Annotated in this window: 100 protein-coding genes, 1 tRNA gene and 2 pseudogenes; 49 read left to right on the top strand and 54 right to left on the bottom strand. The window is 71.9% G+C overall.

What is annotated here, in order from left to right:
- Positions 1–461 precede the first annotated feature (461 nt).
- Positions 462–1517: a LacI family DNA-binding transcriptional regulator gene (locus ACLIN4_RS02130; protein WP_411575440.1), complete on the bottom strand. Its 1056-nt coding sequence runs from the start codon at positions 1515–1517 to the stop codon at positions 462–464.
- Positions 1518–1662: 145 nt separating this feature from the next.
- Here ACLIN4_RS02130 and ACLIN4_RS02125 point away from each other — a divergent pair, with 145 nt between their 5' ends.
- From ACLIN4_RS02125 to ACLIN4_RS02110, 4 genes are all read left to right on the top strand, one after another.
- Complete coding sequence (locus ACLIN4_RS02125) at positions 1663–3033, top strand: extracellular solute-binding protein (RefSeq protein ID WP_381914720.1); 1371 nt, start codon at positions 1663–1665, stop codon at positions 3031–3033.
- A gap of 21 nt (positions 3034–3054) precedes the next feature.
- Complete coding sequence (locus ACLIN4_RS02120; protein WP_411575439.1) at positions 3055–3996, top strand: carbohydrate ABC transporter permease; 942 nt, start codon at positions 3055–3057, stop codon at positions 3994–3996.
- A gap of 2 nt (positions 3997–3998) precedes the next feature.
- Positions 3999–4898, top strand: coding sequence for a carbohydrate ABC transporter permease (locus tag ACLIN4_RS02115; protein WP_411575438.1), 900 nt, complete (start codon positions 3999–4001; stop codon positions 4896–4898).
- 66 nt (positions 4899–4964) lie between these two features.
- On the top strand, positions 4965–6788 hold the full coding sequence (locus ACLIN4_RS02110) for a glycoside hydrolase family 2 protein (protein ID WP_381914718.1): 1824 nt from the start codon (positions 4965–4967) through the stop codon (positions 6786–6788).
- 61 nt (positions 6789–6849) lie between these two features.
- On the opposite strand, the gene ACLIN4_RS02105 is transcribed toward ACLIN4_RS02110, so the two are convergent.
- From ACLIN4_RS02105 to ACLIN4_RS02090, 4 genes are all read right to left on the bottom strand, one after another.
- Positions 6850–7788 carry a TauD/TfdA dioxygenase family protein gene (locus ACLIN4_RS02105; protein ID WP_107476704.1) on the bottom strand — a complete coding sequence of 313 codons (939 nt, stop codon included), beginning with the start codon at positions 7786–7788 and terminating at the stop codon, positions 6850–6852.
- Positions 7789–8156: 368 nt separating this feature from the next.
- Positions 8157–8597, bottom strand: a complete 441-nt coding sequence (locus ACLIN4_RS02100; protein ID WP_269959387.1) for a DUF2267 domain-containing protein — start codon at positions 8595–8597, stop codon at positions 8157–8159.
- Between the two features lie 82 nt (positions 8598–8679).
- A complete protein-coding gene (locus ACLIN4_RS02095; protein WP_100043988.1) occupies positions 8680–9093 on the bottom strand; it encodes a DUF2267 domain-containing protein in 414 nt (137 codons plus the stop codon).
- Between the two features lie 93 nt (positions 9094–9186).
- The gene (locus tag ACLIN4_RS02090; RefSeq protein ID WP_043376487.1) at positions 9187–9624 is read right to left on the bottom strand and encodes an Hsp20/alpha crystallin family protein; all 438 of its coding nucleotides are present in this window, start codon (positions 9622–9624) and stop codon (positions 9187–9189) included.
- Positions 9625–9752: 128 nt separating this feature from the next.
- On the opposite strand from ACLIN4_RS02090, the gene ACLIN4_RS02085 reads away from it, so the two are divergent.
- A complete protein-coding gene (locus ACLIN4_RS02085; protein WP_100043987.1) occupies positions 9753–10397 on the top strand; it encodes a type III effector protein in 645 nt (214 codons plus the stop codon).
- Here ACLIN4_RS02085 and ACLIN4_RS02080 read toward each other — a convergent pair.
- From ACLIN4_RS02080 to ACLIN4_RS02055, 6 genes are all read right to left on the bottom strand, one after another.
- On the bottom strand, positions 10378–11211 hold the full coding sequence (locus ACLIN4_RS02080; RefSeq protein ID WP_107476702.1) for a class II glutamine amidotransferase: 834 nt from the start codon (positions 11209–11211) through the stop codon (positions 10378–10380). The genes ACLIN4_RS02085 and ACLIN4_RS02080 overlap by 20 nt on opposite strands.
- A gap of 52 nt (positions 11212–11263) precedes the next feature.
- Positions 11264–12742 (bottom strand): glutamate-cysteine ligase family protein, encoded by a 1479-nt coding sequence (locus ACLIN4_RS02075; protein ID WP_100043985.1) that lies wholly within the window; start codon positions 12740–12742, stop codon positions 11264–11266.
- A 151-nt stretch (positions 12743–12893) separates the two neighbouring features.
- Positions 12894–13391: a peptidylprolyl isomerase gene (locus ACLIN4_RS02070; RefSeq protein ID WP_100043984.1), complete on the bottom strand. Its 498-nt coding sequence runs from the start codon at positions 13389–13391 to the stop codon at positions 12894–12896.
- Between the two features lie 49 nt (positions 13392–13440).
- Positions 13441–14439, bottom strand: coding sequence for a type I glyceraldehyde-3-phosphate dehydrogenase (gene gap / locus ACLIN4_RS02065; protein ID WP_100043983.1), 999 nt, complete (start codon positions 14437–14439; stop codon positions 13441–13443).
- 116 nt (positions 14440–14555) lie between these two features.
- Positions 14556–15512 (bottom strand): GlxA family transcriptional regulator, encoded by a 957-nt coding sequence (locus ACLIN4_RS02060; RefSeq protein WP_269959393.1) that lies wholly within the window; start codon positions 15510–15512, stop codon positions 14556–14558.
- Between the two features lie 27 nt (positions 15513–15539).
- Positions 15540–16412, bottom strand: coding sequence for an SGNH/GDSL hydrolase family protein (locus tag ACLIN4_RS02055; protein WP_411575437.1), 873 nt, complete (start codon positions 16410–16412; stop codon positions 15540–15542).
- A gap of 167 nt (positions 16413–16579) precedes the next feature.
- Here ACLIN4_RS02055 and ACLIN4_RS02050 point away from each other — a divergent pair, with 167 nt between their 5' ends.
- From ACLIN4_RS02050 to ACLIN4_RS02030, 5 genes are all read left to right on the top strand, one after another.
- Complete coding sequence (locus tag ACLIN4_RS02050) at positions 16580–17077, top strand: DUF2975 domain-containing protein (protein WP_411575436.1); 498 nt, start codon at positions 16580–16582, stop codon at positions 17075–17077.
- Between the two features lie 169 nt (positions 17078–17246).
- Positions 17247–17846: a GNAT family N-acetyltransferase gene (locus ACLIN4_RS02045; protein ID WP_289907937.1), complete on the top strand. Its 600-nt coding sequence runs from the start codon at positions 17247–17249 to the stop codon at positions 17844–17846.
- Positions 17847–17952: 106 nt separating this feature from the next.
- Complete coding sequence (locus tag ACLIN4_RS02040) at positions 17953–18492, top strand: DUF4303 domain-containing protein (protein WP_381943833.1); 540 nt, start codon at positions 17953–17955, stop codon at positions 18490–18492.
- A gap of 83 nt (positions 18493–18575) precedes the next feature.
- Positions 18576–20480 carry a molecular chaperone HtpG gene (gene htpG, locus ACLIN4_RS02035; RefSeq protein ID WP_289907939.1) on the top strand — a complete coding sequence of 635 codons (1905 nt, stop codon included), beginning with the start codon at positions 18576–18578 and terminating at the stop codon, positions 20478–20480.
- A gap of 510 nt (positions 20481–20990) precedes the next feature.
- A complete protein-coding gene (locus ACLIN4_RS02030) occupies positions 20991–22289 on the top strand; it encodes a YeeE/YedE family protein (RefSeq protein ID WP_307653335.1) in 1299 nt (432 codons plus the stop codon).
- 48 nt (positions 22290–22337) lie between these two features.
- On the opposite strand, the gene ACLIN4_RS02025 is transcribed toward ACLIN4_RS02030, so the two are convergent.
- The 3 genes from ACLIN4_RS02025 to ACLIN4_RS02015 form a co-directional block, all read right to left on the bottom strand.
- Positions 22338–22904: a TetR/AcrR family transcriptional regulator gene (locus ACLIN4_RS02025; protein WP_269959400.1), complete on the bottom strand. Its 567-nt coding sequence runs from the start codon at positions 22902–22904 to the stop codon at positions 22338–22340.
- Positions 22905–22914: 10 nt separating this feature from the next.
- Positions 22915–23496: a sugar O-acetyltransferase gene (locus tag ACLIN4_RS02020; protein ID WP_100044105.1), complete on the bottom strand. Its 582-nt coding sequence runs from the start codon at positions 23494–23496 to the stop codon at positions 22915–22917.
- Positions 23497–23571: 75 nt separating this feature from the next.
- The gene (locus tag ACLIN4_RS02015) at positions 23572–24786 is read right to left on the bottom strand and encodes an MFS transporter (RefSeq protein WP_381943836.1); all 1215 of its coding nucleotides are present in this window, start codon (positions 24784–24786) and stop codon (positions 23572–23574) included.
- Positions 24787–24992: 206 nt separating this feature from the next.
- Between ACLIN4_RS02015 and ACLIN4_RS02010 the strand changes: the two genes are divergently transcribed.
- Positions 24993–26201: a Cmx/CmrA family chloramphenicol efflux MFS transporter gene (locus ACLIN4_RS02010; RefSeq protein WP_100043975.1), complete on the top strand. Its 1209-nt coding sequence runs from the start codon at positions 24993–24995 to the stop codon at positions 26199–26201.
- A 43-nt stretch (positions 26202–26244) separates the two neighbouring features.
- Positions 26245–26319: transfer RNA gene (locus ACLIN4_RS02005), tRNA-Leu, on the top strand.
- Positions 26320–26393: 74 nt separating this feature from the next.
- Here ACLIN4_RS02005 and ACLIN4_RS02000 read toward each other — a convergent pair.
- Positions 26394–27260 (bottom strand): SCO6745 family protein, encoded by an 867-nt coding sequence (locus ACLIN4_RS02000; protein ID WP_289907942.1) that lies wholly within the window; start codon positions 27258–27260, stop codon positions 26394–26396.
- A 96-nt stretch (positions 27261–27356) separates the two neighbouring features.
- Between ACLIN4_RS02000 and ACLIN4_RS01995 the strand changes: the two genes are divergently transcribed.
- Positions 27357–27914 carry a TetR/AcrR family transcriptional regulator gene (locus ACLIN4_RS01995; RefSeq protein ID WP_289907943.1) on the top strand — a complete coding sequence of 186 codons (558 nt, stop codon included), beginning with the start codon at positions 27357–27359 and terminating at the stop codon, positions 27912–27914.
- A 59-nt stretch (positions 27915–27973) separates the two neighbouring features.
- On the opposite strand, the gene ACLIN4_RS01990 is transcribed toward ACLIN4_RS01995, so the two are convergent.
- A complete protein-coding gene (locus ACLIN4_RS01990; protein ID WP_411575435.1) occupies positions 27974–28996 on the bottom strand; it encodes a helix-turn-helix transcriptional regulator in 1023 nt (340 codons plus the stop codon).
- Positions 28997–29133: 137 nt separating this feature from the next.
- On the opposite strand from ACLIN4_RS01990, the gene ACLIN4_RS01985 reads away from it, so the two are divergent.
- The 3 genes from ACLIN4_RS01985 (at position 29134) to ACLIN4_RS01975 (ending at position 33244) form a co-directional block, all read left to right on the top strand.
- Positions 29134–29556 carry a VOC family protein gene (locus ACLIN4_RS01985; protein WP_107477998.1) on the top strand — a complete coding sequence of 141 codons (423 nt, stop codon included), beginning with the start codon at positions 29134–29136 and terminating at the stop codon, positions 29554–29556.
- Positions 29557–29652: 96 nt separating this feature from the next.
- Positions 29653–30768 (top strand): winged helix DNA-binding domain-containing protein, encoded by a 1116-nt coding sequence (locus ACLIN4_RS01980; protein ID WP_107477999.1) that lies wholly within the window; start codon positions 29653–29655, stop codon positions 30766–30768.
- 253 nt (positions 30769–31021) lie between these two features.
- Positions 31022–33244, top strand: coding sequence for an MMPL family transporter (locus ACLIN4_RS01975; RefSeq protein WP_411575434.1), 2223 nt, complete (start codon positions 31022–31024; stop codon positions 33242–33244).
- Positions 33245–33438: 194 nt separating this feature from the next.
- Here ACLIN4_RS01975 and ACLIN4_RS01970 read toward each other — a convergent pair whose 3' ends face one another.
- A complete protein-coding gene (locus ACLIN4_RS01970) occupies positions 33439–34752 on the bottom strand; it encodes an aspartate aminotransferase family protein (RefSeq protein ID WP_289907946.1) in 1314 nt (437 codons plus the stop codon).
- An 84-nt stretch (positions 34753–34836) separates the two neighbouring features.
- Between ACLIN4_RS01970 and ACLIN4_RS01965 the strand changes: the two genes are divergently transcribed.
- Positions 34837–35781, top strand: coding sequence for a LysR substrate-binding domain-containing protein (locus tag ACLIN4_RS01965; protein WP_107478001.1), 945 nt, complete (start codon positions 34837–34839; stop codon positions 35779–35781).
- A 137-nt stretch (positions 35782–35918) separates the two neighbouring features.
- On the opposite strand, the gene ACLIN4_RS01960 is transcribed toward ACLIN4_RS01965, so the two are convergent.
- From ACLIN4_RS01960 to ACLIN4_RS01950, 3 genes are all read right to left on the bottom strand, one after another.
- Positions 35919–36590, bottom strand: coding sequence for a CBS domain-containing protein (locus ACLIN4_RS01960; protein ID WP_269959411.1), 672 nt, complete (start codon positions 36588–36590; stop codon positions 35919–35921).
- A 94-nt stretch (positions 36591–36684) separates the two neighbouring features.
- Positions 36685–38760 (bottom strand): SpoIIE family protein phosphatase, encoded by a 2076-nt coding sequence (locus tag ACLIN4_RS01955; protein WP_257101628.1) that lies wholly within the window; start codon positions 38758–38760, stop codon positions 36685–36687.
- A 141-nt stretch (positions 38761–38901) separates the two neighbouring features.
- Positions 38902–39117, bottom strand: a complete 216-nt coding sequence (locus tag ACLIN4_RS01950) for a hypothetical protein (RefSeq protein ID WP_100043966.1) — start codon at positions 39115–39117, stop codon at positions 38902–38904.
- A gap of 155 nt (positions 39118–39272) precedes the next feature.
- On the opposite strand from ACLIN4_RS01950, the gene ACLIN4_RS01945 reads away from it, so the two are divergent.
- The 6 genes from ACLIN4_RS01945 to ACLIN4_RS01920 all read left to right on the top strand — a co-directional run bounded on the left by ACLIN4_RS01945 (position 39273) and on the right by ACLIN4_RS01920 (position 46049).
- Complete coding sequence (locus tag ACLIN4_RS01945; protein ID WP_107478003.1) at positions 39273–40211, top strand: Ku protein; 939 nt, start codon at positions 39273–39275, stop codon at positions 40209–40211.
- 355 nt (positions 40212–40566) lie between these two features.
- Positions 40567–41022, top strand: coding sequence for a nuclear transport factor 2 family protein (locus tag ACLIN4_RS01940; RefSeq protein ID WP_289908024.1), 456 nt, complete (start codon positions 40567–40569; stop codon positions 41020–41022).
- Between the two features lie 76 nt (positions 41023–41098).
- The gene (locus ACLIN4_RS01935; RefSeq protein ID WP_107478005.1) at positions 41099–42619 is read left to right on the top strand and encodes a Y4yA family PLP-dependent enzyme; all 1521 of its coding nucleotides are present in this window, start codon (positions 41099–41101) and stop codon (positions 42617–42619) included.
- Complete coding sequence (locus tag ACLIN4_RS01930) at positions 42616–43953, top strand: pyridoxal-phosphate dependent enzyme (RefSeq protein ID WP_289907951.1); 1338 nt, start codon at positions 42616–42618, stop codon at positions 43951–43953. Before ACLIN4_RS01935 ends, ACLIN4_RS01930 begins: the two co-directional genes overlap by 4 nt.
- Complete coding sequence (locus ACLIN4_RS01925) at positions 43950–45185, top strand: aminotransferase class V-fold PLP-dependent enzyme (protein WP_411575433.1); 1236 nt, start codon at positions 43950–43952, stop codon at positions 45183–45185. Before ACLIN4_RS01930 ends, ACLIN4_RS01925 begins: the two co-directional genes overlap by 4 nt.
- Positions 45186–45278: 93 nt before the next feature.
- Positions 45279–46049 carry a class I SAM-dependent methyltransferase gene (locus ACLIN4_RS01920; RefSeq protein ID WP_107478008.1) on the top strand — a complete coding sequence of 257 codons (771 nt, stop codon included), beginning with the start codon at positions 45279–45281 and terminating at the stop codon, positions 46047–46049.
- 19 nt (positions 46050–46068) lie between these two features.
- Here the strand turns inward: ACLIN4_RS01920 and ACLIN4_RS01915 are convergent, their stop codons facing one another.
- Entirely contained in the window at positions 46069–46629 is a 561-nt protein-coding gene (locus ACLIN4_RS01915) for a GNAT family N-acetyltransferase (protein ID WP_257101629.1), read from the bottom strand.
- 285 nt (positions 46630–46914) lie between these two features.
- Between ACLIN4_RS01915 and ACLIN4_RS01910 the strand changes: the two genes are divergently transcribed.
- Complete coding sequence (locus tag ACLIN4_RS01910) at positions 46915–47403, top strand: DUF6083 domain-containing protein (RefSeq protein ID WP_107478010.1); 489 nt, start codon at positions 46915–46917, stop codon at positions 47401–47403.
- A 57-nt stretch (positions 47404–47460) separates the two neighbouring features.
- Positions 47461–47697, top strand: a pseudogene (locus ACLIN4_RS01905) (haloacid dehalogenase type II); the annotation flags it as partial.
- Positions 47698–47842: 145 nt separating this feature from the next.
- Here the strand turns inward: ACLIN4_RS01905 and ACLIN4_RS01900 are convergent.
- On the bottom strand, positions 47843–48856 hold the full coding sequence (locus ACLIN4_RS01900; RefSeq protein ID WP_107478011.1) for a LacI family DNA-binding transcriptional regulator: 1014 nt from the start codon (positions 48854–48856) through the stop codon (positions 47843–47845).
- A gap of 304 nt (positions 48857–49160) precedes the next feature.
- On the opposite strand from ACLIN4_RS01900, the gene ACLIN4_RS01895 reads away from it, so the two are divergent.
- From ACLIN4_RS01895 to ACLIN4_RS01880, 4 genes are all read left to right on the top strand, one after another.
- The gene (locus ACLIN4_RS01895) at positions 49161–50471 is read left to right on the top strand and encodes an ABC transporter substrate-binding protein (RefSeq protein WP_107478012.1); all 1311 of its coding nucleotides are present in this window, start codon (positions 49161–49163) and stop codon (positions 50469–50471) included.
- Between the two features lie 104 nt (positions 50472–50575).
- The gene (locus tag ACLIN4_RS01890) at positions 50576–51571 is read left to right on the top strand and encodes a carbohydrate ABC transporter permease (RefSeq protein WP_100043957.1); all 996 of its coding nucleotides are present in this window, start codon (positions 50576–50578) and stop codon (positions 51569–51571) included.
- A gap of 12 nt (positions 51572–51583) precedes the next feature.
- Positions 51584–52507 carry a carbohydrate ABC transporter permease gene (locus ACLIN4_RS01885; RefSeq protein WP_100043956.1) on the top strand — a complete coding sequence of 308 codons (924 nt, stop codon included), beginning with the start codon at positions 51584–51586 and terminating at the stop codon, positions 52505–52507.
- A 75-nt stretch (positions 52508–52582) separates the two neighbouring features.
- The gene (locus ACLIN4_RS01880; RefSeq protein ID WP_411575432.1) at positions 52583–54022 is read left to right on the top strand and encodes a GH1 family beta-glucosidase; all 1440 of its coding nucleotides are present in this window, start codon (positions 52583–52585) and stop codon (positions 54020–54022) included.
- Positions 54023–54131: 109 nt separating this feature from the next.
- Here ACLIN4_RS01880 and ACLIN4_RS01875 read toward each other — a convergent pair whose 3' ends face one another.
- The 8 genes from ACLIN4_RS01875 to ACLIN4_RS01840 form a co-directional block, all read right to left on the bottom strand.
- Positions 54132–55328 (bottom strand): glycoside hydrolase family 64 protein, encoded by a 1197-nt coding sequence (locus ACLIN4_RS01875; RefSeq protein ID WP_107480282.1) that lies wholly within the window; start codon positions 55326–55328, stop codon positions 54132–54134.
- Positions 55329–55665: 337 nt separating this feature from the next.
- Positions 55666–56172, bottom strand: coding sequence for a nucleotide triphosphate diphosphatase NUDT15 (locus tag ACLIN4_RS01870; protein ID WP_411575431.1), 507 nt, complete (start codon positions 56170–56172; stop codon positions 55666–55668).
- Positions 56173–56411: 239 nt separating this feature from the next.
- Positions 56412–57572, bottom strand: coding sequence for an IS701 family transposase (locus ACLIN4_RS01865; protein WP_411575430.1), 1161 nt, complete (start codon positions 57570–57572; stop codon positions 56412–56414).
- 53 nt (positions 57573–57625) lie between these two features.
- Positions 57626–59695 (bottom strand): CocE/NonD family hydrolase, encoded by a 2070-nt coding sequence (locus ACLIN4_RS01860; protein ID WP_411575429.1) that lies wholly within the window; start codon positions 59693–59695, stop codon positions 57626–57628.
- Positions 59696–59707: 12 nt separating this feature from the next.
- Positions 59708–61012 (bottom strand): ATP-grasp domain-containing protein, encoded by a 1305-nt coding sequence (locus tag ACLIN4_RS01855; protein WP_307653341.1) that lies wholly within the window; start codon positions 61010–61012, stop codon positions 59708–59710.
- 133 nt (positions 61013–61145) lie between these two features.
- Positions 61146–62645, bottom strand: coding sequence for a VWA domain-containing protein (locus tag ACLIN4_RS01850; RefSeq protein WP_411576724.1), 1500 nt, complete (start codon positions 62643–62645; stop codon positions 61146–61148).
- 138 nt (positions 62646–62783) lie between these two features.
- Positions 62784–63983, bottom strand: coding sequence for an AAA family ATPase (locus ACLIN4_RS01845; protein ID WP_107480295.1), 1200 nt, complete (start codon positions 63981–63983; stop codon positions 62784–62786).
- A 234-nt stretch (positions 63984–64217) separates the two neighbouring features.
- Entirely contained in the window at positions 64218–64736 is a 519-nt protein-coding gene (locus ACLIN4_RS01840; protein WP_381942828.1) for a lytic polysaccharide monooxygenase auxiliary activity family 9 protein, read from the bottom strand.
- Positions 64737–65095: 359 nt separating this feature from the next.
- Between ACLIN4_RS01840 and ACLIN4_RS01835 the strand changes: the two genes are divergently transcribed.
- The 6 genes from ACLIN4_RS01835 (at position 65096) to ACLIN4_RS01810 (ending at position 68614) form a co-directional block, all read left to right on the top strand.
- Positions 65096–65398, top strand: a complete 303-nt coding sequence (locus ACLIN4_RS01835) for an ArsR/SmtB family transcription factor (RefSeq protein WP_100043947.1) — start codon at positions 65096–65098, stop codon at positions 65396–65398.
- Positions 65395–65784: a VOC family protein gene (locus ACLIN4_RS01830; protein ID WP_107480297.1), complete on the top strand. Its 390-nt coding sequence runs from the start codon at positions 65395–65397 to the stop codon at positions 65782–65784. Before ACLIN4_RS01835 ends, ACLIN4_RS01830 begins: the two co-directional genes overlap by 4 nt.
- Positions 65785–65888: 104 nt before the next feature.
- Complete coding sequence (locus ACLIN4_RS01825) at positions 65889–66725, top strand: alpha/beta fold hydrolase (RefSeq protein WP_411575428.1); 837 nt, start codon at positions 65889–65891, stop codon at positions 66723–66725.
- Positions 66726–66747: 22 nt separating this feature from the next.
- On the top strand, positions 66748–67281 hold the full coding sequence (locus ACLIN4_RS01820) for a TetR/AcrR family transcriptional regulator (protein WP_269959464.1): 534 nt from the start codon (positions 66748–66750) through the stop codon (positions 67279–67281).
- A gap of 184 nt (positions 67282–67465) precedes the next feature.
- Positions 67466–67984 carry a hypothetical protein gene (locus ACLIN4_RS01815; RefSeq protein ID WP_411575427.1) on the top strand — a complete coding sequence of 173 codons (519 nt, stop codon included), beginning with the start codon at positions 67466–67468 and terminating at the stop codon, positions 67982–67984.
- Positions 67985–68005: 21 nt separating this feature from the next.
- Positions 68006–68614 (top strand): DUF998 domain-containing protein, encoded by a 609-nt coding sequence (locus tag ACLIN4_RS01810; protein WP_411575426.1) that lies wholly within the window; start codon positions 68006–68008, stop codon positions 68612–68614.
- 57 nt (positions 68615–68671) lie between these two features.
- Here the strand turns inward: ACLIN4_RS01810 and ACLIN4_RS01805 are convergent, their stop codons facing one another.
- Together ACLIN4_RS01805 and ACLIN4_RS01800 are read right to left on the bottom strand one after the other, a co-directional pair.
- Positions 68672–69433 (bottom strand): metallophosphoesterase family protein, encoded by a 762-nt coding sequence (locus ACLIN4_RS01805; RefSeq protein WP_411575425.1) that lies wholly within the window; start codon positions 69431–69433, stop codon positions 68672–68674.
- 62 nt (positions 69434–69495) lie between these two features.
- A complete protein-coding gene (locus tag ACLIN4_RS01800; protein WP_307653346.1) occupies positions 69496–70101 on the bottom strand; it encodes a TetR/AcrR family transcriptional regulator in 606 nt (201 codons plus the stop codon).
- 138 nt (positions 70102–70239) lie between these two features.
- On the opposite strand from ACLIN4_RS01800, the gene ACLIN4_RS01795 reads away from it, so the two are divergent.
- Together ACLIN4_RS01795 and ACLIN4_RS01790 are read left to right on the top strand one after the other, a co-directional pair.
- Entirely contained in the window at positions 70240–71691 is a 1452-nt protein-coding gene (locus ACLIN4_RS01795) for an amidase (protein WP_289907962.1), read from the top strand.
- A 188-nt stretch (positions 71692–71879) separates the two neighbouring features.
- The gene (locus ACLIN4_RS01790; protein WP_107480224.1) at positions 71880–72551 is read left to right on the top strand and encodes a DUF4232 domain-containing protein; all 672 of its coding nucleotides are present in this window, start codon (positions 71880–71882) and stop codon (positions 72549–72551) included.
- Positions 72552–72631: 80 nt separating this feature from the next.
- On the opposite strand, the gene ACLIN4_RS01785 is transcribed toward ACLIN4_RS01790, so the two are convergent.
- From ACLIN4_RS01785 to ACLIN4_RS01775, 3 genes are all read right to left on the bottom strand, one after another.
- Complete coding sequence (locus ACLIN4_RS01785; protein WP_289907963.1) at positions 72632–74191, bottom strand: mucoidy inhibitor MuiA family protein; 1560 nt, start codon at positions 74189–74191, stop codon at positions 72632–72634.
- 7 nt (positions 74192–74198) lie between these two features.
- The gene (locus ACLIN4_RS01780; protein ID WP_307653348.1) at positions 74199–76352 is read right to left on the bottom strand and encodes a DUF4139 domain-containing protein; all 2154 of its coding nucleotides are present in this window, start codon (positions 76350–76352) and stop codon (positions 74199–74201) included.
- Between the two features lie 167 nt (positions 76353–76519).
- Positions 76520–77182, bottom strand: a complete 663-nt coding sequence (locus ACLIN4_RS01775) for a YceI family protein (RefSeq protein WP_289907965.1) — start codon at positions 77180–77182, stop codon at positions 76520–76522.
- A 200-nt stretch (positions 77183–77382) separates the two neighbouring features.
- Between ACLIN4_RS01775 and ACLIN4_RS01770 the strand changes: the two genes are divergently transcribed.
- Positions 77383–78054 (top strand): hypothetical protein, encoded by a 672-nt coding sequence (locus ACLIN4_RS01770; protein ID WP_289907966.1) that lies wholly within the window; start codon positions 77383–77385, stop codon positions 78052–78054.
- Between the two features lie 88 nt (positions 78055–78142).
- On the opposite strand, the gene ACLIN4_RS01765 is transcribed toward ACLIN4_RS01770, so the two are convergent.
- From ACLIN4_RS01765 to ACLIN4_RS01755, 3 genes are all read right to left on the bottom strand, one after another.
- Complete coding sequence (locus ACLIN4_RS01765) at positions 78143–78379, bottom strand: hypothetical protein (protein ID WP_411575424.1); 237 nt, start codon at positions 78377–78379, stop codon at positions 78143–78145.
- 276 nt (positions 78380–78655) lie between these two features.
- A complete protein-coding gene (locus ACLIN4_RS01760; protein WP_107479351.1) occupies positions 78656–79225 on the bottom strand; it encodes a snapalysin family zinc-dependent metalloprotease in 570 nt (189 codons plus the stop codon).
- Positions 79226–79541: 316 nt separating this feature from the next.
- Complete coding sequence (locus tag ACLIN4_RS01755; protein ID WP_100044983.1) at positions 79542–79925, bottom strand: winged helix-turn-helix transcriptional regulator; 384 nt, start codon at positions 79923–79925, stop codon at positions 79542–79544.
- Between the two features lie 357 nt (positions 79926–80282).
- On the opposite strand from ACLIN4_RS01755, the gene ACLIN4_RS01750 reads away from it, so the two are divergent.
- From ACLIN4_RS01750 to ACLIN4_RS01740, 3 genes are all read left to right on the top strand, one after another.
- On the top strand, positions 80283–81029 hold the full coding sequence (locus ACLIN4_RS01750) for a dienelactone hydrolase family protein (protein ID WP_289907967.1): 747 nt from the start codon (positions 80283–80285) through the stop codon (positions 81027–81029).
- Between the two features lie 136 nt (positions 81030–81165).
- Complete coding sequence (locus tag ACLIN4_RS01745) at positions 81166–81573, top strand: YciI family protein (RefSeq protein WP_100044985.1); 408 nt, start codon at positions 81166–81168, stop codon at positions 81571–81573.
- Positions 81574–81581: 8 nt separating this feature from the next.
- Positions 81582–82727 carry an RNA polymerase sigma factor gene (locus ACLIN4_RS01740; RefSeq protein ID WP_411576723.1) on the top strand — a complete coding sequence of 382 codons (1146 nt, stop codon included), beginning with the start codon at positions 81582–81584 and terminating at the stop codon, positions 82725–82727.
- A gap of 75 nt (positions 82728–82802) precedes the next feature.
- Here the strand turns inward: ACLIN4_RS01740 and ACLIN4_RS01735 are convergent, their stop codons facing one another.
- The gene (locus ACLIN4_RS01735) at positions 82803–83504 is read right to left on the bottom strand and encodes a 2-phosphosulfolactate phosphatase (RefSeq protein WP_306416676.1); all 702 of its coding nucleotides are present in this window, start codon (positions 83502–83504) and stop codon (positions 82803–82805) included.
- A 175-nt stretch (positions 83505–83679) separates the two neighbouring features.
- Between ACLIN4_RS01735 and ACLIN4_RS01730 the strand changes: the two genes are divergently transcribed.
- On the top strand, positions 83680–84696 hold the full coding sequence (locus ACLIN4_RS01730; protein WP_107479356.1) for a phosphotransferase family protein: 1017 nt from the start codon (positions 83680–83682) through the stop codon (positions 84694–84696).
- A gap of 108 nt (positions 84697–84804) precedes the next feature.
- Here the strand turns inward: ACLIN4_RS01730 and ACLIN4_RS01725 are convergent, their stop codons facing one another.
- Together ACLIN4_RS01725 and ACLIN4_RS01720 are read right to left on the bottom strand one after the other, a co-directional pair.
- Positions 84805–85980 (bottom strand): NAD(P)/FAD-dependent oxidoreductase, encoded by a 1176-nt coding sequence (locus ACLIN4_RS01725; RefSeq protein WP_107479357.1) that lies wholly within the window; start codon positions 85978–85980, stop codon positions 84805–84807.
- Positions 85981–86230: 250 nt separating this feature from the next.
- Complete coding sequence (locus tag ACLIN4_RS01720) at positions 86231–87931, bottom strand: RICIN domain-containing protein (RefSeq protein WP_381913750.1); 1701 nt, start codon at positions 87929–87931, stop codon at positions 86231–86233.
- A 248-nt stretch (positions 87932–88179) separates the two neighbouring features.
- On the opposite strand from ACLIN4_RS01720, the gene ACLIN4_RS01715 reads away from it, so the two are divergent.
- Positions 88180–88725: a pyridoxamine 5'-phosphate oxidase family protein gene (locus tag ACLIN4_RS01715; protein WP_100044991.1), complete on the top strand. Its 546-nt coding sequence runs from the start codon at positions 88180–88182 to the stop codon at positions 88723–88725.
- A 301-nt stretch (positions 88726–89026) separates the two neighbouring features.
- Here ACLIN4_RS01715 and ACLIN4_RS01710 read toward each other — a convergent pair whose 3' ends face one another.
- Entirely contained in the window at positions 89027–91033 is a 2007-nt protein-coding gene (locus ACLIN4_RS01710) for a CocE/NonD family hydrolase (protein WP_411575423.1), read from the bottom strand.
- A 96-nt stretch (positions 91034–91129) separates the two neighbouring features.
- The gene (locus ACLIN4_RS01705) at positions 91130–92635 is read right to left on the bottom strand and encodes a peptide MFS transporter (protein ID WP_307653355.1); all 1506 of its coding nucleotides are present in this window, start codon (positions 92633–92635) and stop codon (positions 91130–91132) included.
- Positions 92636–93003: 368 nt separating this feature from the next.
- Here ACLIN4_RS01705 and ACLIN4_RS01700 point away from each other — a divergent pair, with 368 nt between their 5' ends.
- On the top strand, positions 93004–93801 hold the full coding sequence (locus ACLIN4_RS01700; RefSeq protein WP_381913755.1) for a VOC family protein: 798 nt from the start codon (positions 93004–93006) through the stop codon (positions 93799–93801).
- Between the two features lie 63 nt (positions 93802–93864).
- Here the strand turns inward: ACLIN4_RS01700 and ACLIN4_RS01695 are convergent, their stop codons facing one another.
- The 4 genes from ACLIN4_RS01695 to ACLIN4_RS01680 all read right to left on the bottom strand — a co-directional run bounded on the left by ACLIN4_RS01695 (position 93865) and on the right by ACLIN4_RS01680 (position 100391).
- Positions 93865–95046 (bottom strand): serine hydrolase, encoded by a 1182-nt coding sequence (locus tag ACLIN4_RS01695; RefSeq protein ID WP_381913756.1) that lies wholly within the window; start codon positions 95044–95046, stop codon positions 93865–93867.
- 118 nt (positions 95047–95164) lie between these two features.
- Positions 95165–97282, bottom strand: a complete 2118-nt coding sequence (betT, locus tag ACLIN4_RS01690) for a choline BCCT transporter BetT (protein ID WP_107479314.1) — start codon at positions 97280–97282, stop codon at positions 95165–95167.
- Positions 97279–98844, bottom strand: a complete 1566-nt coding sequence (locus tag ACLIN4_RS01685; RefSeq protein WP_411575422.1) for a GMC family oxidoreductase — start codon at positions 98842–98844, stop codon at positions 97279–97281. The genes betT and ACLIN4_RS01685 overlap by 4 nt, the downstream gene beginning before the upstream one ends.
- Positions 98845–98924: 80 nt before the next feature.
- Positions 98925–100391 (bottom strand): aldehyde dehydrogenase family protein, encoded by a 1467-nt coding sequence (locus ACLIN4_RS01680; protein WP_289907976.1) that lies wholly within the window; start codon positions 100389–100391, stop codon positions 98925–98927.
- A 158-nt stretch (positions 100392–100549) separates the two neighbouring features.
- Here ACLIN4_RS01680 and ACLIN4_RS01675 point away from each other — a divergent pair.
- Positions 100550–100765 (top strand): annotated as a pseudogene (locus ACLIN4_RS01675) (TetR family transcriptional regulator); the annotation flags it as partial.
- 173 nt (positions 100766–100938) lie between these two features.
- Here ACLIN4_RS01675 and ACLIN4_RS01670 read toward each other — a convergent pair.
- Positions 100939–101685 (bottom strand): SAM-dependent methyltransferase, encoded by a 747-nt coding sequence (locus ACLIN4_RS01670; protein ID WP_107479313.1) that lies wholly within the window; start codon positions 101683–101685, stop codon positions 100939–100941.
- A gap of 254 nt (positions 101686–101939) precedes the next feature.
- A complete protein-coding gene (locus ACLIN4_RS01665; RefSeq protein ID WP_107479312.1) occupies positions 101940–102803 on the bottom strand; it encodes an alpha/beta fold hydrolase in 864 nt (287 codons plus the stop codon).
- A gap of 101 nt (positions 102804–102904) precedes the next feature.
- Between ACLIN4_RS01665 and ACLIN4_RS01660 the strand changes: the two genes are divergently transcribed.
- On the top strand, positions 102905–103840 hold the full coding sequence (locus tag ACLIN4_RS01660) for an AraC family transcriptional regulator (RefSeq protein WP_107479311.1): 936 nt from the start codon (positions 102905–102907) through the stop codon (positions 103838–103840).
- 35 nt (positions 103841–103875) lie between these two features.
- Here the strand turns inward: ACLIN4_RS01660 and ACLIN4_RS01655 are convergent, their stop codons facing one another.
- The 3 genes from ACLIN4_RS01655 to ACLIN4_RS01645 all read right to left on the bottom strand — a co-directional run bounded on the left by ACLIN4_RS01655 (position 103876) and on the right by ACLIN4_RS01645 (position 108098).
- Positions 103876–105174, bottom strand: coding sequence for a DUF2201 family putative metallopeptidase (locus tag ACLIN4_RS01655; RefSeq protein ID WP_369179546.1), 1299 nt, complete (start codon positions 105172–105174; stop codon positions 103876–103878).
- Positions 105175–105251: 77 nt separating this feature from the next.
- Positions 105252–106520 (bottom strand): AAA family ATPase, encoded by a 1269-nt coding sequence (locus ACLIN4_RS01650; protein ID WP_107479317.1) that lies wholly within the window; start codon positions 106518–106520, stop codon positions 105252–105254.
- Positions 106521–106643: 123 nt separating this feature from the next.
- Positions 106644–108098: a hypothetical protein gene (locus ACLIN4_RS01645; protein ID WP_411575421.1), complete on the bottom strand. Its 1455-nt coding sequence runs from the start codon at positions 108096–108098 to the stop codon at positions 106644–106646.
- A gap of 432 nt (positions 108099–108530) precedes the next feature.
- Here ACLIN4_RS01645 and ACLIN4_RS01640 point away from each other — a divergent pair, with 432 nt between their 5' ends.
- From ACLIN4_RS01640 to ACLIN4_RS01630, 3 genes are read left to right on the top strand one after another with little or no spacing between them, the layout of a single operon-like run.
- Positions 108531–109550, top strand: a complete 1020-nt coding sequence (locus tag ACLIN4_RS01640; protein ID WP_107479316.1) for a FecCD family ABC transporter permease — start codon at positions 108531–108533, stop codon at positions 109548–109550.
- Position 109551: 1 nt separating this feature from the next.
- Entirely contained in the window at positions 109552–110325 is a 774-nt protein-coding gene (locus tag ACLIN4_RS01635; protein WP_411575420.1) for an ABC transporter ATP-binding protein, read from the top strand.
- 15 nt (positions 110326–110340) lie between these two features.
- Positions 110341–111351, top strand: a complete 1011-nt coding sequence (locus ACLIN4_RS01630; protein WP_100045000.1) for an ABC transporter substrate-binding protein — start codon at positions 110341–110343, stop codon at positions 111349–111351.
- A gap of 217 nt (positions 111352–111568) precedes the next feature.
- Here the strand turns inward: ACLIN4_RS01630 and ACLIN4_RS01625 are convergent, their stop codons facing one another.
- A complete protein-coding gene (locus ACLIN4_RS01625; protein WP_289907983.1) occupies positions 111569–112360 on the bottom strand; it encodes a TauD/TfdA family dioxygenase in 792 nt (263 codons plus the stop codon).
- Between the two features lie 20 nt (positions 112361–112380).
- A complete protein-coding gene (locus ACLIN4_RS01620) occupies positions 112381–113658 on the bottom strand; it encodes an MFS transporter (protein WP_411576722.1) in 1278 nt (425 codons plus the stop codon).
- Positions 113659–113981: the final 323 nt, after the last annotated feature.

Genomic DNA, 113981 nt, shown 5'->3' with positions numbered 1-113981 from the left:
TCTACGGCAAATGGAATACCATTTCGCGTCCTGTTGGCAGGGGGAGGAGCCGTCCCCAGCGTGATGCCCCGTCGTTACATGGATGTAAAGCTGCGGAAAGGACCTCACGTGCTCCCCAGCCCCTCCCGCCGGCCCCGCGCGCGCATCGGCCTGCTGCTCGCCTGTCGCCCTGAGTGGTGGTGGGGTGGTAGTTCCCCTTCCGGTACGTCAGGAACGGGTCGGGGCCGGTGTTGAGCGGGATGCGGAACGCGTCGGCCCGGCGCCACCCAGGGCCTGACTTCCACGGCCCGATCCGGGTCGGCGGGGCGGTGCGGTGCGTACGTCAGCCCGCGGCTCCCTCGCGGCGAACACACCCTGCGCGTCCGGGTGCCCGGTGAGCACAGCTCCCGGTCCGGGGCGTCCTTCGTGAGCGATCGACCGCGCCGAGGTCTACGTGAACTGACGCGTCCGGCGTAGGGCCGTCAGCGCCGTTCGCGGCCCTCCGTGCTCTCCCGCAGGACGAGCCGGTGGGCCACGATGCGGTCCTGCGGCGACAGCACGCCGGATTCCGTGCCGTCGCTCGCGCCGTCCGGTCCGGTGGCCTCCTCGATGCGGCGCCGGAGCAGCTGCACGGCGACCCTGGCCACCGCCGCCTTGTCGGGGGCCACCGTGCTCAGCGTCGGTACGGAGAACCGACCGCCCTCCACGTCGTCGAAGCCGATGACCGCGACGTCCTCGGGCACCCTGATCCGGTGCTCGTGCAGGGCGCGCAACGCACCGAGCGCCAACTGGTCGTTGAGGCAGAGCAGCGCGTCCGGCCGCAGCCCTTCCCTGAGCGCCCGCGCCACCGCCTCGGCGCCGTCGGGCATCCTGAACGAGTCGACCGGAAGCAGGGCGGCCGGATCGTAGGGGATGCCGGCGTCCGCCAGTGCGGCGCGGTAGCCGCGGGTGCGGGCCTCCGCCGTCCCGAGGCCCGCGTCGTCCCGACCGCCCACCGCGAGGACGGTGCGGCGGCCCAGTCCGATCAGGTGGTCGGTGGCCTCGCGCGCGGCCCGCTCGTTGTCGATCGCCACGTGGTCGGCGCCCTCCTCCAGCAGCTCCCCGAGCAGCACGGTGGGCGGGGCGCCCGCGCGGTCCCGCAGGTCGTCGGCGGTCAGCGCGAGCGGGCTCAGGATGATCCCGTCCACGAACGTGGACCCGAAACCGGCCAGCGCCGCCAGCTCATGGGAGCGGTCCGCGCCGGACTGGTGGATCAGCACGGTCAGGGAGCACTGCTCGGCCTCGCGGATGACATGCCGGGCCAGCTCCGCGAAGTACGGGATGTCCAGTTCGGGCACGACCAGGGCGATGATGCCGGTGCGGCCCTTGCGCAGGTGACGGCCAGCCAGGTTCACCCGGTAGCCGAGCTGTTCTATGGCCTCCCGCACCACGCGCCGGGTCCGGTCGGAGACATGGGCGTAGTCGTTGATGACATTGGACACCGTCTTCTCCGACACGCCCGCGTGACGTGCGACGTCCTTGATCCTGGGCCGTGCCACCGAGACCTCCCTGCCTCTACGCGCTGCCCGAGTCTATGTCCCGGCAGTCGATCACCCCCAACCCGGGCGCAGGCTCTTTACAGCCAATGTACATCGATGTAAAAACTAGCCACCGCATGAGCGTCCGGCCGTCGAAAGGTCCGTGATGAGTTCCCGTTTGCCTGCCCAGGGGCCGGCCGCGTCCGATCCTGTACGCCGCCTCAGCCGCCGTCGGCTTCTGCGTCACACCATGGCCACGGCGGGAGCGCTGCTCGCCGCCGGCCCGCTGTCCGGCTGCGCCTCACCGGCCTCCGCCTCCGGCGCCTCCTCCCTGAGCGTCTGGGACCTGTTCCAGGGCGGCGACGGCATGCTCATGGACGAGATGATCGAGGCCGTGTCCAAGGGCGCCCGGGGCGCCGAGGGCTTCGAGGTGGACCGCACGATCCTCGACTGGGGACCGTCGTACTACACCAAGCTCGCCATGTCCGCGGCCGGCGGCCGGGCCTCCGACGTGGCCGCCATGCACCTGTCCCGGCTGGCGGGCTACGCGCCCGGCGGCCTGGTCGACCCCTTCGACCTGGAGCTGCTCGCCGAGTTCGGCGTCTCGGCCGAGGACTTCACGCCGGCCGTGTGGTCGCGCACCCAGCACGAGGGGACCGTCTACGCGATCCCGCTGGACGTCCACCCGTTCATCGTGTTCTACGACAGGAAGGCCGCGGAGAAGGCCGGGCTCCTGACCCCCTCGGGTGAGCTGGCACCCATGGGCTCTCCCGAGGCCCTGCTGGAGGCGGGCAAGGCCCTCGCCGAGGCGACCGGGGAGGCGGGCATCCTGTTCGGCCACGTCACCGACACGGCACAGAACTGGCGCCTGTTCGCGGGGCTCTACGCGCAGACCGGCGCCGAGTTCGGCCTGCCGGACGGCGGTCCGCCGAAGATCGACGTCGACGCCGCCGTACGCGTCGTGACCCTCATGACACAGCTCTTCGACGGGAAGACCAATCCCAACAACCTGGACTACAACGGCGCACTGGCCGCCTTCACCAACGGCCGCGGCGGCATGGCGATGCTCGGCGAGTGGGAGCTGCCGACGCTGCGGAAGTCCGGCCTCGACCTGGGCGCCGCCCCCTTCCCGCAGGTCTTCGACCGGCCGGCCGTCTACACCGACAGTCACAGCTTCGTCCTCCCGCACCAGGACGACCCCGACCCGGCCCGGCGCCGCGAGGCCCACCGGTACGTCGCGCAGATCCTCAAGCAGAGCCTCACCTGGGCCGCCGCCGGACACATCCCCGCGTACCAGCCCGTCCTCGCGGAGCCGGAGTACGCCGGCCTCCGGCCGCAGTCCTCGTACGCCGAGGCGGCCGAGGTGGCCGTGCTCGATCCGCCCAACTGGTTCGCCGGCGCCGGTTCGAACTTCCAGAACCGCATGTGCCAGCCGCTCCAGTCGGCGCTGCTGGGCGACACGACCGCCGAGAAGGCGGTGCGGCAGATGATCCGCGAGGCGGACACGCTGCTGCGGCAGCCCAACCCGGTGGCCTGACCAGCAGAAGGAGTGACCGACGTGACCACCACCACACCCCTCGGCGCGGAGGAGCAGACCGCCTCGCCCGCTGTTCCCGCGGGCGGACGCCGACCCGCCCCGCGTCGCATACGCACCGGCAACGGGCTCGTGTTCGTCCTGCCGTTCCTGCTGGTCTTCGGCCTCTTCATGGTCTGGCCGATCGTCCAGGGGCTCTGGATGAGCTTCACCGACAGCTCGCTGGCCCTGCGCGACACGAGCTTCGTCGGCTTCGACAACTACACCGAGGCGTTCGGTGACCCGGACGTCTGGAGCAGCCTCGGCAACACCGTCTTCTTCACCGTCGTCTCCAGCGTCCCGCTGGTGCTGGTCGCGCTCGCGATGGCCCTGCTGGTGCACAGCGGGCTCGCCGGGCAGTGGGCGTGGCGCCTGTCGTTCTTCGCCCCCTACCTGCTGCCCGTGACCGTCGTGACCATGATCTGGACCTGGCTCTACCAGCCCGAACTGGGCATGGCCAACCAGCTCCTGACCACCCTCGGCATGGAACCGGTCGGCTGGCTGTCCGACGAGTCCGTCGCCATGTGGTCCGTCGCCGCCCTCACCGTCTGGTGGACGGTCGGCTTCAACTTCCTCCTCTACCTCGCGGCGCTCCAGTCCCTGCCAGCGACCTTCGACGAGGCGGCGGCGCTCGACGGGGCCGGCGCCTGGCGCCGCCTGTGGTCCATCACCCTGCCGCAACTGCGCAGGACAACCGGACTGGTGGCCATGCTCCAGATCCTGGCCTCCCTCAAGGTGTTCGACCAGATCTACATCCTCACCAAGGGCGGTCCCAACGGCTCCACCCGCCCCGTCCTCGAGTACGTCTACGACGTCGGCTTCACCGGCTACCGCCTCGGTTACGCCTCCGCCATCTCGTACCTGTTCTTCGCCCTGATCGTCGTCGTCTCGCTCGTGCAGCTCCGCCTCTTCCGCCGGGAGGACTGACCGTGTCCGCAACCGCCACCACCCTCCGCACCCGGCGCCGTCCACCCAGCGAAGCGACCGGCTCCCCGCTGCTCCTCGGCCACGGCCGACTGCCCCGCGTCCTGGCCGGGACCGCGCTCGTCGTCCTCGCCGTCGTCTGGTTGCTGCCGTTCGCGTGGGCGGTCATCACCTCGGTGCAGAGCGAGGAGGACATCAACACCACCGGGCTGTCCCCGTTCAAGGGCGCCTTCACCCTGGACGCCTACCAGCAGATACTGGAACGCGGGAACGTCACCGTCTGGGCCCTCAACAGCTTCCTGATCGCCGGCCTGGTCACCGTGATCACCGTCGCGGTCTCCACCCTCGCCGCGTACGGCTTCTCCCGCGGCACCTTCCGCGGCCGCCGGGCGCTGCTCGGCGTCACCGTCGCCGCGATCATGGTCCCGCCGCAACTGCTCGTCGTGCCGCTGTTCGACCAGATGACCCTGTTCAACATGGTCGACACCTACGCGGCGGTCATCCTCCCCCAGGTCGTCGCGCCGATGATGGTGTTCATCCTCAAGCGGTTCTTCGACGCCGTCCCCAAGGAGCTGGAGGAGGCGGCCCGGATCGACGGGGCCTCGGAGTTCCGGGTCTTCCGGTCGATCGTGCTGCCGCTGTCGCGGCCGATCGTGGCGGCCGTGGCGATCTTCGTCTTCATCGGGGCGTGGAACAACTTCATGTGGCCCTTCATCGTCACCAACGACCCCGACCTGATGACCCTCCCGGTGGGCCTGGCCACCGTCAAGGACGCCTACGGCATCCAGTACGCGCAGTCCATGGCCTCCGCCCTGCTCGCGGCGCTGCCGCTGATCGTGGTCTTCCTCCTCTTCCAGCGCCGCATCGTCAACTCCGTGGCCACCACCGGCCTCGGCGGCTCCTGACCCCCACCCGGCTGTACCCACGGGCCCGGCGTCACCGCGCCGGCCCACCGATCGACTGGAGCATGTGTGCCCACTCACTCCGCCCCGCGCCCGGAGTACCCGCGACCGCAGTTCGTGCGCCGCGACTGGCTCAACCTGAACGGCGCCTGGCAGTTCGAGACCGACCGAGGCGACAGCGGGCTCGAACGCGGCTTGCTGGAGCGTGAACTGACCGGTGAGATCCTCGTGCCCTTCCCGCCCGAGTCCGAGCTGTCCGGCGTCGGGGACACCGACTTCCTGGAAGCCGTCTGGTACCGGCGCGCCCTCTCCCTGCCGGCCGCGTGGGCCGGGCGCCGGGTGCTGCTGCACTTCGGCGCCGTAGACCACGACACCACCGTGTGGGCCGACGGCAAGGAGGTCGCCCGGCACCGCGGCGGCTTCACCCCCTTCACCGCCGACCTCGGCGACATCGCCGGGGCGGGGGAGGAGGTCGTCATCACCGTCCGCGCCCGCGACCCCAAGTCCGGCCCGCAGGCCCGCGGCAAGCAGGCCGTCCAGTACGCCAACCACGACTGCAACTACACCCGGGTCACCGGCATCTGGCAGACCGTCTGGCTGGAGCCCGTCCCCGACCTGCACCTGCGCCGCCCCCGCATCACCCCCGACCTGGCCGGCTCCGCCTTCCACCTGGAGCTGCCCCTGTCCGGCAACCGCCCCGGGCACCGGGTACGCGCCGTCCTGAGCGACGCCGACGGCGAGGTGAGCAGCGCCGAGGCGCGCGCCGACCTGGACCTCGCCCCGCGCCTGCACCTGCCGGTGCCGGACGACCGGCGCCGCGAGTGGAGCCCCGAGGACCCGCACCTGTACGACCTGCGCCTCGAACTGGTCGACGCCGCCGGGCAGGTGGTGGACAGCGCCGAGAGCTACGCCGGTCTGCGCGCCGTCGGCCTGCGCGGCAAGGCCGTCCTCCTCAACGGGCGCCCGGTCTTCCAGCGCCTCGTCCTCGACCAGGGCTGGTACCCCGACGGGCTGATGACCGCCCCGACCGACGAGGCGCTGGTGCGGGACATCGAGCTGGCCATGGCGGCCGGCTTCAACGGGGCCCGGCTGCACCAGAAGGTCTTCGAGGAGCGCTTCCTCTACCACGCCGACCGCCTCGGCTACCTGGTCTGGGGCGAGTTCGGCGACTGGGGCTGCGAGACGGGCGGCTCCTCGGGCGACAACCAGCGGCCCGACGCCTCCTACGTCGCCCAGTGGCTGGAGGCCCTGGAACGCGACTACTCGCACCCCTCGATCATCGGCTGGTGCCCGCTCAACGAGACCTACCAGAAGCTCCACGACCGCATCACCACGCTCGACGACGTCACCCGCGCGATGTTCCTCGCCACCAAGGCCATGGACACCACCCGGCCGGTCATCGACGCCTCCGGCTACGCCCACCGGGTCCCCGAGACCGACATCTACGACGCCCACAACTACGAGCAGGACCCGGCCGCCTTCCGGCAGCTGATGTCCGGCCTCGCCAAGGACGCCCCCTTCGTCAACGCCTACGAGAACGGCGCCCCCTACTCCCAGCCCTACCGCGGCCAGCCCTACTTCGTCAGCGAGTTCGGCGGCATCTGGTGGGACCCCGAGGCGGCCGCCGACCGCTCCGGCGAGGACCGCACCGTCTCCTGGGGCTACGGCGAACGCGTCCGCAACGAGGAGGAGTTCCACGAGCGGTTCGCCGGCCTCACCGAAGTGCTCCTGTCCGACCGCGACATGTTCGGTTACTGCTACACGCAGCTGACCGACGTCTTCCAGGAACAGAACGGCATCTACCGCTTCGACCGCGGCGTCAAGCTCGACGTCGAGCGCATCCGGGCCGCACAACTGCGCCCGGCGGCGATCGAGGAGCAGGACCCGGCCTAGCGCGCAGCCCGGTCCGGAGGCGGACGGCCGCCTCCGGACCGCGTGTGTGAGGGGGCCGGGGTCAGAAGGGGCGGTCGCCCTCGATGGCGACCCGCTCGGCGACCCGGCGCTCGGTGCCGTAGTCGCCCACCGCGTAGTGCTGCGTGGCCCGGTTGTCCCAGAAGGCGACGTCGCCGGGCTGCCAGCGGAAACGCACCTGGTACTCGGGCACGTGCGCCTGCTGGAACAGGAAGCGCAGCAGCCGGTCGCTCTCGTCCCGGTCCATGCCGGTGATGTGCGTGGTGAAGGACGTGTTGACGAACAGCATGCGCCGCCCGGTCTCCGGGTGGGTGCGCACGACCGGGTGCTCCACGGGCGGGAAGAGCTCCTGGTGCGGGATCAGCCGCTCGGGCTCGTAGAACCTGGCGAAGCCGGGGATGAAGTCGTGCACGGCACGCGCCCCGTCGATCCGGTCCTTCACCTCCTGGGGGAGGTTGTCGTAGGCCGCCGCCATGTCCGCCCACATCGTGTCGCCGCCGAACGGCGGTACCTCGCGCAGCTGGAGGACCGCGCCGAGCGCCGGCCGTTCGCGGAAGGTGACGTCGGTGTGCCAGACGTTCTCGTACGTCGGAACGGTCCCCGCCCCCTTGTCGAACCGCACGACGTCGTCGCTGGAACCCGCCGCGAGCAGGGGATTGGTCTCCAACTCGCCCCAGTTGCCGGCGAAGGCGCGCTGCTGCTCGGAGGTGAGGTGCTGGGACCGGAAGAACAGCACCTTCCACTCCAGCAGGGCGCGGTTCAGTTCCTCGCGCAGCTCGGGTCCGAGGGGAAGCGACAGGTCGACGCCCCTGATCTCGGCACCGATCGTGCGGGCCTGCGGAACGACCTCGAAGAGTTCGTAGGGCCGTTCCTCCCACCCCTCGGGCAGCCGGCGCAGGACGCGCCGCCCCTCGTACAGGCCGTCGCCCGGGATACGCGCTTCGCGCAACTCGACGGCAGGTCCGGCGGACATGACGGTCATGGGAGTTCTCCCCTTGTTTGGCGGTACGGGTGTCAGGCCACGGCGGCACCACGATGCGACGCGGTGGCCAGGAAAAGTGAAGGCGCTCCGGCTCGTTCGCCGGAGAATGGGAACCGATGCGCTCTACGCGCTGCGCATGGTGCGCGCCGAGCCATCGGCCCGGAGACGGCCGTTATCGGCCGGAGCGCTCACATCCGGTCCGCTCGGGCACGCGAAGACACTCCGCCGTGGTGCCGAACCGGTATGTGGTCATGGCACCGATTGTGTGATCTTCATGGGTTCCTGTCAATGGGCGCGTGCGCCCGCGGCCTGCTGCTTGTGCGCACCCGGCCGGTGGGGGAGGGGCACCATGGGCCGGGTGCGCGAGGTCAGGCCGCCTGGGTCAGCTCCGCCCGGCCGAAGAGGATGGCGTAACCGGAGGGGAGCTGTGCGAGCACGCGGTCCAGCAGGGCGGGGCCGGCGATGCGGGCGACGACGCCGAGGACGGAGCCGACGTCCCAGCGGGTGGTGGCCAGGGTGCCGCCGGTACGGGACGCGAGGTCCCTGACGAAGGCCCATCCGGTCAGTTCCTCCGTCCCCGGGATCTCGGCGGCGAAGATCCGGGCCGCTTCGCGGGGGAGGCGGGCGGCGAGTTCGACACGCTCCTCGCCGGTGATGCGGCGGCCGAGGGCCGCCAGGACGGCGGAGACGACCTGTTCGGCCCGCTCACGTGTGGGGTAGGCGCCGTTGTAGCGGACCTGCTCCAGCATCTGGCCGTACGACATGGCCGGAAGGGTGGTGATCGTCGCCGGGGCCGTCTTGGACTGCATCGGTGAATGAGGCCTTTCTCGCTGGTGAGTTGGTCTGACAGTCGGTCGGTGACTGTTCCGGGCACGGTGTCGGTCACCGGGATCAGGGGCTGTGTCCGGGGCCGGTGTCCTGGGGCCGGCCGAAGAGCAGGTCGTATCCGGGCGGGAGCTGGAGCAGGACCTGACGGGTCAGTTCCTCGCCCGCGGCGTCGGCGGCCACGCTGAGCACGGCACCGACGTCCCAGGCCGCGGTCCGCTCGGTGGCCCCCTCGATCCACGCCGCGGTGGCCCGCACGAACCTCTCCGCGGAGAGGGGCTCGGCGGCCTGGAGCGGATTGAGGAGGATCAGGGCGAAGGTCTCCGGAAGCCGGGCGGCGAGCTCGGCACGCACCTCGCCGACCAGGTGGGCGCCCAGGAGGGCGAGGACGGTACGCGCGGCTCGGTCCGCTTCCGCGCGGCTCGGGTACTCGCCGCGTTCCTGCACCCGGTCGAGGAACACGTCCCAGTGCATGGCCATCGGGGTCCTCCTTTCGCCGGCGGTGCGTGGCGACGGAGGGCGGAGCCGCGGGGGAGGCCGTCCGCCCTCCGCCGCCGGGTGCACGGCCGCGGGTCAGCCGGAGATCTCCTTGCGGTCCGCGCCGCCCGAGACGGTGATCTTGCGCGGCTTGGCCCGCTCGGCGATCGGGATGCGCAGCGTGAGCACCCCCGCCTCGTAGTCGGCACTGATGTGCTCGGTGTCGAGGGTGTCCGCCAGCATCACCTGGCGGGAGAAGACGCCCAGCGGGCGCTCCGACAGCTCCATCTGCACGTCTTCGCCCTTGCTGACGGGGCGGCGTTCGGCCCGGACCGTCAGCATGTTCCGCTCGACGTCGATGTCGATCGCGTCCGGATCGACTCCGGGAAGGTCGAGTGCGATGACATACGCGTCACCCTCGCGGTAGGCGTCCATGGGCATCGCCGTGGGACGCGACCAGGTGCCGGACGCGTTGCCGAACAGCTGCTGGGTGAGCCGGTCGAACTCACGGAAAGGATCGGTGCGCATCAGCATCGGGAAACACCTCCACTTCGAGCAGAACCGCTCATGCGCTGCTTCCTGTATTTCTTGTAGCATGTCATCGAAACGATGACAAGTGACGGTGTCGCCCTCCGGGTGACGTAACCGAGTGGAGGTGACTCATGACCGCAGACCAGCGGGAGCCCGCTTCCCGGCCCGCGTCCTTCCTCGCCGCCGAGGCGGCGCTGGCGGCGATCGAGCAGGCCGTGCGGGACGCCCAGGCTCCGCAGTCCGCACCGCGGACCGGCTCCGACGTCAGCCCCGACCAGGCACTCGCCGCGCTGCTGGTGCTGCGCGAGGTGCGCGACCAGCTCGCCGGCTGGGAGACGGACCTGATCGAGACCGCCCGTGCGGCGGGCGCCAGCTGGGCCGACCTGGCCCACCCCCTCGGCGTCGCCAGCAGGCAGGCCGCCGAGCGCCGCTATCTGCGCCTGCGCCCCGGAGCGCCCGGCACCACCGGCGAACAGCGCGTCCAGGCCACCCGTGACCGGCGGGCCGGCGACCGTGCCGTCACCACCTGGGCCCGCGGCAACGCCGCCGACCTCCGCCAGCTCGCCGGCCAGATCACCGCGGTCGACGGTCTCCCGGCCGAAGCCCGCGCGCCCCTCGTGCAGGCGCTCGGCCAGGACGACGCGGCCGGTCTCATCGGCCCGCTCACCGGTGCCCGCGACCACCTCGCGGACGATCAGTCGGAGCTGGCCGCCCGCATTGACGACCTCACCCACCACACGGACCGGCTCCGCCGGGTCAGACCGCCAGCGGAGTGAAGGGCCGCATGACGTCCCCCTCGGGCTGGACGACGCCGTAGCTGCCCTCGGGCACCTTGTTCCAGACGCCGGGCAGGTCACCCAGGGGCTCGGAGACGATCAGCCGGGCGTGGTCCGACGCCTCCTTCAGGAACGGCATCCCGGGGTGCAGTGCGCGCAGGCTCTCCACTCGGCTGCTGTAGTACAGCGACCGCGTCTCGGCCTGGCTGGAGTAGCGGAAGGCCCACAAGCGCAGCCCGTCGGTCACGGCCACGGTCATCTGCAGCGGGAACTCCACCCCGTGCTCGTGGCCGATCTCCTCCACCAGCCCCGCCATCCGGGCCACGGCCGTCGGAGGATCGTCCTCCAGGCCCAGCGTGAGCGCCAGGTAGAACATCATCTCCGAGTCCGTGGAGCCCTCGATGTCCAGGAAGAGCTGCGGATCGACGGCCAGGGCGAGGTCCCGGCGCAGCCGGTGGAACTCGGCGATCGCGCCGTTGTGCATCCACATCCACCGGCCGTGGCGGAACGGATGGCAGTTGGTCTGCTGCACGGCGCTGCCCGTCGAGGCCCGGATGTGCGCGAAGAACAGGGGCGAGCGGACATGGCTCGCGATCTCCCGCAGATTGCGGTTGCTCCATGCCGGCCCGACCTCCCGCACGATCGCGGGCGTGGTCATCTCCGGCCCGAACCAGCCGACGCCGAACCCGTCCCCGTTCGTCGTCTCGACGCCCATGCGGGCGTGCAGACTCTGGTCGATCAGCGAGTGCTCGGGCTGGTAGAGGAGGGTCTCGAGCAGCACGGGCGTACCCGAGTAGGCGAGCCATCGGCACATCGTCTGCCGCCTCCCTGGTCCCCGGCGCGGGCGCGCGCGGGGCGCCGCACGTTCAGTCGACCGGCCAGGTGTGGACCGGGGCGTTGAGATGCATGTAGTCCATGTACTGCTGGGTCATCCGGCGCAGCGCCTCGTGGCGGCCGGGACGGGCGGTCGCGTCGATGTGGTGGAACATCTCCTTCTGCCAGACCGCGCCGTTGCGGCCGGTGACGCACCGCTGCTCGATGATGCCGAGCAGCGGCTCCCGCCAGGCCGAGTCCATGCCGGAGAGTTCCAGACCCCGGTGCGCCAGCGGCAGCAGCCGCCGCAGCACCAGTTCGGGCACCGTCACCTCGCCCACGCCCGGCCAGTACAGCCGGGCCTCGATGCCGTGCCGGGCCGCGGTGTGCAGGTTGTCCTCGGCGACCGAGAAGGACATCCGCGACCAGACCGGCCGCTCCTCCTCCACCAGGGCGCGGGTGAGGCCGTAGTAGAAGGCGCCGTTGGCGAGGGTGTCGGCGACGGTCGGGCCGGCGGGCAGCACGCGGTTCTCCACCCGGACGTGCGGTTTGTCGCGGGCGACGGCGTAGACGGGCCGGTTCCAGCGGTAGATGGTGCCGTTGTGGAGGGTGAGTTCGCCCAGTTCCGGGATGTCCCCCCGGTCCAGGGTCTCCACGGGGTCCTGCTCGTCGCACAGGGGCAGCAGGGCCGGGAAGTACCGCAGGTTCTCCTCGAAGAGGTCGAAGACGCTGTTGATCCACCGCTCCCCGAACCAGACCCGGGGCCGCACCCCCTGCGCCTTGATCTCCTGCGGGCGGGTGTCGGTGGCTTGCTCGAACAGCGGGATGCGGCTCTCGTGCCACAGTTCCTTGCCGAGCAGGAAGGGCGAGTTGGCCGCGAGGGCGACCTGCACTCCGGCGATGGCCTGGGCAGCGTTCCAGTAGTCGGCGAACTCCTCGGGGGCCACCTGGAGGTGGAACTGCGTGCTGGTGCAGGCGGCCTCCGGCGTGATGGTGTCCGCGTAGGTCCGCAGCCGGTCGACGCCGTCCACCTCGATGTGCAGGTCCTCGCCCCGGGCGGCGAACACCTGGTCGTTGAGCAGGCGGTAGCGCGGGTTCTCCGACAGGGCCGCCTCGCCGACGTCGGACTGGCGCAGGGTGGGCAGGATGCCCACCATGATCAGGTGGGCGCCGACCGACTCGGCGCGGTCCTCCGCGTGGTTCAGGGCCGCGCGGATCTCGGTCTCCCAGGCGTCGGGGCCACCCGCTGTCAGCGCGCGGGGCGGAATGTTGATCTCCAGGTTGAACCGGCCCAGCTCGGTGGACCAGGCGGGGTCCGCGATCGCCTCGAGCGCGTCGCTGTTGCGCATCGCCGGCTCGGCCTCGTCGTCGACCAGGTTCAGCTCGATCTCCAGCCCCACCTGGGGCCGCTCGGTCTCGAACCGGGACTCGCGCAGCATCTGCGCGAAGGCGTCGAGGCACTCCTGCATCTTGATCCGGTACCGGCGGCGGTCCTCGCGGGTGAAGACCAGCGCCGGGACGTCCCGTCCCATCGGCCCTCCCGGTTCGCCTCGCTCGGACACGTCTCCACCCCAGCGTCGCACCACCCGGCGCACCCCACCAGACGGGACGCGAACGGGGCCCACCGCGGCGTGTGCGGTGGGCCCCGTCCGGAGATCAGGTTCCGTTACGGCCGGTCGGCGCTCAGAGCTTGCCGGACTCCCGGACCGTGATCTTCGCCGAGGTGCGGCCCGACGGCGAGGAGCCGTAGCCCTCGATCTTGTCGACCACGTCCGTGCCCTCGACGACCTTGCCGAAGACGACGTGCTTGCCGTCCAGCCACGGGGTGGGGACCGTGGTGATGAAGAACTGCGAGCCGTTGGTGTTCGGCCCGGCGTTCGCCATCGAGAGCAGGTACGGGCCGGTGTGCTTCAGCTGGAAGTTCTCGTCCGCGAACTTCTCGCCGTAGATGCTCTTGCCGCCGGTGCCGTTGCCGTTGGTGAAGTCACCGCCCTGGAGCATGAACTGCGGGATCACGCGGTGGAACGGGGAACCCGCGTAGCCGAAGCCGTGCTCGCCGGTGGCCAGCTCGATGAAGTTCTTGGCGGTCTTGGGGGTGACGTCCTCGAAGAGCTCGAAGACGATGCGGCCCGCATCCTGGCCGTCGATGTCGATGTCGAAGTAAACCTTGGAATTGCTCATCGCACCATTGTGACCTGCGGACCCCGGCGATGCCGAACCGGCTGCCCGTTCAGCGTGTGGCGAGCAGTTCCAGGGTGTCGATCACGCGGTTCGAGAAGCCCCACTCGTTGTCGTACCAGGCGACCACCTTGACGTGCCGGCCGTCGACGCGGGTCAGGGCCGAGTCGAAGATCGACGAGGCCGGGTTGCCGGTGATGTCCGAGGAGACCAGCGGGTCCTCCGAGTACTCCAGCACGCCGGCGAGCGGCCCCTCGGCGGCGGCCCGGTAGGCGGCCAGCACGTCCTCGCGGGTCACGTCGCGGGCGACGGTCGTGTTGAGCTCGACGATGGAGCCCACCGGCACCGGCACCCGGATCGAGTCGCCCGACAGCTTGCCGTCGAGGTTCGGCAGCACCAGGCCGATCGCCTTGGCGGCGCCCGTCGTGGTCGGCACGATGTTGACCCCGGCGGCACGGGCGCGGCGCGGGTCGCGGTGCGGGCCGTCCTGGAGGTTCTGCTCCTGGGTGTAGGCGTGCACCGTCGTCATGAAGCCGTGCTCGATGCCGGCGAGTTCGTCGAGCACCGAGGCCAGCGGCGCGAGCGCGTTGGTGGTGCACGAGGCGTTCGAGACGATCGTGTGCGCGGCCGGGTCGTAGGCGTCGGTGTTCACGCCGTAGGCGAGGGTCACGTCGGCACCCGCCGACGGGGCGCTGACCAGGACCTTCCTGGCGCCGGCGGTGAGGTGGGCGCGGGCGGCCTCGGCCGAGGTGAAGCGGCCGGTCGCCTCCAGCACCAGGTCCACGCCGAGCTCGGCCCACGGCAGCCGGGCCGGCTCGCGCTCGGCGAGCACCCGGATGCGGCGTCCGTCGACGACGAGGGTGTCCCCGTCGACGGTCACCGGGCGGCCCAGCCGGCCGGCGGTGGTGTCGAAGGCCAGCAGACGGGCGAGGGTGGCGGGTTCGGTGAGGTCGTTGACGGCGACGACCTCGAGCTTGGTGTCGCGCTCGAGCAGCGCGCGGAGCACGTTGCGCCCGATGCGTCCGAAGCCGTTGATGCCGATGCGAGTCATGAGGAATGCCTTCCGGTTCGCCGTGCGGTGCGACTCCAGGTTCGCGCGCGGCGTCCGCCGGGGGCAGAGGCGTGATAGCCACTGTTCGCAAGGATCGCGCCAAGTGGGGAGGGCGGTTACTCCCCCTGGGTGAAGGTGCGCCGGTACTCGCTCGGGGTGGTGCCCAGGATGCGCTGGAAGTGCAGCCGCAGATTCGCGCCGGTGCCCAGGCCGACGTCGGCGGCGATCTGCTCGACGCCGCGCTCCGAGCGTTCGAGCAGTTCGCGTGCCATGTCGATGCGGGCGCGCATGACCCACTGCATCGGGGTGTAGCCGGTGTCCTCGACGAAGCGCCGGGAGAAGGTCCGCGCCGACACCGCCGCGTGCCGGGCCAGCGCCTCCAGGGTGAGCGGTTCGCCGAGCCGGCGCAGGGCCCATTCCCGGGTGGCGGCGAACCGCTCACCCAGGGGCTCCGGCACGCTGCGCGGCACGTACTGCGCCTGACCGCCGCTGCGGTAGGGCGCGGCGACCAGACGCCGGGCGGCGTGGTTGGAGGCGGCCACGCCGAGGTCGCCGCGCAGGATGTGCAGGCACAGGTCGATGCCGGAGGCGGCGCCGGCGGAGGTCAGCACGCTGCCCTCGTCCACGAACAGCACGTTCTCGTCGACCCGGACGCGGGGGTGCTTGCGCGCGAGCGCCCGCGTGTAGTGCCAGTGCGTGGTGGCCCGCCTGCCGTCGAGCAGCCCGGTGGCGGCGAGCGCGAAGGCACCCGTGGAGATCGCGGCGAGCCGCGCCCCCCGGTCGTGGGCGGAGGTCAGCGCGTCGACGACGGCCCGCGGCGGGTCCTCGACGTCCGGCGACCGGTAACCGGGGAGGAAGACCATGTCGGCCCACGCCAGCGCGTCGAGGCCGTGGGCGACGTGGTAGGAGAGCCCGTCGCCGCCGGTCACCAGGCCGGTCGCCGCCCCGCACACCCGCACCTCGTACGGCATGCTCGCGCGCGTCGTGAACACCTGCGCCGGGATACCGACGTCGAGGGGCTTGGCTCCCTCGAGCACGAGGACGGCGACACGGCGCAGGCGTGAGGACGGCACGGGAGGAGCGTACGCGGAGACGGGGCGTCAGTTCAGTCCGAGGACCTTCATGGTGTGCTCGGCCATGCGCCGCTCGCCGAGGGCGTTGGGGTGGACGGGGACGAGGCTGTGACCGAACAGGAGCGGTTCGATCCACCGGGTGCCGACGGCCTTGCAGGCGTCGTGGCCCTCGGAGACTTCGGAGAGGTCCACGAAGGTCACGCCGGTCTCCTCGGCGGCGCGTTCGACGACCTCGTTGAGATGCGCCTGGATGCCCCGCAGGTAGGGCACGTCGCCGGCGGCGATCGGCAGTTTCAGGAAGCAGGACGGGTCGGCGGCGGCCGGCATGATCCAGGGGTAACCCAGAGCCGCCACCCGGGCGTTCGGCGCCTCCGCTCGGACACTGCGCAGCGCGGCCTTGAGCGCGGGGTAGGTGTTGGCCTCGATCTCGTCGTCGAAGGACGTGCCGTGCCGGTCCTTGCAGGGGCTGCCCTTGCCGCCGCTGAGGACGCCGGCGGTGCCGCAGGCCGTGATGGCGTTGATGAACGTGCCGTTGTCGTTGCCGCCGATGGTCAGGGTGACCAGGTCCGTCCCGGTGCTCAGCGCGTCCACCTGAGGGGCGACGCCCGGGTACTGGGACCGCGTGAAGTGGCCGGTCTGGGCGGTGCCGCAGGTGACGTCCCGGAGCTGGGCGCCCGTCGTGGCGGCGATGACGTGGGGGTAGTTCGCCGTGGAGCGCAGACAGAGGAGGTTGGTGGGGTCGACGGGCAGGACACCGGAGCCGGCGCTGTAGCTGTCGCCGAGGGCCACGTAGTCCAAGGAGGGGGTGGCGTGGGCGGTGGCGTCGGTGAGACCGAGGGCCAGCGTGCCGACCGCGGCAATTGTCGCGGTCATGACACGACGGAGGGCATGCTTGGGCATGGGCTCTCGCTTCCCGTGGGGAGTGGTGCCGTGGGGTTACCGGGCGGTTCTACTTTTAAGTAATGTGCGGGCGCCCTGACTTGTAGTCAACGTTGCTGACAGGACTTCTTACGGGGATTCTTTCGGAGTCGATTGATTTTCGATCGATTCCGATTGAAGATCGATACATGCACCGTGTCTTCATCCTCCTGCTCCGGGCCGGCACAGTCGCGGCGATCGTGGGCGGTCTCTTCGGACAGGTCGTGGTCATCCCCACGACGGCGTCCGACGAGGTCGACCGCTTCCCTCCCTACGAGCCCTTCGCCGCGCCCTACGTGACGGTGGCGATCCTCGGCGTCGCCTGCGTCCAGGTCGCGCTCGTCGCCGTGTGGATGCTGCTCGGCATGGTCGAGCGCGACGTCGTCTTCACTGCCCGGGCCTTCCGCTGGGTCGACGTCGTCATCGGGGCGTCGACCGCGGCGACACTGCTGGCGGTCGGCGTCACCGCCCATCTCGCCGTGGCCGAGATCCCTTCCCCGGACGACGGCATGGACGTCGAGGCCGCGCTGGGCGCCGCGGCCGCGAGCGCCGCCGTCGGAGCCGCGTTCGCCATGCTCGTCGTCATCATGCGCGGTCTGCTCCGCAAGGCGACACGGCTGCAGACGGAGATGGCCCAGGTCGTCTGAGCCCGGCTCAGCCGGGCACCGCGTCCCGCTCCCTCTCCGGCGCGGCGGGACGCTTCGGCCGGGTACGCGGACCGAAGGCGCTCGGCGCCACCGCTCCTACCGGCCGGGCACCGGCGGAGAACCGGGAAAACACATTGCTCGCCGCCGGAACGTGTGATGAGGATTGATCATGCTCGATCCCCTTCCTCACGTGCGCCCCGCGACGCACGACGACGTACCGGCCGCGGTGCGGACCCTGGCCCGCGCCTTCGCGAACTACCCCTTCACCCGCCACGTGGTGGCGGCCGACGACCACCAGGAGCGGGTGCGCCGCTTCCAGGAACTGTTCCTGACCCGGGTCGCGATGGAGTACGGCCGCGCCTGGGTCACCGACGACTGCCGGGCCGTCGCCGCCTGGACGACCCCGGAGCGCGACCCGGGGCCCGCCTTCGCCGAGGTGGGACCGCTGGTCGGCGACCTCGCGGGCGACCGCGCGGCGGCGCTCGGATCCGCGGAGCAGGCGATGGAGCCGCACCGTCCCGCCGACCCGGTGTGGTTCCTCGCCACGGTGGGGGTGGACCCGGACGCCCAGGGTGCGGGCCTCGGCACCGCGGTGCTCCGTCCCGGACTGGAGGCGGCCGAGCGCGCGGGGTTCCCCGTCTTCCTGGAGACGTCGGACGAGGGCAACGTGCGGTTCTACACCCGCCTCGGCTTCGAGGTGACCGCGGAAGTGAAGCTTCCCGACGACGGCCCGCTGACCTGGTGCATGCGCCGGGAGCCGGGTCGCTGAGTGAGCGGGGACGGCGGTGCCGTGCGGCACTCCCAGGCCCGCCGTCAGTGCCCGTCGACAGCCTCGCCGAGCCCTTCACTCCCGCCCGAAGCCCGGAGCCGCCGCCGTGATCCCCACCGAGACCGACCTGGCCGACGCCGTCCACCGCGCGGCCCGCGCCGCCTTCCTGGACCTGTTCCGGGAGCACCCCGGCCACCGCTTCTACTACTGCGTGCTGGTCACCCCCGGTGAGGCCTACGGGCCCGCCCTTTCCGCGTGGTCCGAACAGGCCCTCGCCGAGGAGGCGGCCCGGCAGGGCTGCGCTGCGTCGGACCTCAAGTGGTCCTACGCCGACTCCCCGTTCTGCTGCTACGGCGAACGGCACCTGGAGCCGGTGCGTCCGCTCTTCGAGGCCCGCGGCGAACTCTTCGACCTGCCCGACGACGAGGCGGACGCGGAGTTCGACCTGAGACTGCGGGCGATGGAGACGGCCATGGCCCGCCTCGACGCGGAGGGAGTCTTCGGCACGGATGCCGACCGCCACCGCGTCGTCGTCAACGTCGAGGTGCCCTCCGAGGCGGGGAACGACGAACGCGCGCTGCGGCTGAACCCGCCCGAGGCCCTGACGGACTGGCTCGCGGAGGCCGTCGCACCGGACGCCGCCTGACCGGTACCTGCGGTGGACCGCGCTGTTCTAAAGTTGCTCCCGCCAGTGCAGACGACTGTGGACCTGTGAGGTAGTCACCAGCCATGTCGACCGAAACGTTTGAGTTCCAGGTAGAGGCGCGTCAGCTGCTGCAGCTGATGATTCACTCCGTCTACTCGAACAAGGACGTATTCCTGCGCGAGCTCGTCTCCAACGCCTCCGACGCGCTGGACAAGCTGCGCCTCGCCGCCCTGCGGGACGACCTCTCCGACGTCGACGTGTCCGACCTGCACATCGAGCTGGAGGTCGACAAGGAGGCCCGTACGCTCACCGTGCGGGACAACGGCATCGGGATGTCCTACGACGAGGTCACCCGGCTCATCGGCACCATCGCCAACTCCGGCACGGCCAAGTTCCTGCAGGAGCTGCGGGAGGCCGAGGACGCGGCCGGGGCCGACGGGCTCATCGGCCAGTTCGGCGTCGGCTTCTACTCCGGCTTCATGGTGGCGGACGAGGTGACCCTGGTGACCCGGCGCGCCGGCGAGACCCAGGGCACCCGCTGGACGTCCCGGGGCGAGGGCACGTACACCCTGGAGACGGTCGAGGAGGCACCGCAGGGCACCTCCGTCACCCTCCACCTCAAGCCGGCGGACTCCGAGAACCAGCTCCACGACTACACCTCCACCTGGAAGATCAGGGAGATCGTCAAGCGGTACTCGGACTTCATCACCTGGCCGGTCCGGCTGCTGCCCGAACGGGGCGAGGACGGAGCCGAGGCGGGCGAGCCCGAGACGCTCAACTCGATGAAGGCGCTGTGGGCGCGTCCGCGCGACGAGGTGTCCGACGACGAGTACCACGAGCTGTACAAGCACATCGCCCACGACTGGCGCGAACCGCTGGAGACGATCCGGCTCCAGGCGGAGGGCACCTTCGAGTACCAGGCCCTCCTCTTCGTGCCCTCGCACGCACCGCACGACCTGTTCACCCAGGGCTACCAGCGCGGCGTCCAGCTCTACGTGAAGCGCGTCTTCATCATGGACGACTGCGAGGAACTGCTCCCGCCGTACCTGCGCTTCGTCAAGGGCGTCGTCGACGCCCAGGACCTCTCGCTCAACGTCTCCCGCGAGATCCTCCAGCAGGACCGCCACATCCGCATGATCCAGCGCCGCCTGACCAAGAAGGTCCTGGCCACGGTCAAGGACCTGCGGACCTCCGCGCCGGAGCGCTACGCCACGTTCTGGCGGGAGTTCGGCCCGGTGCTCAAGGAAGGCCTGGTCACCGACTCCGAGAACCGTGACGCGATCCTCGCCGCCTCCTCCTTCGCGACCACGCACGACGCGGACGAGCCGACCACGCTCCAGGCCTACGTGGAGCGGATGAAGGACGGCCAGAAGGACATCTACTACATGACGGGCGAGTCCCGTCGGGCCATCGAGGACTCCCCGCACATGGAGGCCTTCCGGGCCAAGGGCGTCGAGGTCCTGCTGCTCACCGACGCCGTCGACGAGGTCTGGGTCGACGCGGTGGGGGAGTACGACGGCAAGCCGCTGCGCTCGGTGGCCAAGGGCGAGATCGACCTCGACGGCGACCGGGAGGAGAAGACCGACGCCGAGAAGGAGCAGCAGGACGAGGAGTACGCGGGGCTGCTCGGCTGGATGACGGAGCACCTGTCCGAGGACGTCAAGGAGGTCCGGCTCTCCTCCCGCCTCACGGTCTCGCCGGCCTGCGTCGTCTCCGACGCGAACGAGCTGACGCCCGCCCTGGAGAACATGTACCGGGCGATGGGCCAGGAAGTCCCGCACGCCAAGCGCATCCTCGAACTCAACCCCGAGCACCAGCTGGTCAAGTCGCTGAACCGGGCCTACGCCGAGCAGCAGCAGGACCGGTCGGAGCTCACCGAGACCGCCGACCTGCTCCACGCCCTGGCGGTACTCGCCGAGGGCGGCCGGCCCAAGGAGCCGGCCCGGTTCGTGAAGCTGGTGGCGGACCGCCTGGAGCGCACGCTCTAGCCGACCGGTCGACGTCCCGTACGTCCCGAACCCACGGAACAGTCGGGTCCGGGCCTTGCAGTCGGCCCGTGCACCGGGGGTGCCGCGGCCGAGCCCCCGGTCCGGGCTCACGAACAGGCGCGCGCCGCTGCGGAAACGCACGGCGCGCGCCGTCGTCCGTGGCACCGGCGGCGCCGGCCGGACGGTGCACGACGTCGGCGGCGACGCGCGGGCGGCCGCCGTCGATCGCTGCGTCGTGCCAGTGCGCCGCGCCGCGCGCTGCGGCACGCCTCCGTCCACCTCACCATCCGCATGGCGAGACGGCCTGGCATACGGAGCTACCCACTCCGTATATTCGCACGCATGTATGCATCGGCTCCGCTGCTGTGCCTCGCGCTCTTCGCGAACTCGGCGTGGTGCGTCGACGACGGCCTCTGTCGCCGCTGAGTCCCGCACCGGCCGCGCGTCCCCGTGCCGCCGGTCCGCCCAGCCCACCGCAGCCGTCCCCGTGCACCACACCGGAGATCTTCCGTGACCACCGCACCCCCGGCCGGGTCGACCCCGGCCGCGCCGCCGCGCGCGTCCACGCACCTGTTCGCTCCCTCTCCCACCTCCTCGGCACGGCCCGAGGCCCCGCCCCTGCCCCCGGTGCGGCGGACACCCCTCGTGGTGTCCGGACTGCTCGCCGCCGCGCTGACCGCCTACGTGTGGTCCGCACACGGCGCGAAACCGGGCGTACTCCTTCTGCTCGGCCTCGGCCTGGGCGTCGCCCTCTTCCACTCCCGGTTCGGCTTCACCTCCGCGTGGCGGCAACTGGTCGCCGTCGGCAACGGCACCGGGCTGCGGGCCCACGCGCTGCTGCTCGGCACCACGGCCACCTTGTTCGCGCTGCTCATCGGCACGGAGACCGGATTGTTCGGCGCCGAGCCGGCGCCGTCCGCCGGGCCGATCGGCGTCGGCCTGTTCGCCGGTTCGGCGCTCTTCGCGATCGGCATGCAGCTCGGTGGCGCCTGCGCCTCGGGCACGCTCTTCGCCGTCGGTTCGGGGCAGACCTCGATCGTGCTGACCCTCGGCGGATTCATCGCCGGCGCCACCCTCGCGGCCTGGCAGTTCGACCTGTGGAAGGACCTCCCGGCCTGGGAGCCGGTCGTCCTGTCCGACCACATCGGCTGGTTCGGCTCGTGGGCCGTGACCATCGCCGCGCTGGTGCTGGTGGTCCTCGTCACGCGGCGCGTCCAGGCCCGCCGCAACCCGCCGCCCCTGGGCGCGGTGCCCTCGGCCCGCGGTGCGGCCGTCCGCGCCCTGCGCGGGTCCTGGCCGCTGGCCGCCGGCGCCCTGGCGCTGGCCCTGCTCGGCGCGGGTGTCCTGCTGGTGTCCGGCGGCGCTTGGGGCGTCACCAGCGCCTTCAGCCTGTGGGGCTCGGAGCTGGTGGGCGCGCTCGGCGGTCACCCGGAGAACTGGACGTGGTGGCAGCGGCCCGGCAACGCCGAGATGCTGGCGGGCCCGGTCCTCGCCGACAAGACCAGCCTCACCGACATCGGCATCATGATCGGCGCGGCTGTCGCCGCCGCGCTCGGCGGTACCTGGGCGCTGCACCGGGGCATCGCCTGGCGCACGGCGGTCGCGGCGGTGCTCGGCGGTGTCCTGATGGGCATCGGTGCCCGGCTGGCGGGCGGCTGCAACATCGGCGCCTACCTGGCGGGCATCGCCTCGGGCAGCCTCAGCGGCTGGCTGTGGGGAGCCTTCGCGCTGGCCGGCACCTGGGTGGGCCTCAAGCTGCGCCCGCTGTTCGGCCTGGGCAACCCGAAGCCGGGCGACGGCGTCTGCTGAGTGGGATGCCCGTGCGGCACAGGGGTCAGGCCTGTGCCGCACGGGCGGCTAGGGGGTGCCCGGGGTGCCCCGGTCCGTGGTGGTGATCCGGGCGATGGCCTCCACGGTGAGAGCCCGCCCGTGGGGTTCCCGGGCCAGCGCGCGGTGCAGCGTCAGGCCCTCGATGAGGGCGTCCAGCTGGCGGGCCGTCTCCGGGTCGAAGTGCTTCTCCAGGTGGACGCGGCTGCGGCGCATCCACTCGTGGGTGAGCTCCCGGTAGGCCGGCTGCCGCGCGGCCAGGGTGTACAGCTCCTGGGTGAGCACCAGGTCCCGCTGGCTCTCCTCGGACAGGGAGTGCACGAGGTCGGCCACCGCCGCCCGGGCCTGGTCGCCGTCGGCGGCGGCGCCCAGGCGGGCGTCGAACACGGCGACGATGTGGTCGGTGAATCGGCCGAACGCCTCCCGCAGCAGCTGGTCCATGCCGCTGAAGTGGTAGGTCATCGAGCCCAGGGGGACGCCGGCGCGCGTGGCGATCCTCCGGTGGGAGACGCGCGCGATGCCCTCCTCCGCGATCAGGTCGAGCGTGGCGTCGAGGATGCGTTCACGCCGCTGCGGGTCAGTGTGTCCGGTTGCCATGGGAGCAGACTTACACCTTGCGCACGGGCCGGGCGGGGTTGCCGACGGCGACGACGTTCGCGGGGACGTCCTTCGTGACGACGGCACCGGCGCCGATGACGGAGTTGTCGCCGATGGTCACTCCGGGCAGGACGATGGCGCCGCCGCCGAGCCAGACGTTGTCGCCGATGGTGATGGGCAGGGCCGCCTCCAGCTTGTCGCGCCGGGGTCCGGGCTCCAGGGGGTGCGTGGGGGTGAGGAGCTGGACGTTCGGTCCGATCTGGCAGTCCTCGCCGATCGTGACGGCGGCGACGTCCAGCGCCGTCAGGTTGTAGTTGACGAAGGTGCGCGCACCGATCGTGATGTTGCTGCCGTAGTCGACGTACAGCGGCGGCCGCACATGGGCCTCGGCGCCCAGGGAGCCGAGCAGTTCCGCCAGGATCGGCCGTGCGGCCTCGGCGTCCTCGGTGTACGCGGCCTGGTAGCGGGCGGCCAGCCGCACGGCCTGTTGCTGCCTGTGGGCGATCTCGGGGTCGTCGGCGATGTAGAGGTCGCCCGCCTGCATGCGTTCGAGGTTCGAGCGGGGGTCGTCCGCGAAGTGGTCCGTCGGCATGCGCACGATCGTACCCCTCGGAGCGTACGAACGTACACTCCTTGCGCTGTGTCGCTGTGTCGCTGTGTCGGGCGCTCAGTCCCGGCGGGGGCGCAGCACACCGGCGAGCAGCAGCACGATCGCCCCGGCGAGCGGCACCACCAGCAGCCCCGCCCGAAGGCTCGTCGCGTCGGCGACCAGGCCCACGACCGGCGGGGAGAGCAGGAAGCCCAGCCGCATGAGCCACGAGACGATGGTCAGCCCCGACCCGGGCTTCAGGCCGGGCAGCTCGTCCGCCTCGTGCATCGCCGCCGGGACCAGGGTCGCCACGCCGAACCCGGCGGCGGCGAAACCGAGAATCGTCCCGGGGACCGTGGGTGCCGCCAGGGCCAGGCCCATGCCCACGGCGGCGATCAGGGCGCCGGAGCGGGCCACCGCACGCTGGCCGAACCGGTCCACGAGGCGGTCACCCAGGAGCCGGCCCACGAACTGGGCCCCGACCAGGGCGACGTAGCCGGAAGCGGCCAGTGCCACCGACGCGTGCAGCGAATCGGAGAGGTAGAGCGTCGCCCACGAGCTGCCCGCGTCCTCGACGAGCGTGCCTGCCGTGGCGATCAGCACGAGCGCGGCGAGTACGTAACTCGTACGCGCGCCCGGTACCGGCGCCGTGTGCCGCGCCGGCCGCCCGGCGTGGTCCTCGGCCGCGTTCTCCTCGGCCGGTTCGTTGTCGCCGCCGGGCAGGCAGAAGCGCAGGGCGGCACAGGCCGCGACCGCGAACAGCACGGCCGAGAACAGCAGGTGTGGGCCCCGGGAGACGCCGAGCGCGATCGCACCCGCGGCCATGGAGCCGCCCGTGACGGCGCCGATGGACCAGATGGCGTGGAAGGAGTTGATGATGGAGCGTCCGTAACGGCGCTGCACCCGCAGACCGTGGGCGTTCTGCCCCACGTCGGTGACCGCGTCCGCCGCTCCGGCCAGGAACAGCGCACCCGCGAACAGCGCCACCGAACCGCCCAGGCCTGCCGCGAGGATCCCCGCGCCGGTCACCAGCGTGCCGCCGACCGCCACCCGCGCCGAGCCGAACCGGCGGACGAGGGCCCCGGCCGCGAGCCCCGCAGCGATGGCACCCGCCGGGAACGCCGCCACGGCCAGTCCGTAGGCCGCGTTGCCGATCCCGAGGTCCGCCTTGATCTGCGGGTACCTCGGCAGGAGGTTGGCGAACAGGGCCCCGTTGGTGAAGAACAGCACGGCGACGGCCACGCGGGCCCGCCGCTCGGCCAGGGCCGGCCGGCGCAGGACGTCAACAGTCATGAGCCGGAGCCTACACACGAAAGCGTACGAACGTACACTCCTGCCCACGACGCTGCCCGGCGCCCGTCAGCGTCCCTCCGGCGCACAGACCCGGGCACCGCACCCGGCCGCATTCTGAGACGGGCCCCGGGCCGGGAATGGCGGGAAGCGGAGCCTCGTTGACAGCTGTCATGCCCGCTTCTTCCGCACGGCCCGCGGCTTCCCGTATGCCGCTCGCCGTCTACATCCTCGGCCTCTCCGTATTCGCGCTCGGCACCAGCGAGTTCATGCTCTCCGGTCTGCTGCCGCCCATCGCCGACGACATGGACGTGTCCATCCCCCAGGCCGGGTTGCTGATATCCGCGTTCGCCATCGGCATGGTGGTCGGCGCGCCGCTGCTCGCGGTCGCGACGCTGCGGCTGCCGCGCAAGACCACGCTGGTCGCGCTGATCTCGGTGTTCGGTCTTGGTCAGGTGGCGGGTGCGCTGGCGACGTCGTACGAGGTCCTGTTCGTCTCGCGGGTCGTGAGCGCCCTGGCGTGTGCCGGCTTCTGGGCGGTGGGGGCCGCCGTCGCCATCGCGATGGTGCCGAAGACCGCGCGGGCCCGCGCGATGGCCGTGATGATCGGCGGCCTGTCGATCGCCAACGTCCTCGGTGTCCCGGCGGGCGCGTTCCTCGGCGAGCACCTCGGCTGGCGGTCCGCGTTCTGGGCGGTGGGCGCGGCCTCCGCCGTCGCGCTCGTCGGTGTGGTGACCCTGATCCCGCGGATACCGCTGCCCGAGCAGCGGGCGCGCCTGAAGGGCGAGTTGGCGATCTACCGCGACCGTCAGGTGTGGCTGTCCGTCGCCTTGACCGCGCTGGCGGCCGGCGGCGTGTTCTGCGCCTTCTCCTACCTCGCGCCGCTGCTCACCGACGTGGCCGGCCTGGCCGACGGTTGGGTGCCGACCGTGCTGGCGCTGTTCGGCCTCGGCGCGCTGATCGGTACGACGATCGGCGGCCGGGTCGCCGACGCCCACCTGTTCGGCGTGCTGCTCTCGGGCATCGCCGCGTCCACCGTGTTCCTGGCCGCGCTGGCGCTGTTCGCGTCGAGCCCCGTCGTCGTGATCGCCCTGTCGCTGCTGCTCGGGGTCTCCGCCTTCTACACGGCGCCGGCGCTCAACGCCCGGATGTTCAATGTCGCGGGCGCCGCGCCCACCCTGGCGGGCGCGACGACCACCGCGGCGTTCAACCTGGGCAACACCGGCGGTCCCTGGCTCGGCGGAACGGTGATCGACGCGGGCCTCGGCTACGCCGCCACCGCCTGGGCGGGAGCCGCGATGACCCTGGCCGCGATCGTCTTCGTCGCCGTCTCGCTGCGCCTGCACAGCCGCTCGCGCATCGTGATGGGCGCCATGGCAGCCGAGCCCGCGGCGGTGGAGTCGAGCCAACGGGTCTGAGGGCTACCCGAGCGCGGAAGCGCCACATATGATCATCCGCAAGGCGGGGTCGTAGCACAGAGGTAGTGCGCCGCGACAGCATCTCGGAGGACGCCGGTTCGAATCCGGCCGCCCCGCCCCTTCTCCGGCTCGGCACCCGTCGGCCCAGCCCGATTCAGTGCCTGCCGGCCACGCGACTCACCTGACGTGGTGTCAGGCCTTGCCGATACCCAGCGTGTTCACGGCGGGCAGCAGGCCCGTGCCCAGAACCTCCACCCAGAGCGGCCCGAGCAGGTCGGCGAGGCGTGCGGTGTCGTCGGCGCCGAGCGACTCCCAGGGGGCGGCGGCCAGTTCGTCGGTACGGTGCTCGACCTCGGCCCGCAGGGCGCGGCCCGCCTCGGTCGCGGTGCCGTCCGCCTCCAGCAGGCCCCGCGCGACGAGTCGTTCGCGGGCGGCCGCCCACTCGTCCTCGCTCCAGCCGCGGCTCGCGAACAGTTCGACCGGCGCCGCGCCGATCGCGGCGAAGGACACCAGCGCCTCCACGGGATCGAGACCCGCGGTCAGCAGAGCGGCCAGGTGGCCGTCGCCGCGGTGCTCGCGCAGGACCGTGGCGGCCTGCCACAGCACGAGGTGCGGCTCCTCGGGCCAGGGCAGCTCGGCGTTGGCGGCGGCGAGCGGGCGGGCCCCGGTGGGCGCCGACTCCGCCGCCCGACGGGCGAGTGCCGCCGCCTCGGCGAGACCGGGATCGTCCGTCAGGGCTCCGGCGAACGCGCGGTACGCCCGGTCCACGCCCCGCGTCCGGGCCGCGACCACCGTGTCGGACGCGGCGACGTCCCAGGCGACGGGGATGTGCTCGGCGACCATGCGCGGGCTGAAGCTGTAGAACGCGGAGGTCACCCGGTGGCATCCGGGCGCCCCGAGCGGCGCGGCGCGCAGGGCGAAGTAGCTCGGCCAGCGCTCCTCGGTCCCGTAGCCGAGTGATCCCAGCTCCTCGAAGACCTGCGGCGCGTAGTAGACGACGGCGTGCAGGGGCTCCAGCAGGTGCCACATCTGCCGCACGCGTCCGTTGTCGATACCCATGGCGTCCCTCTCCCCGTGACGACACATCTTGACACTGACTAGATTGCGTGCGGCGGCAGTATCTTGTCAATGCCTAGATTGCGCTAGCCTGCTCTCATGACCGCCGAACGCGCCTACCACCACGGGGACCTGCGGCGGGCCGTGCTCACCGCGGCCCTCGACGTGATCGCCGCCGATGGGCCGGCCGCGCTGTCCCTGCGTGACCTCGCCCGCCGCGCGGGCGTCTCCCACGCCGCGCCCGCACACCACTTCGGGGACCGCGCGGGCCTGCTCACCGCCGTCGCCGCCGAGGGCCACGCCCTCCTGTCCGACGCGCTCGGCGAGACGGAGGACCTGCGTGACCTCGGCGTCCGGTACGTGCGCTTCGCGAGGGAGCACCCGGCGCACTTCCAGGTCATGTTCCGGCCCGAACTGCTGCGCATGGACGACCCCGGACTCCTCGCGGCGCGCGAGCGCACCGGGGACCGGCTGCGCAGGGTCGTGGCGGGCAATGGCGACGATCCGGCTCTCGGCTTCATGGCGGCCTGGTCGATGGCCCACGGCTTCGCGACGCTCCTGCTCTCCCGCAACCTGGACGGCCTCCTGGACGGACGGGAGCCCGAAGCGGTCTTCCGGGCGCTGGCGCAGGAGATGCCCCGGCTTGCCGGCGACTGAGCCGAAGGCTGACCCGGCGTACGCGGAACCGGCACCGACGGCCGCCCGCCGGCCGGCGCTCAGCCGTCGGACGGCTGCCCCGCCGTTGAGGCGGGAGCACTCCTCGCGGCGTCGGCGAAACGGCGGGCGAGGCGGGCGAACGCCTCCCTGAGCGCGGGCGGACCGACGACCTCGATGTCGGCGTCGAAAGCGCCGAAGGCCGCGGCGAGGGCGGGCCAGGACCAGGAGCCGAGGGTGAGCCGGCAGCGGTCCGGTCCGAGTTCCTCGACGGTCCCCGCGGGGACGTGGGCCGCCACGGCGGCGGCGGGCCGGTGGAGCACGACCTCACCGCGGCAGGGCCACTCGGCGGAGTGGGCGGAGCCGCGGAACCTGCCGGTCACGAAGGCGGCGACGTCCTTGCCGGGCAGGTCCCGGGGAGTGAACCGGGGTCCGGTGGGGGCGCGCGGGGTGATGCGGTCGGCGCGGAAGACCCGCCAGTCGTCGCGGTCGAGGTCCCAGGCGACGAGGTACCAGCGCCCGCCGTGGGTGACGAGATGGTGGGGCTGCACCCGGCGCGGTGGCCGCACGCGGTCGTCGCCGGTGCCGGCCGGATACGCCGGGGCGTAGTCGAAACGCAGTTCCTCGTGAGCCCGGACGGCGGCGCCGAGCGCCATGAGGACGCCACCGTCCGCCCGGTCCCGCGGCGGCGACGAGGACCGCCCGACCTCGGTGACGTCGAGGGCGTCGATACGGTGGCGCAGCCGGGCGGGCATCACCTGCCGGAGGGTGGCCAGCGCTCGCGCCGCGCCGTCCTCGACACCGGCGCCCGAGGTGCCGGCGATGCGGAGCGCGACGGTCAGCGCGACCGCCTGTTCGTCGTCGAACAGCAGCGGCGGCAGCCTGGTGCCGGCGTCGAGCCGGTAACCACCGTCGGGGCCCTTGACGGCCACGACCGGGTAGCCGAGTTCGCGGAGCCGGTCGACGTCCCGGCGCAGGGTGCGCGGGCTGATGCCCAGCCGCTCGGCCAGCAGCGCTCCCGGCCAGTCCCGGCGCGCCTGGAGCAGCGAGAGCAGGGACAGCAGTCGTGCTGAGGTCTTCTGCATGGCTTCCATGCTGCCGCGAGTAGAGGTCACGATCTGACCGCTACCCCTGCCAACGTGGGGAACCGCGGAGCCGAGCAGGCCCCGCGACGGACCCGCCCGTGGGCGGTCCGGTCATGTCCCGAGGCGAGGAGCCCTTTGTGTCCGTCAATGCTGTGACCCACCTGAACTTCCGCGGCGAAGCCCGCGCGGCGCTCACCTTCTACCGTTCCGTCTTCGGCGGGGAGATGAACGTGGTGACGTACAAGGACGCCGGCAACGTCCAGGACCCGTCCGAGGCCGATCAGGTGATGTGGGGGCAGGTGTCCGCCGACAGCGGTCTGCGCCTCATGGCCTACGACGTGCCCTCGAACCTCCCGTGGGACCGGGGCGAGAACGCCTTCTTCGTCTCCGTCCGCGGAGACAGCGCCGCGGAGATCACCGAGTACTGGGAGAAGCTGGCCGAGGGGGCGACCGTCCGTCAGCCTCTCGGCCCCGCCCAGTGGGCGCCGCTGTACGGCATGCTGCGTGATCGGTACGGCGTCACCTGGGTCCTGGACGTCGTGAGCGACTACAACGGCTGACCCGCCGAAGCCCGGGTGGCGGGCCACCCGCCACCCGGGCCACAACCCCTCGGACGGCCCCAGGCCCCCCGACGCGAAGGAAGACAGGACTCACCAGTGAGCGGCCACACCCCCGTTCTCGACACCCGGGCGCTCAACCGCGCCACGCTGGCCCGGCAACTGCTGCTCGACCGGGCCGACCTCCCGGTCCCGGACGCCGTCGCGCACCTCGGCGGCATGCAGGCACAGGAGCCGCAGGAACCGTTCGTCGGGCTCTGGTCGCGGCTGCGCGCCTTCGAACCGACGGCACTCTCCGACCAGCTGACGGGCCGGCACCTGGTGCGGACCCACCTCATGCGCCGGACCGTCCACCTCGTCACCGCCGCCGACGTCCTCGCCTGGCGGGCCCGGCACGACACCATGCTGCGCCAGAAGGTCCTCGGCACCTACCGCGGCGAGCTGCGAGACGTGGACCTCGGCCGCCTCGCCGCGGCCGGGCGGGAGGTCATGGCCGACGGCGAGCCCCGCTCGATGGGCGAGCTGGCCCGAGCGGTCGCCGGACGGTGGCCGGGCCCGGGACCGCGCCCACTGGGGGAGATGCTGGTCGCCGCCCTGATCCCGATGGCGCAACTGCCGCCGCGCGGCCTGTGGCGCACCAAGGCGGGCGCCCGCTACCTTCCGCTCTCCCGCTGGCTGGGCCGGGAGATCGATCCGCCGTCGCCGCACGCCTCCGATCCGGTCGGCCAAGCGCTGGTACGGCGCTACCTCGCGGCGTTCGGCCCCGCCGCCTCGGCGGACCTGCGCGCCTGGTGCGGTCTCGCCGGACTGCCCGCCGCGGTCGCCGCGGTCCGCGAGGAACTGGTCGCCTTCCGCGACGAGCGGGGCCGGGAACTGCTGGATCTGCCCGACGCGCCGCGGCCCGATCCCGGCACGCCCGCACCCGTACGGTTCCTGCCCGCGTTCGACAACGCGGTCCTCGGCTACCACGACCGCGGCCGGATCATCGACGACGCCCACCGCGGTCTGTCGGTCGCCGGTGCCCGTGTGGTCCTCGTCGACGGACGGGTCGCCGCCACCTGGAGCGTCGAGGCGGACACGGTGACCGTCACCCCGCTGCGCCGCCTCTCCCGGGCCGACCGCACGGCCGTGGCCGAGGAGGGCCGGGCACTGGCGTCCTTCCTCTCGGACCAGGACAGCGACCGGGTACGGGTCGCCGCGTCCCCCGAAGGCTGACGAGCCACCATGACCGGCTGACACACACTGGTTCCGCGATGGAACAAATGCGGCGTACACCCATCCTCGGGATCTACACCCCGGGGAGAGGGGCGCGGGTACGCACTACACCCGATGCAGTACGCCGGTCCAGCCCCAGGGGCGGATCAAATGAAGCAGGAGCCGGGCGAGCATGGGTGGGTATCCCGGAGAGAACGCCTGCGTTCCCATCTGCCGGGTCTCGTCCTGCCCGTATCCGACGGATTGGTCCCAGGTGGCTACGTTCCTTTATCGACTCGGTCGACGCGCGTTCCGGCGCCGCGGCCTCGTCGCCCTGCTCTGGGTGGCCATACTCGTGGGCGCCGGCGTCGCCGCGTCCACCGCGCCCGCCCCGCCCGAAGACTCCTTCTCCATGCCCGGCACCGAGTCCCAGAAGGCGTTCGACCTGCTCGACGAGCGCTTCCCGGCGGCCAGTGCCGAAGGCGCCACGGCCCGGGTCGTGATCCGCGCCCCCGAGGGCGACAAGATCTCCGACCCGGCCGGCAAGGCCAAGGTCGAGGAACTGGTCACCGCCCTCGGGAACGGCCCGCAGGTCGCCTCGGTGGACGACCCGTTCAAGGCGAACGCCGTGAGTCAGGACGGCACGACCGCGTACGCATCGGTCACCTACAAGGTCAACTCCATGGAGCTGACCGACCAGGCCCGCGAGTCGCTCAGCGCGGCCACCGACGACGCGCGCAGCGACGGCTTCACCGTCGAGACCGGCGGCGACGCGGTCATGGCCGAGCAGGAGATGGGCGGCACCGCCGAGCTGATCGGTATCGGCGTCGCGGCCGTCGTGCTCCTGCTGACCTTCGGCTCGCTGGTCGCGGCCGGCATGCCGCTGCTCTCGGCGATCATCGGGGTCGGCATCGGCATCTCCGCCATCGGAGCGCTCGGCAGCACCCTCGAACTCTCCGCCACCACCTCCACGCTCGCCATGATGATCGGCCTCGCGGTCGCCATCGACTACGCCCTGTTCATCGTCTCGCGCTACCGCGCCGAGATCGCCGAGGGCCGCACCCCCGAGGAAGCCGCGGGACGCGCCGTCGGCACCGCCGGCTCCGCCGTGGTCTTCGCCGGACTCACCGTCATCGTGGCCCTGGCCGGCCTCGCGGTGGTCAACATCCCGATCCTGACCAAGATGGGCCTGGCCGCCGCCGCCACGGTCGCCATCGCCGTGCTGATCGCGCTCACCATGACCCCGGCCCTGCTCGGCTTCGCCGGCAAGAAGGCGCTCAGCCGCAAGGACCGCAAGGCGGCCGCCGCCGGGCAGCGCGCGGTCTCCGGCAAGCCGAAGCTCGGCACCCGCTGGGCCCGCTTCGTCCTGCGCCGTCCGGTGACCGTGCTGCTCACCGCGGTGATCGGCCTCGGCGCCGTCGCCGTACCGGCCGCGAGCATGGAACTCGGCCTGCCCGACGAGGGCAGCTCCGCACCCGACACCACGCAGCGCAAGGCCTACGACATGCTGTCCGAGTCCTTCGGCGCCGGGTTCAACGGCCCCCTGATGGTCACCGTCGACACGCGGGGCGCGGACGACGCGAAGGCCGCCGCCGAGACCGTCGGCAAGGAGATCACCGGCCTGGGCGAGGCCGCGGCCGTGACCCCGGCCAACTTCAACGAGCAGGGCGACACGGCCCTCCTCACGGTGGTGCCCAAGACCGGTCCCAGCGACGCGGCCACCGAGGAACTGGTCAAGGACATCCGATCGCTGTCCGGCGACATCGAGTCCGAGACCGGCGCGACCATGCTGGTCACGGGCATGACCGCGATGACGATCGACTTCTCGCAGACGCTGGACGACGCGCTCGTCCCGTACCTGGCCCTGGTCGTCGGTCTCGCCTTCCTGCTCCTGATGCTGGTGTTCCGCTCGGTCCTCGTCCCGCTGAAGGCGGCCCTGGGCTTCCTGCTCTCGGTGGCGGCGGCGCTCGGCGCGGTGGTCGCGGTCTTCCAGTGGGGCTGGCTCGCGGACGTGTTCGGCGTGGACCAGCCGGGTCCGATCATGTCGATGATGCCCATCTTCATGATCGGCGTGGTCTTCGGTCTGGCGATGGACTACGAGGTCTTCCTCGTGACCCGCATGCGCGAGGCCTACGTCCACGGATCGTCCGCCGCCGAGTCCGTCGTCACCGGATTCACCCACGGCGGCCGGGTCGTCGCGGCCGCCGCGATCATCATGATCAGTGTCTTCTCCGGCTTCATCATGGAGAACGACGACATGATCAAGATGATGGGCTTCGGCCTCGCCATCGCGGTCCTCTTCGACGCCTTCGTCGTCCGCATGGCCATCGTGCCCGCCGTGCTCGCCCTGCTCGGCACCAAGGCGTGGTGGCTGCCCAAGTGGCTGGACCGCGTCCTGCCGAACGTCGACGTCGAGGGCGAGAAGCTCCACAAGGAACTCGGCGACACGTCGGGGCCCGCCCAGCCCACCCGCGAGCCCGAGACGGCCGGAGTCTGACACCCGCACCCACGGCCCCGCCCTGCCTGGACCACCAGGCCGGGCGGGGCCTTCCCGCGCCTCGCCGGGCGTGCGTCGGCCGGTCCGCCGAACCCCACCTCCGTCGCGAAGGCCACGGGCCACCCTCCGTGCACCGTCGCCCAGCGGCCGCGGACCACGCGGGCGCCTCGGCGACGGCACCGAGACAGTGCTCCTCAAAGGCCCCTGACGGCGTCGGTCAGCGCCTCGTCGAGGATGGAGACACCCCGGGCGATCTCGTCGTCGCCCGCCGTCAGCGGGGGTGCGATGCGGAAGGTGCCCCCCATCCCCGGCAGCTGGACGATGTTCATGTGCAGTCCGAGGTCGTGGCAGCGCGCGGTGACCGCCGCGCCCAGCCGGTCCGCGCCGCCCGTACCCAGCACGTCGTCGCCGGCCAGCTCCATGCCCAGCAGCAGGCCGCGCCCGCGGACGTCACCGACCACCTCGTGGCGTGCGGCGAGCTTGTCGAGCCGGTCGCGCAGGTCCGTGCCGAGCACCCGCGCGCGTTCGTCGAGACGGTCGCGGACCAGGACGTCCAGCACGGTGTTGCCCACGGCGGCCGGCAGCGGGTCGCTGACGTGGGTGGTGAAGAACAGGAACCCCCGGTCGTGGGCCCGCTGTTCGATCTCCGAGGTGGTCAGTACGGCGGCCAGCGGAAGCCCCGCGCCGAGCGTCTTGGAGACCGTGAGGATGTCCGGTACGACCCCCTCGTGCTGGAAGGCGTACCAGTCACCGGTGCGGCAGAGCCCGGTCTGGGCCTCGTCGAGGATCAGCAGCATGCCGCGCTCCCGGCACTTCTCGGCCAGCGCGGCGAGATAACCCGGCGGCAGCTCGATCACGCCGCCCGAACTGAGGATCGGCTCGACCAGGCAGGCGGCCAGAGAACCGACCGACTGCGCGTCGATCATCTCGAAGCCCAGGTCGAGCTGGCGGCGCCAGTCGAGGTTGCCCTCGGTGTCGACCACGGCGGGCCGGTACCGGTCGGGCACCGGCAGCGCGAAGTTGCCCGGGGCGGCGGGCCCGTAGCCCTTGCGGCCCGCGCTGTACGTGGCGTTCGCGGCGGCCTGGGTCATGCCGTGCCAGGAACGGGCGAAGGAGACGATCTCGTGGCGGCCGGTGACGAGCTTCGCCATCCGCACCGCGGCCTCGTTCGCCTCCGCCCCGGTGGTCAGCAGCAGCGCCTTGTCCAACGGGTCGGGCAGGGTGCCGGCGAGCCGGCGTGCCAGCTCGACCACCGGCGGGCTCAGCATGCCGCTGTGGAGGTGGTCGAGACGCGCGACCTGCTCGCGCACCGTCGAGACGATCGCCGGGTGGGAGTGACCGAGGATCGCGCTCATCTGACCGGAGGTGAAGTCGAGCAGCTCCCGACCGCTCTCGGTGAACACCGACGTGCCCGCGGCGCGCACGATCAGCTCCGGTGAGAAGGCGCCGTGCCCGGAGTAGCGGACGAGGTGGCGCTGTGGATCGTCGAATGCGGTCTCGGAAGGCATGCGACCGACGTTAGGTACGCGGCGCTGCGCGTGTCCATCGCACAGTATCGACCGTGCTGTTCGGGATCACCGTACAATCGCCCGGTGCTCAACTCGGGACGGCTGCACCTGCTCAGCCTGCTGGACACCCTCGGTACCGTCCGCGCGGTCGCCGAGACGCTGCACCTGAGCGCGTCGACCGTCTCCCAGCAACTGGCGGTGCTCGAGACCGAGACCCGGTGCCGGCTGCTGGAGCGGACGGGCCGACGCGTCAGGCTCACCCCGGCCGGACTGCTGCTGGCGCGGCGGGGGCGGGAGATCCTGGACCGGATGGCCGAGACCGAGGCCGAACTGCGGGCCCTGAACGACGAGCCCATCGGCACCGTCCGCCTCGGCGTCTTCCAGAGCGCGATCTACACCCTGGCGGTACCGGCGGCCACCCGCCTGGCGACCACGCACCCGCACCTGCACGTGGAACTGATCGAGATGGAGCCCCACGAGAGCGGCCCCGCCCTGCGCTCGGGGGAGGCGGACGTCATCGTGACCACCACCGACTACGCCGGTCTGTCCTGGGGAGCGGACATCGAGGTCACGTCCCTGGGCACCGACTCGGTCGTGCTGGTGCTGCCGCCCGCGCACCCGCTCGCCGCCCGTACCGCGGTGAACCTCGCGGCGTGCAAGGAGGAGACCTGGGCGTGCGACCGTCCGCAGTCGTACATGGCGGACCTGACCCTGCGGCTGTGCCGCGAGTCGGGTTACGAACCCCGCGTGGCCTGCCGGTTCAGCAACTACCTGATGCTGCTCAGGCACGTCGAGACGGCCGGGACGATCGCCTTGCTGCCGGCCCTGGCCGTCACCCCGGACCATGCTGTGGTCACTCGCGAGCTCAGTCCGCCGGTGCGCCGCAACGTCGCCGCCGTGGTACGGCGCGGCACCACGCGGCGCGCCGCGGTGAGCGTGGTCGTGGCGGCGCTGCGCGACCACCCGGAGCTCCCGGCCCTGGCCGCCCCCGACCGGCACGCGGAACGGGAGGAGCCGCCGGTGCCGTGATCCAGGCGGGAATCCGGTGGTGGACGTCCCGCGCACGATTCGGGTCGCAGGCGCACCACCGGGTGGTCGACGGGTGCCGGGCCGGGCGGTACCCGACCCGCGCGCTCCGCCGGGTGCGGGTACAGGAAGCCGCCCGGTCAGCGGCCGACGGACGCCGGGTCCTCGGCGTCGACCTCCCCCGCGGCTCTGAACTCCACGGCGACCACGCCGTCGACCCGTCGGCAGAGCTCCTCCAGCACGGATACGGACACGTCGCCGGGCAGCCGGCCGCTGAGGACGACGTGACCGTGGGCCACGTCCACCTGCATCGACGACGGAGCCAGACCGAGCGACTTGACCATCGCCTCCTCGATGATCTCGGTCCGGATCGCCCGGTCCGTGCGAAGGAAGACCCGCAGCAGATCGCTCCTGCTGACGACCCCGATCAACCGCCCCGCCTCGTCGACGACGAGGAGCCGCTTGATGCCGTGCCGTGCCATCACGCGGGCGGCGTCGACGACGCTCCAGTCCTCGCGCGCGCAGACGGCGGGCGAGGTCATCAGCCCCGCCGCGTCCGTGGCGGACGCCTTGGCGTCGGCCGGCCGGGGCCGTTCCCCGTCACCGGAAGGGCCGTCCGGCTCTCCGCCCCACATCTTCTGCAGGAGGTCCGCCTCCGACACGACTCCCACCGGCCGGTCCTCCCCGTCGACCACGGGCACCGCGGTGATGTCGTACTCCTGCAACAGGTGGGCGATCTCCTTGAACGGTGTTCCGGGCTGCGCCCGGACCACGGCGTCGCTCATCAGATCGCTCACCTTCAGGTGCTTCATCGAGGGTCTCTCCTCCGCTGCCGGCCGCGGTGGGCCGGCGTTCGTCCTTCTTGTCATGTGAAACGGTCCATCGGCCCGGTGAGTGCCCCGCGCCTCACGCACTCGGGCTGATGAGGAGCAGGGCGATGTCGTCCCCGGGGGTGGGCGCGTGCCGGATCAGCGCGTCGGCCATGGCGTCGAGGTCGCCGGGGTCCGCGTGTTCCAGAAGGCCGGCGAGGGCCGCGGTGGCGTCGTCGAGGTCGACGCCGGGCGCTTCGACGAGCCCGTCGGTGTAGAGGGCGAGGACACTGCCGGGCGGCAGGGCGAACTCTCGCGCCGGGTAACGGACGTCCGGCTCGATGCCGAGCAGGAGACCCGGCGGCACGCGGACGAGTTCGGTGTGGCCGTCGGCACGGCGCAGCAGGGGCGGCGGGTGTCCGGCGCTGGCCAGGCAGGCGCGGCGCGTCGCGAGGTCGAGGTGCACGTAGACACAGCTCGTGAAGAGGCCGGGGTCCAGATCCGTGAGCAAGCGGTTGGTGCGGGCCAGGACGTCGCCGGGGGAGGCGCCCACGGTGGCGTGGGCGTGGACGGCGGTGCGGACCTGGCCCATGAGCGCGGCCGCGTCCACGTTGTGGCCCTGGACGTCCCCGATGGTGGCACCGAGGGTGTGCTCGTCGAGGTGGATGAGGTCGTAGAAGTCGCCGCCGACGCCCAGGCCATGGGCCGCCGGCAGGTATCGGGCGGCGACCCGCAGACCGGGCACGCGGGGAAGGGTGTGCGGCAGCAGGGCGGACTGCAGTCGGTGGGCGAGGTGGTGCTTGGCGTCGTAGAGACGGGCCCGGTCCAGGGCCTGGCCGACCAGACCGGCCAGAGAGGTCAGCGCGGCGCGCTCGCCCGGCGGGAAGGCGTGGGGCCGCTCGTAGGAGAGGAGGAGGGAGCCGATGGGGCGGCCGGAGGCAATCAGCGGCAGCACCGCCCACGCGGCCATCCCGTCCTCGTGCACGGTGGCCGGATAGGCCTCCGCCATCTCGGCGAAGGTCGCGAAGAACCCGGGGACACCCGTGGCCATGACATCGGCACCGGGCACCTCGGAGCTGAGCGGAATGCCGTCGAAACGGTTCATCAGCTCGGTGCGGTAGCCGCGGTGGCCCACGATCCGCAGGCGGCCGTCCTCGGCGGTCATCAGCACCATGGCCTGCGCGCCCAGCGCTGGCAGCAGCTGGTCGGCGGTCTGCTCGACCACCTCCTGCACACCGATGGCCTCGGTCAGGGTCGAGGCCAGGTGCATCAGGTGGTACAGCACGGTGGCGCGGCTGGGCCCGGCGGTCGGCATCGCCCGCGCCGCGGGAGTGCTGTCGGCGGGGTCGCCGCGAGTGATGCGAACGCTCATGCCGGTGGCGTCCGGATACAGCTCGAAGGCCAGCCAGGTCCGCGGCGGGCGCAGCACGGTGAAGGCCTGCGGCAGGCGGCTGACCAGCGCGGCCCGGTAGCGGTCCTCGACCTGCGGGACGTCCATCCAGGGCAGCGCCTCCCACGGCAGCGCACCAACCAGGGCGGCCTGGTCGGCCCCCAACAGGTCGGCGGCGGCCGGAGTGATGAAGGTGATGCGGCCGTTCATGTCCAGACCGCACGATCCGCCGGGCAGGCGGTCGACGAACGCCGAGAGCGCGGTCGCCTCGGCAGGTGAGGGAGCGCGCCCGGCCGGGGCCCGCAGGGAGCGGGGCCGATCCCCGGGCATCAACGGGGCGCCGCCGTCCGCCGCCTGCCGCAACACCTCGCCCAGGCGGCGGCAACCCGTCTCGACGACCTCCCGTTCCTCGCGGCTGAGCCGCGGCGAATGGGTGCCGGACCACAGCAGGACCAGCCCGCCCCGTACGGTGCCGTCCGAGACGACCGGCGCCGCTCCCAGCGCGAAGTCGTACGGCAGCACGAGTGCCGGCCGGGGGTACTGGCGCGCCATCTCCTCCCGGCCGCCCACCCAGACCAGGCGCCCCTCGCGCACGGCGTCCGCCACCGGCATCGGATCCGTCGGCGCGACACGCCGCCACGGAAGGGCGATGTCCTGGGGCACCCCCGCCGTCATGACCAGCCACAAGGCGTCGTCGCGCGGCGGCAGTACGTACAACAGCCCTCCGTACGCACCGCTGTCCCGCACCACGGCGGTCATCGCGGTGTCCATCGTGGTGTGCATCAGATGCCCGCTCGCCGACGGCCGAGTCCCACAGGATCCGGCAGGACCGCCCGACGCCGGCCACACCGAACATCACCCATATGAGGACACTACGCCCGCTTCCCCGCGACGGCATGCGAGGGCGTGACCGTCAGTACTCCGTCAGTGGTCCCACACGTCCGGGCCGCCTCCGCGCCACTCGACGAGCGCCGACCGGACCACGTCCATCTCGTCCCAGTCCTGCAGGCCGGCCTCCTGCAGGAAGCGGGCGACGTCCTGCACGCCGTAGGCCCGGCCCAGGACCTCTCCGTCCACGCGTACCCGGCGTCCGCCCTCCTCGTCGGGCGGGTACACGATCACTGGAGGCGCGCTCGTCATGGCACCAGCGTGGGGCAGGCACCGGTGGCGCGCATGCCGGGGCGGCGCGGAGCGTGTGACGGGGCGGTGGGCGTGCGGGGTGGGTGCGCGTGCGGGGGTGGCGCGCCGCTCATAGGCTGGTGCCGCTCGGGGACCGCACGTGGAGAGGCCTGTCCATGCCCCGGTCGATCTGGAGCGGCGCCATCTCGTTCGGCCTGGTGACCGTGCCGATCCACGTGGTCGGCGCGACCGAGGACCACAGCATCCGGTTCCACCGCTACCACCTGGCGGATCAGGGCAGGATCCGGACCCGGAAGGTCTGCGAGCTCGAGGACCGGGAGGTCCGTTCCGACGAGATCGGCAAGGGGTACGAGCTCACCAGCACCCAGATCGTGCCCATCACCGACGAGGACCTGCGGGAGCTGCCGCTGCCGACGGCCAAGGCCATCGAGATCGTGGCGTTCGTGCCGCTCGCGTCCGTGGACCCCATCAGGATCGGCGACGGCTACTACCTGCAGCCGGACGGGCAGGTGGCGGCGAAGCCGTACAAGCTGCTGCGGCAGGCGCTCGCCCGCTCGTCGAAGGTGGCCGTGGCGAGGTACGCCTGGTCAGGCCGGGAACGCCTCGGACTGCTGCGGGTGCGCGGGGAGGCGATCGTGCTGCACGCCATGCGCTGGCCCGACGAGATCCGCGACCCGTCCTCCCTCACACCGCCCCCGGTCGAGGTCTCCGAGGAGGAGATCGACGGAGCGCTCGCGCTGATGGACACGATGTCCCGCGAGGACCTCGAGGGCGACGAGTTCCGCGACACCTACACGGAGGCCGTCGCGGAACTCATCGAGGCGAAGCGCGAGCACAGGGAGCCCGAGGTGGTGCCGGAGCGGGAGGAACGGCCGGGGCAGGTGCTGGACCTGATGGCCGCGTTGCAGGAGTCCGTGTCCAAGGCGAAGGAGTCCCGGGGCGAGGACGACCACGCGGAGGTGCGGGAGCTGCCCGGCCGGAAGAAGAAGGCCGCCGCGAAGAAGACACCCGCCGCCGGGACCGCGGCGAAGAAGCCGGCCGGGAAGAAGCCGGCGGCGAAGAAGACGACGGCCCGCGGACCCAGGAGCGCCTAGTCGTATCGAGTGAGTGGATGCGCTGTTCCCGCGGCTGATCGGTGGGTGACTGCCGAGGCGGTGTGGTCAGCTCGGGGGCAGACCGATCGGGACGACGAGGGGACCGCCCGCGCGGTCCGGGCTCCCGGACGACGAGGGGACCGACCCGCGCAGGTCCGGGCTCCGGACAACGACGGAACCGCCCGCTCAGGAGGGGGCTCGGGCTCCCACGGCCCGCCACCGTACGGTCCGCGCCCTTACCCCGGGGGTAATCGACCCTCCGCCCGACCACGGGCAGGATCAGGGCATCGGCACGACCCCGGCGGCAGAGCCCGCAGGGGGGAGCCGTCGCAACCTGGAGGAGAGGAAGATGCCGATGTCCACCGAGTCCACCGGAACCCTGGCGAATTCGACCGCCGAGGCGACCCGCGCCGTCGTGAACGCCTTCCTCGCCGCCCGCGTCGCCGGCGACACCGAGCGGCTCGTCGGCATCTTCGCCGACGAGGTCGACTGGCTGCTGGCCGACAACCCGACCGTCCCCTGGATCCGTCCACGGTCCACAGCCGCCGAATGCGCCGCCCAGTTCACGGAGTTGATGGAACACACCGTGCCCGAGGAGGCGCGCGTCAGTGTCGACGCCTTCCTCGTCGACGGCGCTGACGCCGTCCTCACGGGACACGTCCGCGGAACGGTACGTGCCACGGGAAAGACCTTCGAGGGCCCGTTCGCGCTGCGCCTCACCGTCGAGGACGGCAGGATCACCCGGCACCACCTCTACGAGAACAGCCTTTCGATCGCCGAGGCCTGCTCACCGACGCACCCCGAGGCTTAGCGGAGCGTGTACCTGGAAACGACTACTCCCGAACGGTCGTCGCAACGACGGTCGGCCGACTGGGGAGGGGTCTTACGTGGACGTGCCCTTATATCTGAGGCCGCGGATCGAACCGCCGCTCGCCTCACTGCTGGGCGCCGCGCCGTTCCTGCACTCACTCGTCGACGCCCTCGGATCTCCGCTCAACGTACTGGTGCCCGAGACCATCGCCGAGAACGCGGCGCGCTTCCGGGCCGTCTACCGCCGCCACCGTCTCACCGGCCGCCTCTACTTCGCGCACAAGGCGAACCGCTCCAGCGCCCTGGTGCGCAGGCTGGCGGCCGAGGACCCGGCGGCCGTGGGGATCGATGTCGCGTCGCTCGAAGAGCTGCGGCATGCCTTGAGCTGCGGATTCACCGGGGACCGCGTCATGGCCACCGGTCCCAAGGACCCGGAGTTCCTGTGGCTGGCGGCCCGGGTCGGCGCCGCGGTGAACCTGGACTCGCCGCGTGAGCTGGAGCAACTGGCCTCTCTCGTACGTGGCCACGGCCTCGGCCGGGTCCGTGTGCTGGCGCGCCTGTCCGGCTTCGAGTCGACCGCCGGTCAGAACGGAGCGGGCACCCGCGTGCTGTCCCGGCGCAGCCGCTTCGGCACGCCCGTGCGGGACGCGGAGGCGCTCTGGTCGGCCCTGGAACGGCATTCGGACGCCGTCGAACTCATCGGGCTCGCCTACCACCTGGACACCACCGGCCTGGAGGAGAAGGCCCGTGCCCTGGAACAGTGCGTGCTGCTCATGGACGCCTGCCGCGAGCGGGGCCTCGCCCCGCGTGCCGTCGACATCGGCGGCGGCTTCGGCGTCGGCTACGTCGCCGACGCGGGGGAGTGGCAGCGCTGGACGACCGCGCTCAGCGAGGCGGTACTCGGCGGCCGCCCGCCCCTGACCTGGCGCGGCCACGGCTACGGGCTGCGCAACGAGGGCGGCACGGTGCGCGGGTCCGTCGCCCTGTACCCCGGCCACCGCCCCGACGCCGGCCCCGCCTACCTCGACGAACTCCTCTCTCTCCCGGCCCCGGTCCTGGGCCGGGAACCGGGCACGCTCCTGCTGGAGCACCTGCACGACCTCCACATCGAACCCGGCCGTTCCCTGGTCGACCAGTGCGGACTGTCGCTGGCACGGGTGCTGGACGTCCGGGGGACCGGCGCGGACCCGGACCCGTACCTGGTGCGTCTCGGCATGAACGCGGGAGACGTGAGCCTGGAGGAGCACGGAGTCCTGATGGACCCCGTGCTGCTGTCCCGCGGCGACCCGTCAGGTAACGGCCGGGACGACGGCGAACCGGAGACGGAGCGCCCGGTCGGCGTGCACCTCGTCGGCAACCTGTGCCTGGAGGCCGACCTGATCACCCGTCGGCTCGTGTTCCTCCCGAGACTGCCGCGCCCCGGTGACGTGCTGGCCTTCGTCAACACCGCGGGCTACGCGATGGACTTCCACGCCCACCACGCCCAGCGGCAGCCGTCGGCGCGGACGGTGGCCGTGGAGCGGGAGGGCGACTCCTGGCGCTGGTGCCCGGACGAGGACTACTGGCCGATCACACACCCGGGGGGAACGCCCGCATGAGGTACGACAGCATCACGGACGCCATCGGCAACACACCGCTGGTCCGCATCGACCCCGCCGTGCACGGGCTGCGCAACATCGACCTGTACGCGAAGCTGGAGATGCTCAACCCGTTCGGTTCCGTCAAGGACCGTCCCGCCTGGCACATGGCCCGCCCCCATCTGGAGAGCGCGGCGGAGGGCGAGGGGACGGTCGTCGAGCTCTCCAGCGGCAACACCGCCAAGGCGCTGGCCCTGCTGGCCGGCATGCACGGCCTGAAGTTCAAGAGCGTCACCAACCGCATGCGCGTACCGGAGATCAAGGAGCTGCTCCTGCTCCTCGGCGCCGAGATCGAGGAGCTGCCCGGGCGCAGCGAATGCCTGGACCCGACCGACACGGACGATCCGCTGACCCACTTCCACCAGGCCCTCACCGAGCCGGGCAGCACGTACCTGCACACCGACCAGTACTTCAACCCGCGCAACGTCGAGGCGCACGCCGCCGGCACCGGACCGGAGATCGTCAAGGACCTGGACGGGCGGGCTCCGGACTGGTTCGTCGCCTGTGTCGGCACGGCCGGTTCCTCGACCGGCGTCGCCAGGGTGCTGCGCGAGCACGACCCGGACGTGCGGGTCCTCGGCCTGGTCTCCCACAAGTCCGACTTCATACCCGGCATCCGCACCATCGACGAGGTCCACCAGGTCGGCCTGTTCGACCCCGCGACGTACGACACCATCGAGTCCGTCACCTCCGTGGAGGCCATCGACGGGATGCTCACCCTGATCCGCCGCTGCGGACTGCTGTCGGGGCCGACCGGGGGCGCCGCCTACCAGGGCGCCGTGCGGCACCTGCGCGACGCCGACGAGGCACTGGAGGGGACGGGACGCCGGGAGACCGCGGTGTTCATCGTGTGCGACCGGGCCGAGAGCTACCTCAGCTACGTGCGCGCACGACGACCCGAACTGCTGGGCAGGACGAGCAGGGTGCCCACCCTCGCCACGCTCACCGAGGACGACGTGAGGGCGGACGCCCGGTCCGTGGGCGTGGACGACGCCCGCCGCTGGATCGCGGAAGGCGATCCCCGGCCGCTCGTCGTCGACATGCGCAGTCCGCACGCCTACGCGGCCCTGCACATCGAGGGCTCGGTCAACATCGTCGACGAACTGTTCGAGGAACTCGTCCGCGGCGGGCTTCCCTTCAGCAAACGAACGCCGGTGCTGTTGGCCTGCCCGGTCGGCGAGAAGTCGCTGCGCCACGCGGCGCTGCTGACCCGTATGGGCCACCCCGACGTGCGGAGCCTGGCCGGCGGGATCGTCGCCTGGCGGGACGCGGGCGCGCCGCTGGTGCGCGAGTGAGCGCCGGCGGACCGCTCCCGGCCGGCGGGTACGCCGAGGAGGCACAGGACGAGCTGTGGCAGCGGGAGCTGAGGGAACAGTTCCCCATCGTCACCGCCCACCCGGAGTCGGCCTACTTGGACAGCGCGGCGACCTCCCAGAAGCCGAGGGCCGTACTGGAGGCCGTCCAGACCTATCTCACGACATCGAACGCGAACGCCGGGCGGGGCACCTACCCCTGGGCCAACAGGACCACCCGGCTCGTGGAGGACGCCAGGGAGCGGGTGAAGGCATTCCTTCACGATCCGGAACCGGACCGTTCCACCGTCCACTTCACCAGCGGCACCACCGAGGGACTGCGCACCGTCGCCCGCGACTGGCTCGTGCCCCACCTCTCCGACGGCGACGAGATCCTCGTACCGTTCGCCGACCACCGCGCCAACCTGGACCCGTGGCTCGAAGCCCGGCAGTTGCTGGCCGAACGCGGCGTGGAGGTGCACGTTCGCGCCCTGCCGTACCAGGCGGTGTCGGGCGACTACGACCACCGTGCCCTCGGTGACCTCGTCGGTCCCCGGACCCGCTTCGTGGCCGCGACCCACGTCCATCACGTCTACGGCGGTGACATGAACGTGCACCGCATCCGCGCGGCGGTCGGCCCGGACGTGCCGATCTGCCTGGACGCGGCCCAGAGCGTCGGCCATCTGCCCGTCGACCTGGCTGACCCCTCGCTGGACGTCGATTTCATGGTCTTCTCGGGGCACAAGGCGATGGCCCTGCCCGGTACGGGGGCGGTGTGGGCGCGCAACACGCGGGGGCCCGCGTTCCGGCCGGGCGGCTGGCAGGGTACGCCCAACACGGTGGGCATCGTGTCGCTGGGGGCCGCGCTCGACTGGCTCGACCGGGCCGGAGTGGACCGGATCGCCCGCTGGACGGCAGGCCTCACGACCCGGCTCACCGACCGGCTGCGGCACCTCGACGCGTACGAGATCCTCGGCTGCCCCACGAGCCTGGCCGCCGACTCCGTGCTTCCCGCGGCCCAGCGGCGCCACGGCCTCGTCACCTTCCGGCACCGGGACATCCCGTCCGACGACCTCGGCTTCATCCTCTACAGCCACGGCTTCATGGTCCGCGCCGACAGCCTCTGCCAGGCGGGGGCGGAGGACGGGAAGGGGTCGGTACGGGTGAGCGTGCACGCGTACAACACGGGGGAGGAGATCGACCGCCTGCACGGCGTGCTCGCCTCGTTGGCGTGAACCGGCGACCGGTGAGGCAACTGATAACCGTTTCCACCTGTAGATTCGGTCCCGACCACAACGGGTGCGAATCGGAAGAGGTGGCGCGACCAGATGGGCATCAGCATGGCGGTGGCCGGGACGTGGGTGGAGCGCTGGGAGCGGCAGCAGCAGCGCTACGCCGTGGACCGTGAGGAGCGCTTCACGGTGATCACGGATGTCGTCGAGTACGTCACCGCCGGCCGCCCCCGTCCGCTCCTGCTCGACCTCGGATGCGGCCCGGGCTCCCTGGCCGCCAGGCTCGTCGACCGCCTGCCGGACGCGGAGATCGTCGCCGCCGACATGGACCCCCTGCTGCTGGAGCTGGGGCGGACCCACCACGCCGACGCCGCCCGCTACGTGGACACCGTGATCGGCGCCGACGGCTGGACCGAAGCCCTCCGCCTGGACCGGCCCCTGGACGCCGCCGTCTCGACCACGGCCCTGCACTACCTCCCCGAACCGGTCCTGCTGGACACCTACCGACGGCTCGCCGCCCTGCTGCGTCCGGGCGGGGTGCTCGTCAACGGCGACCACTTCCCGCCCGGCGACGCCTCCTGCGCGGGCATCACCGCGCACGTGGGGCGGTGCCGTGCGGAGCGGACCGGCGGGCACGCCCACGAGGACTGGCACGCGTGGTGGGGCGCGGCCGCGCGGGACCCCGAGCTGGCCGACCTGTACGCCGAGCGTGCGCGGCGCCACGAGGCCCACGGCGGGAACGGGCCCGGCGAGGACCTTGCGCTGGAGCGGCACGCCGAGTTGCTGGTCGCGGCCGGCTTCCGTCATGTCGCGCCGGTCTGGAGGTTCGGCGACAGCGCGGTGCTGGTGGCGGTCATGGGCGACTGATCCGCACCCTGAGCGCGGATCAGAGCGCGAGACTCATCAGGATCTCGTCACGGTCGTCACCGGGCGCCACGCGCAGCGCGCCCGGCCACCGGCCGACCTCGGTCCAGCCGACCCCGCGGTAGAAGTCCTCGAGGCCCAGGCCGGCCCGCACCGAGAGCCGCAGCCGCTCCAGGCCCATCTCCTCGCGGGCGATCGCGGGGAGTCGGCGCATCAGGGCGGCGCCGACGCCCGTACCGCGGAAACGGACGTGGGTCTGAAGGTGGTTCACCGTCCCGCAGTGCGCCTCCAGGGCGTGCGGCTCGCGGCGCAGCAGCACCCAGCCCGCGAGAGCGTCCCCGACGGAGGCCAGGAGCAGCCGGCTGCGCTGCGGAGCGAGCCCTTGGACGATCGCTTCCACCGCCGGTTCCACCTGCGGCGGGGCGACCGGTGGCAACGGGCAGCCCATGGGCACGACCGCGCCCCCGGCGTTGATGACCGCCGCCCAGCATTCCCCGAGGTCCCGCCGCACTGCCTCGGTGGCGTCCTGGGCCCGCATCAGCTGTGCGAACGCGGGCGCGGGTGCCGTCTCGTGCGCTGTCACGTCCGCCAGTCTGCCAGGGACGCCTCGCGCCAGGACACGCTGGACTGCTGCTTCACCACGATCGGGGCGCATCCCGGAGCGGGGAAGTCGCCGCACCCGGCGGCGCGTTGCCACTCGCCCTTCGCAGCCCACGGGGGATACCAACTGGTTTCACGTGAAACGCAGGATATTCGGGCATTCGTGCATTCGGGGGAGGTGCGAGGCCCGTCCGGCCCACCCCCATGCTGCCGTTGCGCCCGCTTTGCGCCCTACCCCGCGTCCGGCCTTCGTCGCACCCTCGCCTTCATGGCGGATACACACGAACCGCGTCTCGTCGCGTTACCCGGTCCCGACAGCAGCCGGCAGCCACCCGCCGACGCCCCGCGCCCCTGGGAGATCGCCGACCGGAGGCAAGCCGCACAGGACGGAGCCACCGGGCCGGAACCTCCCGCCCGGCCCGTCTGCCCACGCTGCGGCCTCGCCGGTGAACGCCGCCCCACCTACACCGGTCAGCACGTGCTGCTCGAACCTCTGCTCCCCATTCCCGCCCACCTGGTCCCCGCAGGGCACCGGTGGCACATCGACTCTGGCGGGAACGCCTGGAACGGAGGTCTGGAGGAGCCCCCGCCGGGCTCCACCTGCCGCATCCCTCACCAGCTCGCCTGTCCGGGGCTCAGTCTGGACGAGCTCAAACCGTGGCGCTGGCTGGACGCCGTGCGTGAGGAGAACGCGCGCCGCGTCACACGGCAGGCGCAGGCGGGCGACTGTCCGGGAGCGCTGCCCGACGCGGGGTGAACCGCCGTACGGCTTCGGCGGGTGTCGGGGCTCCGGGCGGAGTACGGGCCGCTGTGCGACCGGGCGGTGTACCAGTTGGCCGTCACTGTGTCCGGCCGGCCGCCGGACCGGCTCCTCATGGTCGCCGCCCACGCCTGGGACCAGCGCGGTGCACAGGCTCGCGGCCTGCGCACCGCCTGTGTCGCCCGACCCGTCGGCGATCCGCCCACCTCCTCGGACCGGTTCGACCTGCACGCCGACGGCTTGGCGGACCTGGCCGACCGGCTCGATCGGGCCGGGGGGACGGGTTCGTAGGGACGGGTCCACAGGTACGGCAGGGCAGTGCACCCGACGGTGAAAGGGCAAGGCGCGGCGGCAGCCGTCGGCCTGGGCGTTCGCCGGGGACGGAACGGGCCGCGCGGTCGGCCGATCGGCGCGCCGGTCCGTGCGCGAGGCCGCGTCAGGACGATTCGCGGACCACCAGCTCCGTCGGAAGCGTCAACTGCTGCCGGGGCGCGCCGTGCTGCGTGATGTCGGTGAGGATGCGGGCCATGGTCCGGCCCAGCTCCTCCACCGGCTGACGCACCGTCGTCAGCGGCGGGTCGCTGTGGCGGGCGAGGACGGAGTCCTCGAATCCGACGACGGCGACGTCCCCGGGTACCTGCCTTCCCTGCCGACGGAGTTCGGCCAGTGCGCCGACCGCCATGAGGTCGGAGGCGGCGAAGACCGCGTCCAGATCAGGCGCGCGTTCAAGAAGCAAACGCATGGCACGCCGACCGCCCTCCTCGGTGAAGTCGCCCGCCTCGACCAGGAGTTCCTCGGCGGGCACCCCCGCCTCCTCGTGTGCGGTCCGCCAGCCCGCGAGCCGGCTGCGGCCGACGTCCATGTCCAGCGGGCCGGTGACCGTGGCGATCCTCCGGCGCCCGCCGCCGAGCAGGTGCCGGACCGCCGCGGTGGCACCGCCGGCGTTGTCGGCGTTGACGTAGCTCAGCCGCTCGCCCGCGTCCCGGCGGCCGGCCAGCACGGTGGGCAGGCCCATCTCCTCCAGCATGCCCGGCAGCCGGTCCTCGGAGTGCACGGAGACCAGGAGGACCCCGTCCACCCGCCGGGTCGCCACCGACTCGGTCAACTGGTCCCGCTCCGCCTGGTCCCGGACGAGCATCAGCTGCAACTGGGTCCGGCTCTCGGCGAGGGCGCCGCTGACGCCCCGGATCAACGCGGCGAAGAACGGTTCCGAACCGAGCCTGCTCTCCGATTCCGGGATCACCAGGGCCACGGCGTTGGTGCGGTTGGTCACCAGGCCGCGTGCGACCGAGTTGGGAACGTAGTTGAGTTCCTTGATCGCCGCAAGGACCCGGGCCCGGGCGTCGGCACTGACGAGATCCGAGCCGTTGACGACCCGGGAGACCGTGGTGCGGCCCACGCCGGCACGGGCGGCGACCGTTTTGATCGTGGGACGACGGTTTCCGGTCATGCACTTCCCCCTCGGCGGCCGCGGTGGCGCTGCCTACCGCGGAGGTGACCTGCGGCAATTCTTGCAGACGTTGCCGTCGGCGGTGCAGTCCCCACGGCCCGGGAAAGGAACGCGGAACCTCGGGCTCATCGCCGACTTGCGTTCAAGTCATTGACAGATGGGCGCGCTCCCACGAGTCTTCCATGCACCGGTGGGAACGTGCCCACCAAGTTGGGCACGTTCCCACCCCATGCTTCAGAGCCGCTGTAGTCATCCCTGAAACCAGTCACTCCGGTGTGTGAGCGCCGTCGCTAGGAGGAGATCCATGGGCAGTCTCGGTTCGTTGCGCACGAGGGCGGTGGCGGCGGTCGCGGCCGTCGGCGCGCTGTCACTCGTCGTCGGCTGCAGCAGCGGTGACGACTCGGTCACCGGCGGCGGCAAGAAGGACGGCAAGACCGTCATCACCATGGGTCTGTACGGGGTGATGGGCATCAAGGAGACGGGTCTTCTCGAGAAGTACGAGAAGGAGAACCCGGATGTCGACATCCAGGCCGAGATCGCCGGTGACGAGCAGACGTACTACACCGCGCTGCAGACCAGGCTCGCCGCCGGCAAGGGCCTGAAGGACATCCAGGGTATCGAGATCGGCCGGGCCAAGGAGATCACAGAGACGCAGGCGGACAAGTTCGCCGACTTCTCCAAGATGTCGGGCACCGACCACTTCCTGCCCTGGAAGGAGTCGCAGATCAGCACCGAGGACGGCAAGGTGCTGGGCCTCGGCACCGACATCGGCCCGATGGCCGTCTGTTACCGCAAGGACTACTTCGAGCAGGCCGGCCTGCCGACCGACCGCGAGGAGGTCGCCAAGCTGTGGGCGGGCGACTGGAAGAAGTACGTCGAGACCGGCCGCACCTTCAAGAAGAACTTCAAGGGTGACGACGTGGCCTACATGGACGCGGCCAGCGGCCTGTTCAACGCCATGGTCTACGGCTACCCCGAGCAGTACTACAACGAGCAGGGCGACCTGATCCACGAGACCAACCCGGCCGTCAAGGAGGCCTGGAACCTCGCCGCCGACGCCGGCGAGGACGGACTCACCGCCAAGCTCCGCCAGTTCCAGCCGGGTTGGGACCCAGGGCTGGCCAACGGTACGTTCGCCACGGCGGTGTGCCCGGCGTGGATGCTCAGCCACATCAGCGAGAAGGCCGGTGCGGCGAACAAGGGCAAGTGGGACGTCGCCCGGGCCCCGAAGGGCGCCAACTGGGGCGGTTCCTTCCTCGGCGTGGTGGAGCAGAGCCCGGTCAAGGAGGAGGCCAAGAAGCTGGTCGCCTGGCTGACCGCGCCCGAGCAGCAGGCCCACATCTTCAAGGAGATCGGCAACATCCCCTCCTCGGAGCAGGCCCTGGAGTCCGCGGACGTCAAGAACGCCACCTCGGAGTACTTCAGCAACGCCCCGATCGGCCAGATCTTCGGCGCCGCCGCCCAGGAGATACCGGACAAGCAGGTCCTCGGCCGCAAGGACGGCACCATCAAGGACACCTTCTCCCAGGGCCTGACCCTCATCGAGCAGCAGGGCACCCCGCGCGAGGAGGCGTGGAAGACCACCACGGAACGCATCGAGAAGGCGGTCGGCTGACCCGTAGGCCGCTCGCTCCCCGAGGCCGTCCGGGCCCCCGCTCTTCGCCGGGGGCCCGGGGCCCCGCCCGAACATTCGCTTTCCGCTCTCAGGAAGGAAGTCCGGTGGCCACCTCCACCACCAAGGCCCTGGCCGGCGAGGAGCCGCCCGGCGGGCCCGGCAGGACGGGCGCCCAGGGCACCGCCCGGCGGCGCGGCGCCCTGCTGCACCGGCTCGACATCAAGGGCGCCCCGTACGCCTTCGTCGCTCCGTTCTTCGTCGTCTTCGCCGCGTTCAGCTTCTACCCGCTCGTCTACACCTCGTGGATCTCCCTGCACGACGTGGAACTGGCCACCCTCGACGTCATGGAGTGGGTGGCGTTCGACAACTACGTCGAGCTCTGGGGCGACGAGCGGTTCTGGAACGCGCTGCGGAACACCATCACCATCGGAGTCATCTCCACGGTGCCGCAGCTGATGATGGCCCTGGGTCTGGCGCACCTGCTCAACTACCGGATGCGCGCCTCGCTGTTCTTCCGCGTCGCCTCGCTCGTGCCCTACGCCACCTCGGTCGCGGCGGCCGCCCTCGTGTTCACCATGATCTTCGAGCGCGACTTCGGCATGATCAACTGGGCGCTCGGAACCGTCGGGATCGACCCGGTGAACTGGGAGGCCGACAAGTGGCCCGCCCAGGTCGCGATCTCCACCATCGTCATCTGGCGCTGGACCGGCTACAACGCGCTGCTCTACCTGGCCGCGATGCAGGCCATCCCCGCCGACCGCTACGAGGCCGCCTCCCTCGACGGCGCCTCCCGGTGGCAGCAGTTCACCCACGTCACCGTCCCCGGGATCCGCTCCACCATCGTGTTCACCATCGTGCTGTCCACGATCGGCGCCACTCAGCTGTTCGGCGAGCCGCTGATCTTCGGCCAGGGCCCCAACGGCATCACCGGCGGCGCGGACAACCAGTACCAGACGCTGGGCCTGCTCCTGTACGAGGAGGGCTGGAAGAACTACCAGATGGGCCGCTCGGCGACCGTCGCCTGGGCGATGTTCATGCTGCTCGTCCTCGCCTTCGTCGCGCAGCGTCTGATCAAGCGTCTGCGCTCGCGCACGTCCTGACCTGGAGTCGCCATGACCACTCAAAGCCTCCCGGCCCGGACGGACGCGCCGGACCGGATCCCCGCCGAGAAGCCGGCCGGCCGTGGCGGCCGCCGGCTGCTGCGACAGCGCGCCGGACGCCAGCACCACGCGGGCCCGCTCGCCTACGTCCTGCTCGTCATCATGGCGGTGCTGTCCATCTTCCCGCTCTACTGGACGATGGTGGCCGCCTCCACCGACAACACGAGGGTCAGCCAGACGCCGCCCCCGTTCCTGCCCGGACCGAACCTCTTCAGCAACCTCGCCCGGGCCTGGGACGAGGCCGCCATGGGCAAGGCCATGGTCAACAGTCTGATCGTGGCCGGCGTGATCGCCCTGTCCACGGTCATGTTCGCGACGCTGGCCGGGTTCGCCTTCGCCAAGCTGCGGTTCAAGGGCCGCAACGCCCTGCTGATGCTGGTGATCGGCACCATGATGGTGCCGCCGCAGCTCGGCGTCGTACCGCTGTTCATGATGATGTCCGAACTGGGCTGGTCGCAGCAATTGCCCGCCGTCATCTTCCCCACCCTGGTCAGCGCGGTCGGCGTCTTCTTCATGCGCCAGTACCTGTCGGAGGCGCTGCCGGACGAACTCGTCGAGGCCGGGCGCGTGGACGGCGCGCACTCGCTGCGCATCTTCTGGAGCATCGTGCTGCCCGTCGCGCGGCCGGCGATGGCGGTCCTGTTCATGATCACGTTCGTGCACGCGTGGAACGACTTCTTCTGGCCGTTCGTGGTCCTCGACATGACCAACCCGACGGTCCCCGTCGCCCTCACCCAGCTCAGTGCGGGCTACGTCCGCGACCAGTCGCTGATCATGGCGGGCGCGCTGCTCGGCACGCTGCCCCTGCTGGTGATGTTCGTCGTCTTCGGCCGCCAGATCGTCAGCGGCATCATGGCGGGCGCCGTCAAGGGCTGACCGGCCGTTCCCCCGTTCCCACCAGCTCCCCGCCAGGCACGAGCCTGCGCATCCCTCACCCCCGAAAGGACTTACGTGGTCACCGCAGCACAGCAGACCGCGTCCGCCCCGGACGCCGCCAAGACCTTCCCCAAGGGCTTCCTCTGGGGCTCGGCGACCGCCTCCTACCAGATCGAGGGGGCCGCCACCGAGGACGGCCGCACCCCGTCCATCTGGGACACCTACGCCCGCACCCCCGGCCGGGTCCGCAACGGCGACACCGGGGACACCGCGACCGACCACTACCACCGCTGGCGCGAGGACGTCGCCCTCATGGCCGATCTCGGCCTCGGCGCCTACCGCTTCTCCCTCGCCTGGCCCCGCATCCAGCCCACCGGCCGCGGTCCCGCCGTGCAGAAGGGCCTGGACTTCTACCGCCGCCTCGTCGACGAACTGCTCGACAAGGGCATCCAGCCCGTCGCCACCCTCTACCACTGGGACCTGCCGCAGGAACTGGAGGACGCCGGCGGCTGGCCCGAGCGTGCCACCGCCGAGCGGTTCGCCGAGTACGCGGCCCTCGCCGCGGACGCCCTCGGCGACCGGGTGAAGACCTGGACCACCCTCAACGAGCCCTGGTGCAGCGCCTTCCTGGGCTACGGCTCCGGCGTGCACGCCCCCGGCCGCACCGACCCGGTGGCGGCCCTGCGCGCCGCCCACCACCTCAACCTCGCCCACGGACTGGCGGTGCAGGCGCTGCGCGACCGCCTCCGCGCCGACGCCCAGGTCTCGGTCACGCTCAACCTCCACCACGTCCGCCCGCTCACCGCCGGCGACGCCGACGCCGACGCGGTCCGCCGGATCGACGCGCTCGCCAACCGGGTCTTCACCGGCCCGATGCTCCAGGGCGCCTATCCGGAGGACCTGCTCAAGGACACCGCCGCGCTGACCGACTGGTCCTTCGTGCGCGACGGCGACCTGCGGCAGATCCAGCAGCCGCTGGACTTCCTCGGCGTCAACTACTACACACCCACCGTCGTCTCCGAGGCGGACGGCAGCGGCGCGCACACCTCCGACGGGCACGGCAACAGCCCGCACAGCCCCTGGCCGGGCGCCGACGGGGTCGCCTTCCACCAGCCGCCCGGCGACACCACCGCCATGGGCTGGGCCGTCGACCCCACCGGCCTGTACGACCTGCTGCGCCGGCTGGCGGCGGACTTCCCGGGGATGCCGCTGGTCATCACCGAGAACGGCGCGGCCTTCGACGACTACGCCGACCCTGAGGGGCAGGTCAACGACCCCGCCCGGATCGCCTACGTGCGCGACCACCTGGCCGCCGTCCACCGGGCCATCGTGGACGGCGCGGACGTGCGCGGCTACTTCCTGTGGTCGCTGCTGGACAACTTCGAGTGGGCGCACGGCTACGGCAAGCGCTTCGGCGCCGTCTACGTGGACTACCCGACCGGCACCCGCATCCCCAAGGCGAGCGCCCGCTGGTACTCGGAGGTCGCCCGCACGGGTGTCCTGCCCGGGGCCTGACCGGACCGGTGCGGCAGCACTACGACCGCCCCGCGCGCTGCCGCACCGGGGCCCGCCCCCGGCCCGCGCCGAGACGCGGGCCGGGGGCGGGCCCCTCTTCTGTGACGGGTCAGTCGAGCGGGTCGAGCGTGAGCCGCGCTTCGACCGGGTTGCCGTCGTGCACCAGCGACTCGTGGTGGCCGACGTCGTCGAAGGCGAAGGCGTACGCCTTCCCGTCGGCCATGTGGTCGTGGATGATCCGGGCGTAGTGGTTGGTGACGGAGTCCTGGTAGAAGTTCGCCGCCGAGGGGTCGGGCTGATCGGCGTTGCTCAGCAGCGTCGAGCGGTTGAACCCGGCGCACAGGGTGCGGGAGATCGGTCCGCGCACCTGGTCGTTGGGGGCGTCCAGGAGCTTGTGGCAGCCGAAGACGCTGGAGGCGTCGGGCTTCTGGAAGCTCGTGACGACCGCGCCCGAGCCGTCGGTGAAGTTCATGACCCCACCCGACACGCGCCCGAAGTACTTGGTGCCGGGCCGGTCCGCGAACGGGGTGACGGTGAGTGTGCTCGTCGCGTACTTCTGCCAGACGCGGTTGACGTAGTCGTCCATGACCGACGCGGGCAGAGCCCCGGTCTCCACCCCGTACAGCGGCGCCAGCGCCCGCAGTACGGTGCCGTCGGACCGGGTCTGGATCAGACCGCCCCAGCCCGGCTGCCCCCGCAGCGCGGCGAACACGCCCTTGTAGCCGCCCGCCTCGAGCCGGCCGGCGCTGCTGACACCGCCGTCGGCGCGCTGCACGCCGACGGTGTAGGGCGCGGAGAACATGTCGACCTGGGTGCTGTTGAGCCACAGCCCGGAGTCGTTGAGCGTGTACTCGGACCAGTTGAACAGGATGTCGCGGTTGGGGTCGTTCGGGTTCTGGACCGCCGGTTGCACCAGGCCGCCCGTGGTGAGCCGGAAGTCGAGCTTCTGGCCGTACGAGAAGTAGATGCGCCCGGACAGCTTCGGGATGCGGATCGTCTTGGTCTGTCCGGCGGCCGGTCCGGGGATGGACGCGTCCGGTGCGGGGGTGGGGGGATTGCCGCCGGCGGGCCAGGCGTGGAAGGTGCCGTTCGCGTCGGCCCAGCCCTGCTGACCGGTCGTCAGTGAGGTGCCCAGATTGTAGATGTGGACCGGCTCGCCGCGGTGGGAGTTGTTGGTGATCTTCAGGGGGATGGTGGCGGGGACCGCGGCGTCCGCGGGCGGCGAGGCGCCGAACGTGAGCAGGGCACCTGCCAGGCCCGCGGCCGAGACCACGGCGAGCAGACGGTGTTTGAGGCTGGAGAGCACTCTCGACCTCCGTGCGGGTGTGGGGGGAGATTGGTCCGTACCGAACTGTGAGAGCGCTCTCAGAGTCCCGCCAGGGCGCGTTCATGTCAATGTATGGGGGAGGGGGAACGGTTGCCGGGCTGTCCGGCGGTGCGAGGAGGGGAGTGCCGTGGTCGAGGATTCCGGGGCGGTCGGCGGGTGTCAGGCGTGCGATCTGACGTCGGGGAGGGCGCCGTTGCCGGGCGGGGGGGGGGGCGGGGTGCTTCCCGGACGCGGGGGAGGTGGGGCGCGTGTGCGACCGGATGAGGGAGGTGCTCGGCTGATCGGTCCGCCCAACTCGGTGTGCCGGACGGGCCGTTCAGCCGGTCCGCGTGTCCGCGTCGCCGAGCAGTCTGTAGTGCCGTACCGCGGCGGACCCTCGCGGCGCCACCTCGGGCCACAGGCAGTCGAGGACGGAGGCGGACGGCGGGAAGAGCGCGGAGGGCAACGCCGGGCGGGCGAACCACTCCCAGCGCACGATCTTGTCCGGCTCGGTGACCCGGGGCGTGCCCGTCGCCTCCTCGGTGACGGCCGCCGCCGTCACGCGGGTCAGCCCGCCCAGTCCGTCGACGAGGACCGCCAGTACCCGTACGTCGGCGGCGGCCGCCACGAGCCCGGTCTCCTCCGCCAGTTCCCGGGCGGCGGCCGTTTCGAAGTCCTCACCGGCGTCGACCTTGCCGCCCGGGAGTTCCCAGCGGCCGTCATGGCCGAGGCCGAGCAGGACCCGGCCCGCGGGATCGAGGACGGCGAGGCCGACACCGGTGAGGCTGTGGGAGGCGGGGCGGGCACGCTCGGGGCGCTCGGCGCCGGGGCTGGGAGAGTTCACCCGGCCATTTCACACCGTCGCGGCCGTCCGGAGCCAACGCGAGACGCAAGCCCTAGTACTGCAACGGTGCTTGCCGTGACTGGTGGCCAGGTCAGGGGATGTGTCCGCGTCGTTTGTAGTGGCTGGTGCGGGCTTGGTGTTGTCGTCGGCGGCGCCAGTCGACCAGTGCAGGATGTGCTCGATGGGTGTGGGCCGGCGGTTGGTGAGGCGGGCGATCAGCCGTCGTATCTCGGCGAGGCTCAGGTGGATGAGCTGGGAGGATCCGTTTCTGCTTTCCCGGCATCCAGCTCGCGGGCTCGCAGGACGGTCAGGCAGGCGTGGGCGGCCATGGCGAGGGTCATGTGGCGGTGCCATCCGGGATAGCGGCGGACCTGGTAGTCGTCCAGGCCGCATTCCTGCTTGGCGCTCTGGAAGCACTCCTCGATGGCCCACCGGCTGCCCGCGATGCGGATCAGGTCATCCAGTGTGGTTCCGGCGGGGCAGTAGGCGATGTAGTAGGAGATCTCCTGCGGGCGGGCAACGCTGCGGCGGGCGATCACCCAGTGGCGGCGGTCGGGCCGGTGCCAGGGCCGCACCTCGACGCGTGCCCAGTCGTAGATCCGCTGGCCGTGAGCTCCGGTGCCACAGGAACGACGTTTCCATTTCTGCCGGGCGAGGCCGTTGAACAGGTCGTGGACGGGATGGTCGATCGCCCAGCGGGTGACCACGGTGTCGTGCCGGGTGGTGGCCATGACGTGGAAGACGTCCGCCCGTTCCAGCTCGGACCGCCAGCCCTTGGAAAAGCCGTAGGCGGCGTCCGCGGTCACCCACCGGAACGGGATCTTGTCTGCGATCGCGCGGCGGACCATCGCCTTGGCCATGGCCACCTTGGTCTCGAAGGCGACCTCGTCGCCGATGCCGACCCGGCGGCATCTTTCCCGGTCGTCGGTCCATGAGGTGGGCAGATACAGACGCCGGTCGATCAGCGTCCGCCCACGGTCGGTGGCATAGGCGAGGAAGACGCCGACCTGGCAGTTCTCCGTCCGCCCCGCGGTGCCGGAGTACTGCCGCTGCACTCCTGCCGACCGCGTCCCTTTCTTCAGGAAGCCCGTGTCGTCCACGACGAGGACAGCGTCCGGGTCGCCGAGGTTGTCGACCACGTACCGGCGCACGTCGTCGAGCACCTCGTCGGCGTCCCACTCGATCCGGTTCAGCATCCGGTGGATGCGGTCCGGGCCAGCGTGACCGGCTTCCTCTGCCAGCGTCCAGCCGTTCTTCCGCTGCAGCGGAGCGATCAGGCCCCGCATATAAGCCAGTGCCGACTCCCGAGGCTCCGATCTGCTGAAACGGTGCACGAACTGCCCATGCACAGATTCCAGTTCACCCGCCCACAACCTGACATCAGAAAGGGCCCCACCCATAACCACACCAACGACCAACCTGGCCACCAGTCACGGCAAGCACCGTTGCAGTACTAGAGCAGGTCGCGTGGCACCTGCTCGTTCCAGGTGCGCGAGAACACCCGTCGGCCGTCCTCGTAGCCGTCCAGTGTGGCGTCCACGAAGAATCGGCTCTCGTCGCAGGTGAGACGGGTGTGGGTGACCACGCGCACGTCCCAGTCGGCGCGGCGGAAGTCCATGGTCCACGTGGACTCGCCGCTCACGGACGTGAAGTCGTCGGCGACGGAGGCGTAGCGTTCGTGCGCGCGACGGCCGACGTCCAGGCCGATCTCCTCGAAGCGGACCGTGCCCCGGTCCTTCACCGTCTCCAGCTCGGAGCGGTAGCCGACCAGGTCCCGCTTCACGTCCCACCGTTCCTCCGGGGGCGTGATGGTCGTGGTGGCGATGGGCGGGGTGCCCTCCGGCTCACCGAACGGCGCCGCCGGGGTGTCGTCGGCCTGCTCCGGGGGACGGACCGGGAGGGTCAGCGAGCTGGAGTGCTGGTGGATGCCGAGCATCGCCGGCTGGGGCGGCGGCCAGGCCAGCGGCCAGTACGAGGTGGACAGGGAGAGCCGGATGCGGTGGCCGGGCGGGAAACTCTGCGCCACTCCGTTGAGGTGGACCGTGGCCCGGTAGCGACGGCCGGGCACGAGCGGCTCGGGCCGTTCGGCGCTCTCCAGCCGGGTGAGGTTGAGCAGGCCGTAGGTGACCCGGGTGGCGGCTCCGTCCGGCCGGACGTCCGACAGGCGCGCGGCCACCATGGCGACCGGCTGGTCCACCGTCAGATCGAGGTCGACGGTCGGCGAACCGAGGATCTCCACCCGTTCGGTCAGCGGCTCGGTCTCGAAGACGAGTGAGCCGCCGTCCTCCTCACGCTGGTCGTAGGGCAGGTCGGGGGGCGCGTTGTAGGAGGCCCACTTGCCCGCGAACTGACCGACGGACAACGGGGACCGTACGGTCAGGACGTCCGCGTCTTCGGCCCCCGTGACGTCCGTGTCCCCCTCGCCCATCGCAACCGCCTGCGCCTCGCGGGCGGACCCGATCCGCCGCTCGGTGAGCGGGTGCGTGACCGGGTGGACGTGCGGGGACGGCCACTCGGGTTCCGCCACCCAGCGCCCGGGCCGCTCCTCGTAGGAGGTGGACGGCGGGACGCTGTCCTGCATCCACGTCCGCAGCATCGGGCCGTCCATCACGCCGTTGTCGACGCCCTTGAGCCAGTGGTCCCACCAGCGCACGACCTCCTGGAGGTAGCCGATGGCGGGACCCGGTTCGCCGAGGTGGGGGAACTTGTGCGACCAGGGGCCGATGAGCCCCTTGCGAGGCACGTCCAGGTGGGCGAGCAGCCTGGTCACGGCGTTGGAGTAGCCGTCCGCCCAGCCGCTGGAGGCGAGCACCGGGCAGCGTACGTCCGCGTAGTTCTCGGCGACCGAGGCGTGCCGCCAGTAGTCGTCGAGGCGCTGGTGGCGCAGCCACTCCACGACCCACGGGCGGGCGTGTTCGAGCCGTTCGTGCCACATGTCGCGCCAGCTGTCGCCGACCACGGCCGGGTCCGGGGGGCAGGTGGCGTAGGCGAACATCGTGCCCGCCTCGGCCAGGTTGTCCGACAGCATGGCGCCGCCCATGTAGTGCATGTCGTCGGCGTGCCGGTCGTCGGTGAAGGAGGCGATGACGACGGCCTTGAGGCTCGGGGGCCGCCGGGCCGCCACCTGGAGGGCCGCGAACGCCCCCCACGACAGACCCATCATCCCGGTCGTGCCGTCGCACCAGGGCTGGTCGGCGAGCCAGGCCAGCACCTCCTCGGCGTCCCGCTGCTCGATCTCCAGGTACTCGTCGCGCAGCACCCCCTCCGACTCGCCGGTGCCCCGCAGGTCGACGCGGACACAGGCGTAACCGTGCCCGGCGATGTAGGGGTGGTGGACGGAGTCGCGTTCGGCGGTGAGGTCCCGCTTGCGGTAGGGGATGTACTCCAGGACCGCGGGGACGGGCTCGTGGTCCGACGACGTGGGCCGCCAGATGCGTGCCGACAGACGGACGCCGTCCGACATGGGGATGACGACGTGTTCCTCTTCCTTCGTCGTGTACGGCAGGTGCGTCACGTGTCGCATGGTCGGCGCTCCTTAACCCCGCGCTCCTTCCGGCGGCTCGTCGAAGGTGAGGCCCAGGGCAGCGACGCACTGGTCGTACTTCCTGCGCAGGTCCTCCTCGTCGTCGCCACCGGTGAAGATGTGCGCGAGTTCGTAGCTGTAACTGTCCTGCTGGGAAAGGTCGGAGAGGCGCCGGCCCGGCTCGGGCAGGACCTCGATCCGCACACCCGGTATCTCGCGTTCGATGCGGGCGATGTCCTCGGCGGAGGGCACATGCCGCACCACACCGTCCGTGAACCACCGGTAGTACCACTTCGCCGCCATCGCGTACGGGCCCTTGCGGTGCGGCATGCGCGGGTCCTCCCCGAGGGCGAGGGCGAGCATGGCGTGGTGGTTGGGGACGCCGTCCACGTACTGGAACAGCTCGGCGTGGGACTGCGAGTGGCGCGGGTTGATCTCCAGCAGGCTGATGTCCTGACTGCCCGGGTCGTAGAAGTACTCCACGCTGAAGGTGGCGTTGTCGAAGCCGATCCGGCGCATCACCCGCTCGGTGACGTCGTGCAGCCGCGCGACGACCTGCGGGGGCAGCATGGAGGGGTACTGGTGGCGCAGGAAGCACGGCGAGTCCGGGTAGTCGATGGAGTCGAGCGTGCCGTAGACGGTCACCTCGCCGTCGTGCACGTAGCCCTCCACCGCGACCTGCACACCCGACAACGACTCCTCGGCGAGACACACCCGGCCGCCGACGCCGTCCATCTCCGGCGGAAGGTCGATCCGTTCGAGGATGTGCTCGAAGGGGCGGCCGATACGGGAGATGCCCTCGCGTATCTCCGCGACGGCCTTGCGGAACTCCTCCTCGTCCCCGACCCCGAAGGCGAGCTCGGACGAGTAGGACAACGCGGGCTTGAGCCACATCGGGAACCGCACGCCGTCCGGGGGCCGGGGCGGGTCCGCCTTCAGGTCCACGCGCCCGAAGCGCGGGTGCCGGTCCGTCACCTCCCGCTGCTCCAGCCGGCTCCAGTACTTGTGCTCGCACTTGACGATCGACTCGAGGCTGGTGGTCCGGGTGCCGTACCGCTCGCCGAGGATCGGGACGAGGGTGCTGACCGGGAAGTCCCAGTAACCGACGATCGCGTCGATGCTTCCGTCGAAGGCGTCCAGCACCTCCTCCGCCTTCTTGATCACCGCCGGCAGGCGCACCTCCCCGCCCTGCAGTTCCTCGACCGTCAACAGGCCGTGGAAGCGCAGCGACTCGGCCCCCGGCACGGCCTCGAGCGTCGGAAGGTTGGCCTCGTCGAGACCGACCACGAAGACGTTCTTGACATTGTCGTCAGACACGGCTCTCCTTTCTCCTCCGAAGATCGTCGGGGTACCCCGGTGCGGCGCGGGCAACCCCCGGGCACGGCTGCGAGGGCGGCGACGACGTGGTCCACCGCAAGGTCCCGGCCGGCTCGGCGGGCAGGCGGTGCGGTCAGATGACGCGGAAGAGGTCGGCGGCGGCGTGCACGTCGGTGAGGTCCTCGACGGCGCGGAGGTTGTCGCACAGGGCGTCGAGGACCGAGTCCTCACCGGCGACGCGTGGGGCGCCGACCGCGATGCCGAAGACGCGGAAACCGAGGCGGTGCTTGGCGTCCTTCCAGCCGCGCATCCACTCCTCGGTGACACCGCAGTCGTCGTCGGTCAGCATCACGATGTCGCCGCGGGCGCGGGCGGAGTCGTTGAACTCCTCCTCCAGGATCTCGGCGGCCGCCGTGAGCGGCCGCTGGTAGCTGGTGCCGCCGCCCAGGAAGGACTCCGCGAAGTCGAGCACCTCGGTGACGCCGGCGGGCCGGTCCGCCGGGAAGCGGAAGACGCGGAGCTTGTCGGCCGCCGCGAACAGGATGCCCACGAAGTCGCGCCCCGCGTGGCGGGCCTGGTCCAGCAGTGCCAGGGCGCAGGCCTTGGCCCACGCCTCCCGGGTGATGCCGCCGGGCCCCGCCTCGTACATGGAGTGCGAGGTGTCCACGCAGGCGATGACGGCACCTCGGCCGGTGGCCTGCTCGCCCTGGCTGTCGTAGAGCATCAGCTCACCGGCGGCATAACGCGCGGCGAACACCGCACGCAGCTCGGGCACCCCGAGGGACGCCAGCTCGGAGGGGATGACGCGGGAGAGGTCGTCGCCGAGCGTGACGCCGATCAGTTCCCCGGTGGCGTTCTCCACCCTGCGGGCGCGCTCGCCGTCGGCCATCTGCCGGAAACGGCCGATCAGCTCGGCCCACTGCGCGAGCCGTCCGGTGCGCAACCGCTCGGCGAGCCGGGCCCGTTGCTCGAAGGGCATCCGTTCCAGCTCTCCGGGTCCGACACCCCACGCCCGCATCAGCGCCGTCTCGTTCCGCGCGGCCCGGGCGGCCTGCGCCACCGCGCTCCGCGCGGCGGCGCGGGTGCCGGGCAGCGCCGCCCCGAGCGCCTGGGCGGCGCTGCGGGCGTCCTTGCGCGCGATGTCCTCGGCGCGCTCGGCGGCCTCCGCCGCCCGGCGTACGGCATCCGGTTCAGGGGCCGGGTCGGTGCCGTCCTCGTGGGGTTCGTGGGCGGCCTGCCGGAGAGCGTCGGCCACGGTGGCGGCGGCGTCCTCCGCGCCCCGCAGACTCCGTCGCGCCCGCTGGGCCTGCTCCTGGGCGCCGGTGGAGTCCTCCAGCATCCGGCGCAGCGCGGTGGCCTGGGCGAGTACGGCCATGGCGGCGGCGTAGGGATCGCCGGCCGTCTCCCGGTGCAGCCCCGCGAACTCGGGTGAGTCCGTCAGGGAGGTGATGATCTGGTGGTTGACCAGCCGGGAAGGGTCCATATCCGCCCGCTGCCGCACGCGGGGGCGTGCCTTGTAGGCGGCCCAGAAGACGTCGGCCAAGAGGTCGGTGGCGTGGCCGTGGCGTTCGTCCAGTTCCCGGGCCAGCTCGCGCAGCCCGGCCGCCTGCTCGTGCATGTCGCGCCAGGTCATGAGGTCGAACCGGTCCGCGACCACGGCGGCGGTGTGCCGCCGGGCCGTGACGGTCGAAAGGCTCAGCCACTTCCCGGCCCGGCTCACCGGCTCGCCGAGCGAGTCCGCTGTCTCCTCCACGTCCCCGGCCGCCCGCCCTCAGAGCTGGGCCTGCACCGTGCTCGCGTCCACACCGAGGGCCTCGGTCAGGACGCGGGCGCGCACCGCGTGCCTACGGCGGGTGACCCGGTCGATGGTGGCGGTGGAGCGTCCCGCGCTCGCCGCCTCCGCACGCAGCTTCTCCAGCCGCTTGCCCGTCGTGGCGAGCTGGTGGTGGGCCTTCTTGATGACCCACTCGCTCAGCGCCTCGCGGGACTGGCCGGCCATGGCGTCGAGCTGGGCCTCCAGTTCCTCGATGGCGTCCGCCAGGTCGAGAGCCTCCTTGGCGTCGGGATTGACCAGGTGCAGCACCTCCCGCTCGACGATCGGCCGCTGGGCGGGGGAGTCCCACAGCACGTGCGTCAGCACCGACAGGTCGGTGTCGGCGACTGCGGTACGGCCGTCGAGGTACGCGGAGGCCTGGAGCAGGCGCACGGCCTGCCGCCAGCGGCGGTCCGAGGCGATGAGTTCCTTGCGGCGCAGCGCGGCCCGCAGTGTGCACACCGCGTCGACGACGGCGTCGGGGACCTCGACGGCCGGGACGGCCTCGGCCACGGCGCGCTGCAGCGCGGCCAGTTCGACCGTGGTCCGCGGCGGGGCCTCGGCGCTGCCGACGGCGGAGCGGACCAGCGCGGCGAAGTTGGAGGGGTCCGTCAGGTAGCCGACCTCGACGCGCACGAGCAGCCGGTCGTAGATCGCGGCCGAGTCCTCTCCGGTGGGCAGTTCGTTGCTCGCCGTGATCGCTCCGATCAGGGGGCAGCGGATCGGCTCGCCGCCGTTCTCGGGGTGGTAGATCCGCTCGTTGAGGAAGCCGAGGGTCTCGTTGAGCGCTGCCGTGGAGCACTTGAAGATCTCGTCGATGAACGCGATGTGCGCGGTCGTGGCGCGGCCGTCGTAGACCTGGCGGTACTCGCCCCTGGCCAGCGCGGCGACGTCGATGGGCCCGAACATCCTCGTCGGCGCGGTGAACTTCGAGAGCAGGATCTCCCAGTAGGACGCACCGTCGATCCGGCCCGTCAGTTCCCGGGCCAGCTCCGACTTCGCCGTCCCGGGCGGTCCGAGCACCAGGGAGTGCTGTCCGGCGAGCAGCGTGATGACCAGCGTCCGCACCACGTCGGCCCGCTCGTAGAAACGGTCCGACAGTTCGTCGCCGATGGTCCGCAGCCGCCGGGCCGTGTCCTGCGCGTCCTGTGCACCCATAGCCAACTCCTCGCCTCGGTGCTCGGATGGGCCGGCAGCAGCCTATCCCGGACGCGGCCGTCCCCCGGCGAATGGTCTCGTCGGGGGACGGCCAGTCCGCGGCCTCATGGAAGCCGTGCGGGTTGCGGCTCGACAGGCCGAGGTCGCGGAGTTCCTGGCGGGTGGGCGCGAAGGGCGGGGGCCCGCCGCGAGCGGTCCCCCGCCCACCCGGTCCGCGGCGAACCGCGGCCCCGGTCAGCCGCCGACGTTGACGTCGATGCAGGCGTAGAAGGCGTTGTCGGTGTCGGCCACGTTCCACACGGCGAGCACCTTCTGCGGCCCGGACAGGCCGGCGAAGTCGACCTGGTGGTTCACCACCGCGTCCGGCTTGGCGCCGCCGTCGTCGAACACGGCGATCCGCTGACCGCCCACGTAGTACTCCCAGGTGCTGGTGGCGTGCTGCGCGGTGAGCTTCCAGGAGAAGGTCGCGTTCTTGGGCACCGGGGTGACGGCCCAGCCCTTGCTGTCGTCGTCCAGCTCCGCGAAGCGACTGTTGCCGCCGCTGCAGCTGGTCAGGCCCTTGGGGCCCTCGACGCTCTGGGGTTCGTACTTGATGTCCCCGCAGGACACCGTGCCCGCCGCGCACTGGGCCTGGCGGCTGGGCGGATCGGAGATGTAGCCGTGCGCGCTCGCCGAGGGGGCGGGGAGGCTGACGGCGATGACGGGGGCGAGGGCCGCGCCCACCAGGGCAGCGGTCTTCCTGCTGGCGTGCATGTGAAACTCCTTCACCTCGGGCCGGCCCGGAGCGCGCGGTCGTGTGTGGGGGCGACCGCACGTCGGGGACGGCCTCTCGTGAGTGGGGGTCGAGAGACGCGAAGGTGACGCGCACACGCCGTCCGTACACCGCGGAGCCGGTCCCTGGCAGGGCTCAACTCCGCAAGCGGAGCGGCGAGTTCCTTGGACTAGACCATACAAGCGATCGACATGAGCGTGTCAAGGGTGTGTCGAGCGCTGCGCGCCCAAGTCTGTGGTGGCCAAGGGATCGCCGCCCCGGACCGGCCGGGAGTGGTCGCGGTCGGGCGGGTGCGGGGTTCGACTTGATAGGCAAGCGAACACTTGCCTATCCTGGAGGCGTGGCCGACGACGTCTTCAAAGCGCTGGCCGACCCCACGCGCCGCATCATCCTCGACGAGCTCACGGAGAAGTCCGGGCAGACCCTGTTCGAGATCTGCTCACGGCTGAGCATGAGGCATCGCCTCGGCATCTCTCGTCAGGCGGTCTCCCAGCACCTCGCGGTGCTGGAGGGTGCCGGGCTGGTCGAGACCAGGCGCGAGGGTCGCTACAAGTTCCACGACCTGAACACGGCCCCGCTCCGGCTGATCAGTGAGCGGTGGCTCGTGGCCGACACACCCGAACCGGAAGAGAGCACCCCATGAAGATCCACATGACCAGCGTCTTCGTCGACGACCAGGCCGCGGCCCTGCGCTTCTACACCGAGGTCCTCGGCTTCGTGAAGAAGCACGACGTCCCCGTGGGGGAGACGGACCGGTGGCTGACCGTCGTCTCCCCCGAGGAGCCGGGCGGCACGGAACTCCTCCTGGAGCCCCTCGGTCACCCTGCCGCCCGGACCTACCGCGACGCCCTCGTCGCGGACGGCATCCCGCTCGCCCAGTTCGCCGTCGGTGACGTCAAGGCGGAGTACGAGCGTCTGCGCGGTCACGGCGTCCGATTCACCCAGGAGCCCCTGGAGATGGGCCCCGTCACCACGGCCGTCTTCGACGACACCTGCGGCAACCTGATCCAGATCGCGACCGAGGCGTAGCGGGCGGTCTCGGCGAGTGGTGGCGCGAGGGGGTGTTGACAGTTCAGGCTAACGGGATTAGCTTTTGGCTAATTCAGTTAGCCAACTGGTCTCCGGAGGCGTCCATGACCGAGTACCTCCCCGTCGGCGGCGGGAAGATCGCGTACGAGGTGGCGGGCTCCGGCCCCCTGATCGTTCTCGCCCACGGCATGGGTGACAGCCGTGCCGCGTACCGTGCCGTCGTCCCGCGGCTGGTGGCGGCGGGGTACCGGGTGGCCTCGGTCGACCTGCGCGGCTGCGGTGAGTCCAGCGTCGACTGGCCGGCCTGGAGCCGCACCGACATCGCCGGTGACCTGCTGGCCGTGATCCGTCATCTGGGCGGCCCGGCCGTGCTCGTCGGCCACTCGGCCTCCGGCGGCGCCGCCACCATCGCCGCGGCGCAAGAGCCCTCGCTGGTCACCGCGGTCGTCGAACTGGCTCCGTTCACCCGCAAGCAGTCGGTCGGCCTCGGTGACCTGAAGGTCAAGCGCTTCCGGCAGGGCATGCTGCGGCTGCTCGGCGCGGGCGTCCTCGGCAGCGTGCCGCTCTGGCGCTCGTACCTCGATGTGGCCTACCCGGGTGTGAGGCCGGACGACTGGACCGAGCGGATCGCCCGCATCGAGTCCCTGCTGCGCGAGCCGGGCCGGATGGAGGCCATGCAGGGCATGGGGCGCAGTGCGCCGACCGACGCCGGCGCCCAGCTCGGCAACGTCCGCTGCCCGGTCCTGGTCGTCATGGGCACGCTCGACCCCGACTGGGCCGACCCGCACGCCGAGGGCTCGGCGATCGTCGGCGCCCTGCCGTCCGGCCTCGGCCGCCTCGAAATGATCGAGGGTGCCGGGCACTACCCGCACGACCAGTACCCCGACCAGGTGGTCTCCCTCGTGCTCGCCTTCCTCCGTGCGGACGCCGCCCGTGCCTAGGGCCGGCCTGGACCCGGCGGCCGTGGTCGCGGCCGGTGCCGCTCTCGCCGACGAGGTGGGTCTGGCCAACCTGACGATGGGTTCGCTGGCGGAGCGCGTCGGCGTGCGTACCCCGTCGCTGTACAAGCACGTGGGCGGCCAGGAAGACCTCAACCGGCGCATCGCCGTCCTCGCGCTGAGCGAGGTCGCCGACGCCGTCGGTGGAGCTGTCCAGGGATACGCGGGCCGAGATGCCCTGGCGGCCGCGGCCCGAGCGTTCCGCGCCTTCGTGCTGGAGCACCCCGGCCGGTACTCCGCCACGATCGGACAGGAGCCGTCCGGCCCCGAGGACCCGTTGGCCGCCGCCGGCCGACGACTCCTCGACGCGTTCATGGCGGTCCTGCGGGGCTACGAGATCGACCCGGCCGACGTGGATCACGCTCTGCGCATGCTCCGCAGTCTGTGCCACGGCTTCGCCACGCTACAGGTGGCCAACGGCTTCCAGTGGAGCGCGGACATCGACGAGAGCTTCGAGTGGCTGATCGCCTTCGCCGACCGCGGCCTGCGCGCCCTGTGAGTGGTTTCCCTGCATTGCATTGCAACGAGCTGCGACCCGGTTTGTTGCGTTAAGCTGGCACCGTTGCAACGATTTAAGAGGCGTGAGCTGCCCAAATAGGCGATCCCTGCAATAAATCAGTTGCTCGCATCGTGAATGCAACGTAGCGTTTCCCTCGTTGGAAAGCATCGGCGAGGGGTGGATCATGGACGTAGCGCAGAGCCGGAAGCAAGCCGCGCCCGGTGCCTCGGCCGCCTTCGCCCGCTTCGTGCTCTGCGGTGGCGGGGTGGGGATCGCCTCGAGCCTCGCCGTGGCGGGTCTCGCCTCGTGGATTCCCTGGGTCCTGGCCAACGCCCTGATCACGGGGGTCTCCACGCTGCTCGCCACCGAGCTGCACGCTCGCTTCACCTTCGGCGCGGGCGGGCGGGCGACCTGGCGCCAGCACACGCAGTCGGCCGGTTCCGCGGCGGCCGCGTACGCGGTGACCTGCATGGCGATGCTCGCACTGCATCAGCTCGTGGCGGCCCCCGGCGCGGTGCTCGAGCAGGTCGTCTACCTGTCCGCCTCCGCGCTCGCCGGTGTCGCGCGGTTCGCCGTGCTTCGCCTGGTCGTCTTCGCGCGAAGCCGTTCGCAGGTCGCCGGTGCCGGCGCCGGCCGAGCCGCCCGTCCGGTCCCGTGCGTCTCGACGTCGGCCGCTCCCGCGGGGCTCTGCCGAGCCGCCTGACGGTCGCTTTATGGTGGTTTGATGCGCGTTGTCCCCAGATGGGTCCTGTTCTCCTCCGGGTGTGCGCCCGTCCTGCTGATCGGAGGCTGGTCGGGCGCCGCACTCTTCGAAGGACCCGCGTACGACCCCGCCACCCAGACGATCAGCGTCCTGGGCGCCCACGGGGCTTCGGGCTACTGGGTGATGACAGTGGCGTTTCTCGCTCTGGGCGCCTGCCACCTGCTGACCGCCTGGGGGTTGCGGGCGGCCGCGACCGCCGGACGCGTGGCGCTGGGCGGCGGCGGTGTCGCGGCGCTGGCCGTGACGCTGCTTCCCGCGCCGAGCAGCGGGGGTTCCCTGCGGCACGGTGCGGTGGCGGTGGTCGGTTACACACTCCTCGCGGTGTGGCCAGTGCTGGCCGTCGACGTCAGAGCGGGCGGCCCCTGGGCTCTGCGGCTCGCGCCCGCGATCATGGTGAGCGTGCTGATGGGTGCCGGTGGAGCATGGTTCCTGTTCGAGATGCACCGGCACGGCAACGCGGGTGTCGCGGAGCGCGTCGTGACGTTCCTTCAGTCGCTGTGGCCCTTCGTGGTCGCCGCTTCCTGCCTCCGTCACGTACGCCGACCGGCCCGACGCCCCGTGCCCGAGTAGCCGGCCGGGTGGAAAGCCCCTGGGCCGGCGCACCCGCCTTGGCTCGGCGGGTGTCCGTCATGCGGTGTCGGTGCGTCCGTCCCGTGGGCCGAAGGCGGCCAGCGCGTCCGCGTCGGTCGCCCGCGCTCGAAGGAAGTAGTCGGCCCACTGCCCGATGTCGGGGTAGGAGGAGTCCCGGATCACCTGGGCGATCGCGGCGTCGATGTCGAACTGCGTGGTGCGCAGTTCGACGCCGGGGCCCAGGAGCGCCCAGTGGGCTCCAGTCCGGCCGTAGGGCATGCCGACGCTGCCGGGGTTGACGACGAGCCTGCCGTGGGCGAGACGTACGAACGGCATGTGGGTGTGGCCGAGGACCACCGTGCGCACGTCGCCGGGGAGTTCCCCGAAGACCTCTCGCCAGCGGTCGAGACGCGAGTCGACCAGGACGACTTCCTCGTCGTCCCGAGGGGTGGCGTGGCAGAAGAAGACCTTCCCCAATCCTTGCAGCGGCAGGCACAGCGACCGCGGCAGGCCGGAGAGGTGTTCGAGGTGATCGGCGCGGAGTTGCCCGGCGGCCCAGGGAGCGATCGGGTCGGGGATTCCGTCGCGCAGACCGCGGCGGTACTCGACGAGTTCGCGGTCGGCGTTCCCGCTGATCCAGGCGATTCGGTCGCCCAGTGAGGTCAGCAGGTCCAGCACCCGGGCCGGTTGCGGACCGGCCGCGATGTCGCCGGTCAGCACGACCCGGTCGGCGGCGCGCACCTCCGGCTCGTCGAGCACTGCTTCCAGGGCCGGCAGGACGCCGTGGACGTCGGACAGGACGGCTACTCGCTTCAGCATGGCCACCACTGTGCAACGCCGCCCGCCCGGTGGAGGCTCGTCCGGGCCCTCGCGCAGCCCTTTCAGGTGGACGGGGAGCGGTGCCGGTCCACGATCCCCTCGACGATCCGCATCAGTCGGTCGCCCGCCTGGTCGATGCTGCCGTTCTGCGTGCTGACCTGTGCGCCTTCGAGTACGAAGGTGATCTCGGCCGTGGCCTGCTCGGGGTCGGGCAGGCCCGCGTCGGCGCACAAGCCGACCATTCTGCGGGTCTGTTCCGCCTTGTGTCTCTCGATGATCTGCCGTGCGGGATGGGAGCGGTCGGGCAGTTCGGCGATGGAGTTGATGAACGGACAGCCCCGGTGCGAGATCCCGGGCAGCCCGTCGGCGATGAAGCGGGCCACGCCCAGGATCTGCTCCCTGGGACGGCCGGGATGCTCGGCCTCCACCCGGTCGAAGGCGGCCTGGTAGTCGGCGGCGACGATGCGCAGCCACTCCGCGACGAGCGCGTCCTTGGTCTCGAAGTGCCGGTAGATCGCCATCTTGGTGGTTTCCGCCTTCTCGGCGATCGCCTGGACGCCCACCCGCCGGATCCCCTCGCTCTGGAACAGCTCTTCCGCCGCGTCGAGGATGCGCTCGCGGGGCGGCAGCTTCGCCACCCTGCCCGGCCTTGCTGCGGTCGATGCCATGTGACTGCTCCGTCGAGTCGCGTCCCGCGGTGGCCGTGGGGCCCCTGATCACCTGCTACGGTACCAGTCCGTTCCGTTCGATACCGCTGGGTATCACTCGGGACCGAACGGTATCCCCTCTCTTGCCTTGGAGTGACAGTGAGAATCGCCGAGTACGCGGACTTCGACGCGGTAGGGCTCGCGGAGCTGGTGGCGAAGGGTGAGGTGACCCCCGCCGAGGTGGAAGCAGCCGCACGCGAGGCCGTGCGGGCGGTCAATCCGCAGATCAACGCCGTGGTCGAAACCTGGCCGGCGGACGACGCGCCGGAACCGGGCAGTACGCCGCTGGCCGGCGTCCCTTTCCTGATCAAGGACATCGGAGTCGCCATGGCCGGGAGGCGGATGGAACTGGGCAGCCGTCTCGCGGCCGGCCACGTGGCCCGCTCCGACTCCTTCCTGATGCGGCGTTTCCGCCGCACCGGCCTCGTGACGTTCGGGCGCACCGCGACACCGGAGATGGCCTACAGCAACACGACGGAACCGGTGCTGTACGGCGCGACCCGCAACCCGTGGGACCCGGAGCGGAGCGCGGGCGGATCCAGCGGGGGCGCGGGCGCGGCCGTCGCCGCCGGGGTGGTCCCGCTGGCGCACGCCACCGACGCCGCCGGTTCGATCCGCATCCCCGCCGCCTGCAACGGCCTCTTCGGGCTGAAGCCGACCCGCGGCCGCGTCTCCATGGGTCCGCACTTCGACGAGGTCTTCAACGGCCTGGCCGTGCACGGCAGCGTCAGCCGCACGGTGCGCGACAGCGCGGTCCTCCTCGACCAGGTCCGCGGGCCGGAAGCGGGCGACCCCTACTTCGCCCAGGAGCCCTCCAGGCCGTACGCGGAGGAAGTCACCCGGGACCCGGGGACGCTGCGGATCGGCGTCCTCACCCAGGCATGGGGTGGACACCGCACCAGCGCGCCCGTGGCCGACGCGGTCTCCCGCACCGCGCGTCTGCTGGAGTCCCTCGGCCACCGGGTGGAGGAGGCCACGGTCGACCTGGGGGTCGACTGGGAGGACTTCCTCCTGGCCAACGCCCGCCAGTGGACGGCGAATCTCACGGCGTCCATCGACGAGCTGGCCGCCGCCTCGGGCCGGCCCGTCGACTCCTCCACCCTGGAGCCGCCCGTACTCGCCGGCTACCGCTACGGGCAGCGGGTCGGCGGCGCCGAGTTCGTCACCGCTCTCGCGGTCCGCAACCGGGTCGCCCGATCCCTGGCACGCTGCTTCGCCGTCCACGACGTGCTGCTCACCCCGACGCTGCCGGAACTCCCCGTCCCCCTCGGCACCCATGCCGAGGGCGCGGAAGCGCTGGACGGCCTGGGCTGGTTGCGGCGCCTCTTCGACATCTCGCCGTTCACCGCGGTGTTCAACGTGGCGGGCACGCCCGCGATGTCCGTACCGGTGACCGCCGATGCCGAATCGGGGCTTCCGATCGGAATGCAGTTCGCCGCCGGTTACGGACTCGAGGACCGCCTCTTCCGTCTCGCCGGCCAGCTCGAACAGGCAAGTCCCTGGTCGGACCGGACGCCCGCGGTGTGGGCCGGGAACCACACCGACCGCTGAGGAGTCCGCGTCGTCGCTGCCTCGACGCCGAGGTTCCGGCAATGTGAACGTGTCACCGGTCGGTGACAGCGCCGTCCTGGTACGAAGACGCCGGGATCCCTTCGGCTCGCGGTCCCCTCATAGTGATCGAAGAAGCACCGGGAACCCGGGCAGCTTCGGCCTCGACCACTGATGACCAAGGGGAACTCATGTCCGGCAACCGCCGCAAGGCCCTGCTCGTCTCCGCAGCCCTCCTGGGCGGCACCATGCTGATGACCGCCTGCCAGGACACGGACACCACCGACGCCGCGCCGGAATCGTCGTCCGCTTCTCCGGCCGGCGACGCGACCGCCACCCCTTCCGGGGCGTCGACCGCGGGCGGCGGCCAGGGCAGCGACAAGGAAACCGAAGCGACGGGCAAGGGAACGGAGGACGCGGCCGGCTCCGGCGTCGACACGGGCAACGGGGAGCGGGTACCGGTCGAGCAGAGCTGCGGTGCCAACGACATCTCGTGGAGCACCAGGTCCGAGAGCCAGGCCGGCGGGTACATCCTGATCGTCGCCAAGGCGAAGGAGGGGATCAGCTGTTACCTCCCCGCCGCCCTTCCCACCGTGGCGTTCGGCTCCGACGGCACCCAGGCCGGACCCGCGGAGCAGACCGTCGGAGAGCAGATCAAGCTCAGCGGCAGCACCAGCGCCTACGCCGGGGTGAACCCGAAGACCACCGACGGCGACGGTGGCAAGGAACTGGACAGCATCATCGTCGCCGTCGGTGACGGCGACCCCGACCCGGTGTCCCTGCCGGTCGGCACCATCACCGTCGAGGAACCCGTCGTCACCAACTGGCACACCGACCCGACGGACGCCGTTCCGGCCGGCTGAAGGGCCCGTCGTCGCCTCGTCCCGTAGGGCCGCCGAGGGCCGCCGCGAACCGCGGGTTCCAGTGCATGTCGTGACCGGAGCTAGAGCCCGTGCACTTTGGCGCTGGTCGAGACCTCGTAGACCAGTTGGATTGTGCGCCGGCCTCCGGGAGGGAGAAGGACGTTCCAGCGGACGATGCCGTCCGCGTCGACGTCGTCGGGCGGGGGAGAGCAGGCATCCCGGCGCAGGTTCACCTCCACCGCCGAGGTCTCGGAGACCGGCACGCGTTCCCGGACGACGACCATGTGCTCATGGCGCTCGGCCGGCCCCGAGAAACGTGAGAGGTGCAGCCGGACGGTGCGGGTGAGGACGGTCCGCTGGGTGAGACCGGTGGTGTCACGGGTCTCCTCGGTCCGCCGAACGACCCGGTGGTCGTCGCGGCTGCCGAAGGCGAGGACGGCCGGGGCGCCGGGGGCGGTGAAGTCCAGGGTGCCGCGGCCGAGGAAGCCGCTGCCGCTGACGAGATCCACGGGCCCGGCGAGCAGCGCGTGTCCGGAGCGGTTGTCGAACCGGACCAGTCGACCGACGAGTGGGGACAGCTCGGGCGAGCAGGCGTACTCCGTACCTGTCGGGGTCTCGAAGGAGGAGAGCGGCACCCGGTGTGCCCGCCCGTCGGACGGTACCGAGACCGGGGTGTCGCAGTGCAGGACCCGGGCCTCGCCGCCGTCGTCGACCCCCGGCAGGCCCTGTACGGGCGCGGGGCCGAGATCCGCGATTTCCTCTTCGCGCAACTCGACCTGGACGGTGCGGCGCTCCGCCGCTGAGCGGTCCCGGAGCGTCAGCCTGTCCTCCGAGAGGCGGGGAGGCTCGGTGGCGAGCGTGCTGCGGGCCGTCGACAGGGTCAGCCGCACGTTCGACCAGTCCTCGCCGGTGCGCTGCCAGACCATCGCGTCCGTGTCCAGGGTGAGGGAGCCCCCGTCGAGTACGGCGCGGTAGGCGGGCCGCCACAGGGCGCACGGGACGAGGTGGGCCACGCGCAGCCCGGCCGGACCGGCCTCGGCCGCCCGGACGGTCAGTTCGATGTGGCCGACCAGTTCGGCGGGTTCGGTCTCCGCGCTCGCCAGGGCGTGCCGGGCGTCGGAGAGTTCGGCGGCGAGCGCGGTCAGCCGGGCGTCGACCGCGCGCAGTCGCTCGCCGCAGGTGTCGCGTTCCCCGTCGACCCGGTCCAGTTCGCGGGTCCACCGGGTCCGGTCGGACTCGCCGAGGCCCGCGCCCTCGCCGATCTCCCGCAGCAGGTCGCCGGCGAGACGGCCGAGGAGGTCGACGCGGGTGTGCAGACGCTCGCGCTGCCGGCCCAGCGCCTCCTGTTCCTCCTCGAGGTCTCTCACGCGGTGGCGCAGGGCGGAGTCGTCGTCGGCGGGTCCGGGCGCTCTCGGTGTCCACTCGCGTACGACCCGGGCGTCGAGCACGGTCACCGGGTGTCCGGCGGACAGCTCGGCGTGCAGGCTGTGGTCGACGGCGAGGGCGCTGACCGGTCCGAGGCGCAGGACCCGGGTGCCGGCCGCGAGGTCGACGACGGCGGTTCGTTCGACGTATGCCCGGTCCTCCAGGCAGGTGACGGCGGTGACGGGGAGGGCGATCGGCTCGGGGCTCGTGGGCATGAGGGGGTCAGCTCCTGCGGTTGCCGCCGGTCAGGGCCTTGCCGGCCGGGATGCGGATGACGTAGCCGCCGTCGAGGGCGGACGTGGAGTGGGCCGGGATCTCGACCCGCCACAGACGGGTGCCGGGAGCATGCTGATCGGGGTCGGTGCCGGCGGCGGGTGCCTCCCAGCCGGCCTTCTCCTCGATCCTGACGTCCGCGTCGGAGGTGACCGGCACCCGCTCGCGCACCTCGACGGTGACGGGAACCGGGAGCCGGTTGGCCAGTTCCACGTGGACGCCGTGGTCGAGGACGGTCACGTTGTTGCGCAGCCCCGCGGTCGACTCGCGCAGGCTCGTACGTCGCGTGACCCCGATGGCCTCGTCGGTGCCCAGCCCCACGCGGCGCACGCCGCCGGGCGCGAGCGTGGGCAGCGAGGTGGTCAGCAGGAAGTCCCCGTCCGCCGCGACCTCCAACGGACCGGCCAACAGCGCCTGGTCCGTGGCGTTGGAGAGCACCAGCGTCGTGTAGACCGCCTGTTCGACCGACGGGACGCACAGGTACTCCGTCCGCAGGCCGACCGACACCTCGCCCACGGTGATCGTGTGCCACGTACCGTCCGAGGGGACGTCGGCGCGTGCGGCGGCCTCGTAGCGGTGGTCGAAGGAACCGGCCGACTCGCGCGGGCGCACGGCGTTCCCCGGCAGGGGCAGCGCGGTGACCGTCTCGGCGCGTCGTCGGTGCTCGGCCGCCACCGGGTCGAGGGCCGAGTCGGGGAACAGCCGTCCGCGGCGCTCCGGTTCCCCGTCGGGGCCCTCGAGGACCAGTGCCGCGTAGTCGAGTTCGGCACCGCTCGGCCGGGGTGGTCCGGTCACCGGGGCCGGTGACGGGGCGGGTGCGGCCTGAGGAGCGGCTGCGGGGGGTGGTGCGGCCCGGCCGGGGACCGCGGGAGCCATGGGGCGGGGTGCGGCGGGAGCGGCGCCGGTGCGTCGGGCACGGCTCTTCCCGTGGGCAGGGGAGTGAGGTTGACCGGGCGCCGAGTAAACGGGCACGGCCCCCTCCGGGCCTGCCGGCACGCCGCCGGGTGGTGGTGGCAGGGCGCCGGGAGGCGGACCGTAGCCGTATCCCGCCACGGACGGGGTAGGGGGCGGAACGGACTCGGGCGCGGGAGCCTCGGGCGCCGCCGCGGCGGGGACGGCCACGGTGGAGCCGCCCACGCGCGGGCGCGACCCTGCCGCGTCGGTGCCGCCGACGCGCGGGCGCGGTCCCGCCGCGTCGTAGCCGCCGAAGAGGTCGAGCAGCCCGCGCGGGGGTTCGCGCCATCCCGACGACGGGGGAGCGGGCTGCTCGCGTCCGATCCGGATCGATCGGAGCCGGGGTACGTCGGTGCGCCTTCGCAGATCGGCCGTGGCCAGCGAGACGCGGACGCCGGTCCAGTCCTCACCCGTGCGCTGGGCCACCGCCGCCCGCATCAACAGCCGCCCGTCGTTCCCGCCCCGGCGGTGGGTGAGGCGGTAGGCCGGCACCCAGACGGCGCCGGGCACCCCGTACTCCACCTCGACCTCGACGTGTGTGTCACCGCTGCCCGTGAGGGTGACGACCGCGCACAGCGTGGTATCGGTCCGCGAGGCGGGGGCGTCGGTGGAGGCGCGGGAGAGCCTGTCGGAGGCGACGCCCAACTCGTGCTCGACCTGCCTCAGTTCCTCCTCCACCTCGCGCAGGCGGGAGTGCAGCACGGTCAGTCGCTCGTCCACGAACCCGGCGAGGGCCAGCCAGGCGTCGACGGGGGTGCGACGGTGCGGAGCCTCGTCCCCGCGGGGCGGCGGCACCGGGCGCAGGGCCGCCACCTCGTCGACCAGCCCCTGCTGACGGTTCCGGCGGGCCTGGAGGGCCTCTCGGGCATCGCGGAGCCGTTCCACCTCACGCCGGAGCTCACCGATCGGGCGGCTGTCGAGCGGTTCCGCCTCGACGGCCACCCTCGCCTCGGTGACTCGCGCGCCGCCGGCGCCGACGACCCGCACCCGCAGGGAACCCGGGTCCATCGAACGGGGCAGACCGGTCACCCGCACCCGCCCGTCCCGGGGCACGCTGCCGCGGGCGAGCCGACGGCAGAGGGCGCCCTGCGCGTACACCACCACCGAGTCCAGTGTCGACGCCCACCTCGGGACCGCCTCAGCCATCATGTGCTCCCCCACACGCCGTGTCAGTGCCGAGGGAACTCTATGCCGGATGCCGGCCGCGAGTGCTCCGCCCGTTCCACCGGCCGCGGCCCCACCGCCTTCCCGCCCGGGGGCGTCTCAGCCGAAGACGTCGTGCGTACGGCGGTGGAGGGCGTCGGCGTGGATGTCGCTCAAAGGGGCTGCGAAGGGGCGCGGATCGCCGAGATGTCGAACTGGAGCCGGACCTTCTCGCTGACCATGCTGCCGCCCGCCTCCAGTCGCTGGTTGTAGACCAGCCCCCAGTCGCGGCGGTCGATGGTCGTGGTGCCGTCGAAACCCGCCCGCTCGTAGCCGAACGGGTCCATGACCGAGCCGAGGTAGTCCAGCTGGAGGTCGACGGGCCGGGTCGTGTCGCGAATCGTGAGGTCGCCCGTCATGCGGAAGCTCTCCCCGGCCTCGTGCACGGTCGAGGTGCTGCGGAACGTCATCTGCGGATACCGGCGTACGTCGAAGAAGTCCTTGCCGACGAGATGCGCGTCCCGCTGCTCCACGCCCGTGTCGACGCTGGCGACCCGGATGACGATCTCGGCCCGGGACTCGGAGGGCCGGGCGCCGTCGAAGTAGAGCACGCTGTCGTAGTCGGTGAACGCCCCGCGGACGGTCGTGACCATGGCGTGCCGCACGGAGAAGCCGATCCGGCTGTGCGGGCGGTCGATGGTCCAGTGCCCCGTCAGTGCGCGAAGCGCCGGGTCGAGCGTGGCGTCGGCCGCCGCGCCCCGCCCGCCGGAGCGGAGTGAGTCCACGGTCGGTGACGGCTCGACGACGGCGGTCTGGCGCCGGCTGAAGATACCCATGAGGCGTGCCTTTCGAGTTGGATCACTTGGTTGTTACCACGGCGTGGGCAGGCCGGGCCCGGCAAGATGTGCGGCCTCGTCCGGGTTCCATGACGCCGCCCGGAAAGCTGCACAGGATCAACGGATTGAGTACGCGTACCTGGGCCGACTCGGTAGCCGCGCCCATCCGGTGCCCCGCCCCGCGGACCTACCGTTCCCCCATGCCCGAAGAACCCGCACCGATGCACGCGACCCCGGCTCCGTCCCGAACCCCTTCCCTGGCCGGAGCCCTCGGATGCGGCTGCGTCGCGCTCGTCGCCGCAGCCGTACTCGCCGTCGTGGTCCCGCTCATGTGGCAGAACCGTGGCGCCACCGACTTCCCCCGCGTCGGGCGCGAGGACATGGCGAGCCGCGCCTTCCAGAACTCCCGGCAGGCGTACGGGATTCTCGGGTTCGAGCGTGCCGTGGAACCGGGCGTCGAGGATCGCGGCGTCGGCACGGAGAACACCTTCGGCTCCGGTGCCTGCTACGACGGCGGCTTGCTGGGCATGCAGGACGAGGTGGTCGACGGCGCCTACCGGATGCACCACAGCTGGGCGGTGGACCATGTGCCTTCGAGCCAGGCCGTCCCCGGCCTTCGCCGGCTGCGGCAGCACCTGGAGGACGAGGGCTGGAAGATCAGTACCTATCGCGAGGGCGGGAAGGCGGAGGAATGGCGCTTGTCCGCGGAGCTGGACGACGGGGACGAGCGGATGTCCTTCACCTGGGATCCGGACAGCGAGTACTTCACCGGCGGCAGCGGCGTACCCTGCGCCTACGATCCGGACCGGGACGGCGACTCCGCGGGCACGGCCGCCGACGATCCCGTCCCGCCCGTCCTCCGGCCCGTCTGACGGCCGTCGGCCACGGGCTGATCCCGCCGCGGGCGGGTCCCTGCGCCGACCGAGGCGGAGAGCCTCGCCCGCGCGTTGCGGAGGCGGACTATCCGGCGGGGTCCTCTTCCGCCTGCCGTACCGCGCGCTTGACCGCGCCCTCGACGGCATCCGCCGACCGGCCGCTGACCGCGGCGTGATCGGCGATCGCCGCCCGGACGGCCCGGGTGGCCTCCTCCCAGGCCCGTCGCTGCACTTCGAACTCCTCGCCCTCGAGTCCGGCGAGCCGGGCACGCTGTTCTTCCGCCGCCCGCTCGAGGCTGATCAGATCCTGGGGGATGTCCACGCCGCCGATCCTAGGTTCGGACGCGGCGGAGCCCCGGCGCCGACCCGCGGCAACCGACCGAGTTCCGCCGACGGCGGCAGCGACCGCGGGGCGGGCGCCGGGCGCGGCACTCCCGCTCGACCGGTTCGGCAACCCGGGGGAGCCGCTGCACGTCATCGCGGCTCCCCCGGGTTGTCCTTCTGTGTCTTCGTCTCCTCCGCGCCTTGAGCCACGCGGCGAACGGCCCGCGTCGAGTGGCTCCGGCATCTGTCCCGGGGAGGAGGACCGTTCGCCCGGTCAGTCCCCGACCGGCACGGACCGCGACGCCGGTACCGATGCCCGCGAGGTGGCCGAGAAGTTGTCCTCGACCTCGGCCTTCTCGGCCGCGTTCGGGTAGGGATTGGTGCACGAGACGCCCGCGCTGGAGCCCGACATCAGGCTGGAGCAGGGGCCGGGCTTGCGGTCCGGAAGGCCCAGGATGTGACCGAGCTCGTGGGACGAGATGCGTACGGTGTCGTAGCCCTGGTTCACGGCCTGGCGGCCGATGTAGACGGTGCCGTTGCCCAGGGAGCCGGGCAGGGCGCGCGGCCAGCCGTTGTCGGCGAGGACCCGGATGTTCGCGCGTTGCCCGGTCGTGGCCGGGCGCAACTCCACGCCGTCGACGCTCTCGTTCCAGATCGCGGCGCCCCGGTCGACCGCGGATTTGAACTCCGCGGCGCCGCTCGCGTCGTAGGTGACGACTCGGGCCGCGGCCAGGGGACGCGCGGTGGCCTCGGGCGGGGCCGCGGCAACGGCCTGGCCGCTCAGCAGGGGCAGCGACGCCAGCAGCACGGCGGCCAGGCTGCCGGTCAGGGTACGGACGCGCATGGTCGACCTCCTTGTGGGGGAAAGGTAGTCGTGGTCATGACACCACTGGCTCCCTGCCCAGCGCTCCAGGACGCCAATCCGTCATTCCGCACCGCACTCACCGCGATGCCGCCGGCCTCCTCATCCCGGAGCCGGGAGATCCATCGGCGCGAGCCCGGCCGGATCGACCACGGCGGCGATGCCGGTGATCCCACCAGGAGCCCGCACGCCGAAGGGCCGCCACCTCGGAAGAAGCGACGGCCCCTCTCCTGCCCCCCTTTCCCGCTCCGCCCCTCGTCCGCGCGAGGGCCGTCGGAACGGCATGGCGATGCGCTCGTCATTCGCCGAAGCGATGGCGCGCGTCCTCGATGTGGCCGAGGTACCGGTGGGTCCAGTCGCACATGGCGTCGACCGTCATGCGCAGAGCGCGGCCCGGTTCGGTGAGCGTGTACTCGACCCGCGGCGGCACCGTGGGGTACACCTTCCGCTCCAGCAGGCCGTTGCGTTCCAGCATGCGCAGGTTCTGGGTGAGCATCTTGTGGCTGACACCCTCCACTTCGTTGCGCAGCTCGCTGAACCTCAGGGTGCGCTCGCCGAGCGCCTCGATGATCAGGAGCGCCCACTTGTTGGCGACGTCCGAGAAGATCTCCCGCGCCAGGGAGTCCGCGCGCCTCAGGTCCGCGTCCTCGGGCAGGCCCTTGAGCTGCTGTTTGGTCACCATGACGTTCCCCAGTCGACGAGAAGTGCGTTCTTGCGGGTCTGGTTTCACTCTCCTGCAGTTCTCGAGTAACCACAAGAGAGCCAGGCCGAGCCCTCGCTGACACGGAGCCGTCCCGCAGCGCGGGGCGCGTGCCGGCCGGGAAGAATTCGCTGGCGTCCCGTCCGGTGGGTGGACTACGTTGCGGGGATGACCGGGACGGCATCGCGCCACACACGGATCGGCAACCCGGCGCTCCTCTGAGCGCGGCACGGGCCGGTGTGTGCCCGTCGTCTCCCCGAGAATGCCGCGTCGCCGCGCGGGCTCCACCTCCGTCGTGTTGACCCAAGGCTCGACACATCCACCACGACAGGAGAGTTCATGCCCACCGAGACACTGCACATTCCCACCGCGGACGGCCGGGCCGACGCCTTCGCCGCATACCCCGACCACGGCAAGCGGCACCCGGGGGTGCTGATGTACGCGGACGGCTTCGGCATCCGGCCCGCACTGTGCGAGATGGCCCGCGAACTGGCCGGACACGGGTACTACGTACTCGTCCCCAACCTCTTCTACCGGCACGGCACGGCACCGGTGATCGAACTGCCCGCGCACATCGGGGAAGAGGTCCGGCCCGCGGTCTTCGCCCAGCTGATGCCCATGATCGAGGCGCACACCACCGAACGGGTCCTGCGGGACGCCGACGCCTATCTCGACTTCCTCACGGGCCGGCCCGAGGTCGAGGCCGGACCGGTCGCCGTGACCGGCTACTGCATCGGCGGCCTGCTGGCGGTGCGCACCGCCGCGGCCCACCCGGGGAAGGTGGCGGCTGTCGCCGGGTTCCACTCACCCGTCGTCGCCGACGGGCCCGACGGCCTGCACGGCCTGCTCTCCAGCATCACCGCCAAGGTCCATCTCGGCCACGCCGAGACCGACATGACGCCCGAGGCCCTCAGCGTGCTCGACGAAGCCCTGGAGGCCGCGGGGGTCGACCACACCTCCGAGGTCTACCCCGGCACCGTCCACGGGTTCACCATGTCCGACACGGACGCCTTCGACCCCGCCGCGTCGCGGCTCCACTGGGACCGCTTGCTCCCCCTCCTCGGCGCCACCCTGACCCGCGGCTGAAGCCGGGCCGGCGAGGCGGCTGCGATCCACGAAAGCCGGAAAAAGTTCGGATCCCGATGTCGAGAACGCGTGGCCGGCTCCGTCCCCGCAGTGAACGCGACCACAATGGGCCGCACCAGCACCGAGGAGACACACCATGGCCAAGTACCTGCTTCTCAAGCACTACCGAGGCGCCCCGGCTCCGGTCAACGACGTACCCATGGACCAGTGGACGCCGGACGAGATCTCGGCCCACATGCAGTACATGCGGGACTTCGCGGACCGGCTCGAGAAGACCGGCGAGTTCGTCGACGGTCAGGCGCTCGCCCCGGAGGGGACGTGGGTCCGGTACGACGGTGAGGGGCGCCCGCCGGTCACCGACGGCCCGTTCGCCGAGACCAAGGACCTCATCGCCGGCTGGATGGTGATCGACGTCGACAGCTACGAGCGCGCCGTCGAGCTGGCCGGGGAACTGTCGGCCGCGCCCGGGGCGGGCGGGAAGCCGATCCACGAGTGGCTCGAGCTGCGCCCGTTCTACGGTGTGTCGCCCACCGTCACGGAATGACCTCGGCCATGGACGAGGCCCGGCTCAGGAGCCTCACGCCGAACGTGCTCGCCGTCCTCGTCCGCCGCGGAGCCGACTTCGCGGCGGCCGAGGACGCGGTACAGGAAGCGCTGGTCGAGGCGGTCCGCGTCTGGCCGACCGCCCCGCCGCGCGATCCCAAGGGCTGGCTGATCACCGTGGCCTGGCGCAAGTTCCTCGACGAGACCCGGGCCGACACCGCCCGCCGCCGGCGAGAGGACCTGGTCGACCAGGAGCCAGCCCCCGGGCCCGCGGCCTCGCGGGACGACACGCTCCAGCTGTACTTCCTGTGCGCCCACCCGTCGCTGACACCGTCGTCCGCGGTCGCCCTCACGCTGCGCGCGGTCGGCGGCCTGACCACCCGGCAGATCGCCCGGGCCTACCTGGTGCCGGAGGCGACCATGGCCCAGCGCATCAGCCGGGCCAAGCGCACCGTCTCCGGCGTACGGTTCGACCAGCCCGGTGACGTCGCCACCGTGCTGCGGGTCCTCTATCTCGTCTTCAACGAGGGCTACTCCGGCGACATCGACCTCGCCGCGGAGGCCATCCGCCTCACCCGGCAGCTCGCGGCGGCGATCGACCACCCCGAGGTGTCGGGGCTGCTCGCCCTCATGCTGCTCCACCACGCATGGCGCGCCACCCGGACCGCGCCCGACGGCAGCCTGGTGCCGCTCGCCGAACAGGACCGCGGCCGGTGGGACACCGCGTCGATCGCCGAGGGCGTCGCGATCCTCCAGGCGGCCCTCGCCCGCGACCGGCTGGGTGAGTTCCAGGCCCAGGCCGCCATCGCGGCGCTCCACGCCGACGCGCCGACCGCCGAGGAGACCGACTGGGTGCAGATCGTCGAGTGGTACGACGAACTCCTGCGCCTCACCGACAGCCCGGTCGTCCGGCTCAACCGCGCGGTGGCCGTCGGCCAGGCCGACGGACCGCGCGCCGGCCTGGCCGCGCTCGCGGAGCTGGACGGCACACTGCCCCGCCACACCGCGGTGGCGGCCTACCTCCACGAGCGCGACGGCGACCTGGCGACGGCGGCACGGCTGTACGCCGAGGCGGCCCACAAGGCATCCAGCCTCGCCGAGCGCGACCACCTGACACGCCAGGCCGCCCGGCTCAACGCCCGCGGGCGTGGCTGACGGGACGGACCGCGGCGCGGATGCGGCCGGGTACCCGGCGTCGCCTCGGGGCCGGGCCGGTCGCCTCGGCGGCGATCAGATCGAAGCCGCGTCGGTCGGGGAAGTTGCAGCGCACGGGCGCAGGACCATCTGCGGTCCTTCCGAGGTCGCCACCATGGCAAAGGGGAAACGGTCGAGCTCGAGGCACAGCGCGACGTCGTCGGGGTGGACTCCCTGACGCACACCCGTCGCCAGCTCGGTGGCCGCGCGCGACGCGGCGGCGCGGCCCAGGAACTCGGACGCGTCCGTCCCCGCTCCGGTGGCCCTCCGGGCGATGTACTGAGCACATGCCAGGTCCTCGTCGGCCTGCCCGTCTTCGCCGGTGACCACGAACGTGACGCTGTCGCACTTGTGTGTCCGAAGGAGCCGGGCCGTTGCCTCCGCCACCACGAAGCCGGCGCACAGCACCAGTGACGCCCCCTTGACCGCGAGGGCGCCGACCGTCCCCGCCGTGGTCTTCTGCACCACCGTTCGACCGGCAAGGTCGATGGACCGCAGCAGGCCCGGCGAGTTGACCATGTCGAACCCGGGCGCGAGCGGACCGTCCTTGAGCGCTGCCCAGTCCGGATGCCGAGCCTTCAGGGCCAGGGCCTCGTCCAATGACTCGGCGAGGACGATCCTCTCCGCCCCCTGGGCGAAGGCCCACGCAGCCACCGTGCAAGCGCGCATGACGTCGACCACGACCGCCACGGAGGGTGTTTCGACCAGGTCGGCGATGCCGACGAAACGAGAATCCATGCGCGCCATGATCGCGCATGGGCGCTGGTTACGGACGGGCGAACCCGCTTTCCGTGTACGGGCGTTGGTGCTCCCGAGCCCATCCGGCCGGTCGCGTCGGTATCGTCACTGCGGGGCGGCACGCGCGCCCGACGGCACGGTCAGGTCAAGTCGGCACCTCCGACGGGGAGTACACATGAGTCCTGCCGATCTCGATCCGGAGTTCGCGGCCCTGCTCGCGGCGGCCGCGATCGCACCGGCGGACGTGGCGGAGTGCGCCCCGCTGTCCGGAGGCACGTACAACTCCCTGCTGAGCGTGGTGCTCCAGGACGGCCGACGGTACGTCTTGAAGCGACCGCCGGCCACGGACCGCGGATCGACGCTGCGCTACGAGCACGACCTGCTGCGCGGTGAGACCGAGTACTGCAGAGCGGCGCGGGACCTTCGGGGCGTGCCGGTGCCCCGACTGATCCACGCGGAGTCCGACGCCGACCGGTCCGTCGTGACGGGCCTTGTCATGACCGAATGCCCCGGCGTCCCGTGGCACCAGGCCGACGCGTCCCTGGAGCCCGGCGAACGTGCGCGGTTGCGTGCGCGGTTGGGCGGGGTCGTCGCTCGGCTGCACACCGCGACGGGCCCGGAGTTCGGCTACCCTGCCCGGCCCTTCGGCCCGCCGGCCGCCGACTGGCCCAGTACCTTCGCCGCCATGACCGCCGCGGTCCTGGACGACGCCGTGCGCTACGGCGTACGGCTGCCCCGGCCCGCGGAGCGGGTGCGTGAGGTGTTCACCGCGGCCGGAGACGTGCTGGCCGACGTGACCCGTCCCGCCCTGGTCCACTTCGACCTGTGGCAGGGGAATCTCCTGCTCGACGGAGCCCCGGGGGCCAGGTTCCTCAGCGGAGTGGTCGACGCGGAGCGGATGTTCTGGGGCGACCCGGTCGCCGATCTCGTCTCCCTCGCCCTGTTCGGTGACATCGAGCGGGACGACGACTTCCTGACCGGCTACGCGGAAGCCGGAGGAGACGCGACGTTCACCGACTCCGTACGTCTGCGTCTGCACCTGTACCGCTGCTACCTGTACCTGATCATGCTGGTGGAGGTGGTGCCCCGGCGCTTCTCCCGCGAACAGCGGGCCTGGACCCGGCGGCACGCCGGGCGGTGCCTGGAGGAGAGCCTCGACGCGGCGGAGTCCGCTCTGGGCGGCAGGCCCTGACCGGCACGGACTCTCCGGCGGTCCGCGTGCCCCGTCGCACCCTTCGCCGCATGCCCGCGACGCACGCGCTCCGCTTCCGCCCGCGTGGTCCCGGCTCCGGAAGTCCCTTCAGGCCGCCTCCGGTGACGGTCGTCGTGCGGGTTCGGGGAAGGACCGGTCGCCGAAGAGCACACGGCCGGCCGCGGCCCGGCCGAGCGGCGTACGCATCAGGACGAAGGCCGCCTTCGCGGCGGCCGGTGTCCGTACCTGGGCCAATGCCCTGCGCAGGGTGAGCCTCCCGCGGAACCCGGCGCGCAGCGCGGCTCCGTCGTAGGAGCCCAACACGTCCCTCCTTCCCGTCCGCAGCGCGTCGTGGAGTATCTCCGCGGCGTGCTCCGACAGCCTCAGGCATGGGTCCAGGCCACCCGCGGTGAGCGGGGAGACGGCGCCCGCGGCGTCTCCCACCAGCAGCCCGTCCGGGCAACTGATCCGGCGCAGTACGCCGCCCACGGGTATGGGACCTCCTCGCCGTTCCACCGCCGAGGGACGATCCCCGCCGGGCAGTCCGGGCGCGGAGGCGGCGAAGCGCTCCATGGCCCGGCGCAGACCGTCCGGGAAACGCTCCGCGTAGCCGGCGACGCCGACATGCGCGTGCCGGCCGTCGTTGACGACCCAGGCGAGGTAGCCGGGGGCGAGAGAGGGATCGAGGACGCAGTGGAACGTCGGCGGCTCCTCGCTCCCGGACACTTCGAAGACCTCCTCGGCGCCGATCAGCAGTCGACGGTTGCGGTCCAGGGCGAGGTCGCGGGCGACCCGCGACCGGGCGCCGTCGGCTCCGACGACGAAACGCGCGCGGACCGCCGTGCGGGCTCCTCTGCCGAGCAGGTGGTACGTGTCGCCCTGTCGGCCCGCGTAGCGCGTGCCGAGCGCCATCCGCACCCCGGCGTCCTGCGCGACGGCGGCGGCCGCTTCGTAGAGGGGGGCCATGTCGCCCACCCGGAACTCGTCGCGGGCGCTGACCAGGCTCACCGGGCGGCGCATTCCCGGGGGATAGAGCACCATGCGTCGAATCGGGGGTCCGAGGTGCTCGGTGGGCAGCGGGAAGTCGTCGAGGGTCTTGCGGACGAAGATGCCCGTGGTGCGGATCGCGCCGGCGAGAGCGGCTCGCCGTTCGACGAGGAGCACGTCGTGGCCCTGGCGGGCGAGCAGGGTCGCGGTGTGCAGGCCGGCGAGGCCGGCGCCGACCACCAGGACGTCGGTCTGCGCGGTGCCCTCGGGGTCACTGGTTCGGTTGCTTGTCCTCACAGGCTGCCTCTCCTGAGGTTCGATCGTTCTGCGATAGGAAACTATCGATTTTCGATAGGAGAGGCAACCGGCTGAGTCGGTGGGCCGGTGGCGGTCCCGGTCGGGTGACGGCGAGCCGGCCGCATCGCCGACGGGGCGACGGCACGGCCGACGTCCCCGACTTCGCGGTCGACCCGCGCACCAGGACCATGCGGAAGGCGCACCCCAGCGGAGTGCGCGTGCCTGTCGCGGTGACAGGCACGCGTCCGGGTCAGGCCCGATGCAGTCGCCAGATCTGCGGCTGAAGTCCGTTGCACGTCCACTGCCACACGTTGGCGCCGGGCGCCCGCGAGCCCTCCGCCACGTCCAGGCACTGCGCGCCGGCGCGGGCGATCAGCCGGTAGTAGCCGCGGCCCACGTTCTCCAGCCTCCAGTCCTGTGCGGAACTCCCGTTGCAGTACCACTGCCGGACGTTCGCACCCGGCGCCGTCGAGCCGTTCTCCACGTCCAGGCAGTGACCGCTGTTGCGGCCGGTCAGGGTGAAGTGGCCCGCGTCACGGGCGCGCAGCGTCCAGTCCTGCGGACCCAGGCCGTTGCAGTTCCACTGCTGGACGTTGCCGCCGGCCGCCCGGGAGTCACCGGCGACGTCGAGACAGTGCCCGCTGTTGGCGTTCACCAGGCGGTAGAGCGCGCCGTCGACGAGCCCGGCCGCGTCGCCGCTGCCGGTGAGGCCGCCGGTCGCGAAGTAGGCCCGGCACACCGTGCCGTCGAAGTCGGTGGCGATCTGCAGGACCCGTCGGCCGTCGGGCGACGGCAGCAGCGGGGAGCTGTAGTTCTCGCAGTAGTTCACCTCCGGGCTCGGCACGGTCACCGGTGACTCGATCTCGTACCACGGACCGCTGCCGTTCTCCGTGTTGACGAGGATCGTCCGGCCGCTGTCCGCCGCGGGAGTGCCGTCCCGGTTCAGAAGCCGCTGCCCGATCAGCAGCAGCCGTCCGTCGGGAGCGCCGTCCGGTGACGGCGCCCAGGCGATGGTCGGCGCGGCGCGGAAGTACTTGCCGTCGACCGTCTCCGGGCGGAAGCCGAGCGAGGCGGGATTCCCCCAGTCCCAGCCGTCGGCGGAGGTCCGGAAGTGCACTACGCACTGGTACTGGCCGCCGGGGTTGCAGATCTCGTAGCTCATGAAGTAGGTGCCGTTCGGGAGCTTCCGCACCACCGGCATGCCCGGGCGGTCGGCCGACCAGTCACTCGCCACGGTGTCGTGGTGCCCCTCCCAGTGCACTCCGTCGTAGCTGCGCGCCGCGACGAGTTTCTGGCTGTGCCCGGGGTCCGTCTCGTCGGCGTAGTGGCAGACCAGCGCGCCGTCCTCGGCCACCGAGAACTCCGGTTCCCACAGGCCGCCCGTGCCGTTGGCCACGGCGCACGAGGACAGGTAGGACCAGGTGCGTCCGACGTCGTTGCTGCGCCAGACCCGCAGCGCCATCCGCCGGTCCGCTTCGTCCTGGCCGGCGGACGAGGCCCAGAGCAGGGTGCCGGCCGGCATCGCGCCCACCTGCCGCGGCAGCTCGAACAGCGTCGCGCAGCACAGGCCCTGACCTGCGGCGGACTCGGGATCGGACACCCTGCCGACCTCGCGGAAGGTCGCCCCGGAATCGGTGCTCTCGTGAATGGCGCCGACGCCGTTGTCGCCGTCGAAGGTGACGACACTGGCGAGGACGCGCCCGTTAGCCGCACCGCTGTGTGCGAGCCGGACGGCACGCGGGTACAGCCCCGTACCCTCGCGCAACGGTGTGCCCGTGGCCGCGGGGGAGACGTCGTCGGCGGCGGCCGGGGACGGCGCCGGTGCCGGTGGAGTGCTCGCGGCGGCCGGGACGGTGAGTCCCAGGGCCAACAGGCCGGTCAGGGCGAGGAGCGCGACGCGTGCGCACGCGCCGCGGACTCTTACGAGGGTGTGTGACAGGCGGAGGATCATCACGCTCTTCCCTTCTGCGGGAACGGATCCGCGCCAGGCTAGAGCGGATGTACATCGATGTAAACGGTGTCGGCGCAGTCGTTCCTGACCCGGGTGCCACGTCGGTCCCGACCGCGGCGCGGCCGGCTTCCTGGAGAGTGCGCGGACGTGCGCGATGAGTTCGGATGACTTCGGCCGTCTGCATTGTGTGAAGGACATCGTGTGAAGGACGGAAAGACGCCTTCTCCCACAGACTCCGGAGTCCTGGCATGACACCGAAAAGCCCCAAGACCGAGCTCGACGCCCGCTACAGTTCCGCGCTCAACCCGCGCCCGGGCGCGGAGGCCGTCACCGCCACCGACTGGGCCGAGGCCCAGCGCCGACTGCGGGACGCCGAGCTCTTCTGGATCACCACGGTCCGGCCCGACGGCCGGCTCCACGTCACGCCGTTGATCGCCGCCTGGCACGACGGCGCGCTGCACTTCAGCACCGGACCGGGGGAGCAGAAGGCCAAGAACCTGGCCGGCAATCCCCACTGCGTACTCACCACGGGGAACAACTCACTCTCCGAAGGAGTCGACATCGTGGTCGAGGGCACGGCGGAGCGGGTGACGGATCCGGCACGGCAGGACGAGGTCATCGCCGCGTTCGAGGCGCAGTACGGGGATCACATCCGCTCGCCGGAAGGGACCTTCTACGGCTTCGGCGACAGCATCCGCAAGGGGAACGACCTGCTGTTCGCGGTGGCACCGGGCACGGCCTACGGCTTCGGGCACGACGGACAGGTGTTCAGCCACACCCGCTACACCTTCTAGCTGTATTGATCACGAGCGTTGTCAACGCCGGCCGGGCTTGATCACGGCGAAGACCTCCGGTGTGGCGGAGCTGTCTGGGAACGCACCACACGGAGGTCTTCGTGTCCCGCCGTAATGCCCGGCTGTCCGTTCACGGCAGGCGGCTGCGCATGTCGCGGTCTCCTGCCGGTCCCCGAACCGTCGCTCGACGCGATGTCGGCCGTCGGGCCGGACCGCTTCCGGGGCGCCGTGACCATCGGCCGCCCTCAGCGGGGCGGCGAGGACTCCTCCGGCCCGGCCGACGCGTAGCGACGCTCCAGGCTCAGCGTGCGACGCGGGGGATGCGCTTCTCCCAGGTGCGCCGGAAGACGACCTCCTCGCCGTCGTGGCACACCACCTCGTTCGACGCGACGAAGTCCTCGGCGTCGCAGGTGATCTCCGACCGGGTCTCGATCCGTACGTCCCACGCGCGCTCCGGCCGGCGCAGCCGCACGGTCCAGTCGGACCCGGCCCGTGCCGACAGGGGGTCGTCCTCCCTGATCGTGTAGGTCTCCAGGGCGTCCTCGGTGAACTCCAGGCCGTCCGGGTACACGCGGGTACCTCCGTAGCGCGGATCCACCTCCAGGCGCCATTCGCCCTTGGCCACGTCGCGCACCACCCGTCGCTCCGGGCGTTCCTCCCGCGCGGCCGGCGGCGCGGTGACGCGCAGCGGCTCGGACTGCTCGGGGGGCTCGAAACGGATGCCGGCGTCCTCGGGGTGTTCCCCGCCGTCGCGCACCGGCAGCACGAGCGCGGAGCCGGCCGGTTCCAGGACGAAGCCGTCGTCGGAGCCCGCCTGCGGCCAGATCCACGGCCAGTAGGCGGAGGAGACGGCGAGACGGATGCGGTGCCCGGCGGGGAAGGCGTGCCCGATGCCGTTGAGCCGGAAGGTCACCGTCTCCGTGGCCCCGGGGGTCCAGGGCGCGTTCCGGTCCCGGCCCCGGCGGGCGGAGAGGTTGAGCGCGCCGCGGGTCACGAGGGTCGACGAGCCGTCCGGCGCCACGTCGCACAGCCGGGCCACGACCTGCCCGTACGGCACGTCCATCCGCAGGCGCAGGGTCACCTCGGGGCGGCCCATGATCTCGACGGGCCCGTCGGCGACGGGGAACTCGAAGCACACCGAGCGGGCGTCCTCCTCCCGCTGGTCGGGCGGCAGGTCGGCGTCGTTGCCGAAGGGGAAGAAGCGGCCGGCGTCGACGCCGGTGTGCTGGGGGGACCGTACGACGACCGGTTCACCGCCGAGGGCGTGGGGCGTGGGGGTGATGTACGGGGAGGGCCAGGCGGGGTCGCCGACCCAGCGGCCCGGCAGTTCGGGGTAGACGGTGGCCGGGCGGTGCGACTCGCTGATCCAGGAGCGGAGCAGCGGTTCGTCCATGACGCCGGTGTCCCGGCCCTTGAGGTGGTGGTCCCACCAGCGCAGCGTCTCCTGCAGGAAGCCGATCGGCGGGCCCGGCGGCAGCCCGCGGTCCGGGTACTGGTGCGACCAGGGCCCGATCAGTCCGCGCACCCGGTCGTCCGGCAGGTGCTCCACGAGCCGGAGCACGGTGTCGCGGTACGGGTCGTGCCAGCCGCCGACGGCGAGGACGGCGGCGTCGATCGCGGAGTAGTCCTCGCAGACGCTGCCGTGCTTCCAGTAGTCGTCGCGGAGCTGGTGGGACAGCCAGGTGTGGATGAACGGGTCGACCGTCTCCAGCCGCCGCAGCCACATCTCCCGCCACTCGTCCCCGGCGTACTCCGGGTCCGGCGGACGGCAGACGAAGGCGAGCATGGTGGCGGCCCAGGCGTGCATGTCCACCCCGAGCACCGAGCCGCCCATGTAGTGCACGTCGTTGTCGTACCGGTCGTCCGCGGAGCAGACGGTGACGACGGCCTTCAGGGGTTCGGGGGCGAGCGCGGCGATCTGGAGCGAGTTGAAGCCGCCCCAGGAGATGCCGAACATGCCGACGCTGCCGTTGCACCAGGGCTGCGCGGCCAGCCACTCGACGACCGCGACACCGTCGGCCAGTTCGGTGGCGTCGTACTCGTCGCCGGGCATGCCCTCGCTGTTGCCGTGCCCGCGCACGTCGACCCGGACGGAGGCGTAGCCGTGGCCCGCGTACCAGGGGTGGCGCTGGCTGTCCCGGGGCGCGGTCCAGTCGCTGAGGCGGTACGGCAGGTACTCCAGCAGGGCGGGAACCGGCTCGTCGGTGACCGGCCGCCAGACGCGCGCGTAGAGGCGGGTGCCGTCCGGCAGGGGGATGCGGATGTCGTCCTGGGTCGTCTCGTAGGGGAAGTCGGTGCGGATGCGCATGGGGAGGTACACCTTCCGGCGAGCCGGGTGGTCAGTGGTCGGGACGGGTACGGCGGTCAGTGGTCGGGACGGGTGCCGACGGTCAGGCGCCGGAGGTCAGTGGACGGGGTGCATCGTGCGCCGGAGCCACGGTGCGAGGGCGACGACGACCAGGCCGAGGACGACGGCGATCGCGCCGTTGACGCCGAAGTACGCCGGGTGGGACACGTCGTCGTAGATCTTCACCACCTGGGCCTGGATGCCGTTGGCGAGGGCCAGGGAGAGGAACCACAGGGCCATGGTCTGGCTGGAGAACGCCTTCGGCGCGAGCTTGCTGCTGGCCGAGAGGCCGGAGGTCTCCAGAAGAACGTCGCCGAGGCCGAGCAGCAGGTAGGAGCCGACGATCCACCAGGCGGCCATCCGGTAGTCGGTGCCCTCGTGGCCGACGGTGGGCACCACCATGAGCAGGAACGACAGTCCGCCGAGGATCACACCGAGCGCGATCTTGTTCGAGGCGTGCGGCTGGCGGCGGCCCATCCGTACCCAGACGGCGGCGACCACGGGCGCCAGCGCCACCTCGAAGGCGCCGAGCGCGGAGGCGTACCAGCTGGAGGGGAAGTCGAACCCGAGGATGCTGGTGTCCGCGTTCGTCGAGGCGAGCAGCATCATCGTCGAGTACGCCTGGAACAGGATGAAGTTGAACACCACCGAGGCCAGGAACAGCACGATGTAGGGACGCAGCCGCCCGCGTTCCTCCGCCGTGACCCGGGGGCTGGTGAACATGACCCAGAAGTAGACGACCGGCGCGACGACCGAGACGAGCGTGAGGACGTCGACGAACCGTCCCATGGTGAGCCAGCCGACGCCCGCCAGGGTGCCGCACAGCGCGGCGAAGACCACGGCCCCGGCGACCATCAGCCGCACGGCACGCCGCATGGCCGCGGGAGCCAGGGCGAACTCGGCGGCGTGCTTGCGGCCGGCGAGGTGCCGCCGCCCGGCGATGTACTGGACCAACCCGAGCGTCATGCCGAGCGCGGCCGCCGAGAAGCCCCAGTGCCAGCCCTGGTGCTCACCGAGCCAGCCGGTGATCAGCGGCCCGGCGAACGCGCCGATGTTGATGCCCATGTAGTACAGCGCGAAGCCCGCGTCACGACGGTCGTCGTCGGTGCGGTACAGCTTGCCGACCATGGCGGCCACGTTGGGCTTGAGCAGTCCGGTGCCGGCGCTGATCAGGCCCAGGCCGACCCAGGTCATGGCGGCGGTCGGCACGGCCATGGAGTAGTGGCCCAGCGCGATGAGGATGCCGCCCCACAGGACCGCCCGGTAGGAGCCGAGGATGCGGTCGGCGAGCCAGCCGCCGCCCACGGACACGAGGTAGACGAGGGTGCCGTAGGCGGCCGACACGGACGCGGCGGTGCCGGCGTCCATCCCCAGGCCCTCGTCGGCCACCGTGTCGGCGAAATACAGGACCAGGATCGCCTGCATGCCCAGGAACGAGAACCGCTCCCAGACCTCCAGGGCGGACAGCGTGAGCAGGCCCTTGGGTTGTCCGAAGAAGGCGCGGTCGTCCTGAGACGGCGGCTGCTCGTCGTCGGCTGTCACGGGGTGGGCACGCTCTGTCATGGTTCCTGTCGTCGCTCGAGGGGAGGGCTGGACTGCCGTGCGGCGGAGCCGGCGCCTGCGGAACGGAACACACCGGCACCGTCCCGGGACGCTCACGGTGACGTGGCAGGCAACCCCGGGTCGCGGGTCAGGAGATCAGGGATCATGCTCGCTTCGCAACTGCGTACGAGACCGAACCGGACATTCGGCGGTGCGACACCCCAGTCGCCGCACGCGCGGCACCCCGGCCGGCAGAGCGCCCGGCGCGGCGTGTGGCGCCGGGATCGCGGCGGCCACCCGGGCGAGCGGGTCGGCGGGCGAGTGTCAGTGGCGGGTGTCAGTGGCGGGTGTCAGGCTGAGGAGACACAGGTTCTGCGAAGGGAATCGCCGTGATCACCACTGATTTCGCCTCCGGCTCGCCCTGTTGGCTCGACCTCGGGGTACCCGACGTCCCGGCCGCCGCGGCCTTCTACCGCTCGGTGCTGGGCTGGGAGTACGAGCCCATGGGCGGGGGCGAGGGGCCGGAAGGCGGGATGTTCCGCAAGGACGGCAAGATCGTCGCCGGCCTCGGCACGCTCACCGAGAAGGGCGCGCGCCCGGCCTGGATGATCTACCACTCCGTGGCCGACGCCGATGCCACGACCCAGGTCGTGGAGCGCGCCGGCGGCACGGTGCGAGTGGCGCCGATGGACCTCGACGACTGGGGCCGGATGGCACAGTACAGCGACCCGCTGGGCGGCCAGTTCGCCGTCTGGCAGCCGGGAAAGACCAAGGGCGTCGAGCTGGTGGACCAGCCGGGCTCGCTGTGCTGGACCGAGCTGTACACGAGCGACGCCGCGGCGGCCAAGGAGTTCTACGGCGGTGTGTTCGGCTGGCAGTTCGGTGACATGGAGATGCCGGGCGGCGGGGGCACGTACTCGCTCATCACCCCCGCCGGTCTCCCCGAGGAGCGCATGCACGGCGGGCTCATGCAGCTTCGGGAGCAGGACCTCGCCCTGGCGGGCGGCCGGCCGTACTGGCACCCGGTCTTCGCCGTCACGGACTGCGACGCCGCGGTAGCGGCGGTCACCAAGAGCGGTGGCAGTGTGCAGATGGGCCCGGAGGACGCGGAGGGCGTCGGCCGGCTGGCCGTCTGCCTCGATCCGGCGAACGCGGACTTCGTGGTGCTCCAGCCGAGCGAGAGCTGAACGGACCACTGGCGAAGGCCGCCGCCCGAACGCGGTGGTCGCCCCCGCCGAGGTGCCGAGTTCTCACGGAGCCGACGGTTTCGGGCCGCAGAACGCCACCTCCAGCGTGCCGCCGAGCGCCGTGTTCGCGCCGCCCCGGTTCGAGGTGTTCGCCATCGCCGCGATGCTGCGGCTGCCGTCCCGTGTGGCGAACGCGTAGGTGTAGTAGCCCTGGACGGTGCCGGTGTGCCCGTACACCCGGGCGCCGCAGGTCAGGTCGTAGCGTCGCAGGCCGAGCCCGTAGTGCCGGGTCTTCGTGGTGTCCGTCGGGAGGACGGTGGTCATGGCGTCCAGCATGCGGGGCGACAGCAGCCTGCCGCGCATCAGCGCGGTCATGAAGGTGTTGAGGTCGGCCGGGTCGGAGATGACCGCCCCGGCCGCCCGCGCCCAGGACACCGTCTGCTCCGTGGAGTCCACCAGCGGGGCGCCCGCCTCGTCGGGGTGCAGGTACCCGCGCGCGTGCAGCCCCTCGATCCGGGTGTCGGGGTGCACGTACGAAGTGTTGCGCAGCCGCAGGGGGCCGGCGATCCGGCGCCGGTACTCGCGGGCGACCGGATTGCCGGTGGCCCGCTCGATGAGCATCCCGGCCACCACGAAATTGGTGTTCGAGTACTTGTACGCCGCGCCCGGTTCGGTGGTGCGCGGCTCGCTGAGCGAGAGGTCCACGAGTTCCCGGTGACCGAAGACCCGGTTGCGGACGGCTTCGAAGCCGGGCACGGTCTCGTGGAACATCCTGTCCGTGTAGTCGGCCAGCCCGCTGCGGTGGGTCAGCAGATGACGCACCGTGATCCGGTCGTCCGGCAGGAGCCCGGGCAGGTAGCGGTTGACCGGGGCGTCGAGCACGAGCCTGCCCTCGTCCACGAGTTGCAGCACGACCACGGCGGTGAAGGTCTTGCTGACACTGCCGACGCGGAAGCGCGCCCGGATGTCCATGGCCGCGCCCGAGGCGCGGTCGCGGATCCCGGTCGTCCGGGCCCGGACCCCTTGCGGGCCGGTGAACCGGGCCATCGCACCCGGCGCCCCCTCGGCCACGGCGGCGCGCAGCGCAGCGGCCACCCCCGCCATGTCGGGGGCCGGAGAGGCGGCACGCGTCGCGGCGGGGGAGGCGGGGGCACCGTACGCGACGGGAGAGGAGGCCACGCCCCCGGTGAGGGCGGCGATCAGGGCGGCACCTACGACCAGGCGGCGACGCGGTGTTGACGGCACGTCATTCCTCGATTCATGAGCGATGTACGGCGGTGCCGGGTGCCGACGATCGGGCGGCTCCCGGTTCCGGCCCAGTGTGCTCGGTGCCCGAGTCCGGACACCCGGGACCAGGGTTCGACTACTCCGGGAGGTGCGCCTCGGGATCGTCGGGTCGGTGGTCGGGCAGGGCCGAACGGGCGGCCGCCTCGTGGTGCAGCCGCAGGAACTCCAGATGGCGCTCGTACTGGTCGAGGACGTCCGCGATGAGCTGCTCCCTGGTGTAGCCCATCACGTCGTAGCCCTGGTTGCCCTCGGACAGCCGGACCTCGAAACGCACATAGGTGTCGTGGGTGCTGACCGAACGGGTCGCGAACCCGGGGGTCGGCGTCTCGACGGGCCAGACCCGGTAGACGAAGACGTCGCTCGGCCCGATCGGCACCTGCAGCCCGACGTGCGACAGGCCGTTCTCCTCGCTCACTCCTTCCAACAGCGCCGCCTCCGCGCCCTGCTCCCGCAGCTCCTCGGCGACGTCCCGGAACGCGGGACGGCACACGTCGTCGACGAAGCGGACGGCCGCCCGCCTGCCGGGGAACGTCATGGCTCGCGCCAGCCGTCGTCGCCAGTTCCGTGTGCCCGGCGGGGGCTGGTCGGTGCGCCCGGACAGGGACGCCGGGAGCGAGGTGGTCAGTGCCTCCTCCCGCATACGTTCGGTACGCAGGGCCAGATAGAGCCCGATCATGATCAGGAACATGACCACGGAGAAGGGCAGGCCCATGATGATGGTGGCGTCGGTCAGCGCCTGCACCCCGCCCACCAGGAGCATGGCGAGGGTGAGCAGGCCTGTCGTCAGGGCCCAGAAGATGCGCAGCCAGGGTGCCGCGTCCGTCACCGGGGTCGGCAGGTCGGAGCTGAGATTGCCCATGACGAGTGCGCCGGAGTCCGCGGAGGTGACGTACAGCAGCAGCCCGACGAAGGTCGCGAGGCCCGCGCTGAACGACGCACCCGGGTACTGCTCCAGCAGCCCGTAGAAGCCCTGCTCGGGCAGGGCCATCGCGGTCCGGCCGAAATCGGTGTTCCCGTCCCGCACGACGAACAGCGCGCTGTTGCCGAAGACCGCCAGGAAAAGACCGGTGAAGAGGAAGGGGATGATCAGCGTCGCGGCCACGAACTGACGCAGGGTGCGGCCACGGGAGATCCGTGCCAGGAACAGACCCACGAACGGGGCCCAGGCGATCCACCAGGCCCAGAAGAAGAGCGTCCACGCGTTGAGCCACTCGGTGGGCTGGTCGTAGGCGAACGTGTTCAGGGTCATCGAGGGGAAGCCGCTGACGTAGTCCCCGATGTTCTGCACCAGCGCGTTGAGCAGCCTGAAGGGTTCGCCCACGATCAGGATGTAGAGCATGAGCAGGACGGCGAGGAGGACGTTGAGCTGGGACATGCGCCGGATGCCCTTGTCGACGCCCGCCACGGCGGACACCGTGGCCATCACCACCGCCACCACGATCAGGCCGATCTGCGCGGGCAACCCCTCGGGCACGTCGAACAGGACCTTCAAGCCGTAGTTCAGCTGCACCACGCCGATGCCGAGCGACACGGAGATGCCGAACACGGTGCCGATGATGGCCGCCAGGTCCACGGCGTCGCCGATCCTCCCGTGGATGCGGCGGCCGATGACCGGGTAGAGCGCGGAGCGGATCGCCAGGGGCAGCCGGTAGCGGAAGGCGAAGTAGCCGAGCACCATGCCCATCAGGGCGTACATGGCCCAGCCGGTGATGCCGTAGTGGAACAGTGTCCACACCACCGCCTGACGCGCCGCCTCGATGGTCTCCGGGGAGCCCTGCGGCGGCGCGAGGTAGTGGCTGACCGGCCCGGCGACGGAGAAGAACATCAGGTCGATGCCGATGCCCGCGGCGAACAGCATCGCCGCCCACGCGAAGAGACCGTAGTCCGGCTTGTAGTGCTTCGGGCCCAGCTTGATCGTGCCGTACTTGGACACGCCGATGAAGACGACGAACACCAGGTACAGCGTCGCGGCGAGGAAGTAGTACCACCCGAACCAGGACGAGATCTTGTCGACGGCCACGCCGATGGCCGTCTCCGCCCCGGAGGGTGTGACGATCGCCCATGTCGAGATGGCGAGGATCAACGCGGCCGAACCGAAGAAGACGACGCGCTTGAGCGTGCCCGTGCCCGCCGGACGGGCTTCGTCGGCCGCTTCCTCCGGTTTCCCCGCGGCGCCCTCGTCGACTCCGGTCACGACCGCGTCCGGGGCGCGGGGCGGCCGGTGAGCAGGTCGGCGGCGCGTTCGGCGACGAGCAGCACGGTCACCATGGGGTTGATGGTGGGCATGGACGGGAACACCGACGCGTCCACGATGCGCACGCCGTCCACGCCGCGCAGTCTCAGCTGCGGGTCACAGACGGCCATCGGGTCGTCCGCCGCCCCCATCCGGCAGGTGCCCGCCGGGTGGTAGACGGTGTGCGCGGCACGACGCCCGTACTCGGAGAGGTCGGCGTCGGAGGTCACGTCCGGACCGGGCGCCACCTCCCGTACGAGCCAGCTCCGCAAGGGGTCGGTGGCGGCGACCTCACGGGCGATCCGCAGGCCGTCGATGATGGTGCGCTCGTCGTGACCTTCCGGGTCGGTGAAGTACTGGAAGTCGAGCGCGGGGTGCTCGGCGGGGTTGCTGCTGCGCAGCCACATGCGTCCCACGGACCGGGCGCGCGGGACGTTCGGCGTCATGCACACTCCGTGTTCCGGAACGGGATGGCCGAGGCGTTCGGTGTTCACGGTGAACGGCACCTGGTAGAAGTGGAACATCAGGTCCGGTCGCGGCTGGCCCGCCTCGCGTCGCAGGAACAGGCCGGCGTCGGAGTCCATCGCGGAGTTCGGCGGCAACGGGCCCGCCGTCTCCCAGACGATCACCGATTCGGGGTGGTCCAGCAGGTTCTCGCCCACTCCCGGCAGGTCGGCCCGTACGTCGATGCCCAGGCCGCGCAACTGGTCGGCGGGGCCGATGCCGGAGAGCATCAGCAGCCTCGGAGTGTCGATGGCGCCCGCGCACAGGAGCAGTTCGCGTTCGGCGCGCACGGTGGCGGGCAGGCCGTCGGGGCCGCGGACGGCGACACGGGTCAGCCTCCCCGAGGCGTCGGTGAGCAGTCGGTGGGCCCATGTCTCCAGACGGAGTGTGAGGTTGGGACGGTCCAGGACCGGATGCAGGTAGGCGACGGAGGCGGAGGAGCGCAGATTGCCCTCCGGCTCGTAGGCCAGCGAGAAGAAGCCGACTCCGTCGGCGAAGGGTTCGGCGTTGAAGTCGTCGACCACCGGGACGTCGAGGGCGCGTGCGGCGGCGGTGACGAAATCCTTCGCGATCGGATTACGGTCCGCTTCGGCCACCGGCACGATGTTGGTGCGCAGCCGGTCGCGGTAGGGGAGGACGGTCCGCGGATCCCAGCCGGCGCAGCCCCGGGCCACCCAGTCGTCGAGGTCCTGGGGGAGAGGCATGAAGCTGATCAGCGTGTTGTGGGAGGAGCAGCCGCCGAGGACGCGGGCACGCGAGTGCAGGATGTGGGAGTTGCCGCGCGGCTGCTCGACGGTCGTGTAGCCGTAGTCGAACTCCGAGCCGAGCAGGTTGATCCAGTTGCGCAGGCGCAGGATCCGGTCGTCACCGACGTCGCTGGGGCCGCCTTCGACGACGCAGACCCGGCAGTCCGGGTCCTCGCTCAGGCGTGCGGCGAGTACGCATCCGGCGGTACCGCCGCCGACGATGACGTAGTCGTAGGCGGTCTCCGGACCGTGCGGGGTGGTGGGGGAGGCCATCGGATGCCTTTCGTCCAAGATCGTGCTACGGCGCGTCCGTACCGCCGGGGGTGGTGAGGAGGGAGCGCGAGGTGCCCGGTTCAGCCCTTGAACCAGCCGGAGGGGGCGGGGGAGAGGTTCTGGTAGATGTGCTTCGCCTCCTGGTACTCCCTCAGCCCCGAGGGCCCGAGCTCGCGCCCCACACCCGAGTGACCGAAACCGCCCCACTCCGCCTGCGGCACGTACGGGTGGAAGTCGTTGATCCACACGGTGCCGTGCCGCAGCCGCTGGGCGACCCGCTGGGCGCGGCTCGCGTCGGAGGTCCACACACCGCCGGCCAGGCCGTAGCGGGTGTCGTTGGCCAGCTCCACCGCCTCGTCCTCGGTGTGGAAGCGTTCGACGGTGACGACCGGGCCGAACACCTCCTCCTGGACGATGCGCATGGACCTGTCGCAGTCGGCGAACACGGTCGGCAGCAGGAAGAAGCCGCGGCTCAGCGCGGGATCGTCCGGACGGGTACCCCCGGTGACGAGTCGGGCGCCCTCCTCCAGGGCGGTGGCGATGTGCCGCTCGACCTTGTCACGGTGCTCGGCGGAGCTGAGCGGACCGCTCTCCGTGCCTTCCTCCATGCCGTTGCCGAGCCGGATCGCCCGGGCCCGGCGGGCAAGGGCCTCGACGAACCGGTCGTACAGGGCGTTCTGCACCAGCAGCCGGGAACCGGCCGAACAGACCTGGCCGGCGTGCAGGAAGGCCGCGTCGAGCGCGTAGTCCACGGCGGCGGGGAAGTCCGCGTCCTCGAAGACGACGTTGGGGTTCTTGCCGCCCAGTTCCAGGGCCACCTTCTTCGGCCCCTCGGCGGCGGCGGCCATGATGGCGCGTCCGGTGGCGAGACCACCGGTGAAGGACACCAGGTCGACCTCGGGGTGGCTGGTGAGGGCGGCGCCGACGGTCGCGCCGGCCCCGAGGACCAGGTTGACGACACCGCGTGGCGCCCCGGCCTCCTCGATGAGCCGGATCATGGCGATCGTGGTGAGCGGGGTGACCTCGCTCGGTTTGAGGACGACGGTGTTCCCGGCGGCGAGCGCGGGCGCCACCTTCCACGACGCCTGGAGCAGCGGGTAGTTCCAGGGGGCGATGAGCGCGCACACCCCGACCGGCTGGTGGACGACGCGGCTGAGGACGTCCGGGCCGACGTCCACGACCCGACCACCGTCCTTGTCGGCCAGTTCGCCGTAGTAGCGGAAGGCGTTCGCCACGTCCTCCACGTCGAGCCGCGCCTCGGTCAGCGTCTTGCCGGTGTCGAGGGTTTCGGAACGGGCGATCTCCTCCTTGTCGCGCAGCAGCAGGGAGTGGACGCGCAGCAGGAGGTCGGCCCGTCGGCGAGTGGGGGCGTCGGCCCACTCCTCCTCGTCGAAGGCGCGGCGAGCGGCACGTACCGCGCGGTCCGTGTCGGTGGCGTCCGCCTCGTCGACGGTGGCGACGACGGAGGCGTCGTACGGGTTGAGTACGTCCCGCCGGCCGCCGGCCGCTCCCTGAGTCCATTCGCCGTCGATGTACAGATCGCTCACCGTGGTACCTCCTCTGCGACGGGACGGTCCCGGGCAAACCAGGACATTACCCCCTGGTGTTGCTTGTGGTGCGGATGTCGGCGGCCTGCGGGCGGACCCTGTTCGCGGTGACGGCCGCGTGCGGGGAAGGTGAGCGGAGTGAGTACTCACTGATTGACACGGTGCGCGGTGCGGGCCGCGACGAGTCGACGACCCGTATCCGCGCGGCCCTCGCGGAGCTGCTGGAGCCCGACAAGGCCGAACTGCGCCGGTCGCCGGAGCAGATCGCGGCCCTCTTCTTAGGGCTGCTCTTCGCTCAGCCGCGTACGGAGGACGAGCCCGACCTGACTGCGCAGGAGCTGGTGAGGGTCTTCCTGCACGGGGCGCTCTCAGGGGCGCCGAGTGAGCGCGCGGCGGAGGCGGCTGGGGGTCACGGCCCTGGCCGTTCTGCCCCCCCGTCCTGGTGTGTCTGGTCGCGGACCCACTCCTGCTTCGAAGAACCCGAGCGGCTGAGAAGGCATGTGGGTCCCGGGCGGTACGCCGCCCGGGACCCACGCCGTTCGGGCCGTCAGCGGCCCATCAGTGCGAAGACCCCCCACCCGAGGTATTCGCGCAGGTACCGCGCGTAGTGGGCGGGACCGGTGGTGAGTTCGGCCCGCACCTCGGCGGCCAGTTCGTCACCGGGGTTGGCGTCGAGCCAGCGCCGGAGGTTGAGCCACTGTGCCGCCTGGTACCGGTCCCAGCTGTCCTGGGACGCCAGCACCATCTCCACGACGTCGTAACCGAGGTCGCCGAACTGCTCGATCAGCTCCGGCAGTACCAGGAAGTCGTCCTTGCCCCCGGCGAGGCAGGCTTCGGCGGTTTCCCGGTCCGGTACTTCCCGGCGCCAGTACGGCTCGCCGATCAGCATCAGTCCGCCGGGGCGGAGACTGGCGCCCAGCAGCTCGACGGTGCCGGCCACGCCGCCTCCGATCCAGGTGGCGCCGACGCACGCGGCGAGGTCGACCGGCTCGTCCGCGACGTAGCCGGAGGCGTCGCCGTGTACGAAGCCGACCCGGTCGGCGACGCCGAGTTCGGCGGCGCGGGCACGAGCCTTCTCGGTGAACACCGTGCTGATGTCCACGCCGGTCCCCGTGATCTTGTGGTCACGGGCCCAGGTGCACAGCATCTCGCCCGATCCGCTGGCGAGGTCGAGCACGCGCGTCCCGGGTGCCAGGTGCAGTGCCTGACCCAGGGTGGCGAGCTTTTCCGCGGTGAACGGGTTGTGGATGCGGTGGCTGCTTTCGCGAACGGTGAAGATGCGTGGAAGATCCACGAGAGGTATCCCTTGGGTTCGATGAGGTCAGGGCGTTCGTGCGGAGCGGCCGACCGGAGTCGGCCGCCGTGGATCGGACCGTCATCAAACACACCTCGTCATGAGCGCATGGGTAGTGAACCCGGCAAACGTAGACCCTCCGGGGCGCCGTGCCCACCGATTTTCCCGGCCCCTCCGGAAGGGCGCCGGCAGGGGCACACCCCGGCGGTCCGGCCTGACGGAGTGCGGGTCCCAGGGGGCGCCCGGCCATGTCGTCACGGGGCCCCGGGCGCCGGGGACATGTGCTTCTCGGCGAAGTCCAGGAGCAGTGCGGCGGTCCTTCGCGGTTCCTCCAGGATGGGTGTGTGTCCCGCACCGGGCAGCCACTCGACCTCCGCCCCCGGAACCACGCGGTAGTCGGCCGCGGACGAAGGGCGCCATCGGCGGTCCTGGTCGCCGAAGATCACCCGCAGTGGCTTGCCGAGGTCCGACAACCGGTCCGGGAGCGCCCGCTGGTTCAGGTAGGCGGTGGACGCCTGCATGGCAGCGGTGACCGCGTGGTAGGTCATACTGCGCAGTTCGTCGACTAGTTCTTGCGGGACCCGGTGGCCCTCGCGGAACCCGCTGCTCGCGAACTGACGGATCTGTTCGTCGGTCGGTGGCCACTGCGCGGGGTCGATCGGGTTCGCTCGCGGCTCGATGAATGCCTTCATGCCGGGACCGGTGTTGATGAGCACGAGCGCGGTCACCAGGTCGGGCCGTTGCTCGGCGAGGGCGGTGGCGGCATAGCCACCACTGGAATGGCCGACGGCCAGGACGTGCTCGACGCGGAGCCGGTCCAGCGCCGCGCCGAGCGTGCGTGCCTGCTCGGCGGTGTCGTAACCCCGGCCGACCGGTTCGGACGACCGGCCGTGCCCCGGTAGGTCGATCCGTACGACGTGATGGGACGTGGCCAGCAGCGGAACCAGCGCATCCCACGAACGGCTCGACGTGGCGGAGCCGTGGACGAGCAGGAGTGCGGGGGCATCTCGGGGCCCGTCCTGGCAGACGTGGACGTCGCCGCCGTCGAGGCGGAGGACCGAGTGCTCGGTGACGCCGTCGTCACCGGCCGAGTGCGGCTTCCTGTCGGGAGGAGTCATGAGCCCACTGTCCCTTCCGGTGCACGCCGGAGGCTTGGACGAATGCTCCCCGTGGCCACGTAGGATTCGACGAGGGAGTCCGCCGCGGACGAGGGGGCGCCATGAGGGACCGTGACGGTTCGGCGGAGTGGGACGTCGCACGTCCGCGGAGGCCCAGCCGGGTGGCCGGCGTCGACATGGCGGGGTTCCGGGTGCCGGGCCCGCTCGTCGGCGACCTGAGGGTCGTTCCCCACCCGGCCGTGATGCTGGTCCTGGAGTTCGGGGCGAGGTCGCCCACCGTGGACGACGGCGCCGGGCGGCGACTGAGGGGGAGTCTTGTCGCCGGTCCCGGTTTCGGCTCGGGAGGCGGGGTTCGTGCTTCGGGTGAACGTGTCGAGTGTGTGCAGGTACGTCTGTCTCCGGTGGTCGCGGGCGCGGTCCTGGGCGCCTGCTCGGCGGATCTGGCCGGTGACGCGGTCTGCCTCGACGACCTGTGGGGCAGGGAGGCGTCACGGATCCGCGAGCGTCTGAGCGAGACGGCCTCGTGGCAGGAGCGCTTCGAGTTCGTGGACACACTGCTCGCCCGCCGTTGTGAGGACCGCTCGCCGGTGGACCCAGGGGTGGCCTGGGCCTGGAACCGGATCGTGGTCGGCAGGGGCGCGGTGCGGGTCGATCACCTGGCGGCCGAACTGGGCTGGAGCCGCAAGCGCCTGTGGTCCAGGTTCCACTCGTACCTCGGCGTGCCGCCGAAGCGTGCCGCGAAGCTGGTCCGCTTCGATCGTGCGGTGCACCGCCTGGTCGCGGGCGAACGCGCGGCTCGGGTCGCGGCGGACGGCGGCTACTGCGACCAGTCCCATCTCCACCGGGACATCATGGCGTTCACCGGTGCGACGCCGACGGCCGTGGTGGGCGAACCGTTCCTGACGGTGGACGACCGGGCATGGCCGACGAGGGGCCTCACCGCGTGGACCGAGCGGTGCGTCCGGGCCGAACCGACCCTCCGCCCCGCCACGGAGGCGAGACGCAGGGCACCCCGGCCCACTGGAGACACGTCATGAACGGTAGATCGTCGGCCGTCCGCGTCGGGGGTACGTCAGCCGATGGTGACGACCTGGGCCCAGGGCGGCGGGAGGTCGGGTACGTACTCGGGGTCGTCGGTGTCGATGTCGGCCGGGCGGGGAAAGAGTCCGACCACCGTGCGGCAGGGCGGCTGAGTCGACGGCCACGGTGTCTGGCCGTCCGTGAAGGCGACGATCACGTCCGGGCGGTGCTGCGAGCGCAGGGCCCTCGCGAAACCGGAACGCAGGTCGGTTCCGCCGCCGCCGAGGAGTTCGATGTTCTCGGCGCGGCAGACGGGGACGGCGGTGCGGGCTGCGGCGTCGCAGGAGATGACCGTGACGAGGTCACGCCGGCCGCCGACCGCGCGTGTGATGGCCGCGACCTCCAGCAGCGCGCCGCCGAGCTCGGCGTCGCTCACCGACGCGGAGGTGTCGATCACGATGCAGACCCGGGGCGGTGTGCGGCGGAGGCTGGGCAGCAGCACGCCGGGCACGCTCGCCGAGCGGCGGGACGGACGCCGGTAGCTGTGGTTGTCGCCCGGTCCCGGCGCGCCGACCGCGGAGCGGACCGCCGCCCCCAGCAACTCCCGCCACGGCTGCGGTGGGTGGAAGGCCTCGTCCGCCCATCGGCGCCAGCCTTCGGGCGCGTTGCCGGGGCGCCCCTTGATCCCCTGGGCCACCCGGAAGCGGACCGCGTCCCGCTGCTGCCGGGTCAGTCCGTCGGCACCGCCGGGCCCCAGCTCCCACGGCCGTGCCTGGCCGTCGGCGCCGCTGCCGCAGTCCAGCCAGGCCAGGTCCGGGGCGAGCGAGGACATCGACGCGGTCCGCAGGTACTCCTCCATCAGCAGCCCGGCGGGCAGCCGCAGCAGTGACGGCAGCACCACGCCGTGGGGCAGGGGCAGGCCGTCACCGTAGATGTCGTCGTTGATCTCGAAGTCCGCGGCGATGTTCCGGCGCAGTCGCCCGCCCGGCCCGTGCTCCTCGTGCTGCCGCGCGTACCGCTCGCCCCGTCCGTGGTGGTCGCGCAGGAGGTGGGACACCTCGTGGACCCAGACGCCCGCCAGCTCTTCCACCGGCATGCGCGCCACGAAGGCGGGGGAGACGTAGCAGCGCCAGTGTGCGTCCACCGCCATGGTCGGCACGGACCGGTCCTCCACCACGTGCAACGCGAAGAGCGCGTCGGCGAGGTAGGGGCGGACCTTCACCGCGTGCAACCGGGCCGCCAGCAGTTTCCGCGTGTCGAGCCGGAGTTCCGGCCGGGTGCCGGGGTCCCCGGCGCTGGGCGTCCCGGGCGGAGCGGTCCTTACCGGGCGCGGCGGCGCGGGCGGGGCCATGGGGCGCGGTACCGGACGCGCCGGTCGGGGCGCCGGGCGCGAGTCCGGGTGTGGCGCGGGGCGCCGTGCGGTTCCCGTCATCGGCCCGCCTCGGACGCACGCCGGGTGGCGCTCGTTCCCGTGGCCCGCCCCACCGACCGTTCCGCCTGCCGGGCGAGCCCGATGACCTCGGTCAGCCGCTCCACGGTCTCCGGCACCTCCCAGTCGTCGCGCCGCAGGGCCGCCAGAGCGGTAGCCGGGGCGACCAGCAGGTCCGGGGCTCCGGTCTCCAGTGCCCCGGCCAGTACCGACCAGGCGGCCTCCCACCGTTCCCGCTGCGGCCTCGCCCCTACGGCGGCGACCACTGCCTCCAGGGCCGCCTGTCGCAGGTCGCCCCGCTCGGGCAGGCCGGCGGCTGCCGGGTCGGCGAGCAGGGTCTCCGGGTCCGGCAGGTCCATCCGGTCCAGGTGGGCGAGGAGTTCGAGCCCCGCACCGTCCCCCACCGCGCCCCGCACCAGCAGTGCCAGCACGTCCCGGGAGACGGAGGCCGCCGTGCCGAAGGCCAGCAGGGTCAGCGCGGCCTCCCAGCTGCGGGGCGAGGGCCAGGCGCCACCGCGCCGTGCCTCGCTGCTCGGCAGGCGGTGGATCAGCGTCGGCCGGGCCTTGAGGAAGCCGCAGACCGCGCGCCGGGCGAACGCGACCGCCTCGGGCAGCCGTCGCTCCTCCAGCCGGGGAAGTTCCGCCCGGGGCCAGACACCGCCCAGTCCGCGCACCACCACCTCCGGGTCGTGTGCCCAGTGCAGGTGGACGAAGCGGTTGGCCAGCGGCGGGCTCAGTTCCCAGCCGTCGGCGGCGGACGCCCGCGGATTGGCGGCGGCCACGATCCGTACCCCGGAGGGCAGTTGCAGCGCCCCGACCCTCCGTTCCAGGACGACCCGGAGGAGCGCGGCCTGTACGGCGGGAGTAGCGGTGGAGAGCTCGTCCAGGAAGAGCAGGCCTCGCCCGGCCCGTACCAGCTCGACGGCCCACTGAGGGGGTGCCATCGGCACTCCCTGCACGGCCGGATCGTCGCCCACGATCGGCAGCCCGGAGAAGTCGGACGGTTCGTGGACGCTGGCGATGACGGTGGTCAGCGGTAGGTCGAGCGAGTCGGCGAGCTGGGTGAGGGCCGCCGTCTTGCCGATACCGGGCTCGCCCCAGAGCAGGACGGGCAGGTCCGCGGCGACGGCCAGGGTGAGAGCCTCGAGCTGTTCGTCGGGACGGGGCTCGCTGGTGGTCGTCCGCAGCAGGGACAGAAGGGCTTCGGCGACGCCGAGACCCGGGTCGTGGGCCGCGGCGGGTCGGGACAGGAGGGCGCTGGAAGTCATGGACATCACCTGGGTGTGTGGAGTGACAGGAGTGGCTCGATACGTGAAGGGCGGACCGGGGCCGCGGAACCGTGAACGGGTGAGGGCGGGCTGGGGGAGGGGAGGCAGGGGGCAAGCGGCCGGTCAGGCGGACAGGGCGGTGCGGGGCCGTTGCCTGCTGCCGCGCTTCGCGCGCATGGCGAGCGGTGTGCGGCGGTCGGCCCGGGGGCGGTAGCCGGTCCCCGTGTGCGCCGCACGGGCGGCGGGGTGCACGGCGACCAGACCCGAGCGGAAGAGCCCGTGGTCGACACGGCGGCTCGCGGCGTCCCGCAGCGCGTCCCGCAGCGGCCCGTCGCGCAGGAGCGCGTCCGTGCCGAGGAGGGCCTCGACCACGGCCAGTGCCCCGGCGATGTCACCGTGGGCGAGCCTCTCCCGGACCGCGGGCAGCGCCTCGGGGTTGCGGTGCACGGTGTCGATGGCCCGCAGGCAGGGCAACGGCGGCCCGCCGAGCGCCACCAGCAGGTCCTCCCGCCGCAACTGGTCGGCGTCGTGGTCGATCGCCGTCAGCACGCCGTCGCGCAGGGCGATCCGGTGGACCTCGCCCCGGCATTCCACCGTGTGCGGGTCGCCCGACCCCGGTAGCGAGCCGTCCCGGGACGCCGGACGGACCACGCCCGGCGGGGGAGGCGCACCGGGCGCCGGCAGCGCCGCCGCGACGAGCGGGTGCAGGCGTTCCGCCGTGATCAGCCCCGCCCGCAGCAGCTCCAGGTCCGGCAGGACGCGGACCGCCGCCTCCGGCAGCACCGGGAGCGCGGCGACCTCCTGCGGCGGCAGTGGGCCGCGCAGCGGGCGCAACGTCGGAGCGTGGCTGTCGTCGGGGGCGACGAGTTCGTACACGGTGCGGCTCCGGGCGCCGAGCCGCACCGTGAATGCCCCGCGGGGGAGTCCCTCCGCCCCCAACAGGTACTCCGCTTCGGCGGCCCAGCACCCCACCGCCCAAGGGCCCTGAAGGTCATCGTGTTGACCGGGCCCGGCGGTCGGGCCGTGCGACGGCCCGTCCGCACCGCACCGCCGGGTCAAGTCACCGCTGCGTCCGGCGTCCCAGAGGTGCCGGTGCAGGTCGAGCCGGAAACGCCGGTCGGGATGCGGGTGCGGATGGTGCCCGGCGGCGCTGCCGCGGGATCCGTCCCACAGGGCCAGGGACATCCGCTGCCCGGCGTCCGCCCAGGCGGGCGGCGTCCGCACGACGAGGTGCACGACCGGCGTGCCGGGACCGCGGTAGCGGGCGAGGGAAAGCGTGACGCCGGGCCGCAGCCGCCCGTCGGGGGCGATGCGGGGCATGTGCCAGCGCAGCAGATCCGGAGCCAGCCGACGCAGGTCCGCCCGGACGCGTGTGGCGAGGTCGGTGCCGTGGCGGTTGCCCACGGCGCGCAGATCGAGATCGACGTCGATCCGGGCGGCGGCACAGGCCCCCGCCCAGTCGCCGCCCGCACGTCGTGCGGTCGCGGTCTCGATCATGGACGGTGGCACGGCGTACTCACGTACGCGCCGCCACATCAACTGGTGGGGTGGAACATCGTTCGCGAGGTGATGAGCCATCAGCACTCACCTTGAGCGAACGATTCCCCCAATCCGTACGAGGAGAAGTTCATCATCGCGGTCATCGTAGCCACCCGCGGATGATCTGTCACTCGTGTTGCGCGACCGGCCGGGACCTCGCTCGCCGTGACTCCACGCTGCCGTGCCTGCTGGGTGACGTCGACACAACACCCGGCGCTGCGACCGCCGTTGACCTCGATGCCGCCGTTGCGTCCGTACGGGCCGGGGTCCGCACCCGTGAGGAGCGGGGCATGCTAGATTCTCAGTCTTGAATATGGTTTCCATTATCGACAGAAAGTGTAGGTAGGCCACGTGCCTCCGCCTTCGACCTCCATACCGTCGGCAAGCGCGGACACGGCCGGCCCGGCCGACGTGTCGGCGGCCCCACCCGCGGCGGCCGTGAAGGGCCGGCTCGCCTCCCGCAAGGCCCTGGTGCTCGGCTGCGCGGCGTTGACCGCGGTCCTGTTGGCTTCCGTCGTCGTCGCCATCGGGCTGGGGCCCGCGGTCATCACTCCGGGCGAGACCGCCCGCCACCTGTGGGCGGCGCTCAGCGGCGGGCGCATCGGCCCGGACGAGGTGACGACGTACCAGATCGTCTGGCAGATCCGCACGCCCCGGGTCCTGCTGGCGGCACTGGTGGGGGCGGGGCTCAGCGCGATCGGCGTGGCGGTCCAGGCGCTGGTGCGCAACGCGCTGGCCGACCCCTTCGTCCTCGGCGTCTCCTCGGGCGCCTCCGTGGGCGCGGTCGGCGTCACGGTCACCGGAGGGCTGGCCGCACTCGGCATCTACGCGGTCTCCGCTGGCGCCTTCATCGGTGCGCTCGTCGCCTCGCTCCTGGTCTACGCCGCCTCCGTCAGCCGGGGCACGCTCTCGCCGCTGCGCCTCGTCCTCACGGGTGTGGCCATGTCGCTCGGCTTCCAGGCCCTGATGAGCCTGATCGTCTACTTCGCGCCGGACAGCGAGGCGACGAGCATGGTCCTGTACTGGACGATGGGCAGCTTCGGCGCCGCGACCTGGGGCGCGCTGCCGGTCGTGTCCGTGGTGGTGCTGGCCGGGATCGCGGTCCTTCACCGGTACGGGCGGGTCATGGACGTCCTGGCCCTCGGTGACGAGACCGCCGCGAGCCTGGGAGTCGGTCCCGACCGGTACCGGAAGGGACTGTTGCTCATCGTCTCGCTCGTCACGGGCGTCATGGTCGCCGTCAGCGGCGCCATCGCGTTCGTCGGGCTCGTCATGCCACATGTGGTGCGGATGCTCGTCGGCGCCACTCACGCGCGCGTGCTCGCCGTGGCCCCACTGGTCGGAGCGATCTTCATGGTGTGGGTCGATCTGGCGGCACGAACCGTGGTCGCCCCGCGCGAGCTGCCGCTCGGGGTCGTCACCGCGCTCGTCGGGGTGCCCGTCTTCATCGCCCTGATGCGTCGCAAGGGCTACACGTTCGGGGGACGCTGACATGGACCTGAGACTCGACGAACTCTCCGTCGTGACCAACGGCAGCACCCTCGTGCGTGCGCTGTCCCTGGAAGTGGCGGACGGACAGGTCGTGGGCCTGGTCGGCCCGAACGGAAGCGGCAAGTCCACCGCACTGCGATGCGTGTACCGGGCGTTGCGCCCCAGCTCCGGGACCGTCTGGCTGGGCGAGCAGGACCTGACCCGGCTCCCGCTGCGCCACAGCGCCCGGACCGTCGCGGCGATGACACAGGACGGCGGCGTCGACTTCGACTTCACGGTCGAGGAGGTCGTCGCCCTGGGACGCGCGCCGCATCTGCGCGGGAACCAGGCGCTCAGTGGCCGCGAGCGCGAGCTGTGCGAGCGAGCGATGGAGCAGCTCGACATCGGGCACCTCGCGCAGCGGGGGGTTCTGACGCTGTCGGGCGGTGAGCGTCAGCGCGTCCTGCTGGCCCGCGCACTCGTGCAGGAACCGAAGGTCCTCGTCCTCGACGAGCCGACCAATCACCTCGACGTCCGCCACCAGGTCGACCTGCTCTCGCTCCTGCGCAGGTCGGGGCTGACCGTCCTGGTCGTCCTGCACGACCTCAATCTCGCCGCGGCGGCCTGCGACCGGCTCGGCGTGCTCTCCCGGGGCCGCCTGGTCGCTTCGGGCGCGCCCGCGGAGGTGCTCACGACGGAGCTGGTCGGTGACGTCTTCGGGGTGCGGGCCAGCGTCGTTCCGCACCCGCTGACCGGCGACCCGCAACTGCTGTATTCGCTCGACTCCACCTGTTGAAAGGCTGTGCCCCGAATGCGCACGAACAGATCCCGTGCTGCCGTCCGGCAGCGTGCCGCCGTCGGTTCCGCCCTGGCGGCGGCGCTGGTGCTCGGCGGTTGCGGCGCCGAGGTCGAGCCGGACGCCAAGGCGTCCGGCGAGGTCACCGTCAAGCGCTGCGGTGAGCCGGTGCGGTACACGGTTCCCGAGCGGGCTGTCGCCTATGAGGGCGGCAGCGCGGACAAGCTGTTCGCCCTCGGCCTGACCGAGCATGTGCACGGCTATGTGATGCCTCCGGCCAATCCGCCGGTGAGCGAGTCCCCGTGGGCGTCCGAATACGCGAAGGTGAAGATGCTCAGTGACGACCTCCTCAACAAGGAGGTGGTGGTCGAGGCCAAGTCCGACTTCGTGGTGGCCGGATGGAACTCCGGCTTCAAGGACGAGCGGGGCATCACACCCGAGATCCTGGACAAGCTCGGCATCCAGAGCTTCATGCACACCGAGAGCTGCTTCAACTACCCCGCGTACCCCGAGAAGGTGGCCCCCTTCGAGGCTCTCTACACCGACCTCGAACGACTCGGCAAGATCTTCCGGGTCGAGGAGAAGGCCACGGAGGTGGTCGACGCGCTGCGGAAGCGAGTGAAGGACGTGGAGGCCCAGGCCCCGGCGGGCGATCCGGTGCCGGTGTTCCTCTACGACTCCGGCACCGACCAGCCGTTCACCGCGGGCAACCAGGTGCCGCCCAACGACATCATCGAGAAGGCGGGCGGCAGGAACGTCTTCGACGGCCTCGACGAACGCTGGACCCAGGTCAGCTGGGAATCCGTCGCTGAGGCCGAGCCCGAGGTCGTCGTCATCCTCGACTACGGCGACCTGCCGGCCGAGAAGAAGATCGACTTCCTGAAGAAGTCCCCTCACACCAGGGCACTTCCTGCGGTGAAGAAGAACAACTTCTTCGTGCTCGACTACAACGAGGGCATCAGCGGCCCCCGCAACATCGACGGCTTGGAGAAGTTCGCCGCGTACGTGCGCGAACTGAGGGGCTGAGCCGCCCGCGCAGCCGCCGACGACAGGAACCGCCGGACGTTTCCCGGCCCGCCGCCCCTCGGACACCGGGGTACGTCCGCCGGGCCGGGCACTCGTCGGCGGTGCCGGCCTGTCCCCGGGCCTCACGTCGGGGGAGGCGGCACCGGTCACGTCTGCCGGGCCGGGCGTCGCCTGCTGCCGTGCCGCGGGCACGGAGACCTCCGGCCCCGGACGCGTCTCAGTCCGCGTCCGAGCTGCGTGCCGTGAGGATGCGGACGGTGCGTTCCCCGGTGTGCCCGTCCCGCCCGTGCCAGCAGCGGTAGTTGTCGAGAACCAGGATGTCACCCGCGTCGAGCCGGAAGCGGGGCAGTGATGCCTCGGCGGCGTGCACGGCGTCGCGGAAGCGGGCGAGGTGGGCGCGGATCCGTTCGGTGTCCGGGTCGCGGTGAATCGGTACGGCCCCGTCCGTGCGCCGCACGATGCGCCGTCCGGTGCGAGTGAACTCCACGTGCCGCCCGACCCGGGGAGTGGCCGGGAGCCCTCGCAGGCCCGCCCAGGCGCCGTACAGGTCGACGTCGGAGCCGGTGAGGAAGGCGCTCAGCCCGGGGTCGCCGGAGGCCAGGTCGTCCACGAAGGCGTAGGCGTCCAGCGCGAAGGAGTCGCCGGCGTGGGGAGCCGGGCGGACGCACTGGACCAGGACGTGGTCCTCGTCGGGATGGCGCCGCCGTCGGGGGACCCCGCCGATGTCGACGACGAGGTCGAAGCCGTCGGCGTGCAGATGCACGGGAGTGCCGTCGCGCGAGGTGCGTACCCGGTGCGGGTACAGCTCGCGGAGGCGGTCGCCGATGAGCTGGGCCGCGGCGACCACAAGGGCGTCGGACGTGTTCTCGTGGCCGGTGAGGATCACCGCCCCGTCACGGGACAGTGATGCGCGTGCCTCGTCGACCCTGCCGAGCGGGACACGCCGCGGAGTGACGCCCGCGCCGGCGGGGCGCTCGTGCGGACCCTGGGAGTGAACGGGTGCGTGCATGGCTCCAGGCTGCTCCTCCATCAGCGGAAAGGGTCCTTCCCACGCCGTTCGGTGGTCGTCGTCGCGGGCGGGTGGGAGAACGTGCGGGTGCTGGGGACGAGAGCCGCGGCGGCCGGTGCCGCGAAACAGACGACCGCGCAGCCCGCGAGGACCGCCGTGGCACCGAAGACGTCGATGGCGGGGGCGATGACGGCGAGTCCGACCGGGGCGAGGCCGTAGGAGAGCAGGAAGTCCAGGGAGGAGACCCGGGCCAGCTTGTCCGGGGCCACCTCGCGCTGGGCGGCGGTGAACCACGGCACGTTGAACAGCTCGATGCCGATGCCCGCGACGGCGTAGGCGGCCATCACGACGACAGGGTGCACGGGGAACACGAGGCTGAGCGGCGCGAATCCGTACGCGGCGAGGCCGGCCAGGGCGGCCCGGCCCGGGGAGCGGGGGCGCCAGCGGGCGATGAGCACGGCACCGGCCAGTGCTCCGGCGGTGTAGGCGGTCATCGCGCCCGCGAGGACGACCTCGGTGCCGTACTCGTCCCTGCTGACCATGGGGAGGGCGACGCCGGTCGCGGAGTAGCCGGTGGCTATGACGGCGGTCAGCGCGCCCAGGCCGGCGAGGAACCACGGGTGCCTTCGGGCCTCGCGGATGCCGTCGGCGAACTCGGTGAGGAACGAGGCCCTGCCCGTACCGGCCGAGGGCTCCGGCGCGATGTCGGCGGTGCCGGGCCGCGCGCCGCGTCCGGGGACGCACGCGGCGACGAGCCAGAGCAGCCCGACGCCCACCAGCAGCGCCCAGGTGTCCAGGAACACGGCGAGCAGCGCGGCCAGCGAGGGTCCCACGAGCGTGGTGGCCCGCACGGCCAGGGTCATGGCGGCGTTGGCCTGCTGCCTGCGATCGGCTTCCACCACCTCGGCGGTCAGGGCCTGGTAGGCGGGACGGCAGGCGCCCTGTCCCGCGCCGGCCACCACGGCGGCCGTGGCCATCAGCAGCACCGAGCGGTCCAGTCCGGCGGCGAGCACGGGGGAGGCGGCACCGGCGGCGAGCCCCGCCCACAGGACGACGCCCCGGCGGGAGTGCCGGTCGGCCAGCACGCCGGCCAAGGGCACCGCGGCGAGGAATCCCGCGGTTCGGGCGGCGAGCAGCAGTCCGAGGTCGGTGGCGGTGAGTGTCCGGTCGAGGACCGCGAGACCGAGCACGAACGGCAGGGCCCAGGTGGCCAGGCCCGACGCCGTGGCGCCCGTCCAGAGGCGGAGGAAGGCGAGGTCGAGCAGGATCGTGCGCCGCCTTTCGGGCCAGGCCTCCACGGCGTCGGGCGGGGCGGATGGGGTGGGCACGATGGCGCGCTCCTGTCGTGTGCGGGGTCGACGGGCCGGACGCGATGTGGCCTCAACGGCCTTGACCGGCCCGGGGGATGGGTGGCGCCACCGGTCGTCGGCGCGGGGCGGGCGAGCGAGGTGGCGGTGCGTCGGCAACAGACTACCGCAATGACAATCATTTCCATTAGTGTGCTGTCGGCCCGCCGGTTCCACGGCGTGAGCCGTCCTTGTGCTGTCCACCGGAGGGTCCATGCGCCGCCCCGCACGCCCCGGGAGTACGTCCGCCGGCCCTCGCGCTGACGCCCGCACGC

Origin of the sequence: Streptomyces mutabilis, from assembly GCF_046628145.1 — a bacterium.
GTDB classification, from domain to species: domain Bacteria; phylum Actinomycetota; class Actinomycetes; order Streptomycetales; family Streptomycetaceae; genus Streptomyces; species Streptomyces mutabilis.
This window is presented reverse-complemented; position numbering and strand designations above follow the sequence as displayed.

Coding starts and splice junctions, on each gene's coding strand:
- ACLIN4_RS02125 (WP_381914720.1), top strand. CDS start 1,663: ATGAGTTCCCGTTTGCCTGCCCAGGGGCCGGCCGCGTCCGATCCTGTA.
- ACLIN4_RS02105 (WP_107476704.1), bottom strand. CDS start 7,788: ATGACCGTCATGTCCGCCGGACCTGCCGTCGAGTTGCGCGAAGCGCGT.
- ACLIN4_RS02100 (WP_269959387.1), bottom strand. CDS start 8,597: ATGCAGTCCAAGACGGCCCCGGCGACGATCACCACCCTTCCGGCCATG.
- ACLIN4_RS02095 (WP_100043988.1), bottom strand. CDS start 9,093: ATGGCCATGCACTGGGACGTGTTCCTCGACCGGGTGCAGGAACGCGGC.
- ACLIN4_RS02090 (WP_043376487.1), bottom strand. CDS start 9,624: ATGCTGATGCGCACCGATCCTTTCCGTGAGTTCGACCGGCTCACCCAG.
- ACLIN4_RS02085 (WP_100043987.1), top strand. CDS start 9,753: ATGACCGCAGACCAGCGGGAGCCCGCTTCCCGGCCCGCGTCCTTCCTC.
- ACLIN4_RS02080 (WP_107476702.1), bottom strand. CDS start 11,211: ATGTGCCGATGGCTCGCCTACTCGGGTACGCCCGTGCTGCTCGAGACC.
- ACLIN4_RS02075 (WP_100043985.1), bottom strand. CDS start 12,742: ATGGGACGGGACGTCCCGGCGCTGGTCTTCACCCGCGAGGACCGCCGC.
- ACLIN4_RS02070 (WP_100043984.1), bottom strand. CDS start 13,391: ATGAGCAATTCCAAGGTTTACTTCGACATCGACATCGACGGCCAGGAT.
- gap (WP_100043983.1), bottom strand. CDS start 14,439: ATGACTCGCATCGGCATCAACGGCTTCGGACGCATCGGGCGCAACGTG.
- ACLIN4_RS02055 (WP_411575437.1), bottom strand. CDS start 16,412: ATGCCCAAGCATGCCCTCCGTCGTGTCATGACCGCGACAATTGCCGCG.
- ACLIN4_RS02050 (WP_411575436.1), top strand. CDS start 16,580: ATGCACCGTGTCTTCATCCTCCTGCTCCGGGCCGGCACAGTCGCGGCG.
- ACLIN4_RS02045 (WP_289907937.1), top strand. CDS start 17,247: ATGCTCGATCCCCTTCCTCACGTGCGCCCCGCGACGCACGACGACGTA.
- htpG (WP_289907939.1), top strand. CDS start 18,576: ATGTCGACCGAAACGTTTGAGTTCCAGGTAGAGGCGCGTCAGCTGCTG.
- ACLIN4_RS02025 (WP_269959400.1), bottom strand. CDS start 22,904: ATGGCAACCGGACACACTGACCCGCAGCGGCGTGAACGCATCCTCGAC.
- ACLIN4_RS02020 (WP_100044105.1), bottom strand. CDS start 23,496: ATGCCGACGGACCACTTCGCGGACGACCCCCGCTCGAACCTCGAACGC.
- ACLIN4_RS02015 (WP_381943836.1), bottom strand. CDS start 24,786: ATGACTGTTGACGTCCTGCGCCGGCCGGCCCTGGCCGAGCGGCGGGCC.
- ACLIN4_RS02010 (WP_100043975.1), top strand. CDS start 24,993: ATGCCGCTCGCCGTCTACATCCTCGGCCTCTCCGTATTCGCGCTCGGC.
- ACLIN4_RS02000 (WP_289907942.1), bottom strand. CDS start 27,260: ATGGGTATCGACAACGGACGCGTGCGGCAGATGTGGCACCTGCTGGAG.
- ACLIN4_RS01995 (WP_289907943.1), top strand. CDS start 27,357: ATGACCGCCGAACGCGCCTACCACCACGGGGACCTGCGGCGGGCCGTG.
- ACLIN4_RS01990 (WP_411575435.1), bottom strand. CDS start 28,996: ATGCAGAAGACCTCAGCACGACTGCTGTCCCTGCTCTCGCTGCTCCAG.
- ACLIN4_RS01970 (WP_289907946.1), bottom strand. CDS start 34,752: ATGCCTTCCGAGACCGCATTCGACGATCCACAGCGCCACCTCGTCCGC.
- ACLIN4_RS01960 (WP_269959411.1), bottom strand. CDS start 36,590: ATGAAGCACCTGAAGGTGAGCGATCTGATGAGCGACGCCGTGGTCCGG.
- ACLIN4_RS01955 (WP_257101628.1), bottom strand. CDS start 38,760: ATGCACACCACGATGGACACCGCGATGACCGCCGTGGTGCGGGACAGC.
- ACLIN4_RS01950 (WP_100043966.1), bottom strand. CDS start 39,117: ATGACGAGCGCGCCTCCAGTGATCGTGTACCCGCCCGACGAGGAGGGC.
- ACLIN4_RS01945 (WP_107478003.1), top strand. CDS start 39,273: ATGCCCCGGTCGATCTGGAGCGGCGCCATCTCGTTCGGCCTGGTGACC.
- ACLIN4_RS01940 (WP_289908024.1), top strand. CDS start 40,567: ATGTCCACCGAGTCCACCGGAACCCTGGCGAATTCGACCGCCGAGGCG.
- ACLIN4_RS01930 (WP_289907951.1), top strand. CDS start 42,616: ATGAGGTACGACAGCATCACGGACGCCATCGGCAACACACCGCTGGTC.
- ACLIN4_RS01920 (WP_107478008.1), top strand. CDS start 45,279: ATGGGCATCAGCATGGCGGTGGCCGGGACGTGGGTGGAGCGCTGGGAG.
- ACLIN4_RS01910 (WP_107478010.1), top strand. CDS start 46,915: ATGGCGGATACACACGAACCGCGTCTCGTCGCGTTACCCGGTCCCGAC.
- ACLIN4_RS01900 (WP_107478011.1), bottom strand. CDS start 48,856: ATGACCGGAAACCGTCGTCCCACGATCAAAACGGTCGCCGCCCGTGCC.
- ACLIN4_RS01895 (WP_107478012.1), top strand. CDS start 49,161: ATGGGCAGTCTCGGTTCGTTGCGCACGAGGGCGGTGGCGGCGGTCGCG.
- ACLIN4_RS01885 (WP_100043956.1), top strand. CDS start 51,584: ATGACCACTCAAAGCCTCCCGGCCCGGACGGACGCGCCGGACCGGATC.
- ACLIN4_RS01865 (WP_411575430.1), bottom strand. CDS start 57,572: ATGGGTGGGGCCCTTTCTGATGTCAGGTTGTGGGCGGGTGAACTGGAA.
- ACLIN4_RS01860 (WP_411575429.1), bottom strand. CDS start 59,695: ATGCGACACGTGACGCACCTGCCGTACACGACGAAGGAAGAGGAACAC.
- ACLIN4_RS01850 (WP_411576724.1), bottom strand. CDS start 62,645: ATGACCTGGCGCGACATGCACGAGCAGGCGGCCGGGCTGCGCGAGCTG.
- ACLIN4_RS01845 (WP_107480295.1), bottom strand. CDS start 63,983: ATGGGTGCACAGGACGCGCAGGACACGGCCCGGCGGCTGCGGACCATC.
- ACLIN4_RS01840 (WP_381942828.1), bottom strand. CDS start 64,736: ATGCACGCCAGCAGGAAGACCGCTGCCCTGGTGGGCGCGGCCCTCGCC.
- ACLIN4_RS01830 (WP_107480297.1), top strand. CDS start 65,395: ATGAAGATCCACATGACCAGCGTCTTCGTCGACGACCAGGCCGCGGCC.
- ACLIN4_RS01825 (WP_411575428.1), top strand. CDS start 65,889: ATGACCGAGTACCTCCCCGTCGGCGGCGGGAAGATCGCGTACGAGGTG.
- ACLIN4_RS01815 (WP_411575427.1), top strand. CDS start 67,466: ATGGACGTAGCGCAGAGCCGGAAGCAAGCCGCGCCCGGTGCCTCGGCC.
- ACLIN4_RS01810 (WP_411575426.1), top strand. CDS start 68,006: ATGCGCGTTGTCCCCAGATGGGTCCTGTTCTCCTCCGGGTGTGCGCCC.
- ACLIN4_RS01805 (WP_411575425.1), bottom strand. CDS start 69,433: ATGCTGAAGCGAGTAGCCGTCCTGTCCGACGTCCACGGCGTCCTGCCG.
- ACLIN4_RS01800 (WP_307653346.1), bottom strand. CDS start 70,101: ATGGCATCGACCGCAGCAAGGCCGGGCAGGGTGGCGAAGCTGCCGCCC.
- ACLIN4_RS01790 (WP_107480224.1), top strand. CDS start 71,880: ATGTCCGGCAACCGCCGCAAGGCCCTGCTCGTCTCCGCAGCCCTCCTG.
- ACLIN4_RS01785 (WP_289907963.1), bottom strand. CDS start 74,191: ATGCCCACGAGCCCCGAGCCGATCGCCCTCCCCGTCACCGCCGTCACC.
- ACLIN4_RS01780 (WP_307653348.1), bottom strand. CDS start 76,352: ATGATGGCTGAGGCGGTCCCGAGGTGGGCGTCGACACTGGACTCGGTG.
- ACLIN4_RS01775 (WP_289907965.1), bottom strand. CDS start 77,182: ATGGGTATCTTCAGCCGGCGCCAGACCGCCGTCGTCGAGCCGTCACCG.
- ACLIN4_RS01770 (WP_289907966.1), top strand. CDS start 77,383: ATGCCCGAAGAACCCGCACCGATGCACGCGACCCCGGCTCCGTCCCGA.
- ACLIN4_RS01760 (WP_107479351.1), bottom strand. CDS start 79,225: ATGCGCGTCCGTACCCTGACCGGCAGCCTGGCCGCCGTGCTGCTGGCG.
- ACLIN4_RS01755 (WP_100044983.1), bottom strand. CDS start 79,925: ATGGTGACCAAACAGCAGCTCAAGGGCCTGCCCGAGGACGCGGACCTG.
- ACLIN4_RS01750 (WP_289907967.1), top strand. CDS start 80,283: ATGCCCACCGAGACACTGCACATTCCCACCGCGGACGGCCGGGCCGAC.
- ACLIN4_RS01745 (WP_100044985.1), top strand. CDS start 81,166: ATGGCCAAGTACCTGCTTCTCAAGCACTACCGAGGCGCCCCGGCTCCG.
- ACLIN4_RS01740 (WP_411576723.1), top strand. CDS start 81,582: ATGGACGAGGCCCGGCTCAGGAGCCTCACGCCGAACGTGCTCGCCGTC.
- ACLIN4_RS01735 (WP_306416676.1), bottom strand. CDS start 83,504: ATGGATTCTCGTTTCGTCGGCATCGCCGACCTGGTCGAAACACCCTCC.
- ACLIN4_RS01730 (WP_107479356.1), top strand. CDS start 83,680: ATGAGTCCTGCCGATCTCGATCCGGAGTTCGCGGCCCTGCTCGCGGCG.
- ACLIN4_RS01720 (WP_381913750.1), bottom strand. CDS start 87,931: ATGATCCTCCGCCTGTCACACACCCTCGTAAGAGTCCGCGGCGCGTGC.
- ACLIN4_RS01715 (WP_100044991.1), top strand. CDS start 88,180: ATGACACCGAAAAGCCCCAAGACCGAGCTCGACGCCCGCTACAGTTCC.
- ACLIN4_RS01710 (WP_411575423.1), bottom strand. CDS start 91,033: ATGCGCATCCGCACCGACTTCCCCTACGAGACGACCCAGGACGACATC.
- ACLIN4_RS01705 (WP_307653355.1), bottom strand. CDS start 92,635: ATGACAGAGCGTGCCCACCCCGTGACAGCCGACGACGAGCAGCCGCCG.
- ACLIN4_RS01685 (WP_411575422.1), bottom strand. CDS start 98,844: ATGGCCTCCCCCACCACCCCGCACGGTCCGGAGACCGCCTACGACTAC.
- ACLIN4_RS01665 (WP_107479312.1), bottom strand. CDS start 102,803: ATGACTCCTCCCGACAGGAAGCCGCACTCGGCCGGTGACGACGGCGTC.
- ACLIN4_RS01660 (WP_107479311.1), top strand. CDS start 102,905: ATGAGGGACCGTGACGGTTCGGCGGAGTGGGACGTCGCACGTCCGCGG.
- ACLIN4_RS01655 (WP_369179546.1), bottom strand. CDS start 105,174: ATGGCCCCGCCCGCGCCGCCGCGCCCGGTAAGGACCGCTCCGCCCGGG.
- ACLIN4_RS01650 (WP_107479317.1), bottom strand. CDS start 106,520: ATGACTTCCAGCGCCCTCCTGTCCCGACCCGCCGCGGCCCACGACCCG.
- ACLIN4_RS01645 (WP_411575421.1), bottom strand. CDS start 108,098: ATGGCTCATCACCTCGCGAACGATGTTCCACCCCACCAGTTGATGTGG.
- ACLIN4_RS01635 (WP_411575420.1), top strand. CDS start 109,552: ATGGACCTGAGACTCGACGAACTCTCCGTCGTGACCAACGGCAGCACC.
- ACLIN4_RS01630 (WP_100045000.1), top strand. CDS start 110,341: ATGCGCACGAACAGATCCCGTGCTGCCGTCCGGCAGCGTGCCGCCGTC.
- ACLIN4_RS01625 (WP_289907983.1), bottom strand. CDS start 112,360: ATGCACGCACCCGTTCACTCCCAGGGTCCGCACGAGCGCCCCGCCGGC.